Origin of the sequence: Paenibacillus sp. FSL W8-0187, assembly GCF_037969755.1 — a bacterium.
In the GTDB taxonomy this organism is placed as follows: domain Bacteria; phylum Bacillota; class Bacilli; order Paenibacillales; family Paenibacillaceae; genus Paenibacillus_AQ.
The window spans coordinates 491,029-606,371 of record NZ_CP150206.1; the positions used below are offsets into that span (position 1 = coordinate 491,029).

The following is a 115,343-nucleotide window of genomic DNA, read 5'->3' on the forward strand; positions in this document are numbered from 1 at the left end:
ATCCCGCCTGATGATTATGCTCGCGCTCGTTCTGATTACATTTGTGTCGCTGGCCCCCATCGTCAATACGATTATGGTGTCTGTCAGCAGCAGCACGGCTGTTAATGCTGGCAAGGTCTACTTTTTTCCGGTAGAGCTGAATTTCTCATCCTACGGGCAGATACTGAATGACACGAAGTTTTGGAAGGCGTTCCTAATATCCGTGGAACGGGTGCTGCTTGGGGGCGCGATCAACATGATATTGACCATCCTCATGGCCTATCCATTGTCGCGGAGCGTCACGCAGTTCCGATCGAGAAATAAATATATGTGGATTATCGTGTTTACGATGCTCTTCAGCGGCGGGATCGTTCCCTGGTATATGGTGATCAGCAAGCTGGGGTTGATCAACAGCATCTGGGCACTGGTTCTGCCGGGTGCGGTTCCTGTCTTCAACGTGATTCTCCTGATGAACTTCTTCAAGGGCATTCCGAAGGAGCTGGAGGAGGCCGCATTCATTGATGGTGCCGGTCCGCTGAAAATCCTGCTCAAGATCTTTATCCCGATTTCCATGCCCAGTCTGGCAACCATTACCCTGTTTGTTATCGTCGGTCACTGGAACAACTTCTTTGACGGAATCATCCTGATCAATGACAGCGAAAAAATACCGCTTCAAACCTATCTGCAGCAGCTCAGTCTGACGCGCGACCAGATGCAGAATCTCTCGGTCGAACAGCTGCAGCAATTCAATAAAATTTCCAACACGACCCTGAACTCAGCCAAAATTCTGGTTTCCATGATTCCAATTCTGCTCATCTATCCGTTTCTGCAGCGTTTCTTAATCCACGGAATCGTTCTGGGGGCCGTGAAGGAATAGAACAGCTCAGCCGGTCAGGCTTATTAGCGTGCTCTGCTTGAGCGGGTACATCCAGTACCGGCAAATGGAATAGGTAGTCGACAGAGAACAGCGCCGCAGGATAGTCTTTCCGGCGAAAGACTATCCTGCGGCGCTGTTTTGTCATGGTTGGAACTGTTCAGATTGTATTTAATTTGTAAGCGGTATTCGTTCAACATGGACAATTTAAATATATCATGTTATATTGTTATATAAATTAGTAGGTTTTGGAGTACCGTTGGAGGGATATCAATTTGAAAGATGCAGCTTCCACGAAGCCGATGTATGAACAAATTTTTAATGAGATGAAGCGAAAGATCTCAACCCATATTTTTCGGATAGGCGATAAAGTCCCTTCGGAGAAGGAACTCGCGGATGAATACGGAGTTAGTCGAATCACAAGCAAAAAAGCATTGGATCTGCTGGCGGCCGAAGGCGTGATTGTACGCAAGCCGGGCAAGGGATCGTTCGTAGCTGATCCGGATGAGCCTGTGGTACACAGGGAGCCTCTCTCCTCAGAGAGCACAGATGCTGCAGCGGCCAGCCGGGAGAAGATGATCGGCCTCGTCATTACAGACTTTTCTTCAAGCTATGGAACGCGTCTTATCTACAGCATGGAGCAGTATTCCAGGGACAATGACTGTTTTCTGGTACTGCGCAGAACATTTGGAGACCAGGATAATGAGGAATTATCCATTCAGAAGCTGCGTAATCTCGGCGTGAACGGACTCATCGTATTTCCCGCCCAGGGGGAATATTTCAATGCCGAAATATTGAAGATGGTTATTGCCCGTTTCCCGCTTGTTCTGATTGATCGCAAGCTGAAGGGAGTCGCAGCGGCTTCCATCAGTACAGATAATCTTGGGGCAGCCGTGCAGGCGGTGGAGCATTTATTCGATTTGGGTCACCGTCATATTTCTCTGCTGTCTCCTCCGCCGAGAGATACGACAGCGGTTGAAGAACGGATTGAAGGGTTCGTGCAGGCTCATGCCGCCCGGGGCATCGCGTTTGATAAGGAAATCTGGATTAGCGACGTGACGGCCACTTTGCCCAATGCCTTCCACGAGAGCAATATTGAACGCGAAATCCAGCGGATCGTGCAGCATTTGCAGGATCACCCGTCGATTACTGCCTTTTTTGCGATCGAATATAACATTGCTTTGCTAGCCAAGGTTGCGGCAGAGCGCCTCGGTCTGCGGGTGCCGGAGGACGTATCCATCATATGCTTCGACAGTCCGCAGCTAAATATCGGCGAAGGTTATTTGTTTACCCATATGCGGCAGAACGAGGAAGAGATGGGCAGGCTGGCGATCGAGACGGTATTGGGCATCATGAATCACGATGATGTAGCCGTTGAGAAGCGATTGCCGGCGGAATTGGTGGCTGGAGCATCTACCGGGCCTGTAAAGAAATAACCAGCTAAACTTTGTCTAAACTTCTGTGCGGTGACGCGCAGCCACATATGCATGTATAGCATATAGCACGATATAACGTAATCCACCTGATACCGCTATATCGCGGAATTGAATTTTGATTTCGAAGACGGTGCGTAGCCGAACACGGAATCGAACCGGATATAGTAATAAAAGTATTCTTATGCTTATTCCACTATAGAAGAACAAATACAAACCATGCGCTCATGAATAGATGAGTGCATGGTTTTTGTACTTCTTCTGAATGAATGATGGATTAGACATGATGTGGAGATCGCGGGAATCTAATATAACATTTAAAATTTATTATATATTGACATATTAACTAGAGGTTGAAAGGGATTGAGTGACTGTAGGTTATACTATCCACTTAATTGTGCGTAAACTATTTTTTTATGTAGAAATATCCCTATAAAACTCAAGCCTTTGTATCACATGTCATTATTTCTCGGGAAATAGCAGCTGTTAGCGAAATAGCTGAAATAAATAGTAGTCACATCTAAATAATTCCACTCTAATCTTCTACTTCAATATCGCTCAAATGTATAGCTCGTGTATGCTTTGTAGGATTCCAATTTACGTTCTTCATTGTAATGAGTGACCAAAGGAACAGTGGTACATAAGTTAGATTGAAGAAGTACAGGTACACATAGTTCCGGAAGATGCTTACTTTATTTTTCGAATCAAGAAACTGTGCGTACCCTACGTAAATGAATTGGAATAACAAGCATATCATCCAAACTTGCCAAGGAATCAAATGATAAGCATCTAATAAGTCGGTAGCCATGGATATGAAAATAAGGAGACCTGTTGCAGCACTTAAAACAATCTTGCCAGGATTAATAAGGTACATAAATCCATCAAAAGCTTTGAAGTCTAGCTTGCTAATGAATCTCCAAATTAATCGGTGAGCGTATTTAAAGCAAACATCCCAATGCCCTCTTGCCCATCGGAGACGTTGAATGCAGGAAGATTTGAAACTTTCCGGCTTCTCGTCGTACACACGCGCAAAGTGACACCATTTAGCTGGTACACCTTCAAGCAAACACTGCATCGTAAACTCAAGGTCTTCTGTTAAGGAACGAGCGGTCCAACCGATGGTTTTGAACAGAGTCGTGTCTACGCAGAACCCAGTTCCACCGATCGCGTTACCTAAGCCTAATCTGGACTTAGCCAGCTGCCAAGAGCGGTTCATGAAAATGTAGCTTACGGAGTAACCTATTGTCACCCAGTTGTCATTGGGATTCTTAGAATCCAGGTAACATTGTATTAATTGATCCCCGTTCAACAAGTGGTTATTCATTTCCCTTAAATAGTTCAATGAGACCAAGTTGTCGGCATCGAAGAAGGCGATACCGTCAAAATCATCGATTAACCTATCTCCATACTGCTCAATGGCGTATTTAATTCCATAAGGCTTTCCCTTTTGGTCTCCTGGCAGGTAGGTATGTTCAATAACGATAGCACCAAGTTTTCTAGCGATTTCACTTGTACTATCCTTACATCCATCAGCAATAACGCACACTTCATAGAGCTCCCTCGGGTAGTCCATTTTATGAAGGTTCTCGACAAGGTGTCCGATAACCGCTTCTTCGTTGTGCGCAGGAATCATGAGAAGAAATCTTTTCAAAGGTTTATATTCCTTGAGTCTCTTTGGTTTTCCAAAGCCAAAGAGACTGATGAGCATCCAATATGCCCAGAAAAACAGTAGGAGGCATTGAATGAAGGTTAATCCAACACCAAATACATACTCAAAACTCATTACTTGCTCAACCCTTTAACTGAAATTTTTCTAGATGGTGATGCGGAATCGCAATTAAATCCGGATAAAAAAGGCAACCCCATTCGTCCCGTGTGACGATGAGATTGCCTTTGCCTTGGCTACAATTAATCGAACTTGATCACACCCGTGGTATGAAGCAGCACCAAAAATACGAGTACTGGCGCGATATAACGGAGCATGAATAGCCATACCCGGAACCAGCCGGCTTTCAGGCCAGCGGCATCTGCCGCCTTCTTCCAGAAGTATCCTGCAAAGAGAGTGGTGATCAGACCCCCGACCGGAAGCAGAATATTGGATGTGATGAAATCCAGCCAATCGAAGAAGTTTTTGTCGCCGATATCGGAAAGCCCAGGTACGATGCCGAATGACAACGCGGAGGGTAGACCGATCAGCATAACCAGTACGCTAATGGCGATTACGGCTTTAGTCCGTCCCCAATGCCAGCGGTCCATGACATACGAGGTTGGGACCTCCAGCAATGAGACGGAAGATGTTAATGCGGCGATGGCTAGAAGAATAAAGAACAATCCCCCGAAAAAAGAACCCAGCGGCATGGCCGAGAAGGCAGCTGGCAAGGCAATGAAGACAAGAGAAGGTCCTGCATTCGGTTCAATCCCGAAAGAAGCGGTTGTCGGGAATATAATGAGCCCGGCAATAAACGCATAAATCAGGTCACCCGCGCCGATGGCAAGGGTTGCGGGACCTAGCGATTGTCGCTTATCCACATAAGCGCCGTAGGTCAACAGAATCCCCATCCCCAGCGAGAGGGAGAAGAAGGCATGCCCCAGCGCGACCAGCGCCGCTTCCGGGCTCAGCTTCGAGAAGTCAGGATTCAAGAAGAAGGAAACGCCCGCGCCAGCTCCTGGCAAGGTTACCGCACGGATCATTAGTACGATCAACAGAATGATTAGGCCCGGAATCAGAACCTTGTTGAATTTCTCGATCCCTCCGGAGATTCCTTTAGCTACAACCAATCCGGTAATAATAATAGCGGCGAATTGCCATATAATCGGCATGTAGCCTTCCGTAAACGTAGTAAATTGACCACCGAAATCGGTATTGTTGTACAGATTGCCGCTAAACGACATGACCGCATAATGTAGCGTCCAGCCTGCCACAATAACATAGAAGGTCAGAATGAGAAACGGTGCAATGACCTGGAGCAATCCAAGATGACCGAAGACTTTCGGTCCGCCCGCTTTAACGAAGGAAGTTGCAGCACTCCCGCGGCCAGCTCGTCCGATGGCAAGCTCGGCCAACAGGACGGGCAGACCGATCACGATGAGACAGATAATAAAGAGCAGGAAGAAAGCTGCGCCGCCGTGTTCTCCCGTAATGTAAGGAAACTTCCACATGTTTCCGAGGCCGACAGAGCTCCCGATCGCGGCCAAAATAAATCCAGCAGAGGAAAAACGATCATTTTTCCCCGTTGAAGCTGGGTTGTTGAGCTGAGATTTCATAGATGTTCCCCCAGTTGATTAAAGTTAAGTTCCTCTATTATATTTCAAGTTCTGCCAGAAAGGCATAAGTAATTTTTCCTAAGGGATGAGGACCTGCTTTTTTTATTATGCTGCGAACACAAAGGTTTCAATACTAACAATAACCACGATTTGTAAATAAATAAACCTTAAACACCAAGTTTAAGGAAATGAGGAGGCTTTGGGTAGGGAAAAAATCACAAATTCTACCCTTCCGGAAGCGAAAGTTGGCGGGGTTGACAAACATTTTATATTGTTATATCTTAATATTAAGATAAATGAAAATCAAATGGAAAAGAGGGATATCATGATCAAAAGCTTAACCCGGATTAATGAATTGGCTAAAAAACAGCGGGAGGGGGTAATTACTGCCGCGGAAAAAGCCGAACAGCAAGTTTTGCGCACGGACTATCTGCGTGAAATTCGCGGACAGGTGCTAAGCACCTTTTCGGGATTAAGCATCGTGGATCCCAACGGAAATGATGTGACACCTGAAAAACTTCGTCATGAGCAGAAGAAGCTGAGAGAATAGTAAATTGCCGTGATTGTGTAACGACTTTACACAGTATGGTGAGCATAATAATACAAAGAAGGGATCGCCATGTCATGGTGATCCCTTCTTTGTATTAAACACAGTTGCCTGAGGGTGACTCTATCCAAACCGCTCCGTCTTGTACCACTTGGATTCCCTGCCCGTGATTTTATCCACGATCAAGGAGTAGAAGGCTTTAATGGATATGACGAGGAACAGCTGGGCGTAGGTGAAGTACGACACGCAGGAGAGAATGAAGTTGCGTGTGTGGCTCTGCCCGATGTCCGTTGCGAGCGCCAGGTTAATCTGCAGGACATAGATGTAATACATTAAGGCCCAAGCAATGATGAGATACATATACACATCGCCTTCAAACCGGAAAGGGGAGACGACGGCCGGGTTAAACAGGCCGATGATCTGATACACGATGTTGGCGACAAATATAATATCCGAGATGATAATGGCAATCATAAACCAGAAGTAACTGGCGGCATAATATAACACATGCAGCTTAATCCGCCAGCTGGTCCGGTCAAACAGATGATGAATATTGTCCGTGACAACGCTGTAGTTGCCCTTAGCCCAGCGTTCGCGCTGTTTCATATAGACCTTCAGATCCTCTGGCTCCTGCTGATAAGCTTCGGCTTGGGGAGCCAGCGCAATAAGCTGCCCTCTCGTCAGGATCTCGAACGAGATCGCGGTATCTTCCGTGATCGCATGCTCATCCCATCCGCCGATGTCCTGAATGAGCGCGGTTTTCACGATAAAGTTCGTGCCAGGAATGGTGCCCAGCTTAAATAGCTGCCATAGTCCGGTATGATGTACACGCTGTATGGTCACCAGCTCCAGATTGATGCAGCGGGACAGGAAATTCTGTCCGCGGTTTCGGGCCTTGTTGCGTCCGAAGACGGCCCCGTAGCGTTCGGGCTGCTCCATCGCCTTCTGCGTCAGGAACAACAGGGCATTTTTCTCGGGTGCGGCATCCGCGTCGTAGACACAGATCCATTCGCCCGTTGCCTGCTTGAGCGCGTCGTTTAGGGCACCTGATTTGCCGCCGGTTCCGGTTCTCTCCAAAATAAGAAAGTCGCGGTCCCGGTAACGCTCATTCGCTTTGAGAGCTTTTAACCGCTCGGCCGTATGATCCTTGCAATTGTCGGTGATGACAATCAGTTGCATTTTGTGGTGAGGGTAATTCATCTGCAGAATGTGCTCGACCGTTGCCTGGATGACCAGTTCCTCGTTATGCGCGGGCACCATGACCGTCACGGTGGGGAAATCCTCCAGATTGCTCGGATTCACCAGCTTCTGCCGGCTTTGTTTATGAATGAACACGATGGCTCCCGCCATGATGATGATCGATTCCAGCACGGCAATCCATATACTGATAATAGAGATGACCAGGAAAAAGTCAGTCACTGAACTTCCCCCGATCGTATTTTCGTTTGACCTTTGAACGGAAGCTTAAGGTAGCAATCGTCAGAATAACGATGGCTATGGAGAACATGATGCTGACTCCGATGCACAGAGGGATAAACCAGTTGGTATACGACATCGGCTGCAAGCCTCCTTTTGAATGATGATGGTAACTTAACTTCATTAAATATATTCCCCGATGAGGTCGGTTTCGGTATTTCGTTCTAATGCAGAGATGACGTCATCAATATTTTCGTATCGGCTAAATTGCTCCTTCTGAAATACGAGGCCGCCGGCGCGGACCACAAGCTTGAGGGACATGCCTTTCTTGTCACGGAAGGGGACGTTCATCATAGCAACTTTGATGCGTTCCATAAGACTTTTGAGATATTCCGGCTTGGTGAGCGGGCACAGAATGATAAAGCGTCCTTCTCCAATGGAGAATTTATAGTCCTCATAACGAATCTGATTTTGAATCGTGCTCGACAGTTCCATAATCAGCTTGGCAAAACGGTGTGATCCGACAGACTCCCTGGTTAGAGGGAGAAAATCGAGCTTAAACATCATGATGCAGAAGCTGTACTGATCCGAATACCGATTGGCCAGATTGGCTTGTTTCACCAGCGTATCTTCGAAAGCATCCTTGCTGCCAAGAGAGGTGTCGATGTCGATATCCGGGTTGGTTTTCCTCAATTGCTCGAGACGCCTTATGAACCTTCGGCTTCGCACCAGAGCTAGCTTGATGAAGATAGCAATGGCGGTATTGGCGGGCAGCAGCAGAATCCAGGAGAGTGTGAGTGCATTGACCGGGGCCAGAGTGGACAACCATACGAAATAAGTGACCGAATACACAAACACCGTGACCGTCGAAACGCCTACCGGAAGAAAAAAGCCGATCAATAAGGCAGCCAGTGTACCGATACTGAACAACAATTCCGTGAAAGTAAATCTTTGGTTTACATAGATGTTCCAGAATATGAACAACTGCTGGACCATGGCGAGAGCAATCAGCAGAAAATAACCGAGTTCGACGCGACGTAAAGGGGTGGACTTTTTCATGTTTTACCTACTTTCTAATCTCTTAAACCTTTTATCGCAGTAGTTAGGCCATTCCATATGTTATTTAAAAATTACCCAAATGTCGATAGATTTATCGAACGTTGACATAATCTACACATTGGATAACGAATTTAATGTCCACTGACCCTGGAATTCTCCTTTCAACTGACCCTTACGGAAATCTTGGCATATGGGGTAGAGTAGAGAATAACGTCTTCATGATGTCACAGGTGGTATATCCCGTTTGTCTTATAAGTGGTGTAGCTTTCATGCTAGAGAATATACAGAATAAGAAGGTGTGCCTGATGTTATTGGAGCAAATCTATACCGAATACAAGCCGATGATGTTCGGCCTGGCCTATCGGATGCTGGGGAGTGTGGCGGATGCGGAGGACATTGTGCAGGATGTTTTTTCCCAATTCGTGCAGATGGATCGGGGAGAAGTACTGAACGAGAAGGCATATTTGGCCAAAATGACAACGAATCGCTGCATCAACCTGTTGAAATCGTCCAGACGCCAGCGCGAAACGTATACCGGTCCCTGGCTCCCGGAGCCGATACCGGACTATGACATGCTGACGCGGTCCGATCCTGCGGAGCGCCGCGAAACGATAGGTTATGCCTATCTGGTGCTGCTTCAACGGTTAACGCCGCTGGAACGTGCCATTTATATCGCCAAGGATACGCTGGGGCTTGAATATCAGGTCATAGCGGAGATGCTTGGAAAGACGGAGATCAGCTGTCGCAAGACCTTCAGCCGAGCCAAGCGGAAAATGGATCATCATTCGGAGAGGTCAATAGGAGAAGGGACCCGGACAGAAACGCAGGAACGCTTCGTTGAAGCATTCCTGCGGGCGTCCGATATGGGGAATTTCAAGCCGCTGCTGTCATTTCTGAAGGAAGAGGTTACGCTGCTATCGGATGGGGGCGGCAAAGCGAGGGCAGCCATCAATCCGATATTAGGCGTAGAAAGGGTACGTGCTTTCTTTGAGGGGTTATCTGCCAAAGGCTCGTTTCGGGAAGGGTTTGAACCTGTCACCGTAAACGGAGAGCCCGGCTTATTGCTAAAGCGGGACGGCCGGGTCTCCATGGTGCTGACGGTAGAGTGGGAACCCGACTTATCCCGCATCCGTCAGATTTTTCTTGTGGTGAATCCAGATAAATTGCAGCTATTTAATCAAAACAGCCCGGGAACAGACCTGTAGCGACACCGATCCGGTTCCAGGCATTAATCGTTGTGATCGCCATGACCAGATCGACGAATTGCTTCTCGTCAAAATGCTTGCGGACGCGTTCGTATACCTCGGCCGGAACGCCGGCCTCGGACAGCTTGGTCACGCACTCCGTCAATTCGATGACGGCCCGTTCCTCGTCCGAATAAATCGGGACTTCCCGCCACATCGGCAGAAGGAGGAGGCGGTCCATGCTTTCGTCCATGGAGAGCAGATCCTTGGAATGCATATCCACGCAGAAGGAGCAGCCGTTGATCTGGGATGCCCGGAGCTTAATGATCTCGTACAGCTTGTGATCGAGGCCGCTTTTTTGGGCCGCTTGCTCCAGGGCAAGCAGGGTTTTGAAAGCTTCGGGATTGGCCGATCTGTAATTCATTCGCAGTTCCATATTCAGTTCCCCTTTTTGGTATGATTTTTGATGTTCACCCATATGACAGTTGGCCGTTCAGAATTGTGACATGTCCCAACGGAAAAAAGAAAGAAACCCTTCAAAGGTGGAGAACGAAAGACCGAATAAGATGGGCGCTTCTTGGCAGAAGCGCCGTTCCGGGCAGCATTCATGTTCATCCAGAGGGTTTCTTTGTCATTTATAACGTTTTATATGTTATTTTCCGGCCCTAAGCGGAATGCGTAATACATCGTCACGCTTATAGAGGGTTATCGTTTTGGCTTAAGCTATACGGAACCAGCTGATTTGCACTTCACCTTTTATGATGAAGAATACGTTAGCCCGTCCTGTTAATCCCGTCAGTTTGGCCTGGACTGTCGTCCAGGCTTGGCGTCCTCCGGTCGGCAGAACCTTGCAGCTTCCGGCTGCAGGGCCATCCGGGCTGCCGGTCGTAATGAGGATATCGCCGCCCTTGATATGTCCGCTCACCCTGGCTTCGAACGTTACCGAAGCGTCGCCGAGAGCTACGTCATGGAAAGCGATCCATCCCGTTTCGCCGTTTAAACGGATGCTTTCGCCGTCTTCACTGCATTTATCCAGGAAGACACCTTGGTAGTCGTCATAATTCACCGCTCGAACAGGCTCACGTAAGGTGCGTGGAGGGATCGCCTCACCTTCGACTTGAAGGATTGCGGTTTCCGGCAATTGGCTGGAGGACGAACCAGCCATGAGCGTATAGCTCCCCTTTTCAACGCAGTAGCGATCCCGGGTGACATCCCAGAACGCCAGATCCTCCGCTTTGAGCTCAAAGCTTACCGTTTTCGAAGCTCCCGGGGCCAGATGGATGCGACGGAAGCCTTTCAACGTTTTGGAAGGGCGAATGATGCGGGAGGAATCAGCCTTCACATACAGCTGAACCACCTCATCTCCGGCCAACGGGCCTTCATTCCTCACGGTAACGTTGACAGTTACGCTACCATCGGCGGTAATTTCCGACTGGCTTAGCGATAGACCGCTGTATTGGAAGCGGGAATAGCTGAGACCATGACCGAACGGGTACAGCACATCCCCGTCGAAATATTGATAGGTCCGTTTCCCTTTGATAATGTCGTAATCCATGAGGTCTAGAAGCTGTTCGATTGACTTATACCACGTCATATTTAAGCGACCGCCCGGATTGAAATCTCCGTACAGAACGTCGGCAACCGCATGACCCAGCTCCTGTCCGGCATGAGACGTAAAGAGGATGGATGGCACATGCTCCTGTTCCCAGTTCACGGCGAACGGATATCCGCCTACGATGACAACCACCGTATTGGGATTGGCTTCATAGACCGCCTGAATTAAGCCTTGCTGAGCAGGCGGGAGGGTGATGTCGGGACGGTCGATCGTTTCTTTGCCGTTAATGAACGGACTGTTTCCCACGAAGACTATGGCGGTTTCAGCCGATGCTGCCGCCGCGACGGCTTCAGCGATGCCGTCCTGAACCGTCTCGATGGCCATTGGCGTTCCCGCATCTTCGCTGCTGCCTACCACAAGCCGTCCGTGCTCATCCAGCAGGATCGGTTTTCCCTCCCAATTGTTCATTACAAAGCTTCCATCCGGTAACACCTCGAAGCTGAAAGCCTCTTTCACGAACCAGCCGCGAGCCTCGTCGGCCGTTGCTTGCAGTCCCGTCTCGGTTTCAGTTACGAATTTGCCGCTGCTGGCGAGCCGAAGCGTCACGGAGCCCCACCCCCAGTCGTTCCGCTCGAACACCACCGCTCCGGAGGGCTCAGCGATGCTTGCAAACAGCCCGCCATTCTCTTCCGAAGATAATGCGATATATTTGCCGCTAACAGCAGAACGAAGACGCACCTGGTCTAATCCCGTATGAAAATGGACGCTACGTTCCCCCATTTTCTCCTGCACGCCCTGAAGCGGCGTTATACGGTATGGAGGCGTACCGCTGTACCAATCCGTAAATGCTTCGTTAGCCAGGGGACCGATGACAGCAGCGGACTTCAACTGATCACGCTTAAAGGGCAGTAATCCATCGTTTTTCAGGAGGACGATCGATTCCCGGGCGGCTCGAAGAGATAACTCGGCATGCTCGGGCGCGCAGAGCTTCGTCTCCGGCACATGGCTGTACGGATTCCGTTCTTCCGGATCGAATTCGCCGAGACGGAACCGGACACGGAAGGAGTTGCGGAGGGCGTGATCGAGATCCTGCTCTTCCAATAATCCCTGCTCCAATGCGTCGCGGAGTGCGCGGAAGGAGATGTCCTGGTCGTCGGTGATGCTGTCGATTCCGGCTTTAACGGAGCCGGCAACGGCCTCTGCATAGGAGGATACATATTGATGGTCCATGACAGTGCCCAGAACGTCACCCGCGTCCCCTACCACGAATCCGTCCATGCCCCATTCCTGTTTGACGATGTCGTTCACTTCATGGTTCAGGTTGCACGGCGTGCCGTTGATGCCGTTATACGCGGTCATCATGGAACCGGCTTTCCCTTCCCGGAACGGTGCCTCGAAAGCCTTCAGATAATACTCGCGTTTGTTTCTCGGATCGATGCTTACCGAGGCGCTGCCGCGGTCAACTTCGTTGTTATTGGCGTAGAAGTGCTTCAGGGTAGCTACCGTTTTGTAGTAGAAGGGATGGTCTCCCTGCATGCCCTTCACAAGCCCGGTGGAGAGTTCCCCGGTCAGGTGCGGGTCTTCCCCGTAGGCTTCTTCCGTGCGTCCCCATCGTGGGTCGCGTTCCAGATCCACCGTGGGTGCCCAGATGGTCAGTCCGTTGATGGCCCGGTCGCGCTGGTAATAGACGCGGGCTTCGTCTGCGATGACCGATCCGATCTCCCGCATCAGCTCGGGATTCCAGGTACACGCAAGCCCGGTATTTTGCGGAAATACGGTCGCTTCGCCAAGCCATGCCACGCCGTGAGCACCTTCGGTGCCATGCTTATATTTTTGCACGCCGAGGCGGGGGATTTCCGCCTGGTATTGGCACATTAATTCGATTTTTTCGTCAAAGGTAAATCGGGATACAAGATCATTAACCCGTTCTTCCAGCGGAAGATCCGGATTCTGGAATGGATATTTCATGGAGCAAAACCTCATTTCTATGCATAGTTGGAATGGAAACGCTCTCAGTTATACATGCGATAAGTTCATGCTTCTCTTAAGCCAGTTAGACCAATTCCATCATAGCGTGCAAAACGGAGCCGTAATACACCGAGAATTAGTGCAGTTTTCATGTGGGAATTTCGAATTCGAAGACCAAAATGAAGAGCTTAATCAATTGATGAGCATTTTAGACTCCGTTTCGTATACGAGATCGTTTTTTAGCAGAAACATAAGAAATGATGGGGGGCCAACGTTTGCATTCATTATTTTTTACCGTGATCGTGACGGAGAAATAGATGATTATTTTTTGGATATCAATCAAAAAGGTTATGTTCTAACGGGAGGGAAGAAAATATATAAAATGGTTGATCGGGAAGAGGAGGTCTTTGATCAGCTTTCCAGATGGCTGTTTGAAAGAGCTGTTAGAATGCCAGCAACTTAAAAGCTGAAAGAAATGAACACGGAATAGAACGAAGGATTTATGAAACCTCTCCGATGAAAGGGATGCTTAAGTGCCTCCGTTTCTTCTTGAGAGGTTTCTGTTTTCTTTCGTCCGTTACATTCTGCAAATCTCTTTGGGGCAGTCCTCGCAGTGGCAAATATTCCGTAAATAGTCGGGATCATTAAGAACGATGCGTCCCCGTTCGGTAGAAATCACGCCTTGATCCTTAAGCTCGTTCAATATCCGGTTAACGCTTTCACGGGTGGAGCCAATCATCTCCGCCATTTCCAAATTCGTAATCCGCTTGCCAATGATAGATCGTCCATCCTTGATTGTCCCACTCGTTCCGTACATATTGTACAGTCGCAGCAGCAGTGAGCAAAGAGCCCCGGATTTACCATGCAGCAGCAGGTCGCGTAATTTGCTCTGCGCGGTGCGCTGCATGAGTGCCATCCAGCCCATATATTCCACGGCAAAGTCCCCGTTGGTGCGGATGACTTTATCCAGTTCGGCCTGCGGCACAATTCCGACCTCACTATCCTCCAAGGCTTTGGCTTCGAATTGATGAACGGCTCGTCCGAACGGATCGGGTTCACCGAACAGATCGCCGGGGATGTGAAGCGATAAGGTGGCCGACAATCCGTCTTCCAGCAGCTTGGATACCTTCAAGCTTCCACGGTTTACAAAGTACAGCCGATCCGCAGGATCATTCTCCTGGTATAGATAATCGCCGGCAAACAAACGGACAGGCTCAGCCATCTCCCGGATCAGAGCGAGATGCGGTTGTGAATAGACAGAGGAAGTACCCGCTGGAAACAACCCTCCATTCCATGTTTCGGACCTTGCAGCTCGATTCTGTTTCATACGATCTTCTCCTTCCATAAGTTTATTCGGCAAGCTGATAATCGTCATTGGTCAGCTTAAATGCATGGGTCAGACCTGAGGTGAGATAGATTTGATGATCGGTGGTGACAAAAATGGCTTCGGCATCGTCGCGGCTCTCGACGAACTGCCGTCCTTCCGTTAGTCCAAGCGAGAAGACGGAAGTTGACATGGCGTCGGCGTCCATGGACGTGTCGGTCACAATCGTTACGCTGAGCAGGTCATTATCGACCGGATAACCGGTGAAGGGGCTCAGAATATGGTGATACACCTTCCCTTCTGCTTCGAAGAAGCGCTCGTACACGCCGGAGGTTACGATTGTCTTATTGACGACCTTCAGTGTTCCCAGATGCTGCCCACGCTTTTCTCCGGGATCCTGGATGCCGATATTCCACGGTGAACCGTTCGGTTTCGAGCCCATGGCAAGGATATTGCCCCCAAGGTCGATGATGGCCGAATGAAAATCCTGCTGCTGCAAATAATCCGCGATGACGTCCGCTGCATATCCTTTGGCGATGGCCCCCAGATCCAGCGACATTCCTTCTTTCTTCAGCAGAATGGCATGGGATGCAGGATTCAAAATGACATCCTTGTAGTTCATTCGCTTCATGGCAGCATCCAGCTCATCCTCTTCCGGCACAGCGGGGTGTTCACCGCCAATGCCCCAGAGGTCTACAAGCGGGCCTACGGTCGGTTCGAAATGTCCGCCGGAAGCCGCCGCATAATCGATGGCGGTTTGGACAACCTTGAAGGTTTCCTCGGATACGCTCACTTCGGACTTGCCCGCCGCTTGATTGACCCGATCAATCTCGCTGTCCGCCAGCTGCCGGTTCATGCGTTGGTCGATCCGATCCAGCAGTGCGCCTACCTCATCGAAATGCTGGGACGTCATCCGTTCATCGTAAACGCGGAGACTTACAATGGTATCGAATATAAAGTAACGTTCGGTTGCCGGTTCGTTGCTGGCGGCTACCTTCTGATCTGCTGTGGTTGTGCAGCCAATCGATCCCGTCATCAACAGGGTGAGCATGATCAACAGGCTGCTGTAGGAAAGAAGCTTCCTATACATGACAGTGCCTCCTCTTTTCAGTTCTGGTGCTGTTCTCAATCGAGTTCCGATGATTTCAGCGTATCAGACCCTTCCCTTGCTGAATGTGAGAAAAATCATTTCTGGCACTTGATGCAGCCCTGATAATGAAGATAAGCAAAGCGAAGTGGAGAGATGCTGATGAAACGCGGAGATATTGGAATAGCGCTCGTGCTGATAGCGGTTGTCGCCTGGTTTGGAATATCCAAGTTTATGGGAGAAGACGGAGCGGCGCAGGGAAACTATGCCATGATCGAGGTGAATGGAAAGCATTATGATACGGTGGCGCTTACGGAAGAGCCCCGAGATATAGAAATCCGGACAGAACGGGGATATAACCTCTTGAGGGTCTCCCGCGAGGGGATCGAGATGGTGGAGTCGGATTGTCCGGATCAGCTCTGCATTGGGTTCGGTCACGTTCACGATGTTCATGGCACCATAGTATGTTTGCCCAATCGGGTGTTTGTAGAAGTGACTGGAGATCAAGTTGAAGGAAGTGAGCCGGATGCCGTTGTCTCCTGATCCCCATGCGCTCCGCAAGCTGGTCGTAATCGCCATCTGCGCTTCCTTATCGGTGGTGCTTGGCATTGTGGAAGCCCTGATTCCATTTGCGGTCACGATACCCGGTGCCAAGCTGGGACTTGGCAATATTTTGGTGCTGACCTGTCTAGTCTGCCTAGGGGGCAGAGATGCCCTGTGGCTTATTGTTTTAAAGACATTGCTGACTGCCTTTATACTGGGAAGCTTTTCGACCTTTCTGTTCAGTATGTTCGGCGCGCTGGCGAGTTTTTTGGTGATGTATGTCATGCTTAGGCTCGGGGGCCATAATTTCAGTTTAACCGGCGTGAGCATCGCAGGTGGCATTGCTCATAATATTGGCCAATTAACGGCAGCTTCGCTGGTATTGGGAACAACCAAAATTTATTATTACTTGCCATTTTTGCTCGGGGCGGGTGTCGTGACGGGGATCTTTGTGGGATGGGCTGCAAAACATCTGATCGAATCCCTGCGACGTATCGATCCGTTTGGCATGTTTCACACGGAAAGTTAAGGAGGAGGCGTTAGGCATGGTGGACATAACCGATAAGTCAGAGCACGCGGTCCAACTCAAGCATGTATATTACGGACAGGGCTGTACGAACGTGCTCAAAGACGTCTCGCTGGCGATCCCCCATGGGCAATGGGTATGCATCGCCGGAAGGAACGGGGCAGGCAAGTCCACGCTGATTCGCCTGTTAAACGGACTTCTCCTCATGAGTCGGGGACGGATTCTTATTGATGGGCTGGAATTGAACGGCCGTACGCTGGGTGAAATTCGCCGTCATATTGGCATGGTGTTTGCTAATCCTGACGATCAGTTTGTTGGCCTCACCGTAGAGGATGATATTGCGTTTGGCCTGGAAAATCTGTGTCTGAGCCGGGAAGAGATGCTGCAGCGGATTCGGACCTATGCGGAGCGGCTGGATATCGTCCATCTGCTCCACCGCCATCCGGCTACTTTGTCCGGTGGACAGAAGCAGCGCGCTGCCATTGCTGCCGTGCTGGCGATGGAGCCTTCTATCATTGTCTTGGACGAGGCAGCTTCCATGCTGGATGAGAAGGCTAAGAATGAGCTGCTGGGTTTCATGCGAACCATGCATGCCGAAGGCCGATATACCATCATCTCCATCACCCATGACGTAGAGGAGATGGCCGAAGCAGACCGGATGATCGTGTTGGATGGCGGAATGGTCACGGCAGACGGAAGTCCAAGGGAGCTGCTGCTGCAGGAAGAGCTGCTCCAGCGTTGCAGGCTAAAGGTTCCTTTTGCCCTCCAGCTATGCAGGGAGCTGAAGGCGCGGGGGATTGATATCGGTGAGCTGGTTAGGGAGAAGGAGGTGCTGGAGGCGTTATGGTCATATCATTCGAAGAGGTTTCTTACCGCTACCGGGACCGGGGGATGAGCCCTATTCTTGGACTCGACGGTCTTAATCTGGAGCTGGAGGAAGGCGGAATGATTGCCGTCCTCGGTGCGCCGGGTTCGGGAAAATCAACGCTTCTCCAGCATATGAACGGATTGATACGGGCAGATGAGGGCTTGATTCGCATATTGGATTTCCGCCTTGAATCGGGTGACAGCAAGAAAGTCCCTGCCGGTCTGCGGCAGCGCGTCGGCCTGGTGTTCCAATACCCGGAGCAGCAGCTGTTTGAAGAGACGGTGGAGAAAGATCTGCTGTTCGGGCCGCTTAACTTCGGGCGGAGTAGTCCAGCCGAAGCTGCCGAGGCGGTCCGCAGAGCGGCTTCCTTCGTCGGATTAGACGAGGAGCTGCTGGCGCAGAGTCCATTCAAGTTAAGCTCGGGCCAGATGCGAAAAGCGGCCGTGGCTGCCGTATTGGCGGCTGACCCCGACATTTTGGCTTTGGATGAGCCTACGGCCTCCCTCGACCCTGCCAGCCGTGAGGATTTGATGGGGCGGCTGCATGGATTAACGAGGACCCAAGGCAAGACGGTTCTCATCGTCACCCACCGGCTGGAAGAAGTCGTGGCCTACGCGGACGAGTTCGTTGTAATCAAAGATGGCAGCGTCGTATTTCAAGGAACTGCCAAAGAGTTGGTACACCGGCAGGAGGTGCTGGAGCAGGCGGGACTGATGGCTCCGTCGTCCGTGCGGATGGCGGGCAAGCTGGCAGCTCAGCTTGGAGTACAGCCTCCGGAGATGCCACCGGATGCGGCGGCGCTGGCGGATTGGTACGCAAGCCAGCTTGAAATATAGGGCAGAGTGAAACAGAGGCGAAAGGAGGAAGCATGGATGAAGCGAAAAATCATCCTGGGCCGATATATGGAAGGTGATTCATGGGTTCACCGTCTGGATCCGCGTGCCAAGACGGCTGCCATGCCGCTCTTTATGGTAGCCGTGTTCCTGGTAGACGGATATATGGGGGTGCTCGCGCTGCTGCTGTTCACTGCGGCGGTGATCCGGGCTACGAGAATCCCGTACCGTTATTTCATTAGAGCCATGAAGCCGCTGATGTTCCTAATATTGTTCATCCTGGTATTTCATCTTCTCTATGACGCGGGAGGCGGGAAACTGCTGGATGTGGGCGCGTTCAAGGTGTATACCGGCGGATTGGAAAAAGGCATCGTGTCCGCATCACGGATGGCACTCTTCATCATGTTGGCGGCGGTGCTGACCTTCACGACCCAGCCAGAGCAGCTGGCCCAGGGGCTCGGCAGCCTTCTGCGGCCCCTGACCTATATCGGCGTGCCGACTGATCGGCTGGTGCTGATGCTCGGCATTGCCCTCCGGTTTATTCCGACCATTTTCGAAGAAGCGGAGCGGCTGTGGAAGGCACAGCAGTCCAGGGGACTGGACCTGTCGTCGCGGTCGCTGAAGGAGAAGGCGCGGCTGATCATTGCCCTGCTGGTGCCTGTAACGACAGGCGCGTTCCGGCGCGCCATCGGGCTTGCCGATTCCATGGAAGCCAGAGGCTACCGGCTGGGTGCGCCGCGAAGCAGGTTCAGGGCCTCTGTATGGAAGCGGGCGGACACGCTGTTTGTTGCATTGTTCCTGCTACCTGTGGCCGCAGCCGCGCTGCTGTAGTTTGGGGCTTGAAGGAAATGAAAACCGCAGTCAATCCTTGAGGACTGATTGCGGTTATTTTACTCGAATTTTATAGGGAACGCCTCACAAACACTTGTGGACGAGTTGCTGCAGCTTGTTGGCTCTGATTCGTTTCCAATGTCTGTTAATAGTTTTGAGAATTCACCCAGATAGGGTTGCTCTCCTTGCGAACCCCGGTTCCATCGGGCCGGTCGCCCTTCCATTCACCCTCATATACGATTTTCATATCCTCTGGAAGCCTGTCCGATATGTATTTGCCTGTGCCGGATCTTTGTCCATTGTACCAATCGCCGCTGTACACTTTGGAAGGTCCCCATCTCATGGTGCCTTTACCGTGGGGTTTGTTATTCTTCATTTCTCCGTAATAGGTTGCCCCGTTTGGGAGGGTCAAGCTCACTTTTTGGTTTGAGGCCTCGGTCTCCTCATGGGTAAACAAAAGAAACAGCAGTGCTAGTGTAAGAAAGCTTAGGTATTTTCTGATCACTCTTCGATTAGTCTCCTCTACATTTGAATCTTGTCGCTGATCCGTATCTTTATGTATATCATCCACGGATGATTTACCCAGTCAAATCATAGATGAGAATCATGTCAAACGTAAAGTTATAATATGGCAATTAAATATGTGAATTGGATATTTGGCCTATCTTTTTTTGTGGGTTTCACAATACAGCTTGTAGAGAATGAAACTATAAGAAAACACCGTTGCCGTGAAGGAACGATGTTTTCTGTCATCCGCATTAATGCATCGGCATCGGCGTATTCGTCGGCTCGATCCCCTGGTAGGCCTGATCCACGGACTGCCGGATTCCCTTCATGCTGGACATATGCGAAAGAGGCGTATCGGGATTCAGCAGGTAGCCGCTTTTTCTGTCAGATCGGCCTGCAAGCTTTTCCGCATACAGGACATGTTCTGCAATATCCTTTCATAATCGAACAGGGATGCATCCATCATGGATGCATCCCTGTTCATTTTGAGTATATGGATTCATGTCTTTAGGGCAGAAAATAATGGAGCAGGACCTGCAAATCATGCTGGGCCGGATGATCCGTAAAGTCGCCGATCATTCGCTGAGCCTGTTCCGCATACGATCGGGCAAGCGCCTCGCTTTGGTCAATGGCGCTGCTTGCGGCAATGCGGTGGATGACTTCATCCATGTCAGCCGCCACAGAGTGGGGGCCAAGCTGTCTGATTCCAGGTGCAAGGGCTGGATCGTTGAGTGCGTAAATCACCGGCAGCGTAATGTTGCCGTTTCGGAGGTCTGCGCCAGCCGGCTTGCCGATGGCCTCCTTGGGCTTCGTGAAATCGAGCAGGTCATCCCGGATTTGAAATGCCATGCCGAGCGACTCCCCGAATTGAAACAGCCGTTCAGCGGTTCTCGCATCCGCTTTGGCTGCTTCCGCGCCCGCTTTCAGGCAGTGGGCCATCAGCAGGGCGGTTTTGCAGCGCGTTTTCTCTAAATACTGCTCCAGCGTCAGTTCATAGTTAAAGCGGTGGTGCAGCTGATCGTATTCTCCCATACAGAGCTCGGTTACCAGAGCCGCAAGTTCGGCTAACCGGTAAGCATCCTCTTCGGAGACGCCATCACTACTCCTGTCTGACTCGTCATTCGGATTACCTGCGGCCCATTCGATGGCACGGGCAATCATGTAATTGCCGATATGCACGGCCGTCTGGACATCCGTGGTTTCATGCAGGGTCGGTAGCCCTCGCCGCATATCGGATTGATCGATGATGTCATCGTGTACCAGCGAGGCCATGTGTAAATATTCAAGCAGCACGGCGGTTTTCATTACGGCTGGATCATGCCCGCTTTCCCCGAAACGGCTGCCGAGCACGACCATGAGCGGACGCAGCCGCTTGCCGCCGGCGTCAATGAGATCTATGACGCTGCTCAGCACAACAGAGGGAGGAGTGAGGTCACGGTCTGAGGTGACCACCTCCCGGAGCAGATTGTCGAAGGAAGCGAGATCCACTCCCATTTGGTTATGAATGTTCATTTGCATCATCGCTCCTTTCCCAGATGGCTCCTTACGCGCTCCGTTGCTCCAGATAGCTGCGGATTTCGCGCTTTAGCTCTTTAAGCAGGATTTCGGGTGAAACGTTCTTCATTAGATTCAGCTGCATGCGTTTATGAAAGGGGAGAAGCCGGGACAGCAGCTTCCATTCCTTCCGTTTGACGGCAATCCGGTACATAAGCCCGGTTAAATAATCGCCGTCCAGCAGCATGCGCGTCAATCTCTCGTTGTCCTGTGCCTGCAGCTTGCCGTGCTTACTTAGAGCGGAATGAATCAGGATGCAGCATGCCAGCACCGTCATTTTCCGGGAATAGGCCAGTTCATAAGCGTTTAGCATATCGGCAATGTCCCTCACCGGCCTGTTATCCATCTCCATCCAATCGATATCCGTTCCGGAATCGATATGCGACCGAAGCAGGTCGATCGTATCCTGTAATAGCTTCATATCCATCGTTATTGACTCCTTCCGGAAGGCTCGTGTTGATTAAGAGTGTGAATGACGGCAGAACGGCCTATGAACCGAATCGGCAAGCATGATAAGACAAGCCGATTCTCTCGAATGGTGAAGGATTAGTCCGTATACACGTACCATCGCCTTACGATCGGAATTCGTTTCCATACCTTCTTCAGCCAAGGATATACATAGTAGTCAAGTCCGAACGTGCTGCCCGATCCGCCGATTAAGGCGATCCCAGCTGCCAGATACCACAGCATTTCGTTAGGTGCCATACCTGATACCCAAACCATCGCGCCCATGGCAACGCTAGCTACGGCTGCAGGTGCCGTGAACAATCCGACGATCAGCAGGATGCCGACGATCAGCTCAGCCAGGACCATCGAGGTCTGAAACACATAGGCGAGCGAAGTATAGCCGCCGTCGCCGGTGTAAAACATCAGGTCCATCGACCAATCGACAATGGATTTCATAAAACCCGGAACCGGCAGGGCGGATACCGCTTCTGCGGTATAAGCGGAGGCGGCGGAGACCGCGTCAGCCGCTCCAGCTCCGGCTGCTCCGGCAGCATCGGCGCCGGCAGCAGACGCTGCGCTTACGCCATCGGCTGCTTTGGCAGGAATAAGGAACACCTTATTCGGATCCTCAATAATCTTGTGGATTTTATCCCATCCCTGAGAGAGCCACATCCATCCGGCAAAAATCCGCAGCGGAACGAGCCAGAAATTCGGAGACCGTTTGGCAAAATGTCCCCCCACGAAGCTGCGATTGTTCCGAACATGGAAGAATTCATGCAGCAGGTAATGGTATACCTTGTTGAAGCCGCAAACCTGGAACAGATAGAGCATATTGATCATATGTTTGACCAGCATAGCCATGAAGCCGCTGAGCCTGAACATGTGGCCAGGAACACCCACGTTAGCTACTCCGTAGCGGCTGCCGATACAGACCATCGTTCCGTGGAACGTCGGTTTGTAGGATTTCATCGGTTTGTTCAATAGTTCAGCCACAATGTTATGTGCGATGACTGGGGCTGCGAGTTCCGCATTTTCTACCATTTGAGGTACGGGTGCAGCCGCGCCCTCAGGAATGTAGAAAATATTGTCCCCGACGACATAAACGTTCGGATGGGCAGGAACTTGAAGCTTGTCGTTGGTCAAAATACGCTTGCGGCCTTTTTGCTCGACATCCATATTGCCAACTACGTCGGAACCCTCAACCCCCGCGGTCCAGATAACCGTACGGGATTTGATGTCATTGCCGCCGACGGTAACGCCGTCCGGTTTAACTTCTGTAATCTTCGAGCCTGTGATGATATTGACATCCATTTTGCGCAGCCGTTTCTCGGCTTTGCGGATTAACGGTTCGGGCAGGATCGGCAGGATCTTGTCGACCATGTCGGCGACATGAAGTGTAACCTCGCTTGGATCGACGTAGAACTCTTTGCATAATTGTTGAGTGAATTCGGCCAACTCGCCGATCATTTCGACCCCGGTGAATCCACCGCCGACCACGACAAAGGTCAGCATTTCTTTGCGGACCTGCGGGTCGCGCTCCAGTACTGCTTTTCGGAACATATTCAGGGTATGTTCCTTCAAGCGGACCGCATCATCATACGACCATAAGGTAAAGGCGTGTTGATCTGCGCCCGGTATGCCGAAGAAGGTTGGCTTGCTGCCTGTTCCGATGACCAGATAATCATAGTTATAGGTTTGTTTCTCTCCACGGAGTGTTTGCCCGTCAAAGTCAATGCCGCCGATTTCATCCAGCACCACGTCTACATTACGGAATCCGGAGAACACTTTTTTCAGATCGATTTTGATGGAATCTTCTTCGACCCGATTCGCGGCCACTTCATGCAGCTCAGTCAGCAGTGTATGATACGGCTTGCGGTCTATGAGTGTTATCCGCAAATCTTTCTGTTTGCGCAGTCGTTTAGCCAGCTTCTTGGCGGTAAGTATACCGCCATATCCGCCGCCCAGCACGATAATCTGTTTCATGCGAATCTCCCCTCAAGGAATAGTTGTCTTATATCTCTTGTTCTTATTTGGCGCCTTCGAGCGCTTTCGTTGCCAGCTCTACCAATCCGTTGACGTGGATCGACACACCGGAGATTGCATCGGTTTTGCCATCTTCCGCCGTTACGATTGCTTGCGGATCTTGCTTTTCAATCAAATACTGCTCGGCTTGGTAAGCCTGTTCATGCCATTCGGATTGAGCTCCGCCGTTCTTCATGCCGTATTCACCGGATTTGGAACGGGTAACTTTATCGGTACCGCCATCTTTATGAATGCCGTTCCAGCTGACCGTGGCGATCTTTCCGTTAATAACGGTAACGTCGACGGTTTCTTTCCAGCCGGACTTAGCGTCAAAATCAGCCGCTTCTGCGTGATAGCTGCCGTCTTTGTATGGTCCTGCTTCAACAGGTCCCGCTGCCAGCGCTTTTGCTGCCAGTTCCGTAAATCCGTTGACATGGATCGATACCCCGGATACCGCATCCGTGCGGCCTTCGTCGTTTAAGGCCAAGCCTTCTACCGACTGCTGAGCCACCAGATATTCCTCCATTTTAGCTGCCTGCTCATGCCATTCTGCTTGAGCGCCGCCTTTTTCCTTCATACCGTAGAAGCCTTTTTCGGAAAATGTCTTCTTGTCCAAGCCGCCGTCCTTATGAAGTCCGTTCCAGTTGGCGCTGACGATCTTGCCGCCTTCGACCTTAATCGCAACGAGTTCTTTCCAGCCGGAGTCTTCGGCAAACTCGCCTTCAGCGTAATATAAGCCGTCCTGCAGGGTTCCTTCTTGTGCAGGCTGTTCCGCATTACTTGTGTTATCCGTGTTTTGGCTCTCTGCTGGTTTGTCCGTATTAACCGGCTCTTTGTCACCGTTGCCTCCGCAGCCGACAAGCAGTGCAAACATCAACATGACGGAGAGGGATAGAGAGAGTGTCCTTTTCATTCTGATTTCCTCCTATGATTTTGTGAATTACTTCACAAATATTGTTCTTGAGTTCATTTTATTCTTAAAAAGAATAGTTATCGGTGAAAAAAATCACAAATAGTGTCGGTGCTTCATGTTCGAGGTGATCCTGTTGACTTATATGAAGGATCATAGGTCAGATAATGCCTCGAATGTCATCCAGCGAATGGATGCCTTCGCTTTCCATCAATTCAATCAATTCTTCAGCCAGGGTATCACCGGCCCGCAAGTTGATGAAATTGTAGGTCCCGATCTGTACAGCAGCGGCGCCTGCCATGATGAATTCGAGGATATCCTCGGCGCTGCTGATGCCGCCGATTCCAACGACCGGGATGGATACCGACCGTGCCACCTGATGGACCATGCGGAGCGCGATCGGTTTAATTGCCGGCCCGGACAGCCCGGCGTAGGCTCTGTCAAATACGCTTCGTCGCTCCCGTATATCAATCGCCATCGCCTGGATCGTATTGATGAGCGAAAGACCATCAGCGCCTTCCGCTTCACACATGCGGGCCATTTCCTTTAAACCCCTTGCACCGGGAGAGAGTTTAACGAGCAGAGGCAGCGTGGTCGCTTTCCGGACTGCGCGAACCACCTCTTGAGCCTGCTCATTCTCAACGCCGAAGGCCAGCCCGCCTTCCTTGATGTTGGGGCAGGAGATGTTGAGCTCAATCATGTCGACAGCTCGTTTGCCGGATGACCGTAACTTGAGGCTGGCTTCGGTAAGCAGCTCGGCGCCTTCCGTATATTCCCGTATGGTGCCGCCGCCAAGATTGACGATGACTGCAGTCCCGTGTGAGGTCATCTCGGATAATTCATGCTCCAGAAAAGCGTGGATGCCCGGATTCTCAAGGCCAATGCTGTTCATGATGCCGGATGGCGTTTCATAAAGCCTTGTTCCAGAATTGCCGATTCGTGGAGTCAGGGTCAGTCCTTTGGAGACAATGCCTCCAAGCTTGCGAAGCGGATACAGATCCGCATACGGTTTACCGAATCCAAACGTGCCCGATGCCGCCAAAATCGGATTCGCCAGCGGGACGCCCGCCAGTTCACAATCGATGGAGATCATTCCAGTTCACCTCCTTCGCCGGAAATACGGGGCCATCGGTGCATACCTTGCGGCTTGCGCCAGCGGAGGTTAACGTGCAGCTGTTGCATGCCCCGATGCCGCAGCCCATTCGCTTCTCGATGGAGACGTGAAGCTTGGCGTTAGTACTCTCCGTTTTTTGGGCCAGACTGTGCATCATGCCAACCGGTCCGCATGCGAATATCGTGTCATAGCGGCTTGGGTCCACTGCATCTACAATGGTGCCGCCGGATTTGACGGTGACATTGCGGCTTATTTCGTGGAATCCGGTGACTCCGAAAGGGACGCTGGTGTATCCCAGATATACGCTGGCATCAGGTATTTCCTTAGCTGCCAGCAGCAGCGGGGCTACTCCAATGCCGCCTCCTACCAGTGCCGTCCGGCCTTGGGGCTTGGGGAATCCCTGACCGAAAGGTCCTTCCAGCTGAATCTTGTCACCCGCTTGAAGCGCCGATAGCAGCCATGTACCTGTTCCATGCACGCGATACAAGAAGGAAACGGAGTCCTCCGTCAGGTTATGAACGCTGATCGGTCGTGACAGCACGGGATAGGTATCCCAGCAGCGAAGCATGAAGAACTGCCCCATTCGTGCCGAATAGCTGCCTTGAACGGTAAGTCGATATATGCGATGGGCCAGTCTGACATTTTGAATAACAAGGGCCACGTTCTCATTCTCCTCCCTTGGCGTACTTTTTCCGCCCGCTATGTTCCTTGATACAGTATCATAGACCGATAACGCTACCTGTGACATTTCTCATATTCGGGCGTTGTCAGGGCTTGATACCTTTTGTATACATACACGAGACAAAAAAGGATGGGGATCATACATGAGAACACTGGTGATCGTTGCACATCCGGGTCTGCATGAGGGATCACGGATCAATCGCGAACTAACCGAGACGGTGAGACATCATCATGAGGTGACGGTGCATGACCTCTATCAGCGTTATCCGGATGGACATATCGATATCGAGGCCGAGCATCAATTGCTGCTCCAGCATGAACGCATCGTGTTTCAATTCCCTTTCTGGTGGTACAGTTCACCGCCCCTTTTGAAGCATTGGTTCGACGAGGTGCTAACTTTCGGATGGGCGTATGGTCCGGGCGGAGACAAGCTCCAGGGAAAAGAGTGGGGCGTAGCCGTTACGACCGGCGGAGCCGCGGAGGCCTACGGCAGCGAAGGATACAACCGCTACACGGTGGAAGAGCTAACCCGGCCCTATGAGGTGACGGCCAGCCTGGTAGGCGCGATTTACTTGCCGATATTTACCGTTCATAATGCCATGCAGCTGACGGATGAAGAGCTGCGGCGACATGCGGAGGATTTCGCGTTGCACGTTACAGGAGTGGTGAGATCCAGGTAAGGGTTGCTATTGAAAGCATGCAGCTGCTGAAGTGATGTTTCGAATTAATATTCACGAATTCGGCCGTTTCCCAGAGGCATGTTGTTCCACGCGAAATCATGAACAATTCAAGCGCGTTTATCCATTCGTGAAAAGGAAAAACTGAATTGTTGTTAAATTAGCCTGGCGGCTGAAGCTGCCGGGCTTTTCGGTGTACTGGCAAATTTCTGTGGATTCCGGCATATTCCGAGCGATCAGGGGAGATTCCTCTGGGACTGCTGTGCTTCTGTTTATAGGCTACGCTGCTGTTCTCATAGAAAGGTAGGTGCGACGAGCGCTACGATTTGTTGATTAGAAGGTAGATGCATGAATCGCTATATGATCCGAAAACATTCGTTGCATTGTGGAGACGCATATTTTATACTCATATACATAGATTTACGATACATAGATTATCTAGGTATTGGAGTGATAGAGGAATGGGCATTAACAAAGAGCTGCTGAAAGGCAGCACCGTCATATTATTGCTTACCGTGTTGAACAAGCGGGAAATGTACGGGTACGAGCTGATTAAGGAGATTGAGCAAAGCTCGGACGGGGTGTTCCTGATGAAGGAAGGCACGTTATACCCGATTCTGCACACGCTGGAGGCGGAAGGTTGGCTGGATTCCTCCTGGAGCCAGCATGATGGACGCAAACGGAAATATTACCGGATTACCGAGCGCGGCAGGGAGCAGCTCCAAGAGAAGACCAAGGAGTGGGTCAAATTCCGTACGGCGGTGGATACGGTCATCGGGGAGGGAACCTAGCGTGCGACCGGTTGAAGAATACAAGGTTGTTCAAGACTTCCTGACCCGGGTGTGCAGGCAGGTACGCGCAAGAGCCATGCATCCGGAAATCCGCGAAGAGCTGCTCGGCCATATCGAGGAGCGGACGGAGCTTCTGATGCTGGAGGGCAATGCGGAGGAGCCAGCCGTGCAGGAAGCGGTGAAACAAATGGGGGATCCAGGGGATATCGGCAAAAGCCTGCATTTGGCTCATCGGCCTCAGTTGGATTGGAAGCTGCTCGTTATGCTGGCCCTGTTCTTAATCATTGGACTGGTTGGCATGGTGAGTGTTTATTACGCGGATGAAAGGTATTCCGTTAGCCTAGTCGAGAGGAAGTTGTTTTACTTCGGAATCGGAGTATTATTCCTGATAGGTTTTTATTTTCTGGATTATCGAAAGCTAAAGAAATACTCGGCCCCTGTGTTTTTCCTTATTGTTATTCTAATGGTCATTTCATTGGTATATGGACAACTGCACGATAGGAGAACTGACTATATCAACATAGGTCCCATTGGAGTCAATATGATCACTTTTTCCTTGATACCGCTTCTGCTCGCTTTGGCAGGGATGAAGCCTGCCAGCCAATGGGGACGGTGGGAGGCGGTATTGAACATCCTCTATCGAGGAGTACTGCCTGTGGTTCTCTATAGCATAAGTAGCTCTATTATATACACCTACATCTATGTGATCGGGTTCCTGGTTTTGACATGGAGAACAAGTAAAAGCTTGAAACAATTTGCTATGATTTCCACGCTGCCATTTGCAGGATTAGCTATTTTCCTCTGCACCCGGACGGATCATTTACTGTTACGGTGGAGAGAATTTATGAACCCTTCAGCCAAAGAAATGTGGTATATGGGGAATAACGCAGATGCCATCCAAGCAGCAGGCTGGTTTGGGCAAGGTTTTGGTCAAGCTACACCGAAGATCCCATATGTCCTTTATGATAACGTGTTTCCATACCTCATCTATTGCTTCGGCTGGTTGTTCGGGATCGTAGTTGGCGTACTGATTCTGCTGTTTCTCGTTAGAATATGGAATATTTCTACGGTCCATAGGGATTCTTATGCGAAGTATATCGCTGCATTACTCATCGTTGTTTTTGGATTTCGGCTGCTATGGCCGCTACTCATGGGGCTCGGCATTCTTCCAAGGGTTACATTGGATCCACCCTTCTTCTCTTACAGCGGGATGAACCAAATCCTGGACATGGCAGCAGTCGGCCTGCTCCTCTCCATTTACAGACGTAAAAACATGATTCCAAGCGAGGTGGGAGAAGCGGCTCCTATGAAGGTGGCCTAGTTGAGGCTGAAGATCATCTTTCAATTCCGGTTAGCAGGATAAAGTTTTGCAAAAGAAAAAGCGAGAGCTTGATTCTCGCTTTTTTCTCGTTTATAGAGAGGTGTCGTTATCCGGCTCGGTGGCGTATAAGTTACACCTTCTCCAGCGCACCGGATGCGATTTCTTCGATATAGTGGCAGGCCGTCTGATGGCCTCTGCGCTCATCGACTTCCCGAAGCAACGGGGCCTCGGACCGGCAGAAATCCGTGGCATACATGCAGCGGGTATGAAACCGGCAGCCGGAAGGCGGGTTGATCGGGGACGGAACATCTCCCTTGAGAATGATGCGTTCCTTCTTACGCTCGGGATCCAGCGTCGGGATGGCCGACAGCAGAGCGCGGGTGTAAGGATGCTGCGGGTGCCGGAAGAGGGAATGTTTATCCGCGATTTCCACGATCGTTCCCAGATACATCACGATAATCCGGTCGGAAATATGCCGGACGACCCCAAGGTCATGGGAGATAAACAGATAGGTCAGCTTGAAGTCGGTTTGCAGTGATTTCATCAGATTGAGCACTTGCGCCTGGATGGACACGTCAAGCGCAGAGACCGCTTCATCGCTGATGATCAGCTTGGGATTCACGGACAAGGCGCGAGCAATTCCGATCCGCTGCCGCTGTCCGCCACTGAATTCATGCGGGTACCGATTGGCTTGATAGGCGGCCAGGCCGACCGTTTCCAGAAGTTCGATGGCCCGGCCCCGCCGGTCCTTTTTGGGAACGACGTTTTGAATGTCCATCGCTTCTTCTAGGACTTGCAGCGCTGTTTTTCTAGGATTCAGCGAAGCATAGGGGTCCTGAAAAATCATCTGCAGGTCTTTACGCCTTCGGTTCATCTGCGCTTTATTTAGGGAAAGCAGATCGGTGCCTTCGAACACCACCTCTCCAGCGGTTGGTTCGTCCAGCCTCAGGATGGCCCGGCCCGTGGTTGATTTGCCGCAGCCGGATTCGCCCACGATACTGACAGTTTCCCCCTCATGTACGGAGAATGAAATATCATCCACAGCTTTTACGACGTTGACGGCACGGCCCAGGATGCCGCCCTTGATCGGAAAATACTGCTTGAGGTTTTTGACGGTTAACAACTCTTTGCTCATGACAGAACGTTCACCTCGCTTTCCAGCTCCCATTGATCGGTGTATTTCCAGCACCTGACTTGTTGGTTATCATCCAGCGCATGAAGCTCCGGCAGTTTGTCATAGCACAGCTTGGCTGCATGGGGACAGCGGGGGGCGAAGCGACAGCCGTCCTGTGGGTCATATGGGCTTGGAACAGAGCCTTTAATCGGCTCTAGCGTTTCCTTATCGATATCATGCCGCGGCAGCGAGTTCATCAGGCCGATGGTGTAGGGGTGCTTCGGATGCTTGAAGAGGGTGCGCACATCGGTATACTCCACCACTTTTCCGCAGTACATGACCGCTACCTCATCGCAGGTTTCCGCAACGATGCCCAGATCATGGGTGATAAAAATAATCGACATCTGCAGCTTCCGCTGCAGCTCCTTCATCAGCTCCAAAATTTGAGCCTGAATGGTCACGTCAAGCGCTGTGGTCGGCTCGTCTGCAATGAGCAGATCCGGATTGCACGCCAGCGCCATGGCAATCATGACACGTTGGCGCATACCGCCGGACAGCTGGAAGGGGTACTGTCGGACTCTTTTTTCTGGGGAAGGAATGCCGACCAGTTTCAACATCTCGACGGCTTTGTCCATCGCTTGTTTTTTGCTCAGATTCTCATGGATTTGGTAGGCCTCCGCGATCTGATCGCCGACGGTGAAGACCGGATTGAGCGATGTCATCGGCTCCTGGAAGATCATCGAGATCTGATTGCCCCTTATTTTGCGCATCTGCCGGTCCGATTGTTCGAGCAGATTCACACCGTTATATAGGATTTGGCCACCGACGATTCGTCCCGGATGAAAGATCAGCCGCAGGATGGAGAGGGACAGTATGCTTTTGCCTGAACCGGATTCGCCCACGATGCCGAGCGTCTTCCCCTTGCGTACGGTAAGGCTGATATCATCCACAGCTTTCACTTCGCCCAGTTCTGTGAAAAAAGAGGTTTGCAGGTTCTTGATCGTAAGCAAACTTGATGTGTGCTGTTCCATCTTGTCTAAGCTCCCTTCGCTTTCAATTGGTCTTGGAATCATGTGTCCGGATTGGCTCCCAAATAGCTCGATTTTCGGTAAATAGCGGATCCTGTGTCCGCGTGACTCCCAAACAGCTCGTTTTTGCAGTAAAGTAGCAGATCTGTGTCCGCGTGACTCCCAATAAGCCAGTTTTGCAGCAAACCGTGAATTCTTTGACGTAAGGTCTCAATAACAGCTCGATTTCTGTAAATTACAGATCTTGCGTCCGCATGGGCACAAAAATAGCTTGTTTTCAGTAAATCGAGTGCGTCCGTCTTCATGTACTCCCAAACAGCTAGATTCGTCTGGATTAGTGATGTACGAGGACTGTAGTTCCGCTATTACTTTATTTTCTGCATGTTAGTGGAAGTACGAGGACATGAGATCCGCTATTGCGAGAAATAGTTGGCTAAATTCGTGATTTCGGGTACATTAACGGATCGTGTGTCCGGATTGGCTCCCAAATAGCTCGATTTTTCGGTAAATAGCGGATCCTGTGTCCGCGTGATTCCCAAACAGCTCGTTTTTGCAGTAAAGTAGCAGATCTGTGTCCGCGTGGACTTTAAAAGGACTGACTTGAAGCAAATAGTGATCGTATGTCCACATGGGCTCAAAATCAGCTCGATTCGTGATGATTAGCGATATTTGAGGACTGTAGTTCCGCTATTACTTTATTTTCTGCATGTTAGTGGAAGTATGAGGACATGAGATCCGCTATTGCGAGAAATAGTTGGCTAAAATCGTGATTTTGGGTACATTAACGGATCGTGTGTCCGGATTGGCTCCCAAATAGCTCGATTTTCGGTGAATAGCGGATCGTGTGTCCGCACGGGCTTCGGTAAATAGCGGATCGTGTGTCCACTTGAACCAAACTGTAGATCATACTAATCCACACGCTTGCCACACAATGTAGAGTTCACACTATTGACCACACTAATCCCACAGCTAAAACTCACCAATCAATCGAAATCAATGCGCTTGTTGAAGTATCGGTAGGAGATGTCCACAAGCAGGTTCACAAGCACGAACATGATCGAGAGCACAAGCACGGTTGCCTGTACGACCGGGAAATCTCTTGCCCGGATCGAGTCGATGACGTATCGTCCCATGCCGTTCACGGCGAATACGGACTCGGTCAGCACCGCCCCGCCTAGCAGGCCGCCGAATTCCAGACCGATGACGGTAATGACGGGAATCATGGCATTTTTCAGGGCATGTCGGTAGATGATGACACGCTCTCGGACGCCTTTGGCTTGAGCGGTTCGGATGTAATCCTGGCCGATGACCTCCAGCATGCTGGAACGGGTCATTCTGGCAATGATCGCGGCGCCGCCTGTCCCGAGCGTGATCACGGGAAGGACGGTTTGCGACCACGTGCCCCAGCCGGAGGGACGGAACCAGCCTAGATCCACGGCAAAATATTGGATCAGCATGAGCCCAAGCCAGAAATTCGGCATCGATAGTCCGAACAGGGCAACGAACATGACGCCGATATCAGCGGGCGAGCTTTTTTTGACGGCGGAGATGATGCCGGCCAGAATGCCGAGAAATACAGCCAGGATCGTAGAGTATATGGCAAGCTCGACGGTGATCCAGAATCGGCTTTTGAATATTTCATCGGCGATGGGGCGGCTGCTGCGGATCGAATCTCCCAAATCTCCCTGCAGTAAACCACTGACGTAATTCCAATACTGAAGCGGCAGCGGATCGTTTAATCCCAGGTTCTCACGGATCTTCTCCACCTGCTCCTTGGGCGCCCCTTCCCCGATAATGACCTGCGCCGCATCTCCCGGAATGAGGTGCATCAGCAGGAAGACGACAATGGTTACACCAATGACAACAGGTATCGTCTGAATTAGCCTTCGAATGGAATAGATGAGCATGGCCCGGCAGCTCCCTTCATTATTTTTTCATTTTCGGGTCAAGGACATCCCGCAAGCCGTCACCCAGCAGATTAAATGCGATAACAACGAACACGATCGACAAGCCGGGGAACAGGGCAACATGGGGGTGATCCATAATATAGTTGCGCCCATCATTCAGCATGGCTCCCCACTCCGGCGTCGGCGGCTGTGCGCCAAGACCGAGGAAGGACAAGCCGCTGGCGGTCAGGATAGCAACAGCGATCCGCAGCGTAGCCTGCACGATGATAGGGGATGTGATATTCGGCAAAATATGCCCGAAGATGATTCGTCCATCACTCGCGCCCAGCGAACGCATGGCATCAATATATTCGAGCTTGCGGACGGCCAGCGTCGAGCCGCGCACGACTCTCGCAAAGGTGGGGATCGAGAAGATGCTGACGGCGATAATCACGTTGAACAGATTTTTTCCAAGAACGCTGACAACCGCCAATGCCAGCAAAATGCCGGGAAACGCCAGCATGACATCGGTCATTCTCATAATGAGTGCATCCCATTTACCTCCGTAATAACCGGATATGATTCCGAGTACGACACCAAAGGCTGCCCCGATGATGACCGAGATAAAACCGACCGAGAGCGTAAGACGCATGCCGTGGATAATCCTGGTGAAAATATCTCGCCCGTTGTGGTCCGTACCAAACCAATGGTCAGCGGACGGCTTCAGCAGTTTCGTAGAATAATCCACTTTGGTCGGATCATACTGGGTGAGCAGGGGGCCGAAAATTGCGACAAGAATCATCAGCAGGAGAAAATACCCCCCGAATAAGGCCGCTTTGTTCTTCTTCAGACGGTGGTAGAAAGATTTCCATTGAACGAAACGGGTACCACTAGGTAGCGATTCATGTGTTCTGGCATCAGCGGTCATGTTAGGCACGTGAAATCATCCTTTCTCCAAGTTTGGATGTCAGCATTGGTGTCGTAGAAACGTGAGGTAAATCTGGCTTCTACTGGTATAAATATCAAATAGTAAAATATATGTTAACTGTGTATAAAATATTTTCCTATTTTGATTGAGAAGGGGGAGTTTGTTTCACATGACAGGTAATAGAAGATTAAAGTGGCTTGTCTGCATCCTGGTCATGCTTACCGTAATAGTCTCGGCGTGCGGCAGTCCAAGCAAGAGCAGTAACCCTGAAACGCCGCCAAACGGCAGTAATACGCCAGCTCCGGAGCCGGGGGCCAAGGATCCTCCCAAAGGAACGGACGATACCGGTGCAAATGAGCTTGTGATTGCCTGGCTTTCTGATCCGCCATCCATGGACCCTCATATGTCGACGGACCAGCAAACGAGCGTAATGACAACGCATATTTATGACACATTGGTGATTCATGATAAGGATCTGAATATTCAGCCGGGGCTCGCCGAGAGCTGGAAAGCGATCGATGAATTGACCTGGGAGTTCAAGCTGAGACAAGGCGTGAAGTTTACGGACGGCTCTCCATTCAATGCAGAGGTGGTCAAAGCCAACATTGATCGTATGCAGGATCCGGAGGTTGCTTCTCCACGCGCGTCGCTTGTTGGCATGATTAAAGAGGTTAAAGTCGTTGACGAATACACGGTGCAGCTTGTGACCGAGTATGCTTTCTCGCCGCTGCTTGCCCATTTGGCCCATTCTGCGGTGGGCATGATTAGTGCCGAAGCCATCAAGCTGGATTACGAGAAGGTGAAGGCAGGCGAGAAGGGAGGCGCATATCTGGCACAGAACCCTGTAGGCACGGGCGTGTTCAAATTAGAGAGCTGGAACCCCGGACAGGAAGTGAAGCTGGTTGCGAATGCCGATTATTGGGGGGATAAAGCGAAGGTTGAACGGGTCACGTTCAAAGTCGTAAGCGAAGAGGGAACGCGGATCGCGGAGCTGGAAACCGGCTATGCGCATATTATCGATCCGGTGTCGCCGAGCAGCATCAGCCGCATTGAGAGCACTGACGGCATGTCTCTGAACCGTCAGGCTTCGCTGAGCTTGTCTTATATCGGGTTTAACAACGACAAAAAGCCGTTTAACGATGTGCGAGTACGGCAGGCCTTGTCGATGGCCATCAATAAGGATGAAATCATCTCGGGCATCTACGAAGGCACCGGAATTCCTGCTGTTGGTCCGCTGGCACCGGACGTGAACGGCTATGATGCTACCGTTAAGCCGATCGAACATAACATCGACAAAGCCAAAGAGCTGTTGAAGGAGGCCGGATACGAGGGTGGCTTCTCAACGACCATCTGGACCAATGATAATCCGGAACGGATTAAGGTCGCCGAGTACGTACAATCCAAGCTGAAGGAATTGAATGTTGAAGTCAAAATCGAAGTGGTCGAATGGGGTGCATACCTGGCTCAAACCGCAGAAGGCAAGCATGATATGTTTATCCTCGGCTGGTCCACGGTAACGGCTGATGCCGACTATGGCATGTATGAGTTATTCCATTCCAAGAATGTAGGGGAGCCGGGTAACCGTACCTTCACGAAGGATCCGGAACTGGATAAACTGCTGGATGCCGGGCGTAAAGAGAACGATCCTGAACAACGCAAGCTTATCTATAAACAGGCGCAAGAGAAGCTGGTTGAGTTAGCGCCGATGCTGTATATCCATCATCAGGAGTATTTAAACGGTGTCAGCAGCAAGGTCGAGGGCTTCTGGCGGCATCCGAACGGCATCATGCAGCTGCATCAAGTGTCCATTCAGCCATAAGGATGTCTGAAAGCTTTATAGCTTTGAATCGTCATGATATAAGAGATATGCATCAAGAGGCCCCTATGAGGGGGTCTCTTTTTTTGATGTTGTTCGAGTGCTGGGACAGGAGATAGGGCTGACAGCAATGGTTCGTTATCTTTGCTCGTTGGCATCAAGATGATCATACAGCTTGCGAGCGGAAGGAATTGAGGTGATGTCACATTTATCACGTCAAAAGAATGAAAAAATAGATCCATATATACGTTGACATGTATATATGAATTGATGTATATTAAAACCATGAATACTTCAGCTATGCAATTAACCCTGTTCACGATCTCGGAGCCGAACCGCTTCAACATCATTGAACTTTTAAAGCAAGGGTCGAGATCGGTCAGCGACATCGTAGAGATTCTGGGAATCGGCCAGCCCCAAGTATCCCGCCATCTGCGGATACTGAGCGAGGCCGGACTGGTGAAAGTCCGTAAGAACGCACAGCAGCGCATTTATAGTCTTGAAGCCCAGCCGTTTCAGGAGCTGGACGTCTGGTTCGATTCGTTCAGTCGATTGTGGGAAGAGCGACTCGACAAGTTCGAGGACTATATGAGCGACTTCAACGGAAAGGAGAGTTGATTCAACTTTTTTGCTAGATCCACAGGAAGATACGGCTCTGCATGCAGAGCCGATTTCACAAACAGGAGGAAGTCACATGGGCAGGACGACCATTGTCAAGAAAGACCGGGAGCAGCGGAAGCTAACCGTGGAACGTATCGTAACCATACCTCTGAAGCTGTCCTGGCAGGGATGGACGAAGCCGGAACACATTGAACGCTGGTGGGGGCCGAGGAACTGGAATGCCACGGTATATGAGATGGATGTCAGACCGGGTGGCGTATGGCGCTACAGGCTGGCTCCTGATAAGGCAGGAGAAGGGGAAGAAGCCTTTTGCAAGGCGACCTACTCCGAAGTGACGGAGTTATCAAGGCTCGTATATACGGACACATTCACGGATCCGAACTGGAACCCCGTAGCAGGCAGCGACATGTTGACTTCGGTTACGTTTGAAGAGGCCGGGGAAGGGACCAGGCTATGCATCATTACCCATTTTGCGAGTGCAGAGGAACTGGAAGCTGCGGAAGGCAGGGGAATGGTAGAAGGATACACGGATACGCTGGAACGGTTTGAGAATGAAATTAGCTTGTACATAACAGGATAATAAAAGGAGAGATGACCATGAGTTATGCAATGTCGAATGACGGTACCCGAATTTTTTATGAAAAGAAAGGGACTGGTCCAGCTATTATTCTTGTAGCTGCTGCAGCTTCGGATCACAACGATACAACGCGTCTTGGGGAGTTTCTGTCTGAACAATTCACCGTCTACAATCATGACCGGCGAGGACGGGGCAGTAGCGCGGATACGGCTCCGTATGCCGTTGAACGTGAGGTCGAAGATATCGATGCCCTTATTCAGGAGGCGGGCGGGAGTGCGTATGTATTCGGAAGTTCTTCGGGCGCTGTTCTGGCTCTGGATGCGGCGAGCAGACTCGGAAGCAGCAAAGTTAGAAAACTGTTTCTATATGAGCCGCCGTTTATCATTGACGATAGCCGCGAACCCGTATCGACAGAATACGTGCAGCATTTGAATGCACTGATGGCCGAGAGCAGGCGCAGCGAAGCCGTAGAATATTTCATGACAGCAGCGCTGGGGATCCCCGCGGAATATATCGAATTCATGAAGGCAGATCCTTCTTGGCAAGTCATGGAGGGCATGGCGCATACATTGGCCTATGACGGCATGATTATGGGGAGCACGCAATCCGGTCAACCGCTGCCAACCGATCGCTGGGATGTCGATGTCCCAGTCATGGTGATGACGGGCGAGAACAGCGGGTCCATGTTCCATGGGGCCGCTAGCGCATTGGTCGACTTGCTCCCTCAGTGCGAGCACCGGATGCTGCCTGGTCAGGACCATTCTGCCGTCGTGATGGCGCCGGAAGTGCTGGCTCCTGAGGTGTCGGGTTTTCTGCAGCCTTCGGCAGACCAAATACCGAGATAAGTGTTCCTTTCTCATCAAGAAACCGTGACCCTTAGGGCCACGGTTTCTTTGTTCCCGTTCCGGTCGAAGTATTTATTCGGTCTTCTTAAACGGCTCAATAAAATGATTAAAGGCGCTGGTGCGAAACAGGTCGCGCCGGAATACAAAATGGACCTTGGAGCTGCGATAACGCTCGGGGATTTGGAAAGCCTGCAATCTCCCGGCATCCACCCAGTCCTTAACGGAAGACCGCGTTAGCAGCGAGATACCCAGCCCGGCGGCCACACCGCCCATGATGGCTTCCAACGTACCAAACTCCATAATATTCATGGGTCCCACGTTCTCTTCATGAAGCCATTGCTCCAACCGTTCACGATGGTAGCAGCCCTTGCCAAAGAACAGCAGCGGTTTGGTGAGCAAATCGCGAAACGCAGCCTCCGTCGGTTCCGAGATGAGGACAAGCTCCTCGTCAAAGGCCCGGATTTCGTCAAAGTCCGGGTAATCCAGGGGCCCGCTGATAAACGCCCCGTCCAGTTCATACTCGTTCAGGGCTCGAATCAAGTCAGCTCTATGGCCTGTAATTAATGACAATTTCACGTCAGGATACCGTCTATGATAATCCAGCATGATACCGGGTAGATGTACCGCAGCTGTGGTTTCCGATGAGCCGATCCGCAGCGGACCCGACGGTTCTTCCGAGAATTGCGTCGATTTCACGGCTTCGTCAAGCAAACGCGTAATCTGATCGGCATATTTGAGCAGATTACAGCCGGCCGAAGTTAAGGCAACGCCGCGGCTGAGCCGGTAGAACAGAGGCGTGTTCAGCTCGGATTCAAGCTGCCGGATTCTAGCGGTCACGTTCGATTGCACGTAACCTAGGCTGGCGGCAGCCTTGGTTATATTTCCTTCACGGGCAACAGCCTGGAATATTTTCAGATCCCCACTCTCCACTTTAGGAGCCTCCTTATATCCATCATTCACAGTGATGGCTCGAATCTTATTTAATTATTTTACATGATATGAAGGTCGGAATAAACTGAGGATACACTTGGTTAAGGAGAGGGGAATTCATGGCATGAGCAAACCGCGTATGCTGTTTCTGACGATATTTACGATGCTGGTCGCTGGACTTAACTTCCCGATCGGCAAAATTGCGCTCTCCTTCGGTTCCCCATTCGTGCTGCTGGCGATCCGGTTTGTGGGAGCGGGACTTCTGATGCTGCCCTTCATTGTAAGACGGCCCCATCCCAAGAGCGGCGCTGCCTGGCTGAAGCTGGCAACGATCGGGCTGTTTCAATCGGCACTCGTGATGAGTGGCATCTACCTGAGCATGCAGACGATATCCTCTGGCAGCTCCTCGGTTCTGTCCTCCAGCAACCCAATCTGGTTCATCGTGTTCAGCTTCCTGATCTTCGGTATAAGGTACCGTCTTCTTCAGTGGGCGGGCGTGATCATCGGTTTTATCGGCGTGTTCATTACGCAAGGCTTGGAGATGCAGATGCAGAGCGGATTTTGGTTTGCGCTGGGCGCAGGGATGGCTTGGGGCATGGCGACGCTGCTAAGTTCCCGTTGGGGCAAGGAGTTTGACGCTTGGGTCATGGCTGCCTATCAGATGCTGATCGGAGGCATCCTTCTGCTCATCGCAAGTCCGCTGTTGGAACAGCCGCATTTTGTATGGGATTCGTCTCAGATCGTCAAGGAACTCTTTGTTTTGGGCTGGATGATTCTGATGAGCTCGATTGCCCAGTTCGTCACCTGGTATTATGTGCTGCGCAATAGCGATCCCAATAAAGCCAACGTGTATCTGTTCCTTATTCCCGTGTTCGGTGTATTATCCGGATGGCTTATATTAGGCGAGCAGTTGCATTGGTATACCTTAGCCGGCACAGTGTGTATCGGGCTTGGCATTTATCTGGTGAATCGGCCTAGACGAGTAGACAAAACAAAAGATCTATTCGCGATCAGGGAACGGTGCGGTACCGTATAAAGGGCAAGAAATCTAATAAATTCGGATTTAGCAGGTCACAGCGAATGGATTCGTGTGGCCTGTTTTTTGCTATGGCGAACAAAGGTTTTCTCGTCTGAACAGGTACCATGAGAAGCAATAACAAGGATGATGTTCCTAGGAAAACCTCGTCCAAACAAAATAAGTAAATTTTATTAAAAATAAATCCATGTTATATTAAATTTACTAACGCCTTTGGAGAGGGGATAGGATTCATGAGTGGTTTGAAGGAAATTGCAAAGCTCGCGGATGTCTCGGTGTCTACAGTGTCCAACGTGCTGAACGGGCGTAAGAACGTGGGGCGGGAGACGAGGGAGCGGGTGCTGAGATTATGCTCGGAGCACGGCTATTTTCCACATAAGTCAACCAAATCCGATAAAAGCAACACGATTATATTTGTCTTCAGCGACTTTGATCGCGATTATTATTTAAAGATCATCAAGGGGATCAGCCATTGCCTGACGGAGAATGGATACGATCTTATCATCTGTACGAATAAATCCAGCACCAATTTTATGCGCAGTAAATTTGCAAGCGGTACCATAAGCCTCGATCGGAACATGACGGACGAATATTTAGTCTCGGTAGCCACGCCGCAGTTCCCTGTCGTACTCATGGATCGGATTATTGATAATGAGTACGCCAACACCAAAAGCGTGATCGTGGACAATTACCCCGTGATGTGTGAAATGGTCCAGGCCTTGGTGGATAAACAGTTTACGAATTTTGGATACATTGGCGGCTTGGAGTTTACCCTGGACCACAAGGAGCGGTTCGCCGGATTTATGGATACGCTTGCGAAGAATGGCATCGTGTTTGACCGCCGCAATTACTTTCATGGCGATTACAGCGAGGAAAGCGGATATCAGGCGGCCAAAATTCTGATCCTGAGCAACGCCTTGCCGGAAGTGCTGGTCTGTGCGAATGACAATATGGCTCTCGGCGCGATCAAAGCTTTGGAAGAGAACGGAATACGGGTCCCGGAGGATATCTCGATCACCGGATTCGATAATTCGGATGCGGCGGCGATGGCCGGTTTGACCACGATTGCAATCCCGCGTTATGAAAGCGGTTATTTGGCGGCGAAGGAGCTGCTCGAGATGATCAAGGGCACAACGGGCAGGGAGCCTTTTAAGCTGAATGCCACCATTCAGTGGAGAAAAACGGTGAGATAAACTTTATGAGTACAACTAGTAAAATATCAAGAATTTTACTAGTTTTTTTACTTAGTATTTTTATGAAAACGCGTACAATTTTTATTGACATTCTAGGTAAACCGCCCTATGATGGGTTTGTAAACGTTTTACTTTATAGAGTCCTTAAGGGGGAGGCGTGTCACTTGAAAAAAGTAAAAAAGGTATTAAGCATACTAACAGCAACGGCTTTGGTTGCGACACTTGCAGCCTGTGGTGGTACATCTGACAAAGATTCTGGGGCAGCATCCGGGGGAGATAAGCTGAAGAAAATTACGCTCTTCCAATCGAAAGTTGAAATTACAGAACCTCTTGAAGCTTTGGTTAAAACCTATAAAGAAGAAACCGGCAATGAGGTTGAGGTATGGGGTGCCGCAGGTGACGCTTATTCGCAGCAGTTGGTAGCGAAGCTCAGCAGCAACCAGGGACCGACTATATTCAGCGTAGCTCCGGGGCCCGAGTCCGAGAAGCTGAAATCCTATTTCTCCGATTTGAGCGGTGAAGAGTATGTTAAGAACATTGCGCCTGATATGGAATTGAAGGTCGAAGATAAAACCGTTGGCGTTCCATACGGCGTAGAAGGTTTCGGTCTTGTGTATAACAAGGATATGGTAGATCCGGCTAACATGAAAGATCTGGATTCCTTTACCAAGACGCTGGAGCAGCTGAAAGCCGACGGCAAGAACGGTTTGAGTTTGTCCCAGGAGGCTTACTTCTTAATCGGACACATCATCAACACGCCGTTTGCTCTACAATCCGATCCGCTGGCGTTTATCGAGCAGCTGAACAAAGGCGAAGTGAAGATGGCGGATACGAAGGAGTTCCAAGAGTGGGCAAAATTCATGGACGTGATCAAGGCGAATTCCAAGAATCCGCTGGAAGTGAAATATGATAGCCAGATGGGTGACTTTGCAACGGAAAAAACGGCTATGGTGCATCAAGGCAACTGGAGTTATTCCATGCTTGCGGACTTCGGTGATTTCGGCTCCAAAGTCGGCATGATGCCATTCCCGCTCGCCGGCAATGACAAAATCGCCGTTGGCGTGGCCAGCTACTGGGTCGTAAACAATCAGGCGGATGCTGAGGAAGTCAAAGCTGCGAACGCTTTCCTGAACTGGCTCTTTACTAGCGACAGCGGCAAGAAAGCTATCGTGGACGATTTCAAATTCATCCCGGCTTTAACGAATATTGAAGCAGGCGATCTGGATCCTTTGTCTCAAGCGGTGCACGAAGCAACAACGAAGGGTGAGACGATCACTTGGGCGTTGAACTACTTCCCATCGGGAATCATCACCAATGACCTGGCTCCGGCTACGCAGGAGTACTTCATGAATCCGAGCATGACAGGAGAACAGTTCCTGCAGAAGCTGGATGAAGTGTGGGCGAAAGCATCGAAATAATCGAGGCGGGCGACCATCATCTGATATTACAATTCCATGAAAACGAAAGCCTAGCCTCAGACGTTCTGATGATGAGCGTTAGGCTTTTGTTTTTTCTAACACGACTTCAAGGTTTGATGCCGCCTTGCGGGAATCATCCGGAACGGAAAGAAGGTATGGATTATGAGCAAAAGAAAGGATAAAGCCTGGTTTGCCCTGTTTACGGTGCCGCTTCTGTTTATTTTCACGACCGTGGTCATCATCCCGTTCATTATCGGGATCGTGTACTCCTTCGTCAATTGGGACGGCATTCCGGCGAATCCTAAAGTATTCGTTGGGTTCGACAATTACGTTCAGCTGTTCCAGGACGACCGATTCCTGACATCGGCTTGGCATACGGTTCAATTCACGCTGCTCGCGCTGGTATGCGTCAACGTTCTGGGACTGGGCTTTGCGCTGCTGGTGACGACAAAGCTCCGCTCGAGAAATGCGGCACGGACGATGTTTTTCATGCCGAACCTGATCGGCGGCCTGATTCTGGGTTACATCTGGCAGTTTATTTTTACGGATGCCTTCAGCTTCCTGGGTGAGAAAACCGGGTTTGACAGCGTGTTCTTTAACTGGCTGCTGCATCCGCAGTTTGCACTGTACGCCATCGTCGCCGTATTCACCTGGCAGCTGGCGGGTTATACGATGATCATCTACATCGCGGGCATCCAGGGGATTCCGGATGAGCTGATGGAAGCGGCCAAGGTCGATGGCGCCAACATATGGCAGCGTCTGAAGAGCATTGTGTTCCCGCTGTTAATGCCTTCGTTCACGATCTGTCTGTTCCTGACACTGTCCGGGGCGTTCAAAATCTATGACGTGAACCTGTCGTTGACCAAGGGCGGACCGAGCAATGCGACGGAGATGTTTGCGATGAATATTTTCAACGAGATTTTTGCTTACGGTAATTATGGTTTAGGTCAGGCGAAAGCGATCATCTTCTTCCTGATTGTTGCCGGACTTACGCTGACGCAAGTTATCATCACGAAGAGAAGAGAGGTGCAGATGTAATGAAGAAATCAGGGAAATGGCTGCTCGACATCCTGCTGTTCCTCGTTGCACTGGTCTTCTTGTCTCCGGTCTTCATCATGCTGATTAACTCGTTCAAGGATCGTGCGGAGCTATATGAGAATGCGCTCGCGCTGCCTTCTTCCTTCAGCTTTGAGTATTATAAATTGGCGATGGAGAAGATGAATTTCTTCACCGCTCTGGGTAACTCGCTCTATGTCACCGTCATCTCGGTGATCATTGTCATCGTTCTCGCCTCCATGACGGCATGGATGCTGGTGCGGACGGATAATAAGCTGAGCAAAATCATTTTCTTCACGTTTGTAGCGACCATGCTGATTCCATTCCAGACGCTCATGATGCCGCTGATGCAGGTGATGGACTGGATTCGCAGCAATCTGCACATTCCGATGCTCAATACCCATGAGGGCTTGATCTATATGAACGTCGGCTTTACATCAAGTATGGCGGTTTTCCTGTACCACGGGTTCATCAAATCCGTGCCGGTTGCGCTGGAGGAGGCGGCAACGCTAGATGGCTGCTCCAAGCTGGGCGTATTCTGGAGAATCGTGTTCCCACTGCTGAAGAACATCAGTGTGACCATCGCGATTCTGAACGTCATTGCGTTGTGGAACGACTACCTGCTCCCATCGCTGACGCTGTCGGATAAAGGGCTGCGGACGATTCCGCTCTCGACCTTCTATTTCTTCGGGGAGTTCACGATTGTGTGGAACCAGGCTATGGCCGGTCTGACGCTGACGATCATCCCGGTTGTCATTTTCTATATTTTCGCTCAGAAATACATCATCAAGGGGATTGCGGCAGGTGCGGTAAAATGAGGGGAATCATTACGAGAGCCGACGATTATGCTTCAAGCCATTCCGCCAATCTAGCGATTACCCGGACGGTAGAGGCCGGATTCATCAAAAATGTGTCCATCATGGCGCCCGGTCCTTATCTTACCGAGGCCGCGCAGCTGTTGGCGCATCGCAAGGACATCTGCTTCGGCTTCCATATGACGCTGAATGCGGAATGGGATAACGTACGCTGGGGACCTGTTGCCGCGAAGGAACAGGTTCCTTCGCTTGCCGATCGGGCCGGATATTTCTATCAGGACCCGATCCTGTTTCAGGATCATCCGCCTTCGCTGCAGGAGATCCTTGTAGAGTGCGAAGCGCAGCTTAATAAACTGACCGCAGCAGGCTTCAACATTTCTTATGTCGATTCTCATATGCTGCCAGAGCGCTTCATACCCGGGCTGCAAGAAGAGCTGGACCGCTGGATTGAAGCGAAGGGGCTAATCAACCATCGCGATTACTATAACTTTTTCCCGGGCGGCGTTCCGGACGGGGTCGAGTCGTTTGAAAGGGTGCTTGGCGGCCTGACGGAAGACCAGTACTTCTTCCTGTCCCATCCAGCCCTATATTCGAAGGAAATGGTGCAGTGCGGCAATGCTCAAGTGGATGGGGAAGAGCTGGCGCGCGGACGCGATCAGGAGGCTTCTTTTCTTGCACGGGAGGACTTAAATGAGATTAGTGAGCGACTGGGTTTCCGCGCTATACGTTATGATGAAGCGGTACCATTACCTGGTGTATAATGGAAGGGCCATAATGAATTTACCTTATGGATACAGGGAGAGGCGAAAGGAAGATGAACATGAAAATGGTTCAATTATTGCCAAGAAGCACCCCCGAAAATCAAGGAATCTCATCGCAGTCTATCGAACGCTTTATCCGATCGATTCAGGAAAAGGAGCTGGAACTCCACAGCTTCATGCTGGTACGGCATGGACATGTCGTAGCGGAAAGCTGGTGGAAGCCGTATGATGCGGACAAACCGCATATGCTGTTCTCGCTAAGCAAGAGCTTTACCTCTACCGCGATTGGACTTCTGGTCCAGGAAGGCCGGATTACGCTGGAGGATCGGGTGATCGACTTCTTTCCGGAATACGCTCCTGAAGATCCCTCGCCGAATCTGTCCGCGATGACGATTCGCGATTTGTTGATTATGGGAACGGGGCACGCCGAGGAGCCTGCCATGCAGTCCGATATTTGGGTGGCCGATTTTCTTAAACAAGCGGTTGAGCATGAACCCGGGACCCACTTTGTATATAACAGCGCAGCGACTTACATGCTCTCGGCCATTCTGCAGAAGGTCACTGGCATCACGCTGCTGGATTATTTGCAGCCCCGTCTGTTTGAGCCACTCGGCATTTATGGAGCCACCTGGGAAAGCTGTCCGCAGGGGATCAACACCGGCGGATGGGGACTTAAGCTGAAGACTGAGGACATTGCCAAATTCGGTCAGCTTTATCTTCAGAAGGGGGTATGGGAAGGCCAGCGTCTGATCCCGGAAGCGTGGATTGAAGAGGCAACCTCCAAGCAGATATCCAACGGACCTGCGGATTCCTCTTCGGATTGGGCCGAAGGGTACGGCTATCAATTCTGGATGTGCCGCCACGGGGCCTACCGCGGCGACGGTGCCTTTGGACAATTCTGCGTCGTGTTCCCGGAACAGGATGCGGTGATTGCGATTACCTCCGGCCTTGGAGACATGCAGGCCGTGCTGAATGAGATATGGGAGCATCTGCAGCCAGCGATGGGATTGGATGCACTGCCGGTCGACACCGGAGCGGAGGCTTCTCTTACAAGAATGCTGCAAGAGCTTAAGCTGGATCCGCCAATCGAAGAGGCGGTATCCCCAATTGAGAAGGACGTCTCCGGGATCGTCTATGATCTCGAGGAGAATGAGGAGAAGCTGCGTTCATTCTCCGTTCGATTTGAAGAAGATGGCGCGGTCATGGAGCTTGAGGGGGAACACGGCACCAATTCGGTTGTCTGTGGTCGTAACGAGTGGAAGTCGGGAACCACGAAGCTAATGATGACGGCGGATAACGAATATGCTGCCTCCATGACCTGGAAGGATGACCGGACGTTGAAGCTGACCATCCGGCTGACGGAGACGCCATTCTACTTAACCAAGGAATGCACCTTCGGTGAGGAAGGCATTCATCTTGCGTACTGGATGAATCAATCGTTCGAGGGCAAGGTGGTCCGGGAGATTAAGGGCAAGGTTAAGGCATAGAGCCAGTAAAATAAGCAGCGGTACATAAAAAACCTCTCCATCGTCTTGGAGAGGTTTTTTTGCATGCCGTAATCAGAATCGCTCTGACACCGCCTTCGCCTGTGTGAACAGGAGCAGGTAATCGCGCCCGCCGGCTTTGGAATCGGTCCCGGACATATTGAAGCCGCCGAATGGGTGGGTGCCCACTAAGGCACCGGTGCATTTCCGGTTCAAATACAGGTTGCCAACATGGAAATCACGCCGCGCCTGCTCCAGGTGCGCGCGGTTGTTCGAGATCACCGCGCCGGTCAGCCCGTAGTCGGTGTTGTTGGCGAATTGGATCGCTTCGTCGAAGGAGGCGGCCTTCGTGAAGGCCACCACCGGGCCGAAGATCTCCTCTTGGGAAATACGGGCGGTGCTGGCCACGTCCGCGAAGATCGTCGGCTGGATGAAATACCCCTCCGGATCGCCCGGAAATCCGCCGAGTACCAGCGTGCCTTCGCCTTTCCCGATTTCGATATAGTCCAGAATTTTACGGTAGGCCTTATCGTCGATGACAGGCCCTACCTGCACCGCGGCGTGTAACGGACTGCCGATAACCAGCTTCTTGGAGCGGTCGATAACCTTCTGCAGCACGGTATCATAGACGTCCTCATGCACGATGGCCCTGGAGCAGGCGGAGCATTTCTGGCCGGAGAAACCGAATGCGGAGGCGGTGATCGCGTCTGCCGCGAGGTCCAGATCGGCCTCACTGTCTACAATAATGGCGTCTTTTCCGCCCATTTCGGCGATGACGCGTTTGATCCATTGTTGTCCGGGCTGTGTCTTAGCCGCGCGTTCCTGAATCCGCAGTCCGACGTCGCGGGATCCCGTAAAGCTGATGAACCTGGTCAGCGGATGATCCACCAGATAGTCGCCCACTTCCTGGCCCGGTCCTGGCAGGAAGTTAACAACGCCCGGAGGCAGGCTGACTTCTTCCAGTAGCTCCACGAATTTGGCGGCAATGACTGGCGTGGTGCTCGCCGGTTTCAGCACAACGGTGTTGCCCGAGACGATGGCCGCCGTGGTCATGCCTGCCATAATCGCGAGCGGAAAGTTCCACGGCGGAATGACGATGCCGACGCCGAGTGGAATGTAATAGAGATGATTTTCTTCCTCCTCATGAACCGTTAGCGGCTGGGGCGCGCTCAGGCGCTGCATTTCGCGTGCATAGAATTCCATGAAATCGATCGCTTCGGCCGTATCCGCATCCGCTTCGGCACGCGTTTTTCCAGCTTCCAGCGTCATCAGTGCGGAGAATTCAAACTTGCGTCGCCGCATGATTGCTGCAGCCTTGTACAAATATCGTGCCCGTTCGCTCGGCGCGGTGTGTTTCCACGTCTCAAAAGTCCGTGCGGCTGTCTGAATGGCTTGTTCCGCAAGTTCGGTATCGGCTTGGGATACAATGCCGATGACCTGACGTTTACGGGACGGATTGACCGACTTTAGGGTACGCTCCGTATGGATTTGGGCACCGCCGATAACCAGAGGGTACGTCTTGCCGAGTTCGGCTTCGACCGCGGATAGCGCAGCATCGTATAACTTGTTGTTCAACTCGTTGTTGAAGTCCAGAAATGGTTCATTCCGAAAAGGTACTCGCATGGAAGGCCCCTCCTTAACATGATATGATTCGGAGCTTTAGGTTTATGGTCCAGCTGCTGAATGCGTCATGGTGGGGTGTTTAGAATCTCTTGGTGAAAAGCTCGATGTTAGATATGTATGTCTTTCTGCATGCCGTCATGATTTTTGCATATGAGTTAAGATAGAGTGCATTTTGGTTTGCCTTTTGCAAAGGGGGAGCTCGCATGGACGGAACCGAACTTTACCGTAAAGTGATCCTGACGGTGTCCGGTAATAAATTCGTGAAGTGGTTGTCGATCAAGTACGGCCGAAAACTGGCGGGCAGATTCATAGCCGGCGATACCTTGGGCGAGGCGCTGGATGAAATTGAGAGGCTGAATGAGAAGGGCATTCTCGTCACGCTCGATCATTTGGGGGAGGGTATCACGACGCTGGACGAAGCGGCCGGGTACCGGGAGGAGTATTTGAAGCTTGTAGAAGGGATTGCCAAGCGGGGAGTGAAATCGAACGTTTCGCTGAAGCCGACGCAGATGGGCATGGCACTGGACCCCGAGAAGGCTTACGAGAATATCAAGCTGGTGGCGAAAAAGGCGAAAGAGCACCGTAACTTCGTTCGTCTGGATATGGAGGATTCGCCGTATACCCAGGCGACGATAGACATGACGCTGCGGCTCCATAAGGAGGGGCTGACCAATGTGGGGACCGTGATGCAGGCCTACTTGTTCCGTACGGAGGAGGACGTCAAGAATTTAATCAATGCCGGTGTTAATCTGCGGCTCGTGAAGGGGGCGTACAAAGAGCCGGGAACCATCGCTTTTCAGCAAAAGCGGGAGGTCATTGACAACTATAAGAAATTGATCAAAATGCATTTTGATCAGGGTGCCTACGTTGCGATTGCTTCGCATGATGACAACATCATCGACTGGGTGAAGGTGTTTGCCGAGCAGAGTCACATAGACAAACAGGAATTTGAGTTTCAGATGCTGTACGGGCTGCGGATGAACGATCAGGCAGCGCTTGCACAGGACGGCTACCGCATTCGGTGTTATATGCCCTACGGAACGATGTGGTACCCGTATTTTACGCGGCGGCTGGCGGAGAAGCCGGCCAACCTGATGATGGTGCTCAAAAATATGTTCAAGTGAGAGGGGGAAAATAATCAATTGAAAGCGAAGCGAGGACGGTAGCTCTCTAGCTACTGTCCTAGAAGAAATAATACGCCTCCGAGCAGTCCATCAGGAAGGAACGCTCCAGCGGCAAGCTGCCTAACCGCTTACGGGTGATGTGCTGTTGCCGATTGGTCTCCAGATCGGCGAGCGCCGATACGGCGAGCTGCATCCGGGCGGATCCCCACTGGTGCTGCTTCTGGGCATAGCGAACGGCCTCGGTCACGGTCATGCCTTTCAGCCTCGTAAAGACGGCTGCCCAGCGGACTAGATCCGTGAATTCCCTGTTGCTTGGCAGCGCATATTCGGCATAACCGGCCGCGTCTTTGCAGCTGATTTTGAACAAACCGCAGTTCCAATCTCGTTTGCTCCAGGGGATAAAGCGTTCAGCCGAGCCCTGGTCGAAACGAAATATCTCCATATGGCGGATGGGCTCTACACTTAATGCGGGAACTTCGGTTTCGATAACGGATGTCAGTGCAGCCTCGATGAATTTCGTCATGATCTACGCTCCTTTATAGGAATGTTATATGCACGGTGAAAAGGCCTGGTGAGCAGAGATCCCCCGCTCTCCAGGCCTTTTTGTCGTTAGAGGCCCTGTTCCAGTGGCCGCTTCCGCTTAAGGCTCGGGTGGTGTTCTCTCTCAAAACGCGCCTACGAGGTTAGCTGACGGATTCGGGCTTGAGAGCACCCTACCGCAGTGCCTGACCATCTAGGCACTGCGGATTCACCCCATTCACCAATAGAAGCTCCATTGGCGATTTTGGTTCCCCCGTCTCCCCATCTGTCGGGAGCTCAGCGTATAACGAATGTTTCGAATAGATGGATGAATCATACGCCGGAGGAAACTAAAAGTAAATGATCATATGGGACGGATATATTCCGAAAATCGATGAAAACCGTGTAAGAAAACGTGTACATTCAGTCGTGTCATCGATTATCATGGCAAAATCTCGGTATCTCGATAGATTGCGGTAAATACAAGAAAACAAGAGAAATACATAGTATAGAGTAGTATTCGGGAGATAATGAAGCAATACTGGTCAGTTCCTGTTCGACATAACGCCACATGTGTTTTTGCTCACATTTACTTCCTGCAGGGCCAGACGTATGATACGAACTATGAATTGACGGACACCAGCGACAGGCATGCAGGCAACCGTTTCATGAAGGCCTACAGGCAGTGTGAGAGCTGCATCAGGCTCTTTTATGGATCGAATCTCGGGCGAAGGCGCCATGGGCCTTCGCTGAAATTGCAGGATGATGCGACTCTCACCGCTCGAACCTGATGCTGTGTTGTTTTGCCGGACCTGGATGTTTAGTCAATGGCTAATAGAATAACATGCTACTCGTTTTCAATTTTCGCTGAGTCCTTGAATGGAAAAGGAACGGGGGAACCAGTCGGGAGATGAATCTATCTCTCAGGGGTGAATCCCATGGACAAGATAACGGTCTATGGGTAGGGCGACTCTCACGCCCGAATCCGTCAGCTAACCTCGTAAGCGTATCGAGAGAGGCAACGATTGTCGTGGACTTGGGCCACGGTGTATTTCACCGTGTCCTATTAAGGAGCCTGCGGGAAGAGTTCTTCTCTTTCCACAGGCTTCTTTGTTGTTGTCTTCTCTTTCCGAACTTAGGAGGAGAACAAAAGATGGAGAAATCGCAGGAGTTTATCCTGGTATCCGCACCGAACAAGGCCGGGGAAGAATTTATCCGCCAGCTGATCTTTAAGCGCATTTCGTTTGTGGCCATAGCCAACAACCGGGTTGAACAGGAGAGGCTGCATGAGCTGGGCTGCACCAACATGATACTAATCGATACAAGGGACGAGCAAACCTGGATCATTCCCGAGTTTCCCGTCAGCAAGGTGTTTCTGTTCGAGAGCAGCTTGAATCTATGCTGCCGCTATTTACGGATTTGCCGGACCTGGACCACAGAGTCGATTTATGTGATTACCCATTCCAGCAATCCGCGATTGATATACAAAGGGCTGGGTGCCGATGTGGTGCTTCATACGAACCATCACCAGGTATCCTTCCTGATTTCGTCCATTGTCAGCTAAGGTCTTGGCTGATATCACAACGAGGTTTTAGGAGGTTATATTCATGCAGGATTTATATATGGTGCTCATATTGGGAGGAACCTACGGACTGTTCATGCTGTTCATGTCTTGGTGTGGGCGCGTGGTTTCTGAACCGGAGGCGGATTAACCATGATGATCATTTTGGTATGCACGCTCTTTATTTTTCTGTACTTGATTTATGCGCTGATTCACCCTGAAAAATTCTAGGGAGACAGCTGAAGGAGGAAGGCATTCGCCATGGGCATTTTACAAATTGCCATCGTTATACTCGTTCTGGTGCTGCTGGTAAAGCCGCTTGGAACTTATCTATATCAGGTGTTTCGCAATGAAGGCAATGGAACGGACAGATGGTTCTCCTGGGCGGAGAAACCGATCTTCGCACTGATTGGCTTGAAAGAACGCAAGGGAATGACGTGGAAAGGTTATGCCATCAGCTTTGTGATGACGAATATCGTGCTGGTCGCGTCTGGGTATTTGATTCTGCGGTTGCAGAGAGTACTGCCCTTCAACCCGAATGGCATCGATAATATGGAATCGACCTTGTCGTTCTCTACGATCATCAGCTTTATGACCAATACGAATCTTCAGCATTACAGCGGGGAGTCGGGGTTATCCTATATGGCCCAGATGGCTGTCATTACGATGATGATGTTCACGTCTGCGGCAACCGGGCTCTGCGTGGCGATTGCTTTTATCCGGGCGGTGACTAGCAAGGGCTCAACCGTCGGTAATTTTTTTGAGGACTTCGTCAAAGCTCACACCCGGGTGTTCATCCCGGCTGCGTTCATCATTGCAATGGTACTGGTTGCGCTGCAGGTGCCGCAGACCTTGAAGCCTACGCTCAGCGTCACGACGCTGGAAGGTAGCGAGCAGCAAATAGCTGTAGGGCCAGTAGCTGCGCTTGAATCGATCAAGCATCTGGGCACCAACGGCGGCGGGTTTATGGGAGTGAACTCGGCACATCCGTTCGAGAACCCGTCCCCGCTGACCAATGTCATCGAAATCCTGTCCATGTGGAGTCTCGGGGCGGCACTTCCGTATACGTTCGGTTTATTCGCCAAGAGCCGCAAACAGGGCTGGATTATTTTCTCGGTGATGATGACCTTGTTTATCGCTTTCCTGTCGCTGAACTATGCCGCTGAAACCAATGGCAATCCGGCGCTGAACCGCTTGGGCATCGATGCCTCGCAAGGCAGCATGGAGGGCAAGGAGGTCCGGTTCGGGGTTGCTCAATCTTCTCTGTTCACGACAGTGACGACCGCGGCCACAACCGGGTCGGTCAACAACATGCATGATACACTCACGCCGCTTGGAGGGATTACGCCGCTGTCCCTGATGATGCTGAACTCTGTTTTTGGCGGAAAGGGCGTTGGGCTGATGAATATGCTCATGTACGCGATATTGGCGGTGTTCCTGGCCGGTCTTATGGTTGGTCGAACCCCCGAATTTCTAGGCAGAAAAATCGAGGCGCGGGAGATGAAGCTGATTGCGATTGTTATCCTGGTGCATCCATTTATCATCCTGGCTCCGACCGCCCTTGCGCTGATGACGGATGCAGGGCAGGCAGGCATTACCAATGCGGGCTTTCATGGCATCTCGCAAGTATTGTACGAATACACGTCTTCCGCTGCCAATAACGGTTCCGGATTTGAGGGTCTGTCAGATAACACGCCGTTCTGGAACATTACAACAGGACTGGTCATGCTCTTCGGCCGTTACATTTCGATGATTGCCCTGTTGGCGGTGGGCGGCTCGCTGATGCGGAAGCAATGGGTTCCCGAGACGCTTGGGACGTTCCGGACAGATAATAAGCTGTTTGCCGGCATTCTCATTGCAGTGGTTCTGATTATCGGTGCATTGACCTTCCTGCCTGTACTTGTGCTTGGTCCGATTGCTGAGCATCTGACGATCCGTTAATAGAAAAGGTGGCCTATTACCATGAATAATACGAGAAAAAAAGTGATGTCCAAAGAGATGGTTCGTCAGGCGCTCAAGAAGAGCTTCACGAAGCTGAACCCCGTCCTGATGATGAGAAATCCGGTCATGTTTGTGGTGGAGGCCGGCACCCTGGTTGTTTTGCTGATGACGTTATTTCCGTCCTATTTCGGGACAGAGGGCAGTATCGGATTTAATCTGACGGTGTTTGTGATTTTGCTGTTGACGCTGCTGTTCGCTAACTTCGCAGAGGCTCTTGCCGAAGGACGCGGGAAGGCGCAGGCCGACTCCCTTAAGCAATCCAAGCAGGAAATGACGGCTCATAAAGTGATGGAGAACGGAGGGGTACAATCCGTACCATCCACGGATCTTCGCAAAGGAGATATCGTGATCGTTACGCAGGGCGAGATGATTCCCGGGGACGGGGAGGTCATTGCGGGCCTTGCGTCCGTTGACGAATCGGCGATTACCGGCGAGTCCGCGCCCGTCATTAAAGAAGCCGGCGGCGATTTCAGTTCGGTTACCGGGGGTACCCGGGTTGTCAGCGATACGATCAAAATTCGGATTACGAGCGATCCGGGGGAATCGTTTATCGACCGAATGATTTCGCTTGTTGAAGGAGCCGCCCGCCAGAAGACGCCGAATGAAATTGCTCTGAACACGTTGTTGATCGTCTTAACGCTGATTTTCCTGATCGTTGTCGTTACGCTCGCACCGATTGCGAAGTATCTTGGCATCGAGCTGTCCGTTCCGGTGCTGATCTCGCTGCTGGTGTGTCTCATCCCGACCACGATCGGGGGCTTGCTGTCGGCGATCGGGATTGCCGGCATGGACCGGGTGACGCAGTTCAATGTGCTGGCGATGTCGGGCAAGGCGGTGGAGGCAGCCGGTGACATCAATACAATGATTCTGGATAAGACGGGTACGATTACGTTTGGTAACCGGATGGCCAGCCAGTTGATTCCCGTCGGCGGTGAATCGCTTGCCTCGGTTTCCCAGTGGGCAGCCGTGAGCTCGCTGCAAGACGAGACGCCGGAAGGACGCTCGGTATTGGAGCTGCTGAAGAAGGAAGGACTTGAAGTGGATGAAAGCATGGCGGCTGGGGCGGAATTCATCGAATTTAAGGCTGAGACCCGGATGAGCGGCATGGATCTGCAGGATGGACGGAAAGTCCGCAAGGGTGCGGTGGATGCCGTCAAGGCGTGGGTGCAGTCGCAAGGAGGTTCCATCCCTTCGGATTTGACGCCAAACAGTGACGCCATCGCGACAGAGGGCGGAACTCCGCTCGCTATCGCCGTGGATAACCGCATCTATGGTCTGATCTACCTTAAGGACACCGTGAAGCCGGGCATGAAGGAACGGTTTGAGCAGCTGCGCCGGATGGGCATCAAGACGATTATGTGCACCGGCGACAATCCGCTCACCGCGGCGACGATTGCCCGTGAAGCAGGTGTCGATGATTATATCGCCGAGAGCAAGCCCGAGGATAAGATTGCCGTCATCCGCCGAGAACAAGCCGAAGGGAAGTTAGTAGCGATGACCGGTGACGGTACGAACGACGCCCCGGCGCTGGCCCAGGCCGATGTGGGGCTGGCGATGAACAGCGGTACCACCGCAGCCAAGGAAGCGGCTAATATGGTGGATCTGGATTCAGATCCATCGAAGATTATCGAGGTGGTTGCCATCGGCAAGCAGCTGCTAATGACGAGGGGCGCGCTGACCACGTTCAGCGTCGCGAACGATGTCGCCAAATATTTTGCCATCATACCGGCGATGTTTGCAGCCGCCATCCCAAGCATGAATGTTCTCAACGTCATGGGACTGGGTTCTCCCATGTCGGCGATTCTGTCTGCGCTGATCTTTAATGCCGTCATTATCCCACTGCTGATACCGCTTGCGATGAAGGGCGTAGCCTATAAGCCAATGAGTTCGTCGAAGCTGCTTCAGCGCAATGTGCTGATCTATGGCTTAGGTGGCGTGATCGTACCCTTTATCGGGATTAAGCTGATCGACATGATCGTCCATCTGTGGATTTAGATATGATCATCGTAGCAGGCATATCGAGATAACTCGAAGATTGCTTTACGTGGAAGATATCAAGGGAAGGATTGAGGAATTATGAATAATCCATTGCAGCAATCATCACCGGCGCCTCATACTAAGGCGGGTTCCGCCCGTGTCTCCCTGGGCATTGCCGTAAGAACGAGTCTTGTATTTATCGTGTTATGTGGAGTTCTCTATCCGCTGGTTACGACAGGAGCTTCGCAGCTGCTCATGCCGAAGCAAGCCGGCGGCAGCTTGGTCACGGATTCCGGCGGAAAGGTGGTTGGATCGGAATTGATCGGCCAGAACTTTACGGAACCTCAATATTTTCACGGCAGGGTGTCCAGCATTGAATACAACGGAGCCGGCTCAGGCAGCAATAACTACGCACCTTCCAATCCGGATTTGATCGAACGAACGAAGGCTTCGATTGAAGCATGGAAGGAGAACAATCCGGACGTTCCGGCGAGCAAGGTGCCGATCGATCTGGTAACGAATTCCGGCTCCGGGTTGGATCCTCACATATCGCCTCAGGCAGCGGATATTCAGATTCCGCGGATCAGCAAGCTGACCGGAATTGCGGAGGCAGAGCTTGATCAGCTGGTAAAGGAACATACGGAGGGACGGGACTTGGGCGTGTTTGGTGAACCGCGCGTCAATGTATTGAAGCTGAATCTGGCTCTTGCCGAGCTTCTTGATTGATCATGGACCCATTTCGGAGAAAATCGCCGGAGGAAATCTTAAGGTCGATTGCGAAGCTCCACCATGGGAGACTCAAGGTATATATCGGGGCTGTGAGCGGTTCGGGAAAAACCTATCATATGCTTCGCGAAGGACAGACTCTAAGGCTGCAAGGCATCGATGTCGTCATATGTGCCGTATCCACGATGCAGCGTCCGGAAACGGTGGAGCAGGTCCGGAATTTGGAGCGGGTGCCCAGCATTCATTGGGTGGAGGACGGCGTAGAGAAGAAGGATCTTGATCTGGATCTGCTGGTGCAGCGCAACCCGGAGGTGGTGCTTGTTGATGGGCTTGCCCATCGGAACCGGAAGGGAGCGCGGCATGCCACGCGGCTGGATGACATCCGATTCCTGTTAAGTCGGGGGATCAGCGTCATCACGACGGTCAACGTGTATGAGCTGGAGGACGTGCAGGGCATTGCCTCCAAGCTGACAGGCATTAAAGCCAGCCATACGGTACCGGCTGATACGCTGGAGAGCGCCGATGAGGTGGTGCTCATTGACGTAACACCCGAAACGATGCTGGAACGGGCACAGGATGGCCTGCTTGGAGGCGGCAGCGTATGGAAGCAGGGCAATCTGGCCGTGCTCCGGGAGTTGACGCTCCGTCTTGTTGCTGAAGGAGTGAGCCATTCGCTGGAGCGGTACCGCAAGGAACATGGGCTCGTCGGTCCATCGGGAGCCCTTGAGCGAATACTGGTGTCCACCCAGTACCATTGGAACGGGTCTATCTATATGCGACGCGGGCAGCAGATCGCGAAGCGATTAAACGGCGAGCTGTTGGCCGTCACGTTTGTGAAACCGGGATTGGAGCTTACCAAAGAACAGGCTGCCTTTAAGCGTTCCATGGTTAAGCTCGCGGTGCGGATTGGTGCCAAGCTGGAGGAACTTCCCCTCCGTTCCCGGAGGAAGCTGGCTGACGTGCTTGTTCAGTATGCGGTGGAGCACCATGTTACACGCATTGTTCTTGGCCATTCGAAGCAGACGCGCATGCAAGAGCTGTGGCAGGGCTCGATCCTTCAGGATCTGCTGAAGAAGACGCGTGGGATGGATATTTTTATGGTGGCAGATCGGGCGGCACATGACGGGGAGCGGATCATCCCGGCTCGGCTCCATCCGCAGCGGCTCCCTTCCGAATCGTTCCATCGCTTGAATGAACAAGAGCTGGACCGGAAGATGGAGCAGGTCAAGCGGGGGCGGTTTAAAGTCTATATCGGGGCTGCCCCGGGTGTGGGCAAGACGTATGCGATGCTGCGCGAAGGCAACGATCTGCTGAAGAAGGGATTGACGGTTCTGGCTGGATTGCTGGAGACGCACGGCCGGAAGGATACGCGGGCACAGGTAGCTGATCTGGAGGTTCTTCCGCGAAAAAGGGTGGACTACCGGGGATCGCTCCTTGAGGAGATGGATACCGATGAGATCATTCGCCGCAGACCGGACGTGGTCCTCGTGGATGAGCTGGCGCATACGAACGTGCCTGGGAGCAAGTACAAGAAACGGTATAAAGATGTGCTGGACATTCTGTCGGCCGGCATTTCCGTCATTACGACCGTGAACGTGCAGCATCTGGAGAGCTTGAATGATGCTGTCGAGCAGATTACAGGCGTCCGCGTCCGCGAGACGATACCGGATCATATTCTGCAATCGGCCGATGAGGTCCAGCTCGTCGATGTGACGCCGGAGTCTCTGCAGCAGCGGATGAAGGACGGGAACATTTATGCGAAGGAGAAGGTGCATCAGGCACTCAGCCATTTTTTCAAGACGGGAAACCTTATTGCCCTAAGAGAGCTTGCCTTAAGGGAAATTGCCGATGATGTGGACGAGAGACTGGAATCCTGGCAGCGCAGCGGCTCGCTTCGGGGGCCGTGGCGGCGCGAGGAGGTTATCTATGTCATGGTTGGCAGGGGCCCGCAAGCGGAGCGGCTCATTCGACGCGGCTTCCGGATCGCTCATCGGCTGAAGGCGAACTGGTATGTGGCGTTTCCTCTGGAACGTCATCACAGTCTGTCCCATGACGACGAGCAGCGCCTGACGGCGATTCAGACATTAACGGAGCGACTTGGGGGAACCTTCATGATGCTGCCGGTAAAAAGGGGGCCAGCATGCGCCTTTTCTTCTCAATTGGTCGCAGCAGCAGACGAGGTTAAGGCAACCCAATTCATTATCGGCCAGCCGCAGATGGCCGGATGGAAGCTGTGCGCTCAGAGGAGAATGATCCGGGGCCTGCTAAGAAGCGCAAGGCATATGGATGTGCTCGTAGTTGCGGATTATGATCCGCATATTTGATGGTTGAACTGCCGGGAGCTGGATGCTTTGAGAGCACCGGTGAGTCAGGAAACGGTGGAAATGCTGAAAGTGCAGGAAGTGCAGGAAACGCGGAAAACGCAGGAATTGCAGGAATTGCAGGAATCGCAGTAAGCGCGGATAACGCAGGAATCGCGGATAACGCAACATTCCGGAAACAAGAACGCAGAGAACCCAACAAATGCGGAAGCGGAAAAACTCAAGCAATACGAGCGGGAAATACTAGCGCAAATGACACGGATAACACCAAAAGGGGGCTGTCCCATAAGTAAGTTTGCTCACTCGATAACAGCTTGATAGGTGAAAAAGCAGGGGGAATAAAAGAATGGCGGTGCCAGGGAGGTCATCCCTGCACCGCCATTTCTGTACCTCATCCGCAAATATCCTGTATTAAACAATCAACTCTGGAACCTCTTTTAGATTTGCAATATTCCTATATGCCCTTGGACGATTCCCACTATTGGGCTCGTACGGATTTGAGTCCGTTCCGTCAAAAAGTAGGCGGAGTAGAAACTGCTATTAGCAACGTTTCGCCTTCCCAGATATTCTTATAACTATGGGGGATTCTGGCATCATAATAGATGCTGTCCCCTTCTTCGAGCCTATAACGTTCATTGCCCAGTACAAACTCCAAACGCCCGGAGTGAACAAATAGAAATTCCTCGCCATCACTGTGGCCGACGCTGACGTCGCCGTAAGCTGCTCCTTCCTCCAGCACTCCCCATATCGGCCCCATTTTGTTGCTGCTTCCTTGGCTGAGCGCGTACCAGGTAATGCGGGAGCCTTCGGAATGCACCAAAGGTTTACGCTCATTTTTTCTAACGACAATGCTTCGATTCTCCTCACCAAACAAATCCGTAAAATTCACGTTTAATGCATTCGCTATGCGCTTCAGAACGCTGATGGACGGATTCGCCTTATCGCGTTCAATTTCACTGAGAAAAGACAAGGATATGGAGGCTGCTTGGGCTACCTTCTTAAGCGTTAATTTCTGTTTTTTTCGTGTACTTCGAATTGCTTCTCCGATCGAATTCATGTGCCAGTCTCCTAAATCTCGAAATTATTTCGCTGACAGCGAAATTTACTATTTTATAATAGGTGTAATTATGAGCAATATCAAGCTCTTTTACTAGGGCGGAATTACGGTGTAAAAACGTTGATTTGGCGCTATTATTGGACTAAGATTTAATCAAGGTTGACGATCGAATTTCACCCGGGTATCTGCACATCGTTCACTCAACAGAATAATTTTCATTTACAGCGAAACTTTTGAAGGTAACAAGATACTAATCACATGATTGCAACAGAAAACCGTTCCTTGTTACTCGAATTCATAGAAACGTGTCAGAAGGACGAAAGGGGCATAAAAGAATGACTACCGAAATTTCCAAAGTCTATCAAGTAGGTGATGTTACTGTTACGCGTGTCACGGAAATGATGCTTGGCGGTATTCCCCCAGAAGTGTATTTTCCGGGATCGTGGGACCGCATGTTCCTGGAGGAGAATCGGGACTCTCTTCCGTCTGGCCTGATCGATGGCAATTCTCAGCTTATCGTTAGCATTGGAACATGGGTGGTGAAAACCACGAACCATACGATCCTAATCGATACAGCTACAGGGAACGATAAAAATCTGCCTCTTAATCCGGACCTTGCCAATCTCCAGCTCCCTTATCTCAAGCGGCTGAAGGAGGCGGGGGTTACGCCGGAGGAAGTGGACTACGTTCTGCTGACGCATCTTCACGTGGACCATGTTGGTTGGAATACGAAGCTTGTGGACGGAAAATGGGTGCCGACTTTCCCAAATGCCAAATACGTATTTCCCCTCGCGGAGCAAGAATATTACTCCAGCGAGGCCAGCCACAACAAAGCAAACGAAGTAAACTTTAACGTTTACGAAGAAAGCGTATTGCCCGTTGTCGAAGCTGGCTTAACGCAAACCATCGGCCCTGAGGGCGGGCATTTTCTTGAAATTTTCAAATTCATTCCGACACCCGGCCACAGTATCGGCCAAATGTCCATCAGTCTCAAATCTGACGGAGAAGAAGCTTTGTTTGGCGCCGATGTGATGCACCATCCGTTCCAGGTTTTTAATCCGGACTGGAACTCCATGTACTGCGAATTTACCGATCTAGCCCGTATTTCACGGCTTCGGGTACTGGAATACATCGCGGATCGCCCGGTCATTTATTTCAGCACGCATTTTCCGGAAAGTGCGGCGGGATACGTGACTCGAAACGGCGACAGCTACAAGTGGGACTTTATTTAATACGACCTGACGCAAACAAAATACGAAAGGTGCTGAGCTTATGACAAACCATGATTTTCTTAACGATGTAACCATCTTGACCGAAGACCTTCGTATCGCGAGCGATACACCCGGGATTGAGCTTTATGTACGAAATAAACGGCCAGCTTCCATGAATACCTTCTCTAACGAAAAAACAATCGTGATGGTTCATGGCGCTACCTATCCAATAGGCAGTCTGTATTACGTGGAGCTAGACGGTTTCTCTTTCCTAGACTTCCTTGCCAGCCATGGCTATGATGTTTACGCTGTGGACGTTCGCGGCTACGGCAGCTCGACAAGGCCGCCTGAGATGGAGGAGCCTGCCGACCTTAATCCTCCGTTGGTCCGTACGGAAACGGGAGTTCGAGATTTTGGTACAGCAGTGGACTACGTTTTGAAACGCCGAAATTTAACGAAAGTCAATGTTTTGGGAATGTCTTGGGGAGGAACGGTTGCGGGAGCTTATACCAGTCAAAACAACGATAAAGTAAACAAGCTTTCGCTTGTTGCCCCACAATGGTTGAGCTCTAAACCGGTTCCTATCGATACCGGCGGTCCGCTTGGTTCATATCGCTTTGTTGCTGCCGGCGGCACGAAGGAACGATGGCTAAGCGCCGCGCCAGAACATAAGCGCGGCGATTTGATTCCGGATGGCTGGTTTGAACAATGGGTCAAAGCAACTCTTGCTTCCGACCCGGGAAGCCTAACCGATCATCCTGAGCATATTCGGGCGACCAATGGCCCTATCCTGGATATTCGCGAATACTGGACGGCAGGTAAAGCTTTCTATGAGCCAAAAGAAATCACTGTTCCCGTCCTTCTTGTCCATGCGGAGTGGGATATTGATGTGCCCCTTGAATTGGCTCAGAATTTCTTCACTTCCCTGACAGGAGCTGCCTATCGCCGCTGGGTCGAAATCGGAGAAGGAACGCATATGGTTTTGCTGGAGAAAAACAGGCTTCAGGCTTTTCAAGCCATCTGCGGTTTCTTGGATGAAACGTACGCGCCAGCGAAGTAAATATGCCCTGCAAGAGCGGGTTTTAGTTTTATCGCTTGCCTAATTTAGAGGCCCGCGGCATTGTCGCCTCGGGCTCTTTATTCACCGAATTTACAAAAGACGGAGAGGAACTTTATACAATGAGCCACACCGCAATAACAACAACAAAAGCACCTGCAGCTATCGGTCCTTATTCGCAAGCCATCGCTTTTGGAGATGCCATCTATACGTCGGGCATGCTTCCGATTGATGCTGAAGGAAATCTCAAAGAAGGCATCGTGGACCAAACCCATCAAATATTAAAGAACCTGCGGGCCGTCTTAGCGAAGGCTGGATTTTCTTTGGAAGACGTTGTAAAAACATCCGTTTTCATGACGGATTTAGAGCAATTTCAACAGATGAATGAAGCGTACAGCCAATATTTCATTGATCATCACCCTGCCAGAACAACCGTAGAAGTGTCCAGACTACCAAGAGATGCTGGGATTGAAATCGAGCTTATCGCAGTTAAACGCATTTAAATCTGCCCCATTATCCGTATTTCTTTGAAAGAAGGCGCTTCTGCTTGCGATCTTATTTGCTTCTCTTGTTTTGTGCAACACTTTACGGGAGCAATTTCGTATTAGGCTCGCTGCTACTGCAAGCATTTCCCGCCTTGCACCTGTCGGCATACCGACTTATGGTTTCATCGGTGTTCCTGCTTATATATTTGATTGCAACCCATCGCTTGACGAAGATTACGTTCCGTGACTCCGTTTATTTGGTACCATTCGCTCTTATCGGGATGCTGCTGCACCAAGTTTCTTTCTTTACGGGACTTCGGACAACGGACGCAACGACGGCTTCGCTCATCTTATCGTTAGCTCCGATTTTCACAGCGCTGTTTGCCCGCTTATTTTTGAGGGAACCGTTTACGATACGTATGACCGCAGGCTCGATTGTTGCCCTTGCCGGCGTCTTCTTCGTTGTTGGACATGGCGGAAGCTTAGGCATTGACATCACCGAAGGCATCTGGATCATGTTTATCTGTATGTTGGCATTATCGGGATCTATTATCCTAATGAAAAAACTGACCGAACGTATGGACTCGTTTGTCGCAACCGTGTACACCACAGTGCTGGGGTGTATTACCGTATACCCGGTAGCGGTCTGGAGCGAGCCTCACGTGCAGGTGGAGCCTGGCTTCTGGTGGTGGGTTCTCTTAATCGGATCAGCGCTGCTTATTCAAGGCTTATGCGCGATCATCTGGAATGCACAGATCCGCAAGGTGGGGGCTGCTAAAGCCTCCCTGTTTCTGAATTTGCAGCCGTTTGTCGCCATGGTTTTAGGTTATATCACGCTCGGCACCCCGGTTTCCTTAACGCAAGTGGGAGGATCTGTTCTAATTATTTGCGGCGTAGTTCTAGCTACCTTACAGGGGTACAAAACAAGGAAAACGCCTGAGGATAAGCTGGAATTATCCCCTGCGGAGAGGTAATGGCCTATTCTTAAAAATTTATAGGTACGAAAGCAACATTATCGAAGCGAGCTAGAAGGCGGCAATTGACCAAAATACAGAAATGGTGGTGCCAGGGATGACCTCCCTAGCACCACCATTCTTTTATTCCCCTGCTTTTTCACCAATCAAGCTGTCTTATCGAGTGAACAAACTTACTTTTGGGACAGCCCCTTTTTTCTATGCTGCCAAACTGACAAATAGCTGATTCGCAGGCTTGTCCTATTCCCCCGACAGCGTGCGGTCGCCAGTCAAATATTTCTCGGTTAAGATGGAGAGCAGACGAATGCCAACCTCATTCTCTCCGCCTTCGGGAATGATCAGGTCGGCGTATTTCTTGGAGGGTTCAATGAACGCCTCATGCATCGGCTTGACGGTTGTCAGATACTGATTGTGAATCGACTGGATGGTCCGGCCGCGGTCTTCGATATCGCGTACGACCCGGCGAAGCAGGCGTACATCGGGATCGGTATCCACAAACACTTTAATGTGTAGCAGTTTGCGTAGATTCTCATCGGACAGCACGTGAAGGCCTTCAATGATGACGATGTTGTTCGGCTTCAGTTCGAGGGTCTGATCCGTGAAGCGGGCATGGGCAGTAAAATCATACACTGGTGCGAATGCAGGTTGTCCGCTTTTCAAAATGCCGAGATGTTCGACGAGCAGCTCGTTGTCAAAGGCGAACGGATGATCATAGTTAATCGCTTCGCGTTCCTCGAAACTGAGTTCCTTATGATCCTTGTAATAGTTATCCTGCGAAATGAAAGTCACTTTATCTGAACCAAGACGGTCAATGACAGAGCGGGCAACCGTCGTTTTGCCCGATCCGGTGCCGCCGGCGATACCAATTATGAGCATGGCGAATCCATAACCCTCCCTAGAGTTTGCAATTTTATTATTGTAGCACAGCATGCGCTTATTTTCACTATGGGGACATAGAGCAAAAGATGGGATTTCCCGTATGTTCTTTATTCTTACCACGGAATAGCGAACCGAATCTGTATGTCTTATCATAGAGGATAGATTAACCATTGAATTTTTTCGGAGGGATGATCATGCATTATACGGCAATTTACCCATGCAAGCCCGTTATATATATTCAGCAGGGAGAGCATCAGGGGGGCATCGATTGGGACCGTTATGAAGCAGTGGCCTTAAGTGATACCGTGACCGGGCTTGCTACGAGAGAAGCGACCGAGGTTCGCGCCTGCTGGAGCTCCGAATGCTTCTATGTACGGTTTGTTTGCCAAGATTCTCATATCGTATCGGAGTATCAGCATCGGGATGATCCGCTGTATGAACAGGATGTCGTGGAACTGTTTATCGACGAAGCAGGAACGGGAACGGAATATATCGAGCTTGAGGTTAGTCCGAACAATGTTATATTCGACGCCCTGATCCGTAATGATGGAGGGAAGTCGATCACAAGCAGCGATATTCATTGGGATCTTACCGGTCTTCAAACCTCGGTAGAACATGACGGTAAGGGAAATTTGATATATGAAATTCGCATTCCGGCTGCGAACTTCAAGAACGCTCCGCAAGCGGGACGAAGCTGGGGCGTGAATTTTTACCGCATTGATGAGGACACCCAAGGATACCGGGAGTATCAGGCATGGAGCCCGACCGGTGAGGTGAACTACCATATTCCTTCGCGTTTTGGGAAGCTGGAGTTTGTCGATGTCATTTAGCATATCAATGTAACCGGAATGCCGCATCGGTGGATTTTCATATCTTTCCTCATCGGCATGTGGCTTGGAAGAAAGGGCTGGTGGGGCGGCAACCACAGACGGAAGCTCATGATTTATTCATTGTCCGGGGCGGTTATATTTGAGCTGTTATCGTATTTCCTCATTCACTGGACGTCCCCGTGGCTTGATGCCGATTCGGCGAGTTATCTGTTTACGACCAAGCCGATGCCGCCCACGCTGCTCTATGTATGTTCTGCCGCATGTCTGGCTGTTGCCGTGATTACGATCTGTTTTTATATCGTTGAGCGTTTTGAGAAGAATCGTCTGACAGGGTGGCTTATATGGACCGGGCAGCTCTCGCTCTCCCATTATCTCGGTCATATCTTCATTGGGTTGGGGCTGCTGGAAGCGGTCGGGTATTTGAACAATGGCCATCTGGGCTTTGCGGTTGCTTACGGCTGCGGTTACTTTGTGATGGCTGTCATCTTTTCTTGGGCATGGAGAAAGCGAGTGAAGCGAGGCCCCATGGAGCTGCTTATGCGAAAATGGTGTTAACTCTCCGGTAGGAGAGCGGGCTATCTCTATCCCACTTATCCCTGTATCGAATTAACTGATACCGCCATGAAATAGCTGTGCTTCAGCAGCCAGAAATTTCCCGGGGTGTTTTCATAAAAGAACCAAAACGAACATCTCAACAGGGATTTTGTCCCTTTTTTTTCATGCCGAAGGACATGTTGTTTTCATTGCAGCGTTCTATATACTTTTTAGTATAGGGAAGCACTCCGCTTGGAGTAAGTGGACATGTAATAAACGGAGGTTATTGTATGAATGCTGTCATTGATGGACTGATGCTCGAGCTGGAGCAGCAGTTGGAGGAGAAGGTTGCCGAAGATCTTCGGGATCTGCTGGAGGAATATAAACAATTGGAGGGGGCTGCTCCTGCCCAGTTGCAGCTTTTCGAAGCGGAGTTCGGGATCAAGTTGCCGCGGGACTTTCGTTCGTTTTACAGTAAGAAGAACGGCAGCGGATACGGGTTTCACGTGCTCTATCCCGGTAACGAGGGGGATGGAGAATACCCGCCGTTTTACCTGATGAGCCTGGAAGAGATGAAGGAAGTCAAATCTTATTTTTGCGAGCGGGATGTACCACTGGATGCGTATTACAGTTCGGAGGAAATACAGCAGCTGGATCCGAAGATTAAACCGTATCTGTTTCACAAGGCTTGGTATCCGTTTGCCACGATGGCAGGCGGGTCGCTGTATCTAATGCTGGATTTCGATCCGGCCGAGCCGGGAACGTCCGGGCAGATCATCATGTATGTGCATGATCCTGACTTTGTGTATTATATCGCGCCTTCCTTCACGGAACTGCTTCGGGCGTCCAATCGCAATTTGCGCACCGATATTGAAGAGGTGGACTACTGATGGAACGCCAGAAAGCGCTCTTGATGCTTACATACGATGTCGTTGTGCGTGATAATCAGAAGAAGAACTAGCGAGGGGGGTGGCAGCATGAAAGGCAGGCGGGTCCTCTGGGGAGTGATCATACTGGTGGCAGCCACGCTGTTGATACCCGGCTATTTTATTGCGCGCACGTATGGGCTTTTTCATAATGAGGTGGTCCTGACCAAATACCAGTTGGCCGTTGATGTGGATGGTGAACAAGTGGATGCTTGGCCGCTGCTGGCCGGTTTCGCCGCAACCGATAAGCAAGGGGAACTTCGTCCGTTGTACTACAGGTTGGAAGGGTCGGACCTCAACATGCTGTATCAATTGGCATACGGGCAGTTCGAGGTGGAGGCTTCCGAGGACAATCCGTTCTTGGCAGGGCGGGTTCAGTATGGCCATCTGGAGAGCGACTATATCGAGACGCGAAAAGAGTATGTGAACGCAAAGGAATACCGGCAGGACATGATCTTTTATAATGACCGTAAAGAGCCCATATTTACATACGATCCGGACGCCAAAGCGGATGGGGATATGGTGAAAGAGATTATCACCGCAGGCATGACGCGTTCCAACGGCCGAGGAGGATCGGGAGTCGTCGAGGATAAGTATCTGAATGTCACCCGATTGTTCGAGGAGAAGCTGGGCATCAGCATGCGGGTTCAGGTGGATAGGGACCGCAGGCTGGCCACGATCCATATGGAGCGGCTTAAATAGAATGCAGATATCCAAAAAGCGAGGTGCTATACATATGCAGCATACAAAAATGACCCAAGAGGTGGACCTCACGATCTCGCACCATCAGATACAAGTCCGCTCACGGGACTTTGATGAGGATTTGTGCCAATGGGGAGAAACCAATATCAAGCAGGGCGTTGTCATTCATCCCGGTTATCTCACCTTTGATCCCATCCCTGACGATGCTTTCGGTGCTTGGGTGAAGCTGGCCTTGAAAGAAGCGTTCATCGAAGATCCGAACGCGCAGCGGCGGATGGTCGTGCCGTTTGATGTTCTGGATCCCGGGAAGCTGGAGCTGTTGTCCGTCATGTCGGACGCCGTTATTGAGCTTCCGCTGCAAAAGGGGCGATACGCACTGTATTTTGAGATTTGCGAGGATGAAGAAGTGTATTATCGTTTCACTTTTGTACATGAGGGAGAAGGGATTCATGCCCGGTATCTGATGGATGATGAATGGGGCGGCAAGGCTGGAGAAGCATTGTCGTTGGGGTATTGCTGACGGAATTTTGCGTTATAACAGGGACAAGGAAGGCCTAGTTAAGGTAAACGTTCTTCAGAGCTAACAGAAAATAAGAAGAGGCCGTCTCCGTGTTGGAGAGGGCCTCTTCTTTACCGCATGCTGTGCTGTCCCTGCTTTTGGAAAGATGGTGTGCAGGAGGCACAGGCTTTGAATGGAGTGGATCTATTATTTTGCAGCGGTCACCGTAATCTGGCCATGCTTGCTTTGATCTGCCTTCAGGTTCAGAACGTCTGTCAGGAAAGCAAGTGGAACATAGATGTGGCCTTTTTTCATTACAGGAGCCGAGCCCAGCGAACGTGGGGCCATTTTACCCAAAGTGTATGCATCCTTGTTCAGCTTCACCGCGCTCCAGACAGCTCCTTTGGAGATTTCGGTGGTTTTGCTCTTGCCGTTCCACTTGACATTGAATTGCAGCTGGCGCAGCACGGATACCTGAACCATGATCTTGCCGTTTTTATCTTTGTAATAAGCACCTGATTTCACTACGGCTGCAGCAGGCTTTTTGTCTGATCCTTTACCCGGCAGCTTTATGGCAAATTCCGGTGTACCTGTGGATCCAGGGGCGATGCTGTATTTTTGGAATACGATATAGGCTTTTCCGTCTGCGACATAGAAGGATTGCTCCGCGTCTATGCCTTGAAATCCGTCTTCGTTCGCGAAGTATTGGTCCTGATCCGCGGCAATCGCGGTTTTGACAGCTTTATCCACGATGGATTTGTAATCTTTACCGAACAGGTCTTCGAGCGTCACGCGCTGGGCTTCGGCTTCGTTCGTGAAGTTGTACGTATCCACACGAGGATCACCATTGTTCATTCCGATGCCTTCGGTGATGACCTTAAGGGAAATCAAGCTGTCGTCTTTACCATCCGATGTGAGCTCATAATTAATGGTTAGCTGATAAGGGTGCATGGTATAGCCATTCTTTTGTGCATTTGCAGCCGCTTCCGCCGCTTCTTTCTCCCATTTGTCCATATCCTTGGAAGCATGGGATTCGATAATGTCATTCAACTGGTCTTGATATTTGGTGTCAGTCAGACCTTGGAATACAGGGATCTTAATATTGGTTTCCAGCCATTTTTCCTTGGATTGCAGTGTTTTGGATGTTACCAGTTGCGGGGCAACGGTTGGAGCGGTCACCCGATTCGTGCTCGTTGCAGCTTTGGTTTCGGCATGGACATGAGCGGATGGCAGACCCGAAGCGGAGATCATAAGGATGCCCGCTAATCCGGCAGCCGCCAGGGTTTTGGTTAATGGGGTTGTTGTTTTCATTGTTTTTTTCATTATATATTACCTCCAGGTTTAGGGTTTGATATCTACAATTTGTGATCTGAAACGGAGAAGGCAGAATCGTTCTGGAGAAGCGAAGCGGTCCCCTTTGTCCCCGGATTTCCACTGACTCATAAAATTTCAAAAGAAAATCTGGGGGCAACAGGGATCGGAAGAACGATCTGCACTCCTAGTGATGAACGGCGGATCTATCGGATGTATTCGCTGCTGACGAGCTGGTCTGCGATTACTTCCGTTGGGATCGTAAATTCCACGACGCCCATATAGCCGGGTGCAACATCGTATTCATTAAAGCTGATGACCAGTTTGCCGTTTTGGTTGATGTAGAAGTTTTGGTCCTTGGCGATCGTTTGGAACAGATCCTCCGGTACATCGGACTCCACGCCGGGCTGCTCCACCCAGTAGATGTTGTCCGGATTATTCTGCATCTGCTGGCGCATCTGCTCCTTGATATTGTCACTGATGACTTGGATATAACGATCATCCTTGAACAGACTTGGCAGCGTGATCACCATCTGGTTCTTCTTGTCGATCGTATCGTATTTTCTGGATTCGGCAGAGCTTCCAGCAGATTCGACAATATAGCGCGAAAGTGTCAACAGCTGTTCATTGTCGGTGATCACTTCATAACCGCTATCGAGACTCAGATGGGCGCCGCCTTCTTTATTTAGCAGGGCGACTTCGTCTTTGAAGTTCTCATACAGCTTTTTATTTTCTTCCAGGTATTTGTTATTCAGGGTTTGCTCAAGCTCTGTATTTCCTAAGTTGGCAATGCCGGGTGTTTCAATATGCACTTCCGTGTTATCGTCTTGCTCGGCATATTCACGGATGGTGATCACCTTGATGATATGGCCCAGAACCGGCACATCGGACATGGCCTGGGCAAAGGCAGGGCTGGTATTCACTCCGGCGAACAGTAGCATGCATGCAGCTGCAGCACTAGCGAGCCAGGGCAGCGCTCTATTTTTTTTTCTTCTGGTTGCTATGGTCTTGTTGATAATCGAGCTTAGTTCGTCAGGAATAGGAGTGCTCTCGTACTGCTCTTTCATCCTATTCAGCTTGTCATGCATTATCGTTGTGCCTCCTCTTGATCTTCCTCGCTTAAGTTCACCCGCAGTCTCTGTAGTCCTTGGTATAATCTCGTTTTCACCGTGCTGACGTTCTCGTTGAGCACTTCGGCAATTTCGTCAATCTTCATATCTTCAAAAAATCGGAGTATGATGACGACCCGATACTTGTCGGGTAATTCCTCCAAAGATTGGGCCAGATCCAGATTCGGATAGTGGTCATGGCTGCCGGGTAATATAACCTCCAGGTTCTCGTCATCCATGACATGGACTTTTTTCTGTTTTCTAATGAAATCCAGGGAGGTTGTTACAATAATTCGGAAAAACCAGCTTTTTATTGAACCCGTCTGCTTCAGCTTTTCCATGGATAAAAATGCTTTGTGGATCGCGTCCTGAACGATATCGAGGGCATCCTCTTTATTTCTAACGTAGCTGTATGCCAGCCGGTAGGCGCTGTCCTGATTTTCGGTTATACATTGAATAAGAAGCTTCTCAAGCTTCCGGCCGCCACTCATGTAAATATGACACTCCTTTGGGCCCGCGCGGGTAACCATCAATTGCAATTGACTTACGGAAGCAAGACGTGCGAGTCTTGCAAAAAGTTTGATTCTGCGAAAAAAAAATTAAAAAGTGTTTCTGTCTCATTATTCAGCCCATTCTTCCAGAATCGCAACAAGAAAAAGACCCCAGTTTTCACTGGGGTCTGGAACTCATGGTTATTCATGCTCATATTTCTGGATAACAATCGCCGAATTATGTCCGCCGAAGCCAAAGGAATTCGACATGCCAATCCGGAGCTCGGCGTTTCTCGCCTGGTTCGGTACATAATCCAAATCGCATGCTGGATCGGGATGCTCCAGATTGATTGTCGGCGGTATGATGCCTTCTTGCAGAGATTTCACGAGTGCAATGGCCTCCACGCCGCCGCATGCGCCCAGCATATGTCCGGTCATCGACTTGTTGGCCGTTACCGGAATGCGATACGCCTCCTCGCCAAACACCTGCTTAATGGCCGCTGTCTCCGAACGGTCACCGATGACCGTGCTTGTGGCATGGGCGCTGATGATATCCACGTCGGCTGGAGCGAGGTTCGCCTCGGTCAGGGCCAGCTTCATCGCCCGTGCCGCGCCGCTGCCGTCCTCCGGTGTGGCGACCATATGATAGGCATCCGAGCTGGCGCCGTATCCGATGACCTCGCCCAGAATTTCAGCGCCTCTGCCCAAGGCATGGGAGAGGGATTCCAGAACGAGGATGCCGGCACCTTCCGCCATGACGAATCCATCCCGGTCTGTATCGAACGGCCGGCTGGCCCGGCCCGGTTCATCGTTACGGGAGGAAAGAGCGGTTGCATTCGCGAAGCTGGCTAGCGAGATGTCGGTCAATGCGGCTTCGGATCCTCCCACGATGATGATGTCGGACCGGCCGGCTTGGATGTTAAAGAAAGCCTCGCCGATCGCCGTATTGCCGATCGAACATGCCGTAACCGGTGCCAGCGTGGAGCCCAGCGCCTTGTATTTAATGCTGATGAGCGCGGCCGCCATATTGGGAATCATCATGGGAACCAGTGTAGGACTGACCCGCTCGGGACCCCGCGACGACAGCGTGCCGCTCTGATTCATCAGGGTTTGGATGCCGCCGATGCCGGAGCCGACGTAGACCCCCATGCGCTCATGATCGATCTGATCAAGATCGAGTCCCGACTGACTTATAGCTTGATCCGCCGCTGCCAAGGCAAACTGGCAGAAGCGGTCCAAACGCCGAGCTTCCTTAACGCCAAACAGCGCGTTTGCGTCAAACTCCTTCACGGCACCCGCTATTTGTACCTTTTGTCTTGATGTATCCATTGTTTCTATATGTATAATACCGGACTCTCCCCGAACAAGCCGGGACCAGAACGTCTCAACATCATGGCCCAGCGGCGATATGACGCCCATACCGGTGATAACAACTCTTTCCATGGATCAACAGCCTCCTTAAGACTTTATAACTTGTCAATCTTAAGGTTATAATGTCACGTGTAGTATCCTATTACAAGATACCGTTTATCCTAGTATAAATACTGCTATCCTTAATGAGTGAAGGGGGCTTGTACAATGAATTCCCAGGTTAGGCTGCAAGCGTTGTCGGCATTCTTGAAAGGGCAGCGTGCCAAAATCTCACCCGAGTCGGTCGGACTTCCGCCCGGGACTAGACGGAGAACACCAGGCTTGCGCAGGGAAGAGGTCGCCCAGCTGGCGGGTGTTAGCACCACTTGGTACACCTGGCTCGAGCAGGGACGCGACATCCAGGTATCGTCGTCCGTGCTGGACTGCGTCGCCAATGCGCTTCAGCTAAATGCGGATGAGCGCAGATATCTGTATTCGCTGGCGCTGGAGAGCGGGGCGGAGCCGTATACGGTCAAACAAGAAGCGGTGCAGATCAGTCCGTCCCTGCAAAAAATCATCACTGAGCTAAAATATTGCCCCGTCATGATATCGGATCGGATGTGCAACATCGTGGGGTGGAACCGTGCGGCTGCATACGTGTTCCTTGATTTTGACCGCATTCCGCCCGAGGAGCGGAACATGATCCGGCTGCTCTTCACCCGCAGGGAGTTTCAACGGCTGGCGGTGAATTGGGAACAGTTCGCCAGCGGCTTCTTGTCGATGTTCCGGTCCTATTACGGTCAATACGTCGAGGATGAGTGGTATGACCGTTTTCTGGAGGAGATGAAGAACGGGCATCCCGATTTCAATCGGATGTGGGAGCAGAGCCAGGTCAGCTACGCCCCGGAAGTACATCTGGAGTTCCGGCATGCCAAGGCCGGGAAAATGGTATATGAGCTCACGTCGCTCAAAGTGTACGGAAATGATGACCTTCGTTGCAGCATCTATACCCCCGCCCCCGATTCGACTACGGAAGCGAAGCTGCGGCAGCTGATGGAGGAGAAGTAAGCGGAGGGGGCTGGGTGGCGCAATCGAGGGAAGCGGCGGGGCTGGCTGCTCTTGTTGCTCCTGGTGTAAGGGGCTTGGTTACCGATTGTACTAGGTGTGGCTGGTGTAGGGAACAGGTTGCTGATTGCACTTGGTGGATCTGAGGTGGAGGACTCCAGTGATGTGTGCGCACTTGCTGCACCAAGAGTAGGGATTCCGTTGCTGATTGCACTGGCTGCGCCTGGAGTTGAGGGCTCCAGTGGCGTTTGCACTTACTACACCAGAAATAGCGGATTCCGTGCCGGTACTTACTGGTCTTGAAGTCATCTACTACTTGTTGCTCTCGACCTATCGGACTCCAGTTCCGCTATTCTATGAGATAACGCCATAAACTCAAGCTTAGCGGACACTAGATCCGCTATTGGGCTCGTTTCCGGCCTTTTCATCGTTTTTTGGAGCAAATAACGGAACTAGGGTCCGTTCGAGTTCAAAAATGGTGGATTTTTTCCTAAATAACGTATTCTGTGTCCGTTTATGGATAGCATCGCCACCTATTACCCTGCTACCAGGCCCAACGTAAGGGTACTGCCCAACTCGCGCAGATGAGCCGGATTATCTTCTAAGCAAGAGTATCTTAAGTTGAGCCTGATTACCCAAGACAAAGTACTTCAACTGGTTCGAACCTTAGAATCATTAGTCATATAAGCTTCATGCGCGTAAACCAAAGCGAAAGTATTCTAATCATTAAACTCCTCTAAACAACAAAAGCCCCGTGTCGCACACGGGGCATTCTATTATTCAACATATGGTTATAGAGCGCACCTGGTGGCTGACTAGGGGTTTCACAGGCATTCCGCTGTGCTCCACCTGTTGGGGCCGTATGCCAGATCGAGGTCCTGATCTATGAGGAAGAATTGCCGAAGATCCATCGAATGTCGCCTATCCGTGTACTTCTTGATCCGACGATTACGCCCAGTCGCGCCGCAACGTGAAGAGATCCTTCAGCTCATCGGTGGATAGCTCGGTAATCCAGCCCTCACTGCTTGCGATGACCTGATCGCTCAGTTGCTGCTTGCTCTCCAGCATCTCATCGATCCGCTCTTCGAGCGTCCCCATGGAGATGAACTTGTACACCTGGACATCCTTGGTCTGTCCCATTCGATAAGCACGGTCGGTAGCCTGATTCTCCACCGCAGGGTTCCACCAGCGGTCGAAATGGAACACATGATTCGCCGCGGTCAGATTCAGACCAACGCCGCCAGCCTTGATCGAGAGAATCATGACATTCGGCTGCTCTTCGGGCGGCAGCGTCTGGGATTGGAATTGTTCGATCATACGGTCGCGAGTCCGCTTGGGCGTGCTGCCGTTCAAGTATAGCACGGGCTCCCCAAGCTCTTGATGGAGCACCTGCCGCATCATCTCACCCATACCGATATACTGGGTGAAGATCAGGCAGCGCTCGCCCTCTTCCCGCAGCTCCTTCACCATGGACAGCAGCCGCTCCAGCTTGGCTGAACGGTTGACGACAGCTTCGGTGTCGAGCGAGCCGCCGCCTCCCGGCAATTCCGGAAGCGGCTCCTTCGTAAGCAGAGCCGGATGATCGCAGAGCTGCTTGAACTGTGTAAGAGCTGCCAGGATGGCCCCCTTGCGCTCGATGCCCTCGAGCTTTTGCATGCGTTCCAGCAGGCTGTTCACGGTTTGATCGTAAAGCGCACCTTGCTCAGCTGTGAGATGGATATAGGTCTTCATCTCGTTTTTGTCCGGCAGGTCGAGCTGAATTGCAGGATCCTTCTTCTTGCGCCGGAGCATGAAGGGCTTGATCAGCTTCTGCAGATCAGCCGTGCGCTGTTCGCTCTTGTCCTTTTCGATGGCTTGGATGAACCGGAGATTGAACGCGCGCAGGCTTCCAAGATATCCGGGATTGATGAAGTCATAGATGGACCACAGTTCGGACAGCCGGTTCTCAATCGGTGTGCCGGTTAAGGCAACGCGATGCCTTGCCGGGAAACTTCGCACGGCGGCGGATTGCTTGGTGTCGGCATTTTTGATATTTTGGGCCTCGTCGATGCCGATCGCTTCCCACTTCATGTCTCTTAACATTTCTTGATCGAGCGTGGCCGTCGCATAGGAAGTAAGGATAATATCGGCTTGGTAAGCCTCTTTATAGAAATCCTTGCTGCTGCTTCGTTTGCCGCCGTAGTGAAGCATGACCTGGAGTGACGGGGCAAACCGTTCAAGCTCCTTCTGCCAATTGCCCAGCACCGAGGTGGGACAGATCAGCAGGGAAGGGAGGCGCCGCTCTTCCCGCTGCATCGCCGTCTCCTTCACGTGCAGCAGGTAGGCGATAAACTGCACGGTTTTGCCAAGACCCATGTCATCGGCAAGGCATGCCCCAAGCCCGTAACGCCGCAAAAAGGCAAGCCAGGCAAAGCCGTCATGCTGATAAGTCCGCAGCTCGGCCCTCAGCCCAGCCGGGACAGGAAGGTTCGGCCATTCGCTTTGTCGGCCAAGCTGGCCGATAAGCTTCACGAGGTGCTCGTTCAGCTCCACCTCAAGCTTGATCCGTTCCGGGTCCCGCGCTTCCTCAGCATCCTGCTGAGTCTGCTCTGGCTCATCGTTGTTCCCGAGCAGATGCAGGTGCAGAATATCCTGGAACGATAGGCCTTCCTCACGATCTACGCCCGCCATCATCTGGCGGATTTGGGCGACCAGAGCGGGATCCAGCGGAATCCACTGGCCCCGGAACCGTACCAGCCGTTCGTTCCGGGCAACAAGCTCCGTGAATTCAGCCTCGGAAAGAGTAGCTTCGCCGATGGCGATCCGCCAATCGAAATTGACCAGCGCATCCAGACCGAACAGGGAACCGCCGCTGCTTCGTTCGGCGTTCTCGCCCTCGCTCGAGCGTACCTTGGCCCGCAGCTTGGGTTTCTTCTTGCTGGCGGCTTCCCACCAAGCGGGCAGCAGGACCAGCCAACCTGACTGGAGCAGCCGCTGGCTGTCGACGGTGAGGAACTGCCATGCGGCCTCGTCGGACAGAGGCGTACCGAGCGCGTCATCAGCTGGAGCGTGAAGCACCCTTGCCGGCAGTGCTGCCTGCAAGCCTTGGAGCCAGCCGGGGGACCGCTCCTTGATATGGGGTGTCCATGTCTCCGGCCATGATCCGTATGCCTGCCCGTCTTCAGCCAGACGAACGGCTGCAAGCGATGCAGCGTCTTGCTTGTCTTGCAATACAAGCCGAAGGCGCCATGCGGCTTCTTCTTCGTCAGGCTCCAACAATTGCAGCAGCGGTCGGAATGGAGCGGTATCCGGCCGCCATCCGATGGCGATCAGCCATGACTTGTCGTCCATGCCTTCGGCTGCCGTGCGGTTCGGCGAGAAGAGAAGAGGGTATTCTCTGCGCAGGTCAGCCGCCGCCTCTTCCCTGCCGTAACACTGATCTTGAACGGCGGCAGAGAACGCTGCCCGTAAGCCCTCATTCCATATCTCGTCTGCACTCAGCAGGGAAAGACGGGACAACTCTTCCGCTGTGAACGCCTCCGGATCCCAAATCCATTGCAGCTTGCCTGATTTGAAGGCACTCAAGCTGGGCGCGTATTGCTTGTCCTGAATGCAAGCTGCCAGCGAAGGAGCAATTTCAATGAAGGGAAGACAATCCTCGTCCCATACCCATTCAATATGCTCGAGCAGTCGTCCATCCGCAAAAAACGGTATGACCTGCTCGGAAGGTAGGATGACCACTTCCATATCCTGAACGGATTGAACGGTGAGCTCTGTTCCGTAGAAGGAAGCTTCGTGCCACGCAAATAAACGGTGCTTCAGGTATTGTCCGGACACGTAACCCCGCATGACGGTAGAGCCGTATATGACGGCATCTCCGTATTCGCTTAACGCCATGTGGACCGTGATGGTTTCTGTGTGTCTGCTCATGATATCAGCTTTCCTCTCCGCAGCTCTTCTTGGAATGCACGAAGCCGGCTGTTTCGTACGGACAATGAGATAATGAACAGATCCCAGCGCTCCTGCTGCTTGAGCTTTTTATATAGCTTGGCCAACCGTTTGAGCAGCTTGACCGCTGCTTTATAGCCGGCTCGGTTCTTATGAAGGATGTACCGCTCGACGGCCTGATGGTAAAAAGGCAGCAGCAGCTCGGGCGCATTCTTCTCAATCGGCGCGAGCTCGCTGACCCGGAGCTCCAGCGGCTCCCGGCCTGTGCTTAATTGGTAGTCGATCCATTCCCGCCATCTGCCGTGCGTGATCAAGGCATTCTGATAGATGTCCTTCGCATAAGGAAGCATGTCGGCAAGACTGCTCCACATCTGTTCAGCCTCCTCGGGCAAGTGCTCTATGACGGCATCCCAATAGAACTGATAGCTGCTGAGATGCTCGTTGCGGTGACTGCCAAGCAGCGGGCCGATCTCCGGGAGCCAGTGAGCCAAGCGTTCCCATTGTTGCCAGGAATGCAGCATGTCGAAGAAGCCCAGGACGGAAGCCGGGGACAGACTGCTAACCTTGTCTGCTTCCTTGATCAGGCTCCAAGACGTTTTGTCTTGTCCGAGGTAGAAGGACATTAAGCCCTGCGCCATATACCACGAGGCACGCGAGAGGGTGCTGCCGAATTCGACTTCGGCTGCCTGTAACTGCTCTAACTCCGCCTGGATTAAGCTGTTGTCCTTTTTGGCAAACGGATAGATCCAGTACATCCAGAGCTGCATATAGACCTGGGCGTAAAATTTGCGGTTCCGCGGCTCGCTCAGCATGCTCCGCCGGACATGCGAAATGGTCTCAGTCAGTCGCTGCTTGAATGCCTCTCCATGTTCGCCGCTCTCAAGCCCTTCATGGAAGATGCGCTCGATTCTGGCCAGGATATGATCCGCTGCTACCTGCGTATGATAGCCGATGTAGGATCCGGAGGAATTCCAGGCACTAGCGGGCTGCTTGACCAGCTTCTCGAGAATAAAGAGATGAGCATGAAACTCGTATAATGATCCCATTTCCGGCGGCATCGGCGGTTTGATGTGATGGAGGGAGGCCAGTGCATTTTTGGCGTAAAATGAGTTCTGCGTATTAGCTCCCAGCGAAGCCGTGCAAACTTCGAACAGCTCATGCCATGCGGAGATCGGCAGCTCGGGCAAATGGTCCGCCTTGACTCTCCATTTTGATGCTCCGGCAGACGGCCGTTCTTGCGCTGGGCTGAAGCCGGACTCGCTTCGGTCATACGAAGAGGTGGAAGCATACGTGGTGGAATGGGCATTAACTAGGGCGTGAATGGAACGACCCTGAAGCTGGGCATAGTCAAGCAGAACAGCCACCATATGCTTGCAGCCTTCATTAACGGGACAACTGCATGTGCTGTCACTCAGCGAATGAAGATGGAGTTGGATACGGTAAGTTTCCGTTCCATCAACGGCAGCCTCAATTATCCCGGAAGCCTCTGTCAACTCGCTTGTGTGAACACGACCTTGCTTGTAATATTGAAACCCCCGTTTAATAGTCAAATCGCTGAAGTAACCGGCGGTTTGTTGAATGAGCGTCTGCCACTGTATATCATCTAACGTTTGGTTTGGGTTCATTATTGGACTCTCCTAAGAGAAATAATTCTAAGTATCCATTTAATCTATCATATTCGCATAGATGAAGAAACAAGCCGGGTCAGCTTTGCACTGGAAAAGCCCGGCAACAGGCTGCTGAACGGGCTTTTTTATGGGTGGAGCAATATGTTGGCATCCTAAGCCTAATATTGAATCGTAAACCGTCCGATCTGATCGCATTCCTCGGCGAACCAGACCTCGCCGCCGGAATCCACGGTAATGCCATGTGGTTCCGCGGAGGGGGTAGGGATCGGGTACTCGGTAATGTCCCCGTTACAGGTAATTCGTCCGATTTGATTGGCTCCCCATTCGGTAAACCATAGATCTTCGCAAACCCCCGCCGTGATGGCATGGGGTCTGGCATTCCCGGACGGGAGCTTGAATTCAGTGAATTCCCCGGCCGTTGTGATTCGACCGATTTGATTGTCGTTGATTTGAACAAACCAAAGGGCGCCATCGGCACCTGCCGTGATGCCGACCGGGCCGGATTGCTCTGTTGGAATGCGGAATTCGGTAATCTCTCCGTCCACCGTAATCCGTCCGATGCAGTTGTTCTGGTTTTCCGTAAACCACAACGCGTCGTCCGGACCGGCTGTAATATAGGAAGGGTACGCCCCTTTGCATGGTAGGTCATATTCCGCGATAACGCCTGCCGGCGTTATATTTCCGATTCGGTTGCCGGTTAGCTCGGTGAACCATATGCCTCCATCCGGACCTTCCGTCAGGCCGTAAGGAGACGAGTTGGCTTCAGGTAGTTCGAATTCCGTAAATGTTCCTTCCACTGTCATTCTTCCGATTTTATTCGCTTTGTACTCCGTGAACCAGAGGTCACCGTTATGGGTAGATAGGATGGACATCACCCCGGCATCCGGAGTCGGCACTTCGAACGTGCGCATATCCCCATTCTTGATGAGCCGCCCGATCCGGTTTCCTTTTTGTTCCGTGAACCATATGGTCCCATCTTGTCCTGTCGTAATACCATAAGGTCCCGACTCCCGATTTGCTGTCTTGTACTCCTGTGTTATGATCTGCATGCAAACATGCCTCCCTGTATAGAAAGTTGTTAGGAATGCTTTAAGACGGATTCTTCATTTGTCTAAGCGTATCCAAGTCTCACGTTCCGGTTTCCTGGAATTGCGTAAGGTTCTCCTGGATTCGGTGCTGTCATGGATGATCCATCCTCTTTTATTAGGTTTTTAAATAAAAAAGCCTCCCACTCCGAGATTTCGGAATAGGAGGCTGAATACGGACAAAAGAAGATACCGGCTTCATGAATAAAGAAGCTTCAAGCATCTACCCGTCACATATAAAAAAGCCGCACGAATCCTATCCCGAAAAACCTTATATCGAAGTGTTTTTCCAATGTTTGGGACAGGATTAGTAGATCATCGGCTTTTGGTTCACCCTTTCATTTCTGGTTGCCTAGACTTTACCACAGGAGATTCAGTAGTTTCAATCCTAAATGATCTGAAGTTTACATTCACAACCGCCGGTTTCTTTTCTCATCGATGTAAAGCTCGACAGCTGTTATGGCACGAATCAAAAATTTAATAAGCAGATACAATGCATACAAACCAAGCAGCTTAAAAAGTCCGTTTATGATTAATATCAACATAGGCCATAAACTAAACATGGAACCCATACAGCCCACCTCCCTTCAACATTTTCCGCACAGGACCTTCCTGGCACCGGCATCAGAACTATTTTGAACTCATTATATTCCATAATATAACAATCATATCCGATTCTAACATAACAGAAGGATCGTACTCATGTTTTTACATAAGATGGGGCAAATTCTTGGAGGCTCTGCAGGAAGGGGACGACAGAGGAAGTATTTTCATTATTTGTTGATATGGACTAACCAATCCCGGTCACGATGCGTTAAAGTTTATAAGGATTCATATTTCCAGCTAAGGAGATTTAAAGAACATGACAACCCAGAAATGGACAAAACTGGCGGCAAGCGGCGCTATAGCGGCCACAATGCTGTTAAGCTCGATGGTACAGGCTCAGGCTGAGGCTGGGCACAAGAAGGAATTGGGGTTAAATGTTAATCATTATGTTGTCACGATGGACGTTAAACCTGTCATCGTGAATGGTACGGCGCTGGTCCCTTTGAACACGGTGAGGGAATATTTGAAGCCTATGCAGCTCCGCTGGAACAACAAGAACAAGACGGTAACCGTCAACACAGGCACCGATCAAGTCACCCTAAAGATGGGGAGCAAGGAAGCCAAGGGAAAGGGGAAGATCTACACCTTGTCTGTTCCCGCTCAACTAAAGGATGGGCGCGTCATGGTTCCTGCTCGATGGATGGGGGAGCTGTATGGTGCACAGGTAAGCTTGGATACAAAGGCCGGGATGGTCTACATCTATACACCGGAAGTTGACGTGTCGACGGCTGAGGAGAACCGGGATGTGAAGCTGTATCCGGTAAGCGCCACGAAATACGGTAGATATGAAGGAATGGTGGTCGAGGTCGAAGGAAGGAAGCAGGTCTTTAAGGACTGGAACGGCGGAGATGGTATGCGTAAACCCGTCATTCAATATCAGGATGTTACAGGCGATGGCAAGCCGGAAGTTGTGGTGTTCTATGTGAACGGGACCGGCACGGGTCTTTACATGGGGGAGATGCATGTAGTCGATGCAGAGACTCTGAAGGAAATTCCTATCGAATCATTGGAACAGGCGGTATCGAGCCATGTGCAATCCAACATTGAGAAGTATGCAGACCACTTTGTGATCAAACTTTTGATCGACGGGAAGGAGTATGTCGAAAGGATCGAGGATGATTCCAAGGATAAAAGCTACCTATATGATAAGGTTGGCTTCGGGGCCGTCGTCAGACACAAACTAGCGGAAGGCCAGCTTGTTACGGAAGCTGCGGGAAGCATCAGCCCTGCCGGCTTCGCTGGCGATCTCCAAATAACATACCGATTTCAAGAAGAGTTGAACCGGTTTGTGGTGGATGGCATTGAATATAGTAGTCTGGAAGAATGGGGGAAGTAACGGTTTATTGATGTGGAACTTTAGATCTACATATAAACGCATATCTGATAAGACGTTATGAACATGGACTAGAAGCATAAATCTTGATAGAATGATGTGCTTCGCTAATCAAAAGGGTGCTACGGCGCCCTTTTTGTGCTTTTTTAATGTCCAGTCCATCCCATTTATTCCCTCCATACTCTCCAAAAAGGAACCAGAGAGAATGGCGCATATAGAACCTATGCAGGAAGATTTCATCCTCTTTCATAGGCCTTTATTACCATTTACTTGAGTCTTAAGATTCCTCTAAGATAGTTAATAAACCTGACACATTTTTGCTAGGGGAAGAGAGTGATTTCGTAAGTAAACGCATTCAATGTTAAGTAATATAACAAGTCCATACCATGAGGGCTTTGAACGAGGTGTTTTTATGCAGCAATGGCTTGGGAAATCGCTAAAGCATAAATTGTCGTTACTTATTATTATCGCTACGCTGGTGCCGCTGCTGTTTCTCGGTATTTTCTCTTTTAACATAGCCAAGAGTCTGACGGAGGAGAAGGCCAAGATTACAGGAATGAATACGCTTCGGCAGCTGGAAGCTTACCTGGATACGATGGTCAAAGACGTGGAGAACATCTCGCTGTTTCTCATCGGGCATACCGGTGTTCAAGCCTATCTGAAGACCGAGCAAAGCAACTATGTCCAGCAGACGACGGTTATTAATTTTTTGACGAATCTGGCCTTTTCCAAAGATTATATCGCCAACATCATTGTCGAACCGCTCGGCAGCAAAGATGCGATCTCGCACAAATCCTTGGTACGCTCCGAGTTCCGGAATATTACCGAAGTGGTCCCCGGTTATTACGAGCATCATCCCAAATGGTGGTCCTTTGTGCATCGGCAGTGGACTTTTGAAGGCGTTAGGAAAGTCATTACGTTGGCCAGACCGATCCGGAGCACGGATAAATATAAGCCGATCGGGAATCTGCAGATCAACCTGGATCAGGGCGTCATTGCTAACCAATTCCGGCAGGCCGTCCTGGAGAAGACCGGGTTTGTCCTTCTTCTTGATGAGAATAACCGGATTATCGCCGGTCCGCCGGATATGGAGACCAATCTTACACTTGCAGACTATTATCCTTCGATTGGAGAGTTTGAGGGGCTCAGCGGAAATATAGACTATGGCGAGGGGAGCAACAAGAAGACCATTCTCTATAAGAAAATGTCCAGCGTGAACTGGAAACTGGTCGGCATCATACCCTCACAGGAATACCGTTCCCAGAACCAATACTTCATCAAATTGACGGCGGTTGCCGTCACCGTGGCTATACTGCTTGCCATTATACTGGTTCTTTTCCTTATCCAGAAAATTACGAATCCGCTGTCCGTGCTAACGAAGTTTCTCAAGAATTCAAGCCCGGAAGAGCCGCTGCCTGCGCTCCCGGTTAAGACGGTCGATGAGGTCGGGCAGCTCATTATCAGTTACAACCGGCTCAGCTCCCGGATTGTGAAGCTTACCGACGAAGTGAAGCTGAACGAGTCGTTGAAGAAAGAGGCGGATATGCATGCGCTGCAGGTGCAGATTAATCCGCATTTCCTCTACAATACGCTGTCATCCATCCATTGGCTGGCACTGATGAACCAGGATGTGAAAATCGCCGAGATGGTGGGATCGCTCAGCGATTTCCTGAGGTTCAGTCTCAATAACGGGCAGGAATATTGCACGATTCAGCAGGAAATTATGCATGTCCGTCATTACGTGAATATCCAAACCATCCGCTATCCGGAAAAGTTCAAGTTTGAGGTTCATGTGGAGGAAGAGCTGTATCAGCACACCATGTTAAAGCTGCTGCTGCAGCCGTTGGTTGAAAACTCCATGCTGCACGGTATTTTGAGCCGCGACGGGATGGGGACGATTACGATTCGCGGGTACCGCGAGCCTGAAGGGATCCGCTTCGTGGTGGAGGATGATGGCATCGGAATGACGACGGATCGCCTGAAATGGCTTCAGGATCAGCTGGTTGAGAATCCGCTGCAGTACGAGAAGGGGCAGACCCCGCGCGGAAGCTACGGGCTGCGCAATGTCCATAAACGGCTTCTCCTTCATTACGGCAAGGACGCGGGCTTGCGTGTGGAGAGTACGGAAGGAGTCGGAACACGTGTCATGTTTACGATACCTGATTTACCTGAAATTCAACAATCTGAATTATCCAATAAAGGGGATGGCGACATTGAAGGTACTGATCGTTGATGATGAAGTGATCATTCGAAATGGTCTGAGTACAGTGATCAATTGGGCCGATAACGGCTTTACGGTGCTGACGCCCGCGGCTTCAGCGGAGGAAGCCCTTCAGCGTATTCCTGTTGAAATGCCCGAAATTATTTTTACCGATATTCGCATGACAGGCTTGAGCGGACTGGATATGGCACATGAAGTCAAGCAGCAGTATCCCGAGATCGAAATCATTGTTATATCGGGATATGATGAATTTTCATATGCGCAGCAGGCGATGCGGGAAGGCGTAAGTGACTATTTGCTGAAGACGAGCAGACCCGGGGAAATTATTGAGGCTGCTGTCCAAGCCAGGGAACGGCTGTTACAGCGAAGGCTTACACAAGCGAAGGGAAGGGCGCAGGAGTTGGTAGTCAGCCGGGGTTTCCTGAGAAGGCTGCTTGCTTCCGGCACTCCGCTGGACGAGCATGCCGAGGCCGAATTGTGTGAGCGATACCCGGAGCTGCGTTTGGAATCGAACGGCTCGGTGCTGCAGATCTGGATGCTGTCGGTATATCCGCTGCATCCAGAAGAAGAGGAACAATCGAACGTTAGCGAGCTGCATCGATTAATCGGCACGGAGTTGGCCGAAGTGCTGCAATGTGCGTGGCTGGAATGGAACGGCTCCCTGCTTCTGTTGGTGCGGGCAGAGCCGAGTAATGGCTGGGGGCGGGTAGATTCCGCTCTGCGGAAAATGGAATCCATGCACGCCTGCCGCATCAAGGCTGCCAGCGGCCGACGGGTCGCAAACGCCAGGGAGCTGCACATTGCGCTGGCTACCGCGGTAGAGGCCAGCTCCTACGAGTGGCTGCTGCAATCGGAACGGCATATCCGCTATGAAGATATCGAAGGACGTACAGGCATCCGCACGGTCTGTTCGATGGAAGAAGAAACCAAGCTGTCATCCCTGCTGCGTTCGGGAGAATCCGCCGACTTGCAGGCATGGGTGACGGATTTGCTGCGGCGCATCCAAAGTCAGGACCAGGCAACGCCCGGCTCGGTTCAGGCTTACCTACATTCCCTGATCGTCTCGGCACAGCGCTGGCTTATACGGGCTGCAACGTCTATCGGCTATACCAGTCCGGTGAAAGTGGAAGAGACGTACGATATCCGCGAGTTGACCAAGGATCCGGAGAAGGTGCTGGTCGATTCGCTCGGGCTCATCATGAAGGAGTACCGTGATATGGTGTCGACGACAAGTCCCGTCCAGCGAGCGATCTCCTTCATTCATGAGCATCTGGGACAGAGCTTGTCTCTCCAACAAGTGGCCAAGCATGTTCATATGAACCCCAACTATTTCAGCGAGATGTTCAAGAAGGAAACCGGGCAGAATTATATCGAATTCGTGACCCAGGCGAAACTGCGAAAAGCGATGCACCTGCTGCGGGAAACGCCAGCCAAAATCAGTGAAATCGCGAATGAAATCGGCTATGAGGATATTAAGTATTTTAACCGCCTGTTCAAGAAATGGACAGGACAAACCCCGTCGGAGTATCGGGCAAATCCTGAATTTTGTCCCTCTATCGACTGAATTATATCCCCTATGTAAGCGTTATATCCTTTTATATACTTGGACTAATCATCTTAAGACGCTTCATCATTTTCGTATATTAAAAAGGGGGATTGACCATGAGACCAAAACGTAAAATAGGTCTTGTTCTGCTGATGATGTCACTGGTCCTTGCAGCTTGCGGAGGCGGGCAAAGCAAAGAGCAGGCGGGAGGAAATGAGAGTAATCAAGAGAAGGTCAAGCTGACAATCTGGCATAACTTTGCCGGTGATGACCTGCGTGCAAAATCAGTCCGAAGCTTTATCGATCAGTTTGCTCAGGACCATCCTGAAGTTACGCTCGATGCACAAGCGATTCCACCGGACGGTTACCGTCAACGTCTGAGTACGGTTGCGGCTGCGAATGAAATGCCGGATGTATTCTTCGTATATGCAGGAAGTCAGTCAGCTGAACTTCATCAGGCGAAACTGCTTCAGCCGATTACAGAGGTGCTCGATGCGCATTCGGATTGGAAGGATAAATTCCTGCCGGGAGCGTTTGATCCATACGAGTTCGAGGACGGCCAGATCTACTCTGCTCCACTAGGCATGTCCGCAACTTCGATTCTCTACTACAACAAAGCATTGTTTGACAAACATAACGTAAAAGTTCCAACGACTTGGGAAGAAATGATGGCGGCGGTTAAAACATTCAATGATAACGGCATTACGCCGATCGCACTCGGAAACAAAGCGCCATGGGTTGCGCAATCCACCATTATCGGATCGATTGCCGACCGTGTGACAGGCACCGAATGGTTCAAGAAAGCGGCAGCACAGGATGGCGCGAAATTTACCGATCCTGAGTTTATCGAAGCGCTTGGATATTTCAAAGAGCTGGTAGATAACAAAGCCTTCCAGGAAGGCGCGAACAGCATCGACAACACGCAAGCCGAGCAGTATTTCATCCAAGGAAATGCAGCGATGATGATCAGCGGTGCATGGACACTCACGAACCTGGCGGCTTCTTCTTCGGAGGAGCAAATGAAGGATATTGAAGTGACGACATTGCCTTCGATCCCGGGCGGTAAAGGTGAGGCTAACACCATCTCCGGCGGAGCTGGCGGCGGTCTGGCCCTTAGCAGCAGAACGGAAGGGAAAGCGAAAGAATTGGCGCTGGAACTGATTTATGCGGTCAGCGGACCAGAAGCGCAAAAAGCGATTGCCGAGAGCAACTCCATGGTAATGTACGATACCGAAATCGATCAGGCCAAAGTTACTTCCTTGTACTACAAAGCCTTTAACCTGGTGAAATCCACAAGCATTACGCCGGTATACGATGCTTATCTGTCTGCAGAAGCGGCTGAAGTCATCAACAACGGTCTGCAGGAAATTATGATGGGCGGCCCCGTCGAAGGTGTGGCCCAGAAGCTACAGGATGCGCAAGCCAGATCCGCTACTCCATAAGAAACCGTTCATCACTGCACAAGGATTAGGAGGGAGGAGGCTGCCATGCCTACAGCGATGAGAAGCAAAGGATTTATAGCCATAGCTCTTCTTCCTGCGCTTCTGTTGTTTCTGATATTTGTCATTATTCCGGTCTTCTGGTCAGCTTACTACGGATTTTTCAGTTGGAAAGGGTTCGGAGACGCCACATTTATCGGTCTTGATAATTATAAAGAGATGTTCAAGGATCCGATCTTCTGGCGGGCGCTTCGAAACAACCTGATTCTGGTCGTATCATCCATTATCGGTCAGGTTCCAATCGCGTTGATTCTGGCTATTGTATTGTTCAAGAATTCGTTCTTCTCCAGGTTCATTCGGTCTGCCGTATTCATGCCGATGGTTCTCTCCACGGTTGTTGTCGGTCTCATCTGGGGTTATATTTATCATCCTCAGTTCGGAATCGCCAACTATGTGCTGGAAATGCTCGGTCTGGAGTCATGGACCCGTGCCTGGCTGTCCGATCCAAAAGTCAACATGCTGGCGATATCAATCCCGATTAACTGGGCGAACATCGGCCCTTATCTGGTCATCTTTATCGCAGCACTGCAAAATATTTCACCGGAGATCCATGATGCGGCCAAAATCGATGGGTCCACCGGCTGGAACAAGCTGATGCAAATCACGCTGCCGATGATCTGGAGCACGGTTGTCGTAACCATTGTGCTATGCATCTCGGGAAGCCTGAAAGCTTTTGACCATGTCATCGTCATGACGGGTGGCGGACCGGCGCAATCGACCGAGCTGCTAGCCACTTATATGTACAACAGCACGTTCAGCGTGTACCGTTACGGTTACGGCTCCGCCGTCTCCACGATGATTATGATTGTCAGCGCCATTCTTATCGCGCTTAACTATTTCGCAACGCGCAGAAAGTCAAGTTAACATGAAGGAGGGAGCGATGTGAATTTACAGACGACCGGGACCGGAAACGCCTCAGGGAAACGCGTCATCACGAAGGGGTTAACCGGGTTCGTAAAATTGCTGCTGATTGTGTATGCGATTCTTACGCTCTATCCCTTGTACTGGCTTTTTACGAGCGCGTTTAAATCGAATCAGGATTTCTTCACCAACCCTTACGGCTTGCCGAAGGAGTGGATGACCGAGAATTTATTCCGGGCATGGGAGCTTGGAAATATGGGCAGAGCGATGCTGAATTCAACGGTTGTGACGATTACAGCTGTCGTTCTGACCATCCTGCTCAGTGTACTTGCGGCATATGTATTGTCCAGATTCGAGTTTCGGTTCAAAAAGCTGGTGGTCGTGTTGTTTACGACCGGGCTGCTGATTCCGATTCACAGTACGCTGGTGCCCCTATTTATTATGATGAAAAATATCGGCCTGCTCGACACGTACGGTGCGCTCATTCTGCCTTATACGGCATTTGAGCTGCCAATCGCGATCTTCTTGGCGATGGCTTACATGTCATCCATTCCAAGAGAGATTGAAGAAGCGGCCATGATTGACGGCAGCGGCTGGTGGGGAATCTTCGGCAGAATGATTCTTCCGCTCTGTACGCCGATCGTGGCAACGATATCGATTCTGGCATTCCTTCGATTCTGGAATGACTTCTCCTTCGCACTCGTATTTATCAATACGCAAGCGCTGAAGACGCTGCCGCTAAGTCTGTCCTTGTTCTCGGACGGCTTCGGCACGGATTACAGCTTGACGATGGGAGCGATGGCGATCGCAGTCATTCCAACGATTGTGGCCTACCTGATCTTGCAGGAGCAGATCATGAAGGGTATGGTGGCAGGGTCCATCAAAGGTTAAATCTTTGGTCTTAAGGAAATTCAATATTCTTAAAAGAAAGGCCTCTTCCGGTTCAAAGGAAGGGGTTTTTCGTATTATTAGGTCAACTAGGATTATTAGGTTGGTCTAATTCCGTAGTGCGGTTTGTTTAAGTACTGAAGTTGGCAAAGTTTTCGCTTCTCCCTCGAAAATATTCATGCACGATTTTCGGCTACGCTATGCCGGCATATCCAATATAATAGGAAGACAAGGACAAAGAGAGCATGAGATGATGGCTTGCAAGCGATAGCCACAGTGTACGTATATGAGATCGAGGGAGGAACCCCAAGTGATATCGGCTGCGAATCAACAGGAGTATTATCAGGCATTAGTGGAAAAGAAATCGGAGTACGAGGGCGTTTTTTATGTGGGCGTGAAGACCACGGGGGTGTTCTGCCGCCCGACATGTCCGGCCCGAAAACCAAAAATGGAAAATTGCGAATTTTACGAGACGGCTCAAGAAGCGCTGCTTGCTTCCTTCAGGCCCTGTAAACGATGCCGTCCGCTATCACACCCCAATCAGGTGTCCGACCTGGTCCGGCTGCTCGTTGAGGCGGTGGAAGAAAATCCGGAGAAAAGGTGGACCAACCAGGATTTTCAGAAGCTGTCCGTGGATGCTTCGACGGCGAGACGCCAATTCAAGAAGCGGTTCGGGATGACCTTCGTCGAATATGCACGGGCACGGCGGATGGGACTTGCCCTGAAGCAAATCCGGGAGGGGCATGCCGTCATCGATGCGCAGCTGTCGACCGGCTACGAGTCCAGCAGTGGCTTTAGGGATGCTTTTTCGCGCATTATGGGCGCAGCGCCTACTCGATCGGGGAATAACAAGATCTTAAAAGCATCGTGGCTCGACACGCGCCTTGGACCGATGATGGCCATCGCGGATGAGGAGGCGCTGTATTTGCTCGAATTCGTGGACCGCCGGGGCCTGGAGCGTGAGGTTGAACGTCTCCGGCAGAGAACCAAGTCGGCCATCATTCCGGGTTATACAGCTCCGATCCGTTCGATCGAACTTGAACTCGGCGCGTATTTTGACGGGGAATTAACGGAATTCAAGACACCTTTGTTTCTATTAGGATCGCCGTTTCAAAAAGAAGTATGGGCTCAGTTACTGCAGATTCCACCTGGACAGACGTCTTCGTATGGCGAGCTCGCAGCAACGATGGGAAGGCCTACCGCCTATCGCGCCGTCGCCCAAGCGAATGGCGCCAACCAGCTCGCGATTGTCATTCCATGCCATCGGGTGATCAATACGAGCGGCGAATTGGGCGGATATGGCGGAGGATTGTCGCGCAAGCAGTGGCTGCTGCATCATGAGAAATCGATGAGTGCTGCAACCATACATGAATAGCTGCCTTCCAATACGAGCAAGGAAAGAAATTAGAGTTCTGGAAAATATATAGAGTTATGAATACGCAAAGCAGCCAAGCTTCTGCCTTTAAGGATGAGCATGGGCTGCTTTTTTATTACTTCATTATATAGTAGAAAAAATTCAGCGGGGGCCTTTTGCTTGTTCCGGCCTGGCCGGTACCGTTGCCGTTGCCCGGAACTTGATCGGGGACACGCCGTAGTTGGCCCGGAATACCCGGTGAAAATAGGAATAGCTAGCAAAGCCGCAGGTTTCCGCGATTTCCTCCAGCGTCATGGTGCTGTATTTCATGCGCTCGACGGCTGCATTCAACCTGATCTCCAGGGCGTACTGGATCATCGTTTTTCCGTAATATTCCTTGAACAGTTTAACGGCACGGGATAAACTGAGTCCCACATGGGAAGCAGCCTCCTCCAGCTTGAAGGTGATGGTGGCATGTTCCTCTACGAATCGCTTCAGCCGCAGGGCTGTAAAGGCAAGACGATCGGTCGGCTTGATCTCGGTAATGGCCCGGTCTAGGCAGAGGCAAAGACTCCGCAGCAAGTAGTCGGTCAGCTCCCCGATTTCCCCCTCAAGTCCGCGCCGCTTCTCCAGCAGCATCTGTCTCCACAGGCCCAGCAAATGATCGTCGAGCCCGACATGGCTGACGACAGGGCGGGGGATGCGGTTCCACCAATCATCAATCCAGGAGCCGTCGCAAAATATAAAATAATCCCCGCTGGACACGCGGCCATCCTCGCCGTCTTCCTTCACCCGCAGCTCGTATTCATCGCCGGGCTTCAGCAGCAGCAGGTCGCCTGCCTGCACGTGGTGCTCGATGCCGTTGCAGTAGATTTCGCAGGAGCCCTCGGTTTGAAGACGGAAAAGATAGGTCGTCAAGCCGCCCCGATGGCTGTTGCTAAATTGCTGGAAGTGATAGGAATAGTCGCAGATCAGCAGCCTTGCCTCCATCATGGTAACAACCCCCAGTAAAAATGTAAGCAGATAGTTCATGTTGCAGCAATATTGTTTATGTTCATTTTAGCCTATTTGCATGTATGATAGTAGCAGATAGAGCAGTAACTCATTTTTGGAATCGAGGTGCGCTATAATGAGAAGAATGAACATTGGTTTGCAAATGTATACGCTGCGCGATGAGACAGCACAGGATTTCCGCGGTACGCTTCGCAAAGTGGCTGAATTAGGTTATGAAGGCGTGGAATTCGCAGGGTATGGAGACATTCCAGCCGAGGAAATGAAAACGCTTCTTCAAGAACTTGGCCTGAAAGCGATCGGCAGTCACGTAGGCCTGCACCTTCTTCGTGCAGATCTGCAGAAGGAAATTGATTACCTGAAAACCATTGGCGCTAAATATATGATGTGTCCATATGTGGCCGAAGAAGATCGTAAAGATGCCGAGGATTGGAAGAACCTCTTCTCCTTCCTGGAGGAAGTAGGGGCCGAAGCCCGCAAGCAGGGACTGATCTTTGGATACCATAACCATGCATTCGAATTCGAAACCGAGGTCGATGGCCAGTTTGTCTTTGATGCGATGTATTCCGCAACGACGCCGGAAGCCGTGCAAGTGGAAATGGACGTTTGCTGGGTACAATTTGCCGGACAAGATCCGCTTGCTTACATTCCAAAATATGCAGGCCGTCTTCCGCTGCTTCACCTGAAAGACTTCAGCAAGGATGCGGAAGGCAACATGAAAACGCTGGAGCTGAGCCAAGGGTCGGTTAACCTGCCGGGCGTCATTCAGGCTGCATCCGATGCAGGCACGGAATGGCTGATCGTCGAGCAGGACGTATGTCAGAATCCGCCGCTGCAAAGTGTGGAGAACAGTATGAACTGGCTGAAGCAGAACTACCTGAACCAATTTTAATCTATGAGCACAAAGGAGACTTTCAATGAGTAAAATTAAAGTGGCTGTGTTTGGCTGCGGCGCAATCGCCCAGCGCAGACATATTCCTGAATACGCGAACAATGCTAACGTGGAGCTGGTTGCTTTTGCCGATCCGGTAAAGGAACGCGCCGAAGAAATGGCAGCCCAATATGGCGGTAAAGCTTATACAGACTATCAAGAACTGCTGAAGAACGAGAAGCTCGATGCCGTTAGCGTATGTACGCCGAACTATCTGCATGCCCCAATGAGCATCGCGGCTGCGAATGCCGGTCTTCATGTGCTGGTGGAGAAGCCGATGGCAACAACGGCTGAAGAAGGAGAGCTAATGATCGAGGCAGCCCGCAAAAATGGGGTTTACCTGATGGTAGGCCACAACCAGCGTCTCATGCCTCCGCACGTGAAAGCGAAGGAAATCCTGGATTCCGGCAAGCTCGGCAAGGTGCTTACCTTCCGTACTTCCTTCGGCCACGGCGGTCCGGAGAGCTGGAGCCTCGATGGTCGCGACAGCTGGTTCTTTCGCAAAGAAGAAGCGATTATGGGCGCTATGGGTGACCTCGGCGTGCATAAATCCGACTTTATCCGTTATTTGCTGAACGATGAAATCGTGGAAGTGGCGGGGTTCATCGGAACGGTTCATAAAGACGGAACCGATGTAGACGACAACGCGACTTGTATCGTTCGCATGAAGAGCGGTGCCGTAGGCACACTGATGGCGAGCTGGACGCATTACAGAGCCGGCGATAACGGAACGGTATTATGGTGCGAGAAGGGCGCCATGATGATCGGAACCGTTAACGGTGATGAAGTGGTTGTTGAACTGACCGACGGTACGGTGGAAACCTACAAGGTTGGCGCCATGGCAACCAATGAGAAGCAGGTTCCGAGCGGCGTCATCGACACTTTTGTCGAATCCATTCTTACGAACACGCCTCCTAGCATTTCCGGTGAGGAAGGACTGCGTTCCTTGAACGTGATCCTGGGTGCATTCGAATCCCAAGAGACCGGTAGAATTGTGAAGCTGTAATATGATATACAGGAAGAGCCGTCTGCGGACGGCTCTTTTTTTTGTTGTGTGTGGAGCAGCCTTGTACGGCCTAAAAACGAACCAGATTGTTGATTCGTACAGGCATGCCGGTTGCGATGGCGCGGTTGGCTGCAATTCCTGTTAGTATGGACCTCGCCCCATCGATATGGTCGGCCGCACGGGCGTACGGATCTTCCACGGGCTCTCCGAACAAATCATTCAGAAGAACCGGGTCGCCTCCGCCATGCCCGCCTTTTTTCTCTTCGACATGAACCTCATAAGGGGCATCGAACATTGGAAGCACCCGCAGCGTTTTTCCGATTAACGCGCCTTCCTGATTCTTGTCCCCCAGCGAATTCACGTAGGATTGTTCGACAATGTTCATCTCGATCCGGCCCTTGGTGCCGTTAATTGCGATGCGATAGCCTTCCCACGGCTGATAGGCCACCAGCGAATACGTTAAAATGGCTTTGTTCTGATATCGTACGAGAACGCCCATCGTATCCTCAATATTAATGCCGTCGCCGAAAACGCTCTGGTCCCGCTGATAGCCATCTTCCGGCTCAGCATCCAGATACATGGCTTTGAGATGCGCATCGGAATCCAGATGGAGCGCGAAAGGATCCTCTTTCGCAACCTTGTTGCCGGTGGCACGATTGTAAAATTGCGTTACGCCCCGTGCTTCGGCATTCTCTCTACCATAGTACATGAGATCTCCAAATGCAAAAACGGTTTCAGGATGCGAGCCGATCCAGAAATTGACTAAGTCAAAGTGATGGGTGGATTTATGGACGAGCAGTCCGCCGCTGTTCCGCTTGTCCCGGTGCCAACGCCGGAAGTAATCCGCTCCGTGGCGGGTATTCAGCAGCCATTCGAAGTGAACCGAGGTCACCTGGCCGATGGTATTATTCATGATTAACTCCCGTACCTTGGTATGATGGGGAGCGTAACGGTAGTTGAAGGTGACCCTGATATTTTGTCCGGTCCGCTTGGCGGCATCCAGGATGGCTTGGCATTTCTCCTCGTCGATCGTCATTGGCTTCTCGGTCACGACATCGCATCCAAGCTCCATCGCGCGGATAATGTACTTGTGATGGGTCCGGTCGATGCTCGTGACAATGACGAAGTCAGGCTTCTCGTTCTCGATCATCTGGTCGAATTGGTCCGCGGTGTATGTAGGCACCTCGGTGTATTTATATTTTTCCCGCAGCAGCTGATTCGCGTAATTCATGCGAGTCTGGTTGATATCGCAAAAGGCAGCAAGCTCGGATCTGTCACGGAAATTCTGGGCCAGAGCGCCATAAAAAAATTCGGCTCGGCCGCCGGTTCCGACCAATACATAGCGTTTCTTGTCACTCATCTCTATCGCCTCCTTGAATATAGCTATAGCCTATAACAAGGAAGCACTTCTTTCGCCGCATTTTATGCTTAATCGCTTTCGAACACCGCTTATTTTGCTATAATCCAAGCAAAGGGGGCAGCGACATGACGAAGCCGTTTCGAGCGGATTATCACGATCCTAGCGGATATTTGGACATTGAATATGACCGCCGCATTGGATACTTCTCCATGACGGTTGACCATCTTCATGATCATTACGAGTTGTACTACCTCTTATCGGGTGAGCGCATATACTTCATTAAGGACCGTTCCTACCGGGTCAGAGCCGGGGATCTCGTTTTCGTGGACCGGAATGCCGTTCATAAGACGCTAGACAGCGGCCGGCCCGATCATGACCGGGTTGTCCTTTATATAAGTCCGGAGTTATTTGCGGAATTGACCGTATCACCCGACCTGGCCGAAGGACTGAAGGAGCCGTTCGGCTGGGATGTTCCGATTCTAAGGCTTCCTTCACCGGGATGTGAAGTCATGGAGCGAATGGTCGGTGAAATGGTGGAGGAGATGGTCCGTCCCCAGGCGGGGAGCAGCTGGCTGCTGCGGCACCGGACGGTTGAATTGCTGCTCTTCGCCTACCGTAACCGGCATCTGGGAACGGTTCGCTCCGCCGATACCGAGCCGGTTCTTCATCCGAAGACCCAGGCGGTCGTCCGGTATCTTAACGACAACTACCAGAAGGCCTTAACGCTGCCCGAGATAGCGGAGGCGTTCCGAATCAGTCCGCACTATCTCAGCCGGCTGTTCAAACAGACAACGGGGTTTACCTTTAGCGATTATCTTAATCTGTTTCGGGTCAAGGAAGCGCAGCGGCTGTTGCGGGAGAGTGATGATCCCATCACGGATATCGCCATGCGCTCGGGATTCAGCAACTTCTCCCACTTTGGTAAGATGTTCAAGCGGGCGGTTCAGATGTCGCCGAGGCAATATCGGCAGCAGTATCGAATGCGAAGTTAGAGGGATATGGCTATGTCTTCTTTCTGGCTCACTAGAAAAAGCTGAATTGAAATAGATAGTCTCTATTTTACTACAGCGAGGAGCTAGCCCTGATTTTGTGTATGACTCAGATTTTCTGCGCTTCCTGCCGAATGAGGCCGCGCAGCGTGCGTATTGCATCAATGAAAAAGATTATGCGCGTGCCGTCGCGCCTATTCGAGAGTCTGTTATTTTTGGGCCCCTTTCGGGTACGGGAGCATGACAACCAATCAACTCTATGCGAGAAGGGGTAATAGAGGCTGTAGCCCTAGTCCCTAATAGAGGCACCACATTCATCGAATTGGATCAGCCCGTGACTGTGGTGCTTTTTGGTGTGCATATGGTATCTTGGAATTGAACGGAAAACGCCATGTTTAATAGATTCGTTGAGAGGATCGACAGTCAAAATGAAAACAAAAATACAAGAGTTGCCGCTGTCGCCGGGCGTATATCTCATGAGAGATTCGCGGGGAACGGTCATTTACGTTGGCAAATCCAAAAGTCTCAAGAAGAGAGTGCAGTCGTATTTTTACAACAATAAATCGCACTCCCCAAAAGTGAAGAAGCTGGTTCAGCATATCAAAGACCTGGAGCATATCGTCACCGACACGGAGTTTGAGGCGTTCATGCTGGAATGCAGGCTTATTCAGGATATAAAGCCGATGTATAACCGCAAGATGAAAAATCCGCTAGGCTATAGTTATATCGTATTGCGACAAAAGCGAGATTGGCGATGGCTAGAAATTACAGATACACTGGATGAAGGTGGTCACGACTGCTCTCGTTGTTTCGGCCCCTATACAGCCAGCAGACATAGTCTTGAACATGCAGTGCAAAAGGTTAAGGAATGCTGTAAAATCGCCTGTAATCATACACCTGCCGCTTCTTCGGCAAATACTCCCTGCTTGAATTATTCGATTGGCCTCTGTCTTGGCAAGTGTCTTGGCGGCGAAACCGCGCGGCAATTTGATGAAATCATGGATCGATTCATTGCTCTGCTTCAGGGGGACGACCGAAGTTTATATGATGAAATGGAGCGCAACATGCTCGACGCCGCAGAGCGTTTCGATTTTGAGCAGGCTGCAAAATACAGGGACGGCATGGAGGCGGTAAACTTTCTCTTAAGTAAACGGCATGTGATCGAGTTCGCCGAAGAGAATCACAGCATCGTTGTCTACGAGTATCTAGACGAAGATACGATCAAGTTATTTCTGATTAAGGGGAACGTTGTGCTGCACAGCGAGCGATGCTCTGTGGCTACCACAGTGGACATGGAATCGTTGAGGCAGAGGGTCAAAGCCTTGATTCTCAGCTATTTCACGAGGGATATGGAATGCGATGCTACCGAGGTTACCCGGGAAGATATCGATGCTGCACAAATCATCTACAGCTATTTGCAGAGCAGTGCCTGCAGCTATCTTGTTCTTCAGGATTCATGGATCGAAGAGGGTGGGGAGCCTGATATGGAGGCTGCACTGCGGAATTTTTTGAATAACTATGTTGTGTCATCTTAATGATCATGAACCGGGTTGCTACAGCCCGGTTTTTTATTATCAATAAATTTCCAACCTTCTAAACTCAAGACGAGTTGGATCTCATTTCAAAAAGACGTTCCCGAATGATCAAGGGACGTCTTTTTGTGTCTCGTTTATCTGTGAGTTCCAGACGGAGGAATTGCAAGCACAGCATCGCATTCAAGAACTGCCGCAGTCGATCGTATCGGAATAAATCGCCAAAGTCATAGACCGATTCCGACATGAAATCGATTGCCTTCCATCTATTGTCAAAATGATATTATATTATTACACTCGCGTTAGAGAATTGATGTAATCCCTGTTTTTTACGAGAGCTGATTTCTCAATTAAATCAAACTCTTTTAAAAAAAATCCGAAGTTTTGTTCAAATCATGAGTGCCGCAGGCATCTTCTTCTATAGGACCATAAATAACCGATCAAGAGAGGAGAAAGGGGAGATTTATGCTGGAAATCACGGCAGATGGGACGACCATCGAGACGATGGAGGACCGTTTCTTAACAGAGCGGGCGAAGGCAGGAGATACGGAAGCCTTCGGGGAGCTTGTTCGCCGTCATCGAACCTCGGCTCGTTCCTGGGCGCGTTCCATGACCCGGGATACCCACATGGCAGAGGATATCGTGCAGGATTCGTTAATCAAGGCGTTCCTGCATGTCGGACAACTGATCGATTCTTCCAGATTCATGGGCTGGCTGCAGGCCATTGTCCGCAGGCAGGCGCAGATGAAGCTGCGACGGGGCGGTCCTTATCGAATCGAACAGCCCTTCACCAGCCTGAAGCCATCCCAAACGATGGATTCCGCCAATATCGATTGGGGCGATGTGGATCATATTTTGCAATTTCTGTCTGTGAAGCTAACGCACAAACAGAATGAGTTGAATCCGGAGACGTTGTACTTACGCAAGGAAACGATTGAAATGATCCAGTCCTTCCTGCACGGCTTAAGCCGCAAGGAACGCGGCATTTTTGAAGCTTATTTTTTTAAACAATGGTCTCCTGATGAGATCGCCGCGATGTTCCAGACGACAACCCAGTCGGTCTATACGTACATCTATAGGGCCAAACGCAAGGTGCGTGAGGAGCATTCCCGCATGCTGATCCCTGCTTCTTCAGGGAAACCGGATCAGGAGAAGAATGGAGGAAACAGCTGGGTGAAAAAGTTGCCATTGCCTAGAACTAGAACGAGGGAAACGGCGTCTTCCCTTATCGATACCGTCTCCATGATGCTGGACATGATGAATCATACATATAGTGTGAGCGAGCTGATGGGACGCTCCGGTTATGCGTTCCGCTTGCGAATCTCCGGATTGTCCACCTATGCTGACGGTGCGTTTGTATTCGATTGGCAGGAGGTATTAAGGCAGCTGTTTGATGGGATGGGATATGAAACTGCATTTGTGATCGGTCAGCTTCCGGATGAAGGTATTGTTCCACTGGTACCCGTAGCCTCCGCCTTTCCTTTTGCGAAGTCAAGGAGTCCTGAGGTCATGAACTTTGTCAGGGAATACTTGATTGCGGGAACGCCGGTGATGTTTTTTGATACCTACGTTCAGAAGCCTTTTACGTTTGAATGGAGCCTGATTTACGGTTACGATGACGGTCGGCAGGAGCTTTATGTGACGGACCCGTCGGCTCCTTACATGAAAACCATAACGTACGAAGAGCTGACAACAAGCAGCTTGCGTTTTTTGTGCGGAATTAAAAAGAGACCCGAACAGGTGAATGGTACGAGGCGGGTTGCATTGCCTTCTATGGAGGAGCAGCTAAGCCGTATCGCCAGAGTCGCCGTAGAGGGTGACGGTTATTCGCCGCGCACCCCATTTCCTCATTATGTGCAGGGTTTGGCGGCTTATGATGCCTGGAGAAATCACCTGAAGCAGGGTGAAGCGCATATCAATCTGCATGGGATGAGCTATTTGATTCGCGTGTATGGGGATGCCCGGAGGCATGCCGGTACGTATCTTCGCGATCTCAAGGACCGATGGAGTGCGCAAAGGGGCTGCCATGAAACGGCTGATAGCGGAATAGTCCATGATTCAACGATATCTGAGTATCAGATAAATGAAGCCTATGATCATCTCATAACATGTTATGAAGAGTCGGCAAAGATGTGGATGGAACTGGAGACGCTCTTCCCGTTTCCTTGCGGCACCGGAAGTGCTGACCCGGAAGCGATCGTGGCGGCAAGCGATCTTTTGAAACGGGCTCATGAACAGGAAAGGGAAGCCATGCGAAGTTTGCAATTCGTGATTGATAATATAAGGAGGGATCATAAGTGACAACACCAACTGAGCTTCGCCTCATCACAGAAGCGAATGGACATGATCTTAAATATGTGCAAACGGTGATTCAATCATTCGAAGTTTTCAGGCCAGACGTCAAAGTGGTGCTGGTCCAGACGGAGGACAGCTATGGTGTGATGGAACAATTCCATCACGAAGGGGCTGATCTGCTGCATATCCGTGAGGGTGGTTATTCTACTCAGTTACGTAAAGGTGTTGTTCAAGATTTGCTGCCTTATCTGAGGAATGATCCGGTGCTGAAGATGGATGATTTTTATCAGGGAGCATTGACGCAGCCGATGTGGGAGGGCCAGCTAGCTGTGCTGCCGGTTGTGGATGTCGCAGTACCCCAAATTTTTTATAACAAAACATGGTTTGCCGAAGCGAATGTACCCTTTCCTACGAATGAATGGACAGAGGATCAATTTCTTGATGCTGCGGTCCGCTTGACGCGGCACGGAGAGAACGGGGATGAATCAGGGTATGGTTTTTACATTTATCCGGATGTAGAATTTTTGGAGCCGTTTCTTATGCGCAAGGGAGGGCGGCATTTGTCGGAGGACGGTTCTGTGGGCAGGGGCTATACGGATAGCGAGATTGCGCATGCAGCGTATCAATGGATTGTAGATCTTTACCGCAAGCATCGAGTGGCTCCTATGCCGGGCGTCCAAGTGGACAACATATTCCGTTCGAATCGGTTTGCCATGATCTATGACTTTAGCTGGCATAACGGGATTGCCTACGATCCCGAGTTAAGTGAAACCTATGGTGTGGTAGGATTGCCTCATGCACAGGGCGGCAGGGATATTTATACGATGTACTCGACAGGCTACGGCATTCCTGTCACGTCCAAGCATTCGGAGCTGGCATGGGAATTGCTGAAAGAATTAGCGCTACCTTCTTCGGAGGAAGCGAGGCGTGCTTATTGGGGTGTGCCCATCACAAAAACATTGGCTAAGGAGCTTGGACGTACCGGTAACCCATGGTGGGGGCCGGCGTTGTACGCTATCGACCGAATCGAGAAGAATGCTTATCTCTCCAATCAGGTATGGAATCTGTCCAGGCAGCAAATGAATCAGGATATTGAGCGGATGATCAAGGGAGAAGCCGGCGTTGAGGAGACGTTATCCCGCTGGGCGGAGATTGTATCGTAGGAAATCTATCAGTTTCTGGAATTGGTTTTTATCACATAAGCCTCTATCCAACACGGATAGAGGCTTTGGTTTACTTATTTATTTTCAAAAGAGAGTCCTGGGGAACACAGTATAATTATCGACATCAAAGAGCTTGGCTCTCTTCATCGATTTAATTTTGCCTTGAGCATTTAGCCGTTATTGAAAAATCGCCCCATCGGCATCTCTCTCGTAAAAGTGATCCACCCATACTTATATTTCACTTCAATCTGAATGATGGGCTCATCGTGATAAAGACGGATGCCGTAATTAAGCGGAATGCGCGAACCTTGATCGAGCGCAGCTCTCTTCTTTTCGGGCATGAGATCGGGCTTTAGCGGCAACTCCCGAATATCCACGAATTCAATATTAGGATCTTCATCAAGGTCGCTGCCGCCCACAAGATGAAGGGAATAACTGATGCCCAGTTCAGCCTTGGCGGGCTTCATGCCATCGTTCACCCGCACGTCCAGCAGCTCCACATCGGCGAATCCTTCATTGATCACCTCGAAGATCACGGTATTTTCATCCGCGAAGGATGTGAATCCACCCACCTTGATGGGCGTGGGACGAAGGAACAGCAGGAATAGAAGGATAGCTGAGAGGAGTAACCCCAGGCCCATATATAAGAGCCTGCGGAGATGTTTGGATTTTGGTTTCATGGCAGAGCAATCTTCCTTCTCTTATTAAATAGACAGCTTTACAACGGATTTGCCTGCCTCAATATCCGCTTTCATCGCTAACAGATATTTCCGGGTGCGTTCATCCATCTCATTCCAGTTTACGAATTTGGCGAAGTAGACAAAGGAGTAGATATTGCGGAAGTCGATGAAAAATGGAATTCGCTCGATCCAATCCTCACTCAGCGTATTCTCTTGGAGGTAGCCGGATAAGAACGAGTCGAAGAATCTGGCGACAAATTCGGCTTTTCCGCTTTCAGGTACAGTCTGAACCGCATGATAGATGGCAATAGCGATATCGTAGGCAAACCAATGACAGGAGACATCCCCGAAGTCGAAAAAGATAATCTCCCCGTTATGTACGTGAAAATTGTTATGATGGAGGTCATTGTGGACGATGCCGTAGCCTTCCTGATCCTGCGGAAGGGACTCTAATTCCTTAAGATACTGCTTCCACTGCGTATGGATTCTTTCACCTGCAGCCTCCGGGAACGCATTGGCAAATATTACATGATCATTCCACTGGGGAAAGGCCATTTGGTGAACGAGCGAAGCTGCGGTGGAGTCCTTTATCCCGAGTTTATGCATACGGCCCATCCCGCGCCCCCACTGCTTGATCATGGCGAAATCCGATGCCAAATCCGTTAATGGGCTGCCTGGAGCCTTTGTAAAAGCAATGACATAATATCGCTTCGACTCATGAGTTATCTCTTCAATAAGAAGATCCTGAGCGGATCGAACCGACTCCACTATGTTCAGCCCATGCTCGGCAAGATAGGCCATCCACGTGAGCTCGCGAATGATCGAGGCTTTGCGGTATTTGGATGCGTCCAAGAATTTAATAATGAAGGGGCGTCCGTCTTCACCGTTGTATTCAAATACATTCTGATCGAATCCCCCAAGTAACTTCAGTGAATAAGAACCTTGTCCGAATCGCTCGGCACCTTGATCCAAAACAGCTTGTTCCATGGAAAGTCCCCTTTATCGTATTCTCGATATGCCCGTCTGACTGACATACCGGATAAGTTACAGGTATTCACTACCAACTACAAGTCTACCGAAGATGGTGATCGGTTGCAAAAAGGGGTGGACACATGAAAAAAGGGCGCCCCCTAAGGAGCACCCCTTCAATCTATGATCAGTCTTCAAACGTCTGCGCCAGTTTACGAAAGTCCAGCTCCGCCGTGCTGGACAGCACGACATCCGCGTGAGGGAAATGCGCGGCATTGCCGATTGCCACGGCGAACATGCCGGCGCCCTTGATGGCATCAACGCCGGATGCGGCATCCTCCACCCCGATGCAGTCAGCAGGCTCTACGCCAAGCTGCGCGGCAGCGGTGAAGAAGATCTCCGGGTCCGGCTTGTTGTTCTTCAGCTTGGTCACGTCGACGATGACGTCGAACTGGTCCATGACGCCAAGCCGGGTCAATACGGCAATGGCGTTCTTGCTGGCGGACGCGATGCCGGTCTTCAGGCCGCTAGATCGGATGTCTGCCACAAACTCCGTAATGCCGGGCAGCAGGTCGGCTGGCGTAATCGTTTCGATCAGCTCGACATACAGCTTATTTTTGCGGTCGGCCAGCTGTACCAGCTCTTCATCCGAATAGCTTACAGGCTTCTCCGCTTGGCTTAACAGCAGCTTTAAGGAGTCCATGCGGGATACCCCTTTGAGATTCTCGTTGAACTCTCGCGTGAAAGGAATGCCCAGCTCGGTTGCCGTGGCTTTCCATGCCTGATAATGATACTCCGCCGTATCGGTAATGACGCCGTCCAAGTCAAAGATGACAGCTTTCAACTTACGTGTTTCGTTCATGTTTTTACAGCTCCTTTTTGAGAAATCAGAAAGTATAAAATCGATGCATGGGACCTCTCTGATAACGCAAGAAAAATGACGGCTTACCGCAGTCTGTCTTCATGGAATATATATCGATAGATCGTTTTCTTCGTAAACCGGGAGTGATGCCATACGTATAGGTAGGGCAATCACCCCACGGCCTAAACCTAATTACTTGCTCTGAAGCGCATGTTTCACAGATTTCCCTTCTTCAAGCGTTACGGCTTTGTCGTACAGCTTGATCTCGATGGAATCCCCTTCAACAATCTCCAGGGTCACGCCGTCTTTCTCGATGGATACGCCGATGAGGCGGCCGCGGAAGTTCAGGCGGAAGGCATACTTCTCCCAGTCCTGCGGAATGGCCGGGGAGAGGGAAAGTCCGCTTTCCTTCAGGCGCATGCCGGCAAAGCCGTAGACGATGGACATCCAGGTACCGCCCATGTTAGCCATGTGCAGGCCGTCCTTCGTGTTGCCGTGCGTATTGTCCAGATCCAGGCGTGCCGTCTCGATGAAATACTCATACGCCTTGTCCATGCTGCCGATCTTCGAAGCCATGATGCTGAAGATGCAGGAGGACAGGGACGAATCATGCGTCGTGATGCCTTCATAGTAGTCATACGAACGCTGGATCGTTTCCAAGCTTTGCTCGTCTTCCAGCAGGAAGTGAGCAAGCACTGTATCCGCCTGTTTACACACTTGGTAACGGTAAATGGTCAGCGGATGGTAGTTCAGCAGCAGCGGATATTTGTCCTCCGGCGTGTTGTCGAAGTCCCATACCGCCTTGCGGAGGAACGTATCATCCTGCGGGTTAATGCCGAGTGCCTCGTCGTACGGCAGCAGCATAGCGTCCGCCGCTTTGGCCCATGCCATGATCTCGTCTTCCGTGACGCCAAGCCGGTCACAGAGGGACTTGAAGCCTTGAGCATCGTAGGATTTCAGAATGGTGCAGCTTTTGGCAGCCCATTTCAGGTTATGCTTCGCCATAACGTTGGTGTAATAGTTGTTATTCACGCAGCAGGTATATTCATCTGGCCCCGTCACCTCATCAATATGAAAGGCGCCGTTATAATAGTGGCCGATGTCGGCCCACAAGCGGGCGGTTTCGATCAACACCTCGGCCCCATAGGACATGAGGAAATCCCGATCCTGTTCGGCGAGATAATACTGAATATAACTGTAGGCGATGTCTGCGCTAATATGGTATTGCGCCGTTCCCGATGGGAAGAAGGAGGAGCACTCGGTTCCCGAAATCGTACGCCACGGGAACAGAGCGCCTTGCCGGTGACCCATTTCCCGAGCTCTGTCTCTCGCTTGCTCCAGCGTGGAATAACGATACAGCAGCAGTTGGCGTGCAATGTCCGGCTGCGTCATCAGGAATACCGGGAACATGTAAATTTCCGTGTCCCAGAAATAATGGCCTTCATAACCTTCACCGCTCAGGCCTTTGGCGGAGATGTTGCTGTGCTTGTCCCGACCGGCGGATTGCAGCAGCTGGAACAGGTTGAAGCGGATGCCTTCCTGGAGCTGGTCATCGTTCTGAATCAGCACATCGGCCGATTTCCAGTAGGCGTTCAGATACTCGGCCTGCTCGGCAAGCAAGTCCTCGAACGAAGTATCATTCAACTCCTCCTGCAGCTGAATTCCACGCTCGATCATCTCCTGCCCGTGACGAAGACTGTCGGTATACAGATTGTATTTCGTAAAGTGGATCGGTCCGGTCAATGGAAGGGTAGCCGTGAACGTAACCTCTCCGGTTCCAGCCTCGAGATGAATGTCGGCAACGGCATCCAAGCGGTGACGGGTCACGCAGGCGGCGCGCAGCTTGGAGGCCATCGTCTCATCAACAACATAGGCGTCGCTTCCCTTCACACCGGCATCGATGACGGTCATCCGTTCCGCATGCCCTGCGCCGACCCGGGGATCATTGGCATTGGTGTAGTTCTTCACTTTGCCGTTCACGGTGGAGACGATGCGAACCTGACCGTTGAAATTAACCGGTTCGATCCGTACATGGATGGCAAACAATTCCCGGTGCGTGAAGGACACCAGACGGCGGAAGGCCAGCTTGATCTCTTTGCCTTCAGGCGATTTCCACTGTACGATTCGCTCCGAATACCCCTTGTCCATATGCAAGTGGCGCTCATGTGAAGTGATCGTGCCGTGATCAAGGCGGAAAGGTTCTTTTTCTTCACCTAAATAGATCAGGACCGTTTGGGCATCAATATTGTTAATGAGTTTTTGCTGTGTATCGGGAAAGGCGAAGAGCTTCTCGCCGTAAGGGATGTCAATCACGTCGTGGAAAGCGTTCAGATAGGTGCCGCGAATGGTGGATAAACTCTCTCCGTAGCCTTCTTCGAAGTTGCCACGCACACCCAAGTAACCGTTTCCGAGTGCAAAAATACTTTCCATATTCAGCAACGCTTGCTGTGATAAATCAGGATTTGATATATTCCAGGTCATGGTCTACACTTCCTTCCTAGCATGGTTATGCTTGAATTCTAGAGCTAATCAGGGTTATGTTATACTAAAATATCAAGGTTTTTATCAATATTTTTAGGTGGTGTGGAAATAATGAAAGAGCCTTCACGCTCGGGAAACCGTCCGTTTTATCTGTCTTCCCGTATGCATTATTTGCGCGAGAATTTTATCCATCCCCCATTTGATTATGAGCACGAGCTGCTGGAAGCGATCCGCTTCGGCGATGAGAATAGAGCCATGGATATGCTTCGTAAGATTAACGAGCTGGAAGCGGCTGTGCTGGCGACGTATCCGCTTCGGTCGAAGAAGAATGCCTTGATTGCTTCCTGTACCTTATTTACCCGCGCAATCATCCGGGGCGGCGTGGATCCTGAGATTGCTTTTCACTTAAGCGATACGCTGATCCTTGAGATCGAGAAAATGACCGATGTGGAGCGGCTGGTTCATTTTGAGTATGAAATGCTGGTGCAGTTTGTTTCGATGATTCGCTCCGAGAAAGAGGATGTGTCCTTCTCTCACATTGTGAACCTGGCGATCTATTACATTAGGGAGCATATTTTTGAGGAACTGACCTTGCAGAGGGTTGCGGAATATTTGAAAGTCCACCCAAGCTATCTATCCGATCGCTTTAAGCGGGAGACGGGCGTATCCATTACAACCTTTATTAATCGGCGGAAGATTGAGGAGTCCAAACATTTGCTGGCTAATACGAACCAGTCAATATCCGAAATCGCGTTTACGTTCAAGTTTTGCAGCCAGAGTTATTATACGCAATTGTTCAAGAATTTTACGGGGATGACGCCGAGAAAATTCCGGATAAGCGGGACGGCGCGATAAAGGATGATCCCAACGAGAAGAGAGAGACACGGCTCATGAAGAAACTAAAGCAGAAGATGCTTCACTTAAGTCTGGAGAAGAAACTGATCGCGGCGTTCTCCGCCTTTATCATCGTTCCCCTCCTGCTGATCGGCGGCATCGTATCCTGGGTATACGTGGAGAATAACCGGAGTACGATGATTGATGCCGCCGTGGAGAACAACAAACAAATTATTAAAAATATCGACACCTCCCTGCAGCCGCTGCTGCGACTGTCGATGTTTCCGATTCAGGACTCCACGGTGTATGCCATTATGCGCAAGGATTACGGCAAGGTGACGTATCCATTGCTTGAACGGGGGCAGGATTTCGATAAAGTGAACGGCTTGATCCAGAGCGGGATCATGCTGTACTCGGATTTGATTGACTCCGTTGTCATCTATCACGAGAACAGTCAGTCGATTATTGGCCGAAGCAACAGGGAATATATGAACTTCGATTATTTCAAGGAGCAGTTTACCCGTGAGCCTTTTGTCCAGAAGATCAGAGGAGCCCATGGTCGCCTTGTCCCTGTAGGGATTCGTCAGGAGCGGCTGCTGTCAGCCAAGGGAATTCCGGTCGTGTCGGTTGGCCGGGCCATCATGGATCCGTACACGAAGGAGGATCTTGGGTTTATCCTCTTTAACATTTCGGTGGATAAACTCAAGACGCTGTGGAGCGATACGGCATTTTCCGAGAATACGAATTTCTATCTGATCGATGAAGCCGATCATATCGTGCATAGCGTCCACCCCGAGGAAATCGGGCTGTCGGCATCCGAAGTATTGGGGAATGATTTTCAATATAACGCAGACGGCGAAGTGAACACGAAGATCAATCGGGATACCTACATGATTTCTTCTTCCTCTTCTTTGGCTAATTGGAAGGCGGTTACGGTCATTCCGAAGAAGGATTTGTTCTCGATTGTCTATCTTATGGTTACCATCTTAATCGCCGCATTGATTCTGCTGCTCGTGCTGTCCATCCTGATCTCGGCACGCATTGCGACCACGATCATGAAACCGCTGGCGGTGCTGAACAGCAAAATGAAGCTTGTTTCCCAAGGTCAGCTTGACGTAAGCTTTGATACGAGACAGCACGGTGAAATCGGTGTGATCAGCCATACCGTAGACCAGATGCTGCAGGAAATTCGCGATTTAATCGAGCGGATCTATGTGGAGGAAGAGGAGAAGCGGAATCTGGAGATGAATGCGCTGCAGTCGCAGATTCGTCCGCATTTTATATATAACACGCTGAACGTCATCAAGTGGATGGCCAAGATCCAGGGAGCAACCGGCATTGAAGAAGCGCTTCAGGCTTTCTCTTCAGTCATCAAGTTTACGGTGAAGAAGGAAGGCGACTACGTGACCATTGCGGAGGAAGTCCAATTCATGGAGAACTATACGAAAATTCTTGATTTCCGCTATTTTAATAAATTTGATGTCTCGTATGAGGTCGATCCAGCCGTAATGAATCATAGGACCCTGAAGTTTCTGCTTCAGCCCCTTGTGGAGAACGCAGTGTTCCATGGCTTTGAAGGTATCGATTACAAGGGCAGCCTTGTGATATCGATTTATGAGGAACGAGACGCGCTCATCATGGAAGTAAGTGATAATGGACGGGGTTTTCCGGAGGGTGGACAAGCGAAGGTGGAGCAGGGCGGTCCGCAAGATACCTTTAACTCGATTGGACTTAACAATATACGGAACCGGATATCCCTTCATTTTGGGCCGGAATACGGCCTGTGGATCAAGAGGGGAGAGCATGGCGGAACCGTGGCATGGCTTCGGGTTCCGATCATCACAGAAGAAACAGGGTGATAAGCAAGTGCGAATACTTATAGTAGATGACGAGCCGCTCGTTCGGATTGGAATCAAATCGGCGATTGATTGGGAGGCCCAGGGTGTGGCTATTGTGGGTGAGGCTGGCGACGGCGAAGAGGCCCTGCGCATGATAATGGAAATCGCACCTGACGTGGTGCTGCTGGATATCAAAATGCCGAAGATGGACGGGATCGAAGTACTCCGGGCGATTAAGGAGCGGCAGCTTCCTGTGCAGACCATTGTGCTGAGCAGCTTCGATGATATTACATATGTGAAGGAAGCTTTGAAGCTGGGGGCGTTCGATTATTTTCACAAACCCGATATGAATGAACGTGAGCTGACCGCGATGCTGAAGAGCGTACGGGAACAGTTTGGAAGCCGTGGGACTCCGGCTCAGGCGGAGTCGGGTGCAGCGGGCAACCGGAAGGAGAAGATGCTATATGACGCTCTCCATGGTTATGTTCATGACCTGCACGAAACGGAACTTAAAGAGGGTAACATATACGTCGTTCTTTTTAAAATCAAGAATTATCATACGGTCATCCAAAGGTATACCAAAGAAACCGAATCCATCCTGCCGAATACGGTTCAGAACGTGGTCAGCGAGATTCTGTCCACGGAGAAGGAAGTTGAATATCTTCAACTGGATGAGCAGTGCAGCGTCGTATTCATCAGCAACAGCGAGCTGAAAAGCCTGCTGGCTTCGTTGACGCGTGTCAATAAAATGGTGCAGATGATCAGCTCCGCGCTCAAGCGCTTTGTGAACATCGACATCGTGCTGGGTATCAGTGACTGGTTTGCTGATTTTGGTGGCATTCAGAAGGGCTACGAGCAAGCAGGAACCGCGTTAGCGCATCAATTTTATAACCCGGATACGTCGATATTCTATTATCAGCATCTGAAGCAGAAGAGTGAGAGTGTCTATAAACAGGCGGATGCCTATTTAAGCCAGATGAAATCTGCACTAAGGGAAGAAGCGAACGATCGGTTTATGGAGCTGCTGTCCAAGTGGGAGACGTTTCTGGAGCAAGAAGAATGCATGGAAGAGAAGGATGTCCGCAAGGTTTACGAAGGTCTGCTGTTTATGATCGGGGAGAGCACGGGGACGCCCGGCGGGACCGTTCAAGAGGATGTAACGGCTTTTGAAGAGATCCATCATTTCCAGCAGCTGTCGGCTGCGTACCGGGCCAGATTCGAGGAGCGGTTTAAGAACCGCAACCATCTGGAGATGAAGGGATACAGCCAGCTCACGCGCAATATTATGGAGTATACAGAAAAGCACTACCCGGAGAGCCTCTCGTTAAAATTGTTTGGTGACCTATTTCATGTCAGCCCGAATTATGTCAGCCGTCTGTTTAAACAAGAGGTCGGTCAAGGCCTGTTCGATTATATTAATGAGCTCCGGATCGAAAAGGCGAAGATACTCCTTAAGGACTACCGATACAAAATTTATGACGTTGCCGAGATGGTAGGGTTTAATAATCAGGCCCATTTTGCGATTGTATTTCAAAAATACACAGGCTTTTCTCCTAAACAGTATAGGAAAGAAGAAGTGTGATATTTGAAAAGAAAGTGTGATTTTTCATAAAAACGCTCTTGCCGTGCAACCTATTTATAAAAAAAAAAGTCAATTTTAAAAAATTAATCATCATTTGATTAATTTTTTTTATTGCTTCCGCTCTTTATCATTAAGGAGCAAGGTAAAACGAAAAGAAACGTGGGGGGTAGCATCATGGGTAAATTGAACAAGAAGTTTTCGGCCATGCTGGTGTTGTGCCTGGCTCTTGTTGTTGGTTTAACCGCTTGCGGCGGCAATAAAAGCGCTGACAATAAAGATAATGGAGCCGCAGATACGGAAAAAGTAACAGTGAATTTCGGATTCTGGGGTACGGCACAGGATTTGGAGATTTATCAAAAAGCGGCGGACACCATCTCCGAGCAATATCCGGAGCTTGAACTGAAAATCAAACAATATCCAAGCAGTGAGCAATTCTGGAACACGCTTCCGGGTGAAATTGCGGCCGGCGTCGCGCCGGACTTCATTAAAATGTCCAACGAAGGTGCTTACGAGTACATCAACAAAGGATTGTTCTCGCCAATCGATGACCTGGTTCAGGCAACAGGCGTTGACATGAACCGTTTCCCGGATACATCGAAGAACATCTGGAATGTGGACGGTAAGCAATACGGTGTGCCGAACAGTGATATGCCGGCGATGTTCTTCATCAATGAGCAAATGTGGAAAGATGCTGGTCTCGGCGAGTACCCAACCACTTGGGATGAAGTGATCAAAGCGGCGAAAGTGCTGAACAAAGGCGATGTGAAGGGCATTATCGTCAATCTGGATGCCTTCCATATTACGAACTACGTGAAGAGCTTCGGCGGCGGCTGGGGCAATGGTGAGACCATCAACTCGCCAGAGAACGTCAAAGCGCTGGAAATGATCATCGATATGTATGACCAAGGACTGGCTGTAACTCCTAAATCACTCGGCTTTGGCTGGGACGGCGAAGTATTCAGCAACGAGCAGGGCGCTATGAGTACAGGCGGTTACTGGTACAAAGGTTACCTGAAGGATGCAAATCCGGACCTGAAAATGGTAGCTATTCCGGTGCCAAAAGGAACAACCAACGGAAGCACCATGAGCTCTGACGCTTACATGGTACTGAAAGACGCGAAGAACAAAGAAGCTGCGCTCAAAGCTGCTTATTACATGACCAATGACGATACGCAAACCGCATTCATGGAGCTTGGCTTTAATCCGGCGGTAGCATCATTGTCCGAGCAGTATTTCGAGAAAAACCCTGAATTCAAGGCGCTGCAGCCTGCGCTGGAGTACAGCACAGACTATGGTTATCCGACAGATACCAAGCGTTTCACGGATGAACTCGTGAAAGAATTGGAAGGCTTGATTCTAGGTGGCTCCGGTAAAACGGCTCAGCAAATTCTCGACGATATTCAAAGCCAGTTCAAATAAGAAAAAGGCAACACCCGCTCCCGCTCCTTGTTCTAAGGGAGCGGGAGCGGGTGTTAAATGATCCATTCAATTTAAGCCATGGAAGCGGGGGATAAATTATGTCCGATTACAGCAGCAAGCACGCTGATATGAAAGGGAACAAGATCAGGCAATCCTGGTTCCGTTCGCTGGCAGACTCTGACAAGACGCTGGGCTGGTTGTTTACGCTGCCCTTTTTGATTTTATGGGCGTGGTGGTTTCTCTATCCATTTATCCAGTCTTTCGTAAGGAGTTTTCAGGATGCGAATTTCGCGGCCTTGGACCAGGCGAAATTCATCGGCCTCGAAAACTATGTCACCATTCTTCAAGATAAGGAATTCTTCCAGGCGCTGCTTCACTCCCTGGAAATTGTTGTCATCTCGATTCCGATTCAGACCCTGCTGGGTCTGCTCCTGGCGATCCTGGTCAACCAGAAGCTGAAGGGCAAGGGGATATTCCGGACGGTATTCTTCATTCCGTACATTACCTCGCAAATCGCGATCACCACGGTGTTCATGATGCTCTTCAAGAAGGGTACCTTCCTGACGGAATTTTTCGGAGCGTTGGGCTTCGGGAATGTGACATGGTTTGCGGATACTAACTATGCGCTCTTATTCGTATGTATTCTGTTTATCTTTCAACAAGCCGGCTTCACCATGATTGTGTATTTGTCGGGTCTACAGGAAATTCCGAAGGATCTGTATGAAGCGAGCGAGATTGACGGAGCGTCCAAGTGGAACAAATTCCGCTACATTACGGTGCCGTTCCTGAAGCCGATCACGTTCTTCATCGTATCGGTATCAACGATTGCCGGTTTCCAGATCTACGATCAGATTGCAGCGATTTCCAGGTATGGCGCACTCGGTTCGCCAGCGGGCGCTACCAGTACGGTGGTTACGTATTTCTACCAGCACGGGATCCGTTACATGAACATTGGATACGGAAGCGCGGCGGTGGTGCTGTTCTTCATGATCATCATGCTGATTACGTATCTGCAAAAAAAATTCTTGGATGAGAAGGAGTGAGGGTAATGTTGACCCGTACGAATAACGGTCGGCTGTTTCTGTATATCGGCACGATCATCCTTGGGCTCTTATTTGCCCTTCCTTTTCTCTATACCCTCTATACGTCTATCATCCCGATGCGCCATGTCAATACGCTGACGTCGCCGGCCAACTGGACGCTCGAGAACTTTAAAATCTTCTTCACGAATGATGCGTACAACGTGCCGAGATGGTTTCTGAACACCATTATCATGACCGGCGTTGTTGTGATCGGGAACCTGATCATTAACCCGATGGCCGGCTTTGCGCTGGCCAAGCTGAATTTTAAGGGGAAAGGGCTGATTTACTGGATTGTCGTGGCTACCATGATGGTGCCGTACCATATGATCCTGATCCCGGTGTACGTGAATGTGGCGCAGCTTGGATGGTTGAACACATTCTGGGGACTAACGGTGCCTTTCCTGTATCAGGGCTTGTACATCTTCATGCTCCGTCAGTTCTTCATCTCGGTTCCAAATGAGTTTTTGGAGGCTGCGCGGATGGATGGCCTGACGAAGATGGGTGCATTCTGGCGGATCGTGTACCCGCTGGCCCGTTCATCACTGATTACGATGTCGATTCTTGCTTTTGCGGGAACCTGGAACAGTTATCTTGTTCCGAGTACGCTCGCGAATACGCCGGAAATGTATGTGCTGGTTGTGGGTCTGAACAGCGTGAAGGATATGTTCTTTGAGAATACGCCGATGATTATGGCCGGGGTCGTGCTGTCCACGCTGCCGATCATCCTGTTCTTCTTCCTGTTCCAGCGCCAATATATCGAGGGGATTTCGAACGCCGGCGTGAAAGGTTGATATAAAGCCTTGGGAGGGATTAGATATGGATAACGTGGAACAGCGTGCAAAGGATCTTCTCGCGCAGATGACTTTGACCGAGAAGGTTGGTCAGACGGTGCAGTACGGCCGGTGCGAGGAGCAGGAGCTGAAGCTGGTTGCCGAAGGCAAGATCGGATCGCTGCTGAATGTGCATGGTCCGAAAAAGATCAACGAGCTCCAGCGGCTGGCCGTAGAGGAAACGCGGCTGGGGATTCCCCTTCTCATCGGGGATGATGTCATTCACGGTTTTCGCACCATCTTTCCGATTCCGCTCGGCGAAGCCGCCAGCTGGGATCCCGAAGGGATGGAGAAGAACGCCCGCATTGCAGCAGTAGAGGCCGCAGCGAAAGGCATCCGCTGGACGTTTGCCCCGATGGTTGACATCACGCGTGATCCCCGTTGGGGCCGCATCGCGGAGAGCACGGGGGAGGACGTCTATCTGTCCTCCCTGGCCGCTGCCGCGAAGGTCAGAGGATTTCAAAGTCCGAATGAGGACGGCTACCCGACGGTGGCGGCATGCGTGAAGCATTTTGCCGGTTACGGCTGGATCGAAGGCGGCCGGGACTATGACACGACGGACATGTCGGAGCGGACGCTCCGGGAAACCGTACTTCCCCCGTTCTATCACGGGATTCAGGCCGGGGCTCTGTCCGTGATGAGTGCCTTCAGCGAACTGAACGGCGTTCCGGCTTCCGGCAGCCGGTATCTGCTGCGGGATATATTAAAGCAGGAATGGGGCTTTGACGGCATGGTGGTCAGCGATTGGGAGTCGATTGAAGAGCTGATCCACCATGGCTATGCGGAAGACCGGAAGGATTCCGCGTTGAAGGGATTGAACGCCGGCGTCGACATGGACATGCACGCCGGAGTCTATCTCGATCATCTGGAAACGCTGGTCCAGGAAAACCCTGAGCTGCTTAAGCTATTGGACGATGCGGTTCTCCGCATATTACAGGTAAAAATTCGCCTTGGATTGTTCGAGAATCCGTATGTGAGCGAAGATGCTGAAGGCGCCGGAGATCCGCTGAAAGGGCAAGCCATTCCAGCGGATCATCTGGCTCAGGCCAGGGACAGCGCCCGGAGATCGATCGTGCTGCTGCAGAATAACGGCGGGATTTTGCCGTTTGATACCAGTAAGCACAAGAGACTGGCGTTAATTGGGCCGCTGGCTGATGACCGCCACAATTCGATGGGCTGCTGGGCTTGGAAAGGCCGCGATGAGGACGTCGTCACGGTATGGGATGCTTTTCAATCGGAAATCGCACCTAAAGCCGAGGTATTCTATGAGCAGGGCAGCGGCATTCTGGAGGAACTGGATGGGGGAGTAGAACGGGCTGTGGAGCTCGCCAGACAGTGTGATGCCGCCGTGGTCGTTGTGGGTGAATCCGAAGCGATGACGGGCGAGCATTACAACGTAACGTCCATCACGCTTCCATCCTGCCAGGAGCGCCTGATTCAGGAGCTGAAACGTCAGACCGACACGCCGATCGTCGTCGTCCTGATGAACGGACGTCCGCTTGCCACTCCATGGCTGCATGAACATGCGGATGCTGTGGTTGAAGCGTGGCATTTGGGAACCACCACAGGTCATGCGCTTGTGGACGTGCTCACCGGCGCTTACAATCCGAGTGGTCGCCTGCCGGTTACCGTTCCGCGTGCGACGGGCCAAATTCCGATGTATTACAACCGGAAGAATACCGGACGTCCTCATTTGTACGAAGATTATATCGATTGCGATGATTCTCCGCTGTATCCGTTCGGGTATGGCCTCAGTTATACAACGTTCGAATATACGGATTTGCAGCTGGATCGGCACCAAATCGGCCGGGACGAGACCGTACATGTATCCGTGAGCATAACGAATACCGGATCCAGAGCTGGCGAGGAAACCGCGCAGCTGTATATCCGCGACTTGGTGGCAAGCTCTACCCGGCCGGTCAAAGAGTTGAAGGGATTCCGCAAGGTACAGCTGCAGCCGGGCGAGAACCGGACGGTGCATTTTACGCTGGGGCGTGAAGAACTGGGGCTCTTGGATGAGAGGCTTGCGTTTACGGTCGAGCCCGGGAAGTTCCATGTCTGGGTCGGCCCGCATTCGGAAGAAGGATTGCAGGCTGAGCTTGTGGTTGTTGAATAAACCGGAATCAAAGGGGGATTTATGCATGGACTACCGCGTAATTAAAGAAGGAGACGTATTTTTTCTGACCGGGCTTAATGGAGATATCGTCCTCGGGGATGATCAAGGCCATGGGTTATATACAAAGGATACGCGTTTCCTGAGCCGCATGGAGCTGTTCATCGACGGCGAGAAGCCTTCGCTCTTGTCCTCTACGGGCGACAAGAGTTATGTGGCATCCTTCCGCCTAATGAAGGATACAAAGGATGTAGGGGCGATTG

100 protein-coding genes and 2 riboswitches (2 of these 102 only partly in view) are annotated in these 115,343 nt (G+C 50.9%); of the genes, 62 read left to right on the top strand and 38 right to left on the bottom strand.

Translation table 11 applies throughout. The annotated features are described in order from the left end of the window. Together MKY48_RS02160 and MKY48_RS02165 are read left to right on the top strand one after the other, a co-directional pair. Positions 1-856 carry the 3' portion of a carbohydrate ABC transporter permease gene (locus MKY48_RS02160; protein ID WP_339292176.1) on the top strand. It extends 32 nt beyond the left edge of the window, so 856 of the gene's 888 nt are visible here — the last part of the coding sequence; its start codon lies beyond the left edge, outside the window; the stop codon is at positions 854-856. Positions 857-1,128: 272 nt separating this feature from the next. Next, entirely contained in the window at positions 1,129-2,289 is a 1,161-nt protein-coding gene (locus MKY48_RS02165) for a GntR family transcriptional regulator (protein ID WP_339292177.1), read from the top strand. 532 nt (positions 2,290-2,821) lie between these two features. Here the strand turns inward: MKY48_RS02165 and MKY48_RS02170 are convergent. Continuing rightward, a complete protein-coding gene (locus MKY48_RS02170; protein ID WP_339292178.1) occupies positions 2,822-4,069 on the bottom strand; it encodes a glycosyltransferase family 2 protein in 1,248 nt (415 codons plus the stop codon). Positions 4,070-4,194: 125 nt separating this feature from the next. Further along, on the bottom strand, positions 4,195-5,550 hold the full coding sequence (locus MKY48_RS02175) for a sodium-dependent transporter (RefSeq protein WP_339292179.1): 1,356 nt from the start codon (positions 5,548-5,550) through the stop codon (positions 4,195-4,197). Between the two features lie 325 nt (positions 5,551-5,875). Between MKY48_RS02175 and MKY48_RS02180 the strand changes: the two genes are divergently transcribed. Next, positions 5,876-6,100, top strand: a complete 225-nt coding sequence (locus MKY48_RS02180; RefSeq protein WP_339293464.1) for a DUF896 domain-containing protein — start codon at positions 5,876-5,878, stop codon at positions 6,098-6,100. 120 nt (positions 6,101-6,220) lie between these two features. Here the strand turns inward: MKY48_RS02180 and MKY48_RS02185 are convergent, their stop codons facing one another. Genes MKY48_RS02185 through MKY48_RS02195 form a run of 3 tightly spaced genes read right to left on the bottom strand, consistent with a single transcriptional unit; the run spans position 6,221 to position 8,572 of the window. Further along, entirely contained in the window at positions 6,221-7,516 is a 1,296-nt protein-coding gene (locus MKY48_RS02185; protein ID WP_339292180.1) for a glycosyltransferase, read from the bottom strand. Beyond that, positions 7,509-7,652 carry a hypothetical protein gene (locus MKY48_RS02190; protein ID WP_213646286.1) on the bottom strand — a complete coding sequence of 48 codons (144 nt, stop codon included), beginning with the start codon at positions 7,650-7,652 and terminating at the stop codon, positions 7,509-7,511. The genes MKY48_RS02185 and MKY48_RS02190 overlap by 8 nt, the downstream gene beginning before the upstream one ends. A gap of 44 nt (positions 7,653-7,696) precedes the next feature. Next, positions 7,697-8,572 (bottom strand): GGDEF domain-containing protein, encoded by an 876-nt coding sequence (locus tag MKY48_RS02195; RefSeq protein WP_339292181.1) that lies wholly within the window; start codon positions 8,570-8,572, stop codon positions 7,697-7,699. 305 nt (positions 8,573-8,877) lie between these two features. On the opposite strand from MKY48_RS02195, the gene MKY48_RS02200 reads away from it, so the two are divergent. Then, positions 8,878-9,777, top strand: a complete 900-nt coding sequence (locus MKY48_RS02200; protein WP_339292182.1) for a sigma-70 family RNA polymerase sigma factor — start codon at positions 8,878-8,880, stop codon at positions 9,775-9,777. Here the strand turns inward: MKY48_RS02200 and MKY48_RS02205 are convergent. Both MKY48_RS02205 and MKY48_RS02210 read right to left on the bottom strand, forming a co-directional pair. Continuing rightward, positions 9,746-10,192, bottom strand: a complete 447-nt coding sequence (locus MKY48_RS02205; RefSeq protein WP_339292183.1) for a carboxymuconolactone decarboxylase family protein — start codon at positions 10,190-10,192, stop codon at positions 9,746-9,748. The genes MKY48_RS02200 and MKY48_RS02205 overlap by 32 nt on opposite strands. 282 nt (positions 10,193-10,474) lie before the next feature. Then, positions 10,475-13,279 (bottom strand): glycoside hydrolase family 3 C-terminal domain-containing protein, encoded by a 2,805-nt coding sequence (locus MKY48_RS02210; protein WP_339292184.1) that lies wholly within the window; start codon positions 13,277-13,279, stop codon positions 10,475-10,477. On the opposite strand from MKY48_RS02210, the gene MKY48_RS02215 reads away from it, so the two are divergent. Continuing rightward, positions 13,278-13,742, top strand: coding sequence for a hypothetical protein (locus tag MKY48_RS02215; protein WP_339292185.1), 465 nt, complete (start codon positions 13,278-13,280; stop codon positions 13,740-13,742). The two genes, MKY48_RS02210 and MKY48_RS02215, sit on opposite strands and share 2 nt — an antisense overlap. Before the next feature lie 114 nt (positions 13,743-13,856). Here the strand turns inward: MKY48_RS02215 and MKY48_RS02220 are convergent, their stop codons facing one another. Together MKY48_RS02220 and MKY48_RS02225 are read right to left on the bottom strand one after the other, a co-directional pair. Then, positions 13,857-14,606 carry a Crp/Fnr family transcriptional regulator gene (locus MKY48_RS02220; protein ID WP_339292186.1) on the bottom strand — a complete coding sequence of 250 codons (750 nt, stop codon included), beginning with the start codon at positions 14,604-14,606 and terminating at the stop codon, positions 13,857-13,859. A 22-nt stretch (positions 14,607-14,628) separates the two neighbouring features. Beyond that, on the bottom strand, positions 14,629-15,693 hold the full coding sequence (locus MKY48_RS02225) for an FAD:protein FMN transferase (protein ID WP_076322475.1): 1,065 nt from the start codon (positions 15,691-15,693) through the stop codon (positions 14,629-14,631). A gap of 159 nt (positions 15,694-15,852) precedes the next feature. Here MKY48_RS02225 and MKY48_RS02230 point away from each other — a divergent pair, with 159 nt between their 5' ends. From MKY48_RS02230 to MKY48_RS02250, 5 genes are read left to right on the top strand one after another with little or no spacing between them, the layout of a single operon-like run. Next, a complete protein-coding gene (locus MKY48_RS02230) occupies positions 15,853-16,233 on the top strand; it encodes a NusG domain II-containing protein (RefSeq protein ID WP_127593981.1) in 381 nt (126 codons plus the stop codon). After that, positions 16,217-16,762, top strand: coding sequence for a Gx transporter family protein (locus tag MKY48_RS02235; protein ID WP_098741549.1), 546 nt, complete (start codon positions 16,217-16,219; stop codon positions 16,760-16,762). The genes MKY48_RS02230 and MKY48_RS02235 overlap by 17 nt, the downstream gene beginning before the upstream one ends. 16 nt (positions 16,763-16,778) lie before the next feature. Next, entirely contained in the window at positions 16,779-17,654 is an 876-nt protein-coding gene (locus tag MKY48_RS02240) for an energy-coupling factor transporter ATPase (RefSeq protein ID WP_076322472.1), read from the top strand. After that, positions 17,603-18,463 carry an ATP-binding cassette domain-containing protein gene (locus MKY48_RS02245; RefSeq protein WP_339292187.1) on the top strand — a complete coding sequence of 287 codons (861 nt, stop codon included), beginning with the start codon at positions 17,603-17,605 and terminating at the stop codon, positions 18,461-18,463. The genes MKY48_RS02240 and MKY48_RS02245 overlap by 52 nt, the downstream gene beginning before the upstream one ends. Before the next feature lie 36 nt (positions 18,464-18,499). Next, complete coding sequence (locus tag MKY48_RS02250; RefSeq protein ID WP_076322470.1) at positions 18,500-19,291, top strand: energy-coupling factor transporter transmembrane protein EcfT; 792 nt, start codon at positions 18,500-18,502, stop codon at positions 19,289-19,291. Positions 19,292-19,436: 145 nt separating this feature from the next. On the opposite strand, the gene MKY48_RS02255 is transcribed toward MKY48_RS02250, so the two are convergent. The 7 genes from MKY48_RS02255 to MKY48_RS02285 all read right to left on the bottom strand — a co-directional run bounded on the left by MKY48_RS02255 (position 19,437) and on the right by MKY48_RS02285 (position 26,506). Continuing rightward, positions 19,437-19,796 (bottom strand): hypothetical protein, encoded by a 360-nt coding sequence (locus tag MKY48_RS02255; RefSeq protein WP_339292188.1) that lies wholly within the window; start codon positions 19,794-19,796, stop codon positions 19,437-19,439. A 509-nt stretch (positions 19,797-20,305) separates the two neighbouring features. Then, a complete protein-coding gene (locus MKY48_RS02260) occupies positions 20,306-21,310 on the bottom strand; it encodes a polyprenyl synthetase family protein (RefSeq protein WP_339292189.1) in 1,005 nt (334 codons plus the stop codon). Positions 21,311-21,341: 31 nt separating this feature from the next. Continuing rightward, positions 21,342-21,779: a hypothetical protein gene (locus tag MKY48_RS02265; protein ID WP_098741555.1), complete on the bottom strand. Its 438-nt coding sequence runs from the start codon at positions 21,777-21,779 to the stop codon at positions 21,342-21,344. A 119-nt stretch (positions 21,780-21,898) separates the two neighbouring features. After that, positions 21,899-23,782, bottom strand: a complete 1,884-nt coding sequence (locus tag MKY48_RS02270; RefSeq protein ID WP_076322467.1) for an FAD-dependent oxidoreductase — start codon at positions 23,780-23,782, stop codon at positions 21,899-21,901. Positions 23,783-23,825: 43 nt separating this feature from the next. Next, the gene (locus MKY48_RS02275) at positions 23,826-24,734 is read right to left on the bottom strand and encodes an FMN-binding protein (RefSeq protein WP_339269722.1); all 909 of its coding nucleotides are present in this window, start codon (positions 24,732-24,734) and stop codon (positions 23,826-23,828) included. 157 nt (positions 24,735-24,891) lie between these two features. Further along, positions 24,892-25,824: a dihydroorotate dehydrogenase gene (locus MKY48_RS02280; protein WP_339292190.1), complete on the bottom strand. Its 933-nt coding sequence runs from the start codon at positions 25,822-25,824 to the stop codon at positions 24,892-24,894. Beyond that, positions 25,805-26,506 carry a dihydroorotate dehydrogenase electron transfer subunit gene (locus MKY48_RS02285; RefSeq protein ID WP_339269724.1) on the bottom strand — a complete coding sequence of 234 codons (702 nt, stop codon included), beginning with the start codon at positions 26,504-26,506 and terminating at the stop codon, positions 25,805-25,807. The genes MKY48_RS02280 and MKY48_RS02285 overlap by 20 nt, the downstream gene beginning before the upstream one ends. A gap of 163 nt (positions 26,507-26,669) precedes the next feature. Between MKY48_RS02285 and MKY48_RS02290 the strand changes: the two genes are divergently transcribed. The 3 genes from MKY48_RS02290 to MKY48_RS02300 all read left to right on the top strand — a co-directional run bounded on the left by MKY48_RS02290 (position 26,670) and on the right by MKY48_RS02300 (position 29,315). Continuing rightward, complete coding sequence (locus MKY48_RS02290) at positions 26,670-27,206, top strand: NAD(P)H-dependent oxidoreductase (RefSeq protein ID WP_339292191.1); 537 nt, start codon at positions 26,670-26,672, stop codon at positions 27,204-27,206. A gap of 458 nt (positions 27,207-27,664) precedes the next feature. Then, the gene (locus MKY48_RS02295) at positions 27,665-27,994 is read left to right on the top strand and encodes a helix-turn-helix transcriptional regulator (protein WP_339292192.1); all 330 of its coding nucleotides are present in this window, start codon (positions 27,665-27,667) and stop codon (positions 27,992-27,994) included. 1 nt (position 27,995) lies between these two features. Then, the gene (locus MKY48_RS02300) at positions 27,996-29,315 is read left to right on the top strand and encodes an FtsW/RodA/SpoVE family cell cycle protein (protein WP_339292193.1); all 1,320 of its coding nucleotides are present in this window, start codon (positions 27,996-27,998) and stop codon (positions 29,313-29,315) included. A 130-nt stretch (positions 29,316-29,445) separates the two neighbouring features. On the opposite strand, the gene MKY48_RS02305 is transcribed toward MKY48_RS02300, so the two are convergent. The 4 genes from MKY48_RS02305 to nikC all read right to left on the bottom strand — a co-directional run bounded on the left by MKY48_RS02305 (position 29,446) and on the right by nikC (position 34,280). Further along, on the bottom strand, positions 29,446-30,450 hold the full coding sequence (locus MKY48_RS02305; protein ID WP_339292194.1) for a dipeptide ABC transporter ATP-binding protein: 1,005 nt from the start codon (positions 30,448-30,450) through the stop codon (positions 29,446-29,448). Continuing rightward, complete coding sequence (locus MKY48_RS02310; RefSeq protein ID WP_339292195.1) at positions 30,447-31,460, bottom strand: ABC transporter ATP-binding protein; 1,014 nt, start codon at positions 31,458-31,460, stop codon at positions 30,447-30,449. The genes MKY48_RS02305 and MKY48_RS02310 overlap by 4 nt, the downstream gene beginning before the upstream one ends. A 980-nt stretch (positions 31,461-32,440) precedes the next feature. Next, a complete protein-coding gene (locus tag MKY48_RS02315) occupies positions 32,441-33,364 on the bottom strand; it encodes an ABC transporter permease (protein ID WP_339269737.1) in 924 nt (307 codons plus the stop codon). A gap of 19 nt (positions 33,365-33,383) precedes the next feature. Then, positions 33,384-34,280 carry a nickel transporter permease gene (gene nikC, locus MKY48_RS02320; RefSeq protein WP_339292196.1) on the bottom strand — a complete coding sequence of 299 codons (897 nt, stop codon included), beginning with the start codon at positions 34,278-34,280 and terminating at the stop codon, positions 33,384-33,386. A 160-nt stretch (positions 34,281-34,440) separates the two neighbouring features. On the opposite strand from nikC, the gene MKY48_RS02325 reads away from it, so the two are divergent. From MKY48_RS02325 to MKY48_RS02340, 4 genes are all read left to right on the top strand, one after another. Further along, positions 34,441-36,090, top strand: coding sequence for a glutathione ABC transporter substrate-binding protein (locus tag MKY48_RS02325; protein WP_339269739.1), 1,650 nt, complete (start codon positions 34,441-34,443; stop codon positions 36,088-36,090). Positions 36,091-36,372: 282 nt separating this feature from the next. Next, positions 36,373-36,705, top strand: a complete 333-nt coding sequence (locus MKY48_RS02330; protein WP_076322685.1) for a metalloregulator ArsR/SmtB family transcription factor — start codon at positions 36,373-36,375, stop codon at positions 36,703-36,705. A 76-nt stretch (positions 36,706-36,781) separates the two neighbouring features. After that, the gene (locus MKY48_RS02335; RefSeq protein WP_339292197.1) at positions 36,782-37,288 is read left to right on the top strand and encodes an SRPBCC domain-containing protein; all 507 of its coding nucleotides are present in this window, start codon (positions 36,782-36,784) and stop codon (positions 37,286-37,288) included. A 17-nt stretch (positions 37,289-37,305) separates the two neighbouring features. Next, positions 37,306-38,130, top strand: a complete 825-nt coding sequence (locus tag MKY48_RS02340) for an alpha/beta hydrolase (protein WP_339292198.1) — start codon at positions 37,306-37,308, stop codon at positions 38,128-38,130. A gap of 72 nt (positions 38,131-38,202) precedes the next feature. On the opposite strand, the gene MKY48_RS02345 is transcribed toward MKY48_RS02340, so the two are convergent. After that, entirely contained in the window at positions 38,203-39,060 is an 858-nt protein-coding gene (locus MKY48_RS02345) for a LysR family transcriptional regulator (protein ID WP_339292199.1), read from the bottom strand. A gap of 124 nt (positions 39,061-39,184) precedes the next feature. Here MKY48_RS02345 and MKY48_RS02350 point away from each other — a divergent pair, with 124 nt between their 5' ends. The 7 genes from MKY48_RS02350 to MKY48_RS02380 all read left to right on the top strand — a co-directional run bounded on the left by MKY48_RS02350 (position 39,185) and on the right by MKY48_RS02380 (position 46,826). Further along, positions 39,185-40,096, top strand: coding sequence for an EamA family transporter (locus MKY48_RS02350; protein WP_339292200.1), 912 nt, complete (start codon positions 39,185-39,187; stop codon positions 40,094-40,096). Between the two features lie 233 nt (positions 40,097-40,329). After that, positions 40,330-41,289: a LacI family DNA-binding transcriptional regulator gene (locus MKY48_RS02355; protein WP_071219137.1), complete on the top strand. Its 960-nt coding sequence runs from the start codon at positions 40,330-40,332 to the stop codon at positions 41,287-41,289. 164 nt (positions 41,290-41,453) lie between these two features. Beyond that, a complete protein-coding gene (locus MKY48_RS02360; RefSeq protein WP_076322451.1) occupies positions 41,454-42,707 on the top strand; it encodes an ABC transporter substrate-binding protein in 1,254 nt (417 codons plus the stop codon). 162 nt (positions 42,708-42,869) lie between these two features. After that, on the top strand, positions 42,870-43,745 hold the full coding sequence (locus MKY48_RS02365; RefSeq protein ID WP_076322449.1) for a sugar ABC transporter permease: 876 nt from the start codon (positions 42,870-42,872) through the stop codon (positions 43,743-43,745). Next, the gene (locus MKY48_RS02370) at positions 43,745-44,581 is read left to right on the top strand and encodes a carbohydrate ABC transporter permease (protein ID WP_076322448.1); all 837 of its coding nucleotides are present in this window, start codon (positions 43,745-43,747) and stop codon (positions 44,579-44,581) included. Before MKY48_RS02365 ends, MKY48_RS02370 begins: the two co-directional genes overlap by 1 nt. Further along, positions 44,578-45,339 (top strand): polysaccharide deacetylase family protein, encoded by a 762-nt coding sequence (locus MKY48_RS02375; protein WP_339292201.1) that lies wholly within the window; start codon positions 44,578-44,580, stop codon positions 45,337-45,339. Before MKY48_RS02370 ends, MKY48_RS02375 begins: the two co-directional genes overlap by 4 nt. 59 nt (positions 45,340-45,398) lie before the next feature. Then, complete coding sequence (locus MKY48_RS02380; protein ID WP_339292202.1) at positions 45,399-46,826, top strand: serine hydrolase; 1,428 nt, start codon at positions 45,399-45,401, stop codon at positions 46,824-46,826. 72 nt (positions 46,827-46,898) lie between these two features. On the opposite strand, the gene pruA is transcribed toward MKY48_RS02380, so the two are convergent. Further along, entirely contained in the window at positions 46,899-48,446 is a 1,548-nt protein-coding gene (gene pruA / locus MKY48_RS02385) for an L-glutamate gamma-semialdehyde dehydrogenase (RefSeq protein ID WP_339292203.1), read from the bottom strand. Positions 48,447-48,649: 203 nt separating this feature from the next. On the opposite strand from pruA, the gene MKY48_RS02390 reads away from it, so the two are divergent. After that, positions 48,650-49,570, top strand: a complete 921-nt coding sequence (locus MKY48_RS02390) for a proline dehydrogenase family protein (RefSeq protein ID WP_339292204.1) — start codon at positions 48,650-48,652, stop codon at positions 49,568-49,570. 58 nt (positions 49,571-49,628) lie between these two features. Here MKY48_RS02390 and MKY48_RS02395 read toward each other — a convergent pair whose 3' ends face one another. Then, positions 49,629-50,093: a hypothetical protein gene (locus tag MKY48_RS02395; protein ID WP_339292205.1), complete on the bottom strand. Its 465-nt coding sequence runs from the start codon at positions 50,091-50,093 to the stop codon at positions 49,629-49,631. 133 nt (positions 50,094-50,226) lie between these two features. Beyond that, positions 50,227-50,402: riboswitch (cyclic di-AMP (ydaO/yuaA leader) on the bottom strand. A 542-nt stretch (positions 50,403-50,944) separates the two neighbouring features. Beyond that, positions 50,945-51,112, top strand: a riboswitch (cyclic di-AMP (ydaO/yuaA leader). A 130-nt stretch (positions 51,113-51,242) separates the two neighbouring features. Between MKY48_RS02395 and MKY48_RS02400 the strand changes: the two genes are divergently transcribed. The 5 genes from MKY48_RS02400 to MKY48_RS02420 all read left to right on the top strand — a co-directional run bounded on the left by MKY48_RS02400 (position 51,243) and on the right by MKY48_RS02420 (position 58,678). Continuing rightward, complete coding sequence (locus tag MKY48_RS02400; RefSeq protein ID WP_076322442.1) at positions 51,243-51,653, top strand: hypothetical protein; 411 nt, start codon at positions 51,243-51,245, stop codon at positions 51,651-51,653. Between the two features lie 258 nt (positions 51,654-51,911). Further along, entirely contained in the window at positions 51,912-53,591 is a 1,680-nt protein-coding gene (kdpA, locus tag MKY48_RS02405; protein WP_339292206.1) for a potassium-transporting ATPase subunit KdpA, read from the top strand. Positions 53,592-53,612: 21 nt separating this feature from the next. Then, positions 53,613-55,646, top strand: a complete 2,034-nt coding sequence (gene kdpB / locus MKY48_RS02410; protein WP_339292207.1) for a potassium-transporting ATPase subunit KdpB — start codon at positions 53,613-53,615, stop codon at positions 55,644-55,646. Positions 55,647-55,727: 81 nt separating this feature from the next. Beyond that, positions 55,728-56,354 (top strand): potassium-transporting ATPase subunit KdpC, encoded by a 627-nt coding sequence (gene kdpC, locus MKY48_RS02415; protein WP_339292208.1) that lies wholly within the window; start codon positions 55,728-55,730, stop codon positions 56,352-56,354. Between the two features lie 2 nt (positions 56,355-56,356). After that, the gene (locus MKY48_RS02420; RefSeq protein ID WP_339293465.1) at positions 56,357-58,678 is read left to right on the top strand and encodes a histidine kinase; all 2,322 of its coding nucleotides are present in this window, start codon (positions 56,357-56,359) and stop codon (positions 58,676-58,678) included. Positions 58,679-59,186: 508 nt separating this feature from the next. On the opposite strand, the gene MKY48_RS02425 is transcribed toward MKY48_RS02420, so the two are convergent. Continuing rightward, positions 59,187-59,732, bottom strand: a complete 546-nt coding sequence (locus tag MKY48_RS02425; protein ID WP_339269766.1) for an XRE family transcriptional regulator — start codon at positions 59,730-59,732, stop codon at positions 59,187-59,189. A gap of 335 nt (positions 59,733-60,067) precedes the next feature. On the opposite strand from MKY48_RS02425, the gene MKY48_RS02430 reads away from it, so the two are divergent. The 4 genes from MKY48_RS02430 to MKY48_RS02445 all read left to right on the top strand — a co-directional run bounded on the left by MKY48_RS02430 (position 60,068) and on the right by MKY48_RS02445 (position 63,459). After that, positions 60,068-60,964 (top strand): MBL fold metallo-hydrolase, encoded by an 897-nt coding sequence (locus MKY48_RS02430; protein WP_339292209.1) that lies wholly within the window; start codon positions 60,068-60,070, stop codon positions 60,962-60,964. 40 nt (positions 60,965-61,004) lie between these two features. Continuing rightward, the gene (locus MKY48_RS02435; protein ID WP_339292210.1) at positions 61,005-62,003 is read left to right on the top strand and encodes an alpha/beta hydrolase; all 999 of its coding nucleotides are present in this window, start codon (positions 61,005-61,007) and stop codon (positions 62,001-62,003) included. 119 nt (positions 62,004-62,122) lie between these two features. Further along, complete coding sequence (locus MKY48_RS02440; protein WP_076322435.1) at positions 62,123-62,503, top strand: RidA family protein; 381 nt, start codon at positions 62,123-62,125, stop codon at positions 62,501-62,503. Between the two features lie 44 nt (positions 62,504-62,547). Then, entirely contained in the window at positions 62,548-63,459 is a 912-nt protein-coding gene (locus MKY48_RS02445) for a DMT family transporter (RefSeq protein ID WP_339292211.1), read from the top strand. A gap of 240 nt (positions 63,460-63,699) precedes the next feature. On the opposite strand, the gene udk is transcribed toward MKY48_RS02445, so the two are convergent. After that, positions 63,700-64,335, bottom strand: a complete 636-nt coding sequence (gene udk, locus MKY48_RS02450; RefSeq protein WP_076322433.1) for a uridine kinase — start codon at positions 64,333-64,335, stop codon at positions 63,700-63,702. A gap of 197 nt (positions 64,336-64,532) precedes the next feature. Here udk and MKY48_RS02455 point away from each other — a divergent pair, with 197 nt between their 5' ends. The 5 genes from MKY48_RS02455 to comJ all read left to right on the top strand — a co-directional run bounded on the left by MKY48_RS02455 (position 64,533) and on the right by comJ (position 67,850). Next, positions 64,533-65,168: a carbohydrate-binding family 9-like protein gene (locus tag MKY48_RS02455; protein WP_339292212.1), complete on the top strand. Its 636-nt coding sequence runs from the start codon at positions 64,533-64,535 to the stop codon at positions 65,166-65,168. Positions 65,169-65,276: 108 nt separating this feature from the next. After that, positions 65,277-65,723: a DUF418 domain-containing protein gene (locus MKY48_RS02460; protein WP_339292213.1), complete on the top strand. Its 447-nt coding sequence runs from the start codon at positions 65,277-65,279 to the stop codon at positions 65,721-65,723. A gap of 269 nt (positions 65,724-65,992) precedes the next feature. Beyond that, on the top strand, positions 65,993-66,592 hold the full coding sequence (locus MKY48_RS02465) for an SMI1/KNR4 family protein (protein WP_339292214.1): 600 nt from the start codon (positions 65,993-65,995) through the stop codon (positions 66,590-66,592). Between the two features lie 87 nt (positions 66,593-66,679). Continuing rightward, the gene (locus tag MKY48_RS02470) at positions 66,680-67,330 is read left to right on the top strand and encodes a hypothetical protein (protein ID WP_339292215.1); all 651 of its coding nucleotides are present in this window, start codon (positions 66,680-66,682) and stop codon (positions 67,328-67,330) included. A gap of 34 nt (positions 67,331-67,364) precedes the next feature. Then, the gene (gene comJ, locus MKY48_RS02475; protein WP_076322682.1) at positions 67,365-67,850 is read left to right on the top strand and encodes a competence protein ComJ; all 486 of its coding nucleotides are present in this window, start codon (positions 67,365-67,367) and stop codon (positions 67,848-67,850) included. Between the two features lie 186 nt (positions 67,851-68,036). Here comJ and MKY48_RS02480 read toward each other — a convergent pair whose 3' ends face one another. From MKY48_RS02480 to fabF, 4 genes are all read right to left on the bottom strand, one after another. Next, positions 68,037-69,152, bottom strand: coding sequence for a DUF3298 domain-containing protein (locus MKY48_RS02480; protein ID WP_339292216.1), 1,116 nt, complete (start codon positions 69,150-69,152; stop codon positions 68,037-68,039). A 194-nt stretch (positions 69,153-69,346) separates the two neighbouring features. Then, positions 69,347-70,228 carry a DUF3298 domain-containing protein gene (locus MKY48_RS02485; protein ID WP_339269788.1) on the bottom strand — a complete coding sequence of 294 codons (882 nt, stop codon included), beginning with the start codon at positions 70,226-70,228 and terminating at the stop codon, positions 69,347-69,349. After that, positions 70,228-70,740, bottom strand: a complete 513-nt coding sequence (locus MKY48_RS02490; protein WP_076322425.1) for an RNA polymerase sigma factor — start codon at positions 70,738-70,740, stop codon at positions 70,228-70,230. Before MKY48_RS02490 ends, MKY48_RS02485 begins: the two co-directional genes overlap by 1 nt. 201 nt (positions 70,741-70,941) lie before the next feature. Beyond that, positions 70,942-72,183 (bottom strand): beta-ketoacyl-ACP synthase II, encoded by a 1,242-nt coding sequence (fabF, locus tag MKY48_RS02495; protein ID WP_339292217.1) that lies wholly within the window; start codon positions 72,181-72,183, stop codon positions 70,942-70,944. 135 nt (positions 72,184-72,318) lie between these two features. On the opposite strand from fabF, the gene MKY48_RS02500 reads away from it, so the two are divergent. After that, entirely contained in the window at positions 72,319-73,158 is an 840-nt protein-coding gene (locus MKY48_RS02500; protein WP_076322423.1) for a helix-turn-helix transcriptional regulator, read from the top strand. Between the two features lie 144 nt (positions 73,159-73,302). Continuing rightward, the gene (locus MKY48_RS02505) at positions 73,303-73,458 is read left to right on the top strand and encodes a hypothetical protein (RefSeq protein WP_339292218.1); all 156 of its coding nucleotides are present in this window, start codon (positions 73,303-73,305) and stop codon (positions 73,456-73,458) included. A gap of 645 nt (positions 73,459-74,103) precedes the next feature. On the opposite strand, the gene MKY48_RS02510 is transcribed toward MKY48_RS02505, so the two are convergent. From MKY48_RS02510 to vgb(C), 3 genes are all read right to left on the bottom strand, one after another. Continuing rightward, positions 74,104-77,064: a DEAD/DEAH box helicase gene (locus MKY48_RS02510; RefSeq protein ID WP_339292219.1), complete on the bottom strand. Its 2,961-nt coding sequence runs from the start codon at positions 77,062-77,064 to the stop codon at positions 74,104-74,106. Then, positions 77,061-78,707 (bottom strand): SWIM zinc finger family protein, encoded by a 1,647-nt coding sequence (locus tag MKY48_RS02515; protein ID WP_339269795.1) that lies wholly within the window; start codon positions 78,705-78,707, stop codon positions 77,061-77,063. The genes MKY48_RS02510 and MKY48_RS02515 overlap by 4 nt, the downstream gene beginning before the upstream one ends. Positions 78,708-78,868: 161 nt before the next feature. After that, complete coding sequence (vgb(C), locus tag MKY48_RS02520) at positions 78,869-79,759, bottom strand: streptogramin B lyase Vgb(C) (protein ID WP_339292220.1); 891 nt, start codon at positions 79,757-79,759, stop codon at positions 78,869-78,871. 898 nt (positions 79,760-80,657) lie between these two features. On the opposite strand from vgb(C), the gene MKY48_RS02525 reads away from it, so the two are divergent. The 7 genes from MKY48_RS02525 to MKY48_RS02555 all read left to right on the top strand — a co-directional run bounded on the left by MKY48_RS02525 (position 80,658) and on the right by MKY48_RS02555 (position 90,124). Further along, positions 80,658-81,737, top strand: coding sequence for a copper amine oxidase N-terminal domain-containing protein (locus MKY48_RS02525; RefSeq protein WP_339292221.1), 1,080 nt, complete (start codon positions 80,658-80,660; stop codon positions 81,735-81,737). A gap of 409 nt (positions 81,738-82,146) precedes the next feature. After that, a complete protein-coding gene (locus tag MKY48_RS02530) occupies positions 82,147-83,967 on the top strand; it encodes a sensor histidine kinase (protein ID WP_339269800.1) in 1,821 nt (606 codons plus the stop codon). Then, complete coding sequence (locus tag MKY48_RS02535) at positions 83,939-85,519, top strand: helix-turn-helix domain-containing protein (protein ID WP_339273369.1); 1,581 nt, start codon at positions 83,939-83,941, stop codon at positions 85,517-85,519. The genes MKY48_RS02530 and MKY48_RS02535 overlap by 29 nt, the downstream gene beginning before the upstream one ends. A gap of 98 nt (positions 85,520-85,617) precedes the next feature. Then, positions 85,618-86,943, top strand: a complete 1,326-nt coding sequence (locus MKY48_RS02540; RefSeq protein WP_339269802.1) for an extracellular solute-binding protein — start codon at positions 85,618-85,620, stop codon at positions 86,941-86,943. A 45-nt stretch (positions 86,944-86,988) separates the two neighbouring features. Next, positions 86,989-87,864, top strand: coding sequence for a sugar ABC transporter permease (locus tag MKY48_RS02545; protein WP_076322415.1), 876 nt, complete (start codon positions 86,989-86,991; stop codon positions 87,862-87,864). A gap of 18 nt (positions 87,865-87,882) precedes the next feature. Continuing rightward, complete coding sequence (locus MKY48_RS02550; protein ID WP_339269804.1) at positions 87,883-88,752, top strand: carbohydrate ABC transporter permease; 870 nt, start codon at positions 87,883-87,885, stop codon at positions 88,750-88,752. Between the two features lie 307 nt (positions 88,753-89,059). Further along, positions 89,060-90,124: a trifunctional transcriptional activator/DNA repair protein Ada/methylated-DNA--[protein]-cysteine S-methyltransferase gene (locus tag MKY48_RS02555; protein ID WP_339292222.1), complete on the top strand. Its 1,065-nt coding sequence runs from the start codon at positions 89,060-89,062 to the stop codon at positions 90,122-90,124. A gap of 141 nt (positions 90,125-90,265) precedes the next feature. Here MKY48_RS02555 and MKY48_RS02560 read toward each other — a convergent pair whose 3' ends face one another. Then, the gene (locus MKY48_RS02560; RefSeq protein WP_339293466.1) at positions 90,266-91,093 is read right to left on the bottom strand and encodes an AraC family transcriptional regulator; all 828 of its coding nucleotides are present in this window, start codon (positions 91,091-91,093) and stop codon (positions 90,266-90,268) included. Between the two features lie 139 nt (positions 91,094-91,232). On the opposite strand from MKY48_RS02560, the gene MKY48_RS02565 reads away from it, so the two are divergent. After that, positions 91,233-92,006, top strand: a complete 774-nt coding sequence (locus MKY48_RS02565; RefSeq protein WP_339292223.1) for a sugar phosphate isomerase/epimerase — start codon at positions 91,233-91,235, stop codon at positions 92,004-92,006. A 25-nt stretch (positions 92,007-92,031) separates the two neighbouring features. Next, positions 92,032-93,051: a Gfo/Idh/MocA family oxidoreductase gene (locus MKY48_RS02570; protein WP_339292224.1), complete on the top strand. Its 1,020-nt coding sequence runs from the start codon at positions 92,032-92,034 to the stop codon at positions 93,049-93,051. 70 nt (positions 93,052-93,121) lie between these two features. Here MKY48_RS02570 and MKY48_RS02575 read toward each other — a convergent pair whose 3' ends face one another. Continuing rightward, entirely contained in the window at positions 93,122-94,411 is a 1,290-nt protein-coding gene (locus MKY48_RS02575) for a Gfo/Idh/MocA family oxidoreductase (protein ID WP_339292225.1), read from the bottom strand. Between the two features lie 125 nt (positions 94,412-94,536). Here MKY48_RS02575 and MKY48_RS02580 point away from each other — a divergent pair, with 125 nt between their 5' ends. From MKY48_RS02580 to MKY48_RS02595, 4 genes are all read left to right on the top strand, one after another. Further along, a complete protein-coding gene (locus MKY48_RS02580; RefSeq protein WP_339292226.1) occupies positions 94,537-95,403 on the top strand; it encodes an AraC family transcriptional regulator in 867 nt (288 codons plus the stop codon). Positions 95,404-95,828: 425 nt separating this feature from the next. Then, positions 95,829-96,935: a GIY-YIG nuclease family protein gene (locus tag MKY48_RS02585; protein ID WP_339292227.1), complete on the top strand. Its 1,107-nt coding sequence runs from the start codon at positions 95,829-95,831 to the stop codon at positions 96,933-96,935. Between the two features lie 462 nt (positions 96,936-97,397). Next, a complete protein-coding gene (locus MKY48_RS02590; RefSeq protein ID WP_339292228.1) occupies positions 97,398-99,233 on the top strand; it encodes a sigma-70 family RNA polymerase sigma factor in 1,836 nt (611 codons plus the stop codon). Then, a complete protein-coding gene (locus MKY48_RS02595) occupies positions 99,230-100,390 on the top strand; it encodes an extracellular solute-binding protein (RefSeq protein WP_339292229.1) in 1,161 nt (386 codons plus the stop codon). Before MKY48_RS02590 ends, MKY48_RS02595 begins: the two co-directional genes overlap by 4 nt. A 170-nt stretch (positions 100,391-100,560) precedes the next feature. On the opposite strand, the gene MKY48_RS02600 is transcribed toward MKY48_RS02595, so the two are convergent. The 4 genes from MKY48_RS02600 to MKY48_RS02615 all read right to left on the bottom strand — a co-directional run bounded on the left by MKY48_RS02600 (position 100,561) and on the right by MKY48_RS02615 (position 105,382). Then, positions 100,561-101,070, bottom strand: a complete 510-nt coding sequence (locus tag MKY48_RS02600) for a hypothetical protein (RefSeq protein ID WP_339292230.1) — start codon at positions 101,068-101,070, stop codon at positions 100,561-100,563. 24 nt (positions 101,071-101,094) lie between these two features. After that, positions 101,095-102,057: a phosphotransferase gene (locus MKY48_RS02605; protein WP_339292231.1), complete on the bottom strand. Its 963-nt coding sequence runs from the start codon at positions 102,055-102,057 to the stop codon at positions 101,095-101,097. 169 nt (positions 102,058-102,226) lie between these two features. Then, positions 102,227-102,901 carry a beta-phosphoglucomutase gene (gene pgmB, locus MKY48_RS02610; protein WP_339292232.1) on the bottom strand — a complete coding sequence of 225 codons (675 nt, stop codon included), beginning with the start codon at positions 102,899-102,901 and terminating at the stop codon, positions 102,227-102,229. 192 nt (positions 102,902-103,093) lie between these two features. Next, positions 103,094-105,382 carry a glycosyl hydrolase family 65 protein gene (locus MKY48_RS02615; protein WP_339292233.1) on the bottom strand — a complete coding sequence of 763 codons (2,289 nt, stop codon included), beginning with the start codon at positions 105,380-105,382 and terminating at the stop codon, positions 103,094-103,096. 111 nt (positions 105,383-105,493) lie between these two features. Here MKY48_RS02615 and MKY48_RS02620 point away from each other — a divergent pair, with 111 nt between their 5' ends. The 8 genes from MKY48_RS02620 to MKY48_RS02655 form a co-directional block, all read left to right on the top strand. Beyond that, positions 105,494-106,237 carry an AraC family transcriptional regulator gene (locus MKY48_RS02620; RefSeq protein ID WP_076322399.1) on the top strand — a complete coding sequence of 248 codons (744 nt, stop codon included), beginning with the start codon at positions 105,494-105,496 and terminating at the stop codon, positions 106,235-106,237. A gap of 35 nt (positions 106,238-106,272) precedes the next feature. Beyond that, positions 106,273-108,075: a histidine kinase gene (locus MKY48_RS02625; RefSeq protein ID WP_339292234.1), complete on the top strand. Its 1,803-nt coding sequence runs from the start codon at positions 106,273-106,275 to the stop codon at positions 108,073-108,075. 7 nt (positions 108,076-108,082) lie between these two features. Continuing rightward, positions 108,083-109,636 (top strand): response regulator, encoded by a 1,554-nt coding sequence (locus tag MKY48_RS02630; RefSeq protein ID WP_339293467.1) that lies wholly within the window; start codon positions 108,083-108,085, stop codon positions 109,634-109,636. 174 nt (positions 109,637-109,810) lie between these two features. Then, positions 109,811-111,055, top strand: a complete 1,245-nt coding sequence (locus MKY48_RS02635; protein ID WP_339292235.1) for a sugar ABC transporter substrate-binding protein — start codon at positions 109,811-109,813, stop codon at positions 111,053-111,055. A gap of 98 nt (positions 111,056-111,153) precedes the next feature. Further along, positions 111,154-112,098, top strand: coding sequence for a sugar ABC transporter permease (locus MKY48_RS02640; protein WP_076322396.1), 945 nt, complete (start codon positions 111,154-111,156; stop codon positions 112,096-112,098). 5 nt (positions 112,099-112,103) lie between these two features. Then, on the top strand, positions 112,104-112,928 hold the full coding sequence (locus MKY48_RS02645; protein ID WP_213646362.1) for a carbohydrate ABC transporter permease: 825 nt from the start codon (positions 112,104-112,106) through the stop codon (positions 112,926-112,928). 25 nt (positions 112,929-112,953) lie between these two features. After that, positions 112,954-115,083, top strand: a complete 2,130-nt coding sequence (gene bglX, locus MKY48_RS02650; protein ID WP_339292236.1) for a beta-glucosidase BglX — start codon at positions 112,954-112,956, stop codon at positions 115,081-115,083. Positions 115,084-115,108: 25 nt separating this feature from the next. Next, positions 115,109-115,343: the 5' end (the start) of an amylo-alpha-1,6-glucosidase gene (locus tag MKY48_RS02655; protein WP_339292237.1), read on the top strand. Its footprint extends 1,838 nt past the window's final position; the window shows 235 of its 2,073 coding nt (coding positions 1-235); it begins with the start codon at positions 115,109-115,111; its stop codon lies beyond the right edge, outside the window.

Coding starts and splice junctions, on each gene's coding strand:
- MKY48_RS02540 (WP_339269802.1), top strand. CDS start 85,618: ATGAGACCAAAACGTAAAATAGGTCTTGTTCTGCTGATGATGTCACTG.
- MKY48_RS02215 (WP_339292185.1), top strand. CDS start 13,278: ATGGAGCAAAACCTCATTTCTATGCATAGTTGGAATGGAAACGCTCTC.
- MKY48_RS02200 (WP_339292182.1), top strand. CDS start 8,878: ATGTTATTGGAGCAAATCTATACCGAATACAAGCCGATGATGTTCGGC.
- MKY48_RS02515 (WP_339269795.1), bottom strand. CDS start 78,707: ATGAACCCAAACCAAACGTTAGATGATATACAGTGGCAGACGCTCATT.
- MKY48_RS02290 (WP_339292191.1), top strand. CDS start 26,670: ATGAGAACACTGGTGATCGTTGCACATCCGGGTCTGCATGAGGGATCA.
- kdpC (WP_339292208.1), top strand. CDS start 55,728: ATGAATAATCCATTGCAGCAATCATCACCGGCGCCTCATACTAAGGCG.
- MKY48_RS02170 (WP_339292178.1), bottom strand. CDS start 4,069: ATGAGTTTTGAGTATGTATTTGGTGTTGGATTAACCTTCATTCAATGC.
- MKY48_RS02365 (WP_076322449.1), top strand. CDS start 42,870: ATGAGCAAAAGAAAGGATAAAGCCTGGTTTGCCCTGTTTACGGTGCCG.
- kdpB (WP_339292207.1), top strand. CDS start 53,613: ATGAATAATACGAGAAAAAAAGTGATGTCCAAAGAGATGGTTCGTCAG.
- MKY48_RS02645 (WP_213646362.1), top strand. CDS start 112,104: ATGTTGACCCGTACGAATAACGGTCGGCTGTTTCTGTATATCGGCACG.
- MKY48_RS02465 (WP_339292214.1), top strand. CDS start 65,993: ATGAATGCTGTCATTGATGGACTGATGCTCGAGCTGGAGCAGCAGTTG.
- MKY48_RS02230 (WP_127593981.1), top strand. CDS start 15,853: ATGAAACGCGGAGATATTGGAATAGCGCTCGTGCTGATAGCGGTTGTC.
- MKY48_RS02310 (WP_339292195.1), bottom strand. CDS start 31,460: ATGGAACAGCACACATCAAGTTTGCTTACGATCAAGAACCTGCAAACC.
- MKY48_RS02590 (WP_339292228.1), top strand. CDS start 97,398: ATGCTGGAAATCACGGCAGATGGGACGACCATCGAGACGATGGAGGAC.
- MKY48_RS02615 (WP_339292233.1), bottom strand. CDS start 105,382: ATGACCTGGAATATATCAAATCCTGATTTATCACAGCAAGCGTTGCTG.
- MKY48_RS02380 (WP_339292202.1), top strand. CDS start 45,399: ATGAAAATGGTTCAATTATTGCCAAGAAGCACCCCCGAAAATCAAGGA.
- MKY48_RS02470 (WP_339292215.1), top strand. CDS start 66,680: ATGAAAGGCAGGCGGGTCCTCTGGGGAGTGATCATACTGGTGGCAGCC.
- MKY48_RS02605 (WP_339292231.1), bottom strand. CDS start 102,057: ATGGAACAAGCTGTTTTGGATCAAGGTGCCGAGCGATTCGGACAAGGT.
- MKY48_RS02430 (WP_339292209.1), top strand. CDS start 60,068: ATGACTACCGAAATTTCCAAAGTCTATCAAGTAGGTGATGTTACTGTT.
- MKY48_RS02525 (WP_339292221.1), top strand. CDS start 80,658: ATGACAACCCAGAAATGGACAAAACTGGCGGCAAGCGGCGCTATAGCG.
- pruA (WP_339292203.1), bottom strand. CDS start 48,446: ATGCGAGTACCTTTTCGGAATGAACCATTTCTGGACTTCAACAACGAG.
- MKY48_RS02395 (WP_339292205.1), bottom strand. CDS start 50,093: ATGACGAAATTCATCGAGGCTGCACTGACATCCGTTATCGAAACCGAA.
- MKY48_RS02220 (WP_339292186.1), bottom strand. CDS start 14,606: ATGAAACAGAATCGAGCTGCAAGGTCCGAAACATGGAATGGAGGGTTG.
- MKY48_RS02265 (WP_098741555.1), bottom strand. CDS start 21,779: ATGGATATGAAGCTATTACAGGATACGATCGACCTGCTTCGGTCGCAT.
- MKY48_RS02180 (WP_339293464.1), top strand. CDS start 5,876: ATGATCAAAAGCTTAACCCGGATTAATGAATTGGCTAAAAAACAGCGG.
- MKY48_RS02585 (WP_339292227.1), top strand. CDS start 95,829: ATGAAAACAAAAATACAAGAGTTGCCGCTGTCGCCGGGCGTATATCTC.
- MKY48_RS02535 (WP_339273369.1), top strand. CDS start 83,939: ATGGCGACATTGAAGGTACTGATCGTTGATGATGAAGTGATCATTCGA.
- MKY48_RS02355 (WP_071219137.1), top strand. CDS start 40,330: ATGAGTGGTTTGAAGGAAATTGCAAAGCTCGCGGATGTCTCGGTGTCT.
- MKY48_RS02275 (WP_339269722.1), bottom strand. CDS start 24,734: ATGAAAAGGACACTCTCTCTATCCCTCTCCGTCATGTTGATGTTTGCA.
- MKY48_RS02640 (WP_076322396.1), top strand. CDS start 111,154: ATGTCCGATTACAGCAGCAAGCACGCTGATATGAAAGGGAACAAGATC.
- MKY48_RS02635 (WP_339292235.1), top strand. CDS start 109,811: ATGGGTAAATTGAACAAGAAGTTTTCGGCCATGCTGGTGTTGTGCCTG.
- MKY48_RS02400 (WP_076322442.1), top strand. CDS start 51,243: ATGGAGAAATCGCAGGAGTTTATCCTGGTATCCGCACCGAACAAGGCC.
- MKY48_RS02580 (WP_339292226.1), top strand. CDS start 94,537: ATGACGAAGCCGTTTCGAGCGGATTATCACGATCCTAGCGGATATTTG.
- MKY48_RS02425 (WP_339269766.1), bottom strand. CDS start 59,732: ATGAATTCGATCGGAGAAGCAATTCGAAGTACACGAAAAAAACAGAAA.
- MKY48_RS02335 (WP_339292197.1), top strand. CDS start 36,782: ATGGGCAGGACGACCATTGTCAAGAAAGACCGGGAGCAGCGGAAGCTA.
- MKY48_RS02315 (WP_339269737.1), bottom strand. CDS start 33,364: ATGCTCATCTATTCCATTCGAAGGCTAATTCAGACGATACCTGTTGTC.
- MKY48_RS02420 (WP_339293465.1), top strand. CDS start 56,357: ATGGACCCATTTCGGAGAAAATCGCCGGAGGAAATCTTAAGGTCGATT.
- MKY48_RS02240 (WP_076322472.1), top strand. CDS start 16,779: ATGGTGGACATAACCGATAAGTCAGAGCACGCGGTCCAACTCAAGCAT.
- MKY48_RS02325 (WP_339269739.1), top strand. CDS start 34,441: ATGACAGGTAATAGAAGATTAAAGTGGCTTGTCTGCATCCTGGTCATG.
- MKY48_RS02375 (WP_339292201.1), top strand. CDS start 44,578: ATGAGGGGAATCATTACGAGAGCCGACGATTATGCTTCAAGCCATTCC.
- MKY48_RS02570 (WP_339292224.1), top strand. CDS start 92,032: ATGAGTAAAATTAAAGTGGCTGTGTTTGGCTGCGGCGCAATCGCCCAG.
- bglX (WP_339292236.1), top strand. CDS start 112,954: ATGGATAACGTGGAACAGCGTGCAAAGGATCTTCTCGCGCAGATGACT.
- MKY48_RS02500 (WP_076322423.1), top strand. CDS start 72,319: ATGAATTCCCAGGTTAGGCTGCAAGCGTTGTCGGCATTCTTGAAAGGG.
- MKY48_RS02305 (WP_339292194.1), bottom strand. CDS start 30,450: ATGAGCAAAGAGTTGTTAACCGTCAAAAACCTCAAGCAGTATTTTCCG.
- MKY48_RS02245 (WP_339292187.1), top strand. CDS start 17,603: ATGGTCATATCATTCGAAGAGGTTTCTTACCGCTACCGGGACCGGGGG.
- MKY48_RS02440 (WP_076322435.1), top strand. CDS start 62,123: ATGAGCCACACCGCAATAACAACAACAAAAGCACCTGCAGCTATCGGT.
- MKY48_RS02205 (WP_339292183.1), bottom strand. CDS start 10,192: ATGGAACTGCGAATGAATTACAGATCGGCCAATCCCGAAGCTTTCAAA.
- MKY48_RS02175 (WP_339292179.1), bottom strand. CDS start 5,550: ATGAAATCTCAGCTCAACAACCCAGCTTCAACGGGGAAAAATGATCGT.
- MKY48_RS02455 (WP_339292212.1), top strand. CDS start 64,533: ATGCATTATACGGCAATTTACCCATGCAAGCCCGTTATATATATTCAG.
- MKY48_RS02225 (WP_076322475.1), bottom strand. CDS start 15,693: ATGTATAGGAAGCTTCTTTCCTACAGCAGCCTGTTGATCATGCTCACC.
- MKY48_RS02195 (WP_339292181.1), bottom strand. CDS start 8,572: ATGAAAAAGTCCACCCCTTTACGTCGCGTCGAACTCGGTTATTTTCTG.
- MKY48_RS02210 (WP_339292184.1), bottom strand. CDS start 13,279: ATGAAATATCCATTCCAGAATCCGGATCTTCCGCTGGAAGAACGGGTT.
- MKY48_RS02575 (WP_339292225.1), bottom strand. CDS start 94,411: ATGAGTGACAAGAAACGCTATGTATTGGTCGGAACCGGCGGCCGAGCC.
- MKY48_RS02235 (WP_098741549.1), top strand. CDS start 16,217: ATGCCGTTGTCTCCTGATCCCCATGCGCTCCGCAAGCTGGTCGTAATC.
- comJ (WP_076322682.1), top strand. CDS start 67,365: ATGCAGCATACAAAAATGACCCAAGAGGTGGACCTCACGATCTCGCAC.
- MKY48_RS02370 (WP_076322448.1), top strand. CDS start 43,745: ATGAAGAAATCAGGGAAATGGCTGCTCGACATCCTGCTGTTCCTCGTT.
- MKY48_RS02490 (WP_076322425.1), bottom strand. CDS start 70,740: ATGAGTGGCGGCCGGAAGCTTGAGAAGCTTCTTATTCAATGTATAACC.
- MKY48_RS02485 (WP_339269788.1), bottom strand. CDS start 70,228: ATGCATGACAAGCTGAATAGGATGAAAGAGCAGTACGAGAGCACTCCT.
- MKY48_RS02600 (WP_339292230.1), bottom strand. CDS start 101,070: ATGAAACCAAAATCCAAACATCTCCGCAGGCTCTTATATATGGGCCTG.
- MKY48_RS02560 (WP_339293466.1), bottom strand. CDS start 91,093: ATGGAGGCAAGGCTGCTGATCTGCGACTATTCCTATCACTTCCAGCAA.
- MKY48_RS02270 (WP_076322467.1), bottom strand. CDS start 23,782: ATGAAACAGATTATCGTGCTGGGCGGCGGATATGGCGGTATACTTACC.
- MKY48_RS02390 (WP_339292204.1), top strand. CDS start 48,650: ATGGACGGAACCGAACTTTACCGTAAAGTGATCCTGACGGTGTCCGGT.
- pgmB (WP_339292232.1), bottom strand. CDS start 102,901: ATGAACGAAACACGTAAGTTGAAAGCTGTCATCTTTGACTTGGACGGC.
- MKY48_RS02565 (WP_339292223.1), top strand. CDS start 91,233: ATGAGAAGAATGAACATTGGTTTGCAAATGTATACGCTGCGCGATGAG.
- MKY48_RS02280 (WP_339292190.1), bottom strand. CDS start 25,824: ATGATCTCCATCGATTGTGAACTGGCGGGCGTCCCGCTGGCGAATCCG.
- MKY48_RS02620 (WP_076322399.1), top strand. CDS start 105,494: ATGAAAGAGCCTTCACGCTCGGGAAACCGTCCGTTTTATCTGTCTTCC.
- MKY48_RS02545 (WP_076322415.1), top strand. CDS start 86,989: ATGCCTACAGCGATGAGAAGCAAAGGATTTATAGCCATAGCTCTTCTT.
- fabF (WP_339292217.1), bottom strand. CDS start 72,183: ATGGAAAGAGTTGTTATCACCGGTATGGGCGTCATATCGCCGCTGGGC.
- MKY48_RS02460 (WP_339292213.1), top strand. CDS start 65,277: ATGATTTATTCATTGTCCGGGGCGGTTATATTTGAGCTGTTATCGTAT.
- MKY48_RS02250 (WP_076322470.1), top strand. CDS start 18,500: ATGAAGCGAAAAATCATCCTGGGCCGATATATGGAAGGTGATTCATGG.
- MKY48_RS02510 (WP_339292219.1), bottom strand. CDS start 77,064: ATGAGCAGACACACAGAAACCATCACGGTCCACATGGCGTTAAGCGAA.
- MKY48_RS02480 (WP_339292216.1), bottom strand. CDS start 69,152: ATGAAAAAAACAATGAAAACAACAACCCCATTAACCAAAACCCTGGCG.
- MKY48_RS02190 (WP_213646286.1), bottom strand. CDS start 7,652: ATGTCGTATACCAACTGGTTTATCCCTCTGTGCATCGGAGTCAGCATC.
- MKY48_RS02330 (WP_076322685.1), top strand. CDS start 36,373: ATGAATACTTCAGCTATGCAATTAACCCTGTTCACGATCTCGGAGCCG.
- MKY48_RS02530 (WP_339269800.1), top strand. CDS start 82,147: ATGCAGCAATGGCTTGGGAAATCGCTAAAGCATAAATTGTCGTTACTT.
- MKY48_RS02435 (WP_339292210.1), top strand. CDS start 61,005: ATGACAAACCATGATTTTCTTAACGATGTAACCATCTTGACCGAAGAC.
- MKY48_RS02340 (WP_339292198.1), top strand. CDS start 37,306: ATGAGTTATGCAATGTCGAATGACGGTACCCGAATTTTTTATGAAAAG.
- MKY48_RS02625 (WP_339292234.1), top strand. CDS start 106,273: ATGAAGAAACTAAAGCAGAAGATGCTTCACTTAAGTCTGGAGAAGAAA.
- MKY48_RS02295 (WP_339292192.1), top strand. CDS start 27,665: ATGGGCATTAACAAAGAGCTGCTGAAAGGCAGCACCGTCATATTATTG.
- MKY48_RS02350 (WP_339292200.1), top strand. CDS start 39,185: ATGAGCAAACCGCGTATGCTGTTTCTGACGATATTTACGATGCTGGTC.
- udk (WP_076322433.1), bottom strand. CDS start 64,335: ATGCTCATAATTGGTATCGCCGGCGGCACCGGATCGGGCAAAACGACG.
- MKY48_RS02260 (WP_339292189.1), bottom strand. CDS start 21,310: ATGAACATTCATAACCAAATGGGAGTGGATCTCGCTTCCTTCGACAAT.
- kdpA (WP_339292206.1), top strand. CDS start 51,912: ATGGGCATTTTACAAATTGCCATCGTTATACTCGTTCTGGTGCTGCTG.